This is a genomic window from Caulobacter sp. GW822-FHT01G02 (assembly GCF_058802865.1).
On sequence record NZ_JBXAON010000002.1, the window covers coordinates 1 to 110,778 of the forward strand.

The following is a 110,778-nucleotide window of genomic DNA, read 5'->3' on the forward strand; positions in this document are numbered from 1 at the left end:
AAGTCGGCGCTGCGGTGCTCGACGAACATGTCGAACTCCTCGAACGAGCCCTCGTCCAGCAGCAGGTCGATCCGCTCGCGCGCCGTCAGCTTGCCCTTGGCGTGCTGGGCGGCGACCCGCGCCTCACCGCCGCCGGCCCTGGCCTGCGCGCGACGGCGGTCGAGTTCCTCGAGAATTTGCTGCAACGCGCACGCCCCGGAAAAGAAGATGGTCGCCCCTGGAGGAGAGGCGAATCCAGACATGGAAGATGGAGTGGCAACGCCATTCACACATCGCAATTTGGCGAAGTTGAGAAAATCGTCCAGACTAACCCTCATAGTTTCGGGCATTGTCGGATCGGCTGCGATGGCGATTTCTGCAAAATTGCAAAGTTGCGAAGATGCGTGAAAAGCTTTTCATTGGTCCGCGGCTGAGGCTGCTGCGCCAGGCGCGGGCCTGGACGCTGGAGGCTTGCGCCATCCGGCTGGGCCTGTCGCCAAGCTATCTTTCTCAGATAGAAGCCAATCAGCGGCCGGTCACCGCGCGGGTGCTGATCGACGCCATGCGCGTGTTCGAGGTTGACGCCACGGCCCTGGACGCCGCCGATGATCAGCGTCTGATCGCCGACCTGCGCGAAGCGGTCGCCGATCCCGTCAGCGGCGGCGACACGCCAGGCTTGGGCGAGATCAAGCAGGTCGTGACCAACGCCCCGCAATTCGCGCGGACCTATCTGGCGCTGCATCGCGCCTACAGACAGCTGGACGAGCGCCTGAAGCAGACCGAGGAAGCCGTGTCGCTGGATGAGCGTGTCGCCGCCAGCGCCCAGCTTCCTTATGAGGAGGTGCGCGACTTCTTCCACTACAAGGACAACTACGTCCACGCCCTGGATGTCGCCGCGGAAGTCCTGGCCGGTGAGCTGGGCCTGGAGGAAGGCGACGGCGAGCGAGCGTTGGAGCGTCACCTGGCCCAGCGCCTGGGCGTGACGGTGGAGCGTTCGCGCGAGTTCGACCTCCTGCGCCGGTTCGAGCCGGAGACGGGGCGGCTGCTCCTGGGCGCGGCGCAGCCGGCCGCGACGCGCAGCTTCCAGATGGCCTATCAGATCGCGGCCATGACCCTGGCGGATGTCGTCGAAGCCGAGCTGAAGGCCGCGTCGTTCCGCAGCGAGAGCGCCGCCCAGGTCTGCCGCACCGGGCTGCTGAACTATGCCGCGGGCGCCCTGCTATTGCCCTATGGCCGCTTCCGCGAGGCCGCGCGGCGCGAGCGCCACGACATCGAACAACTGAGCCTGATCTTCCAGACGAGCCTGGAGCAGGTGTTCCATCGGCTCAGCACCCTGCAGCGGCCGGGCGCTCGGGGCGTGCCGTTCTACTTCGTGCGGCTGGACCGGGCGGGCAACATCACCAAGCGCCACAGCGCCACCCGTTTCCAGTTCGCCCGCTTTGGCGGGACCTGTCCGATGTGGAACGTCCACGACGCCTTCAGCCGGCCCGACGCCTGGATGGTGCAACTGGCCGAGATGCCAGACGGGCTGCGCTATGTCTGCGTCGCCAAGGGCGTGGTGAAGTCGTCCGGCGCCTATCTGCAGGCCGATCGCCGCTACGCCCTGGGTCTGGGGTGCGAGGCGCAATACGCCGATCAGCTGGTCTATGCCGACGGCCTGGACCTGACGGGCCCCTCGGCGCCCATCGGCGTCAGTTGCCGGATCTGCGAGCGGACCGACTGCCCACAGCGGGCGTTTCCGCCCGTCGATCGGGCTTTCGAGGTTCTTGAGAACGACCGCCGCTGGGTGCCATTTTCGCTGAAGTGAGCGGATGAGGCCGGCCGCCGCAACGGATCGTCGCGGGGCCGGTCGCCGAGCAATGGGCCTACATCGGGCCGACGCCGCCGGGGTTGGTCTGGAAGTCGAAGGCCGGCTCGCGGCGTCGGCGCGGGTCAGGGGCGCCGGTTCCGCCGAAGTTGTAGGTGACGCCGACGAAGACGGCCCGCAGGTCCAGGTCGAGGGCGCGGCGGCCCTTGAGGGCCGGCGTGTCGATGACCAGCTTGTCGCCGAAGGTCTTCAGCGCGTCCTGCACCGTCACGACGCCCGAGACACGGTCGTTGAACTTGTGGCGATAGCCCAGCAGCAGCATGCCGGTCGGCTCCTTGTAACCCTGTGGAGTCAGGCGCTTGCCCGTGGCGAAGCCGCTGATCTGCAGGAAGTCCTTGGGCGTGGCCTGCACGTTCAGGGCCGCGTAGCCGGAGACGGTCCAGGCCGAGCGCTTGTCAGGGAAGCCGAGGTCGGTGGCGCCGATCTCGTTCCAGAACGCGTTGCCGCTGATCGTGTACGAGATCTTGGGCGTCAGGCGGGCGTTGGCGACCAGTTCCAGGCCGCCGCTGCGGCTCTTGGCGAGGTTGGCCTTGGTGGTCAGCAGGACGCCGTCGCCGATGTCGCGGATCACGTCGGTGACGCCGTCGCGAGCCTCGCGGTAGTAGAGCGTGCCCTGGTAGTAATTGTAGCCCTTGCGCAGCTGATAGCCGACCTCGAACGAGTCCGTGGTCTGCGGTTTCAGGCGCGGGTCGCCCTGCCGGTAGCTATAGGGGTCCTGGTAGATCCGGTACGGGTTCAGGTCCTGGGCGGTCGGGCGCTGGATGCGGCGGCTGTAGCTGGCGTTGATCTGGCGCGTGTCGTCGAGCTTGTACTGCACGTGTAGCGAGGGATAGGCGCGCAGGTAGTCGTAGCTGTCCTTCAGCTTCGAGGTGACCTGGTTGGTGTCGATCGTGACCTCCTCGATCCGCAGGCCCGGCATGATGGTCAGGTCGCCGATCGGGCGGCTGACCGTGGCGTAGACCGCGTGGACGGCCTGATCGTACTTGAACTGGTTGGTTAGGGCCGGATCGACCGCCAGGGCGCCGCCCGTCGGGCCGCGAGCGCCGTAGTTGTCGTAGTCGTTGTTGTCGACCTGCAGTTCGTATCCCGCCACGAGCTTGGCGCCGCCGGGCAGGGGACGCTTGTACTCGGCCTTCAGGCGCCTCTGGACCAGTTCGTCGCCGATGCTGACATGCTCGACATAGTTCGAGACCGTCGGCAGCTGGTTGAAGCCGTTGGCGTCGGTGAGCTGGCGGTCACGGGTGCGCTCGACGCTGGTGTGCAGGGTGAACTCATGCTCGTCGCCGGAGAGCTTGCGGCGCAGGTCGCCCGACAGGCCGGCCACCGACTTCTTCATCTTGCCGTCGCTGAGGCGCTGGTAACGGACGACCGGCGCGCCATTGACGTCCTTGCCCTCGTAGGACGAGCCGGCCCTGGAGCTGTAGGAGGTGTCGTTGTAGCGCGCCTCGGCGCTGAGGCGGGTCTGCCTGTCGAGGTCGTAGTCTACGCCGGCGCGGGCGTTATGCGACTGGCCGTGGCTGTTGAAGCCGACCTTCTGGCGGCTGTCGGCGTAGCGGCCGGTGACGGGATCCAGGCGCGAGCGATCGTCCTGGATGCCGCCCTTGGCCTTGTCGCGACGCCAGCCGGCGTCGGCCGACAGGGTCAGCTTCTTGGTGTTGCGGGCCAGGCTGATGCTGGCGTTCTTGCGACCTTGTGTGCCCATGTTGGCGCGGACCGAACCGGTCGTGCCGACGCCGCGCTGCTGCTTAGTGATCAGGTTGATGATCCCGGCCGAGCCCTCGGGACTGAAGGCGGCCGAGGGATTGGTCATCACCTCCACGCGCTCGAACGGGCTGGCGGGGATCTGCTGCAGCACCTGGCCGCGATTGTCGCCCCGGAACATGCCGGAAGGCTTGCCGTCGATCATGATCGTGACGTTGGGATCGCCGCGCAGGCTGACATTGCCTTGCACGTCGACCTGCACCGAGGGGACGTTGCGCAGCATGTCGGCGACCGAGCCGGTGGTCGCCTGCAGGTCCTTGCCCAGGCTGTAGCTGCGACGGTCGATCGCGGTCTTGATGTCCTGGGCCGAGGGAGCGGTGATGGTCACGCCCTGAACCTGGGTCGACTGCTCCTTCTTGGCCGGCGCGGGCGTCGTCGGGGCAGGGGTCGTGGTCTGGGCGACGGCGGCCGTGCTGAGGGCGGCCAGGCCCGTGGCGGCCAGAAGGGCGGCGCGGCGGGTCGTGAAGGTCATGGAAGGTCTCCTCTGTCGCGAGGACCCTGCCGGAACGACTCAAAGCGTTGCAGTGCCGGGCGTCAGGCGCGCGAGGTGACGTTTGTCATGTCGGGCCTCAGTTGGCCGCGTCGACCGCGTCCAGCGTCTGGGGGAGGGCGGCTTCGGCGCCGTTGAACACCAGGGTGCGGGTCACGCCGAGGCGGCGGATGTTCACTTGGTTGGCTTCATCGCCATAGACGTCGGCGAACATCGCGGCCCGGACCTCGACAGCGGCGCCGGCGTCCGCGGGGGCGATCTTGCCGGCATATTCGAAACGCACCTCGTCCGCCCCCAGGGTCATGTCCTTTAGGACGAGGTCGACCGGAGCGTCGTTCACCGCCACCGCGAAGGTGCGCAGCATGTAGGTCTTGAGGGCCTCGATAGCCTCGGGATCGTCGAGGCTGGCTTGGGCGTCCGGGGCGATCAGGGCCAGGGCTGGTTCGGCGTCGTGCACCGGGATCCGGTGGCTGACCCTGACCGCGCCGGTCTTGGCGTCGATCTCCACGACGCTCAGCGCGCCGTGGCCGCGATGCGCGGCCGCCGGGAGCGGGGCGAGCGCGAGGCCCGCCGCCGCGATAAGGGCGACCGCGCGCGCGATCACTTCGGACCTTCGTCCTTCTTGTCGCCGTCCTTCTTCGGATCGGGGGCCGGGAAGGTGGCGAGGCCACCGGGCTCGACCTTCAGATTGGCGTCCTTCATGCGGTTGCCCATCTCGGGGAACTTCATGATCTTCAGCGTCGTCGGCGTGATGGCGCCGTCATAGACGTTGTTGCCGCGATCGGCGTCGGCGGTTTCCCACAGCGGGTCGAGCTCGGCGCCCTTCAGCTCCTTGCCGGACACGTATTGCCACGTGACCTGCTTGGAGCTCTTGCGCCAGATCTCGGCCGGGATGCGGACCGTCTCCGTCGTGCCGTCGGTGAAGTCCATCTTCAGGATCACCGGCATCACCAGGCCGCCGATGTTACGGAAGGTGAAGCGGTAGAGGTTGTCCTTGAAGTCCTGGGCGGCCAGCTCTTCCGGGGTCATGTCCTCGCGGGCCGACTTGGCCTTCTTGCGGGCGCTGTCGAACACGGTGAACTCGTCGGTCTGATCGTAGAAGTCGCGAACCTTGGGGTCGCGATCAATGACCGTCGGCGCCTTGTTGTTGGCGGCCGTGCGCGATTCCGGCTCCGTGCCCTGGCGGGTCTTGCGGACGGCGGCCTCGGCGTCCGGATCGCCGCTGTCGAGGCGGGCCTTGACGATCTTGTCCAGCGAGATGTCGACGTGGTCGGTCGAATAGAACCAGCCGCGCCAGAACCAGTCGAGATCGATGCCCGACGACTCTTCCATCGTGCGGAAGAAGTCGTACGGCGTTGGGTGCTTGAAGCGCCAGCGGGTGGCGTACTCCTTGAACGCGCGGTCGAAGAGCTCGCGGCCCATGACCGTCTCGCGCAGGATGACCAGGGCGGTGGCGGGCTTGGAGTAGCCGTTCGGGCCGAACTGGATGACCGAGTCCGACTGGGTCATCAGCGGCACCTGGTCCTGACTGACCATGTACTCGACGATGTCCTTGGGCTCGCCGCGCCGCGACGGGAACTTCTTGTCCCACTGCACCTCGGCCTGGAACTCGAGGAAGCTGTTGAGGCCCTCGTCCATCCAGGTCCACTGACGCTCGTCCGAATTGACGATCATCGGGAAGTAGTTGTGGCCGACTTCGTGAATGACCACGCCGATCAGGCCGTACTTGGCGCGCTCGGTATAGGTCAGGGCGCCGGTCTTCTTGTCCTTCGTCGGCCGCGGGCCGTTGAAGGAGATCATCGGATACTCCATCCCGCCGACCGGGCCGTTGACCGACTGGGCCACCGGGTAGGGATAGGAGAAGGTGAAGTCCGAATAGACTTTCAGGGTGTGGGCGATCGACTTGGTCGAATAGGCGTCCCACAGCGGGCGGGCTTCCTTCGGGAAGAACGACATGGCCATGACCAGCGGATGGGCGGCGTCGCCTTCCTGCTTCACGCCCAGAGCGTCCCAGACGAACTTGCGCGAGCTGGCCCAGCCGAAGTCGCGAACGTTGCTGGCCGAGAACACCCAGGTCTTCTCGGTCGTGGCCTTGCCCTTCTCGGCGGCCAGGGCCTCCTCGGGGGTGACGACATAGACCGGCTCGGCGGCGGTGCGGGCCTTGGTCAGGCGGTCGCGCTGGGCGGGGCTGAGCACGGCGGCCGGGTTCTGCAGCACGCCCGTGGCCGAGACCACGTGGTCGGACGGCACGGTCAGGGCGACGCGATAGTCGCCGAACTCCAGCGTGAATTCGCCCGAGCCGAGGAAGGCCTTGTTGTGCCAGCCTTCATAGTCCGAATAGACGGCCAGACGCGGGAACCACTGGGCGCCCTCGTAGATGCAGTTGCCGTCCTCGCCCTTGCCGGTGAAGCACTCATAGCCGCTGCGGCCGCCGACGACCTTGTTCTCGACCATGGGCAGCGACCACTCGATGGTGATCTTGGTCTCGCCGCCATTGCCGCGCACGGCGGTGGGCAGGTCGACGCGCAGCAGCGTGTCGACGACGGTGAACTTCAGCGGACGGCCCGAGGCGTCCTTCACCGACTTGATAGTGAAGCCGCCTTCCCATTCCTTCATGCGCTGAATGCGGCGCACCTGGCCCAGGCTGATGGAGTCGCCCGAGACGGTCTCGGTGAGCTTGCTGATCGAGTCGCGCTTATAGTCCTGGTCCAGCAACAGCCACAGATAAGGCAGGTTGTCCGGCGAGTTGTTCTTGTAGTTGATCGTTTCCTTGCCGGTCAGCAGCTTGGTGTCTTCGTTCAGGTGAACGGCGACGTCGTAGTCGACCTTCTGCTGCCAGTAGCGATAGCCCGGCGCGCCCGCGGCGTTGCGGTAGTCGGTCGGCGTCGGCCAGTCCTCGCCTTCAAGCTGGCGGAACTTGTCGTCGAACGGCGCCTTTGTCTGCTTGATGGCGTCGGCGTGAGCGCCAGAAGCCAGAGACGTGACGGAGAGCGCGGCGGCGATGACGCCGGCCACAGCGTAGCGAATAGAATGTCTTGACAAATTCTGCCCCTCAGAACCCTGACTAAACCCCGCTGCGACCTTGGCAGGGCGCGGAAGAAAATCACCCCATTTTCGCCGTAGTGTGTCAGAAATTTATCTTCATGCCGAGGCGCGCGGCACGGGGCTCCACGGGGTGGAAATGCACGTCGTCCACGCCGTCCGCAGGTTCGCCGGGAAGGCGCGAGGCGTACGAATAGGCGATGTCGTCCTTCTTGCTGTTGGTCAGGTTCAGGACCTCGACCATCAGGCTGGCCTTGCCAAAATCCTGGACGAACAGCGCATTGACCAGGCCGGTAGGCCGCGAGCGTACGGAATTGTCCTCGATCAGCGGCGCGGCGCCGAGGCGGCGCCAGGTCAGAGAGACGGTCGAGGCCTGGCCCAGCTTCCAGCTGGCGCCGGCACTCAGCACCGAACTGACAGCGTTGGGGATGCGGTCGCCATTCGTGAAGCGGGCGTGGGTTCCGGCATAGGACGCCGTCAGGTTCAGGCGCGCGGTCGGCCGCCAATCTGCGAGAAGTTCGACGCCCTCGCGCCGGGTCGCGCCGGCGGCCTCGGTGAAGCCGCCGTCACCGACATAGACCAGCTCGGAATCGACGTGCAGCGCCCAGGCCGCCGCCGTCAGGGTCAGGCCGTCGTGCTTCCAGCGCAGGCCAAGCTCCGCGCCGTCCGACGGCGACAGCAGCGGCGCCCGCTCGGCCGGATCGCCGGTGACCGGATCGACCGTGATCACCGCCCCCCGTGCGTCGTTCGAGTGGAAGCCGCGTCCGGCGTCGGCGTAGAGCTCGAAGGTCTTCGAAAGGCGCCAGGCCAGGGCCAGCTTGGGGCTGACCAGCAGGTCGCTGACGTCGCCGGCGTTGCGTGGATCGCCGGCCTTGACGTCCGCGCCCATGGCGTCGGCGCGCAGGCCGAAGGTGGCGTCCAGCTTGCCGAAGGACTTGGAGGCCTCGCCCCACAGCGCCGTCGACCACTCAGTGAGGGCGTCCTGGCGCACGGTCTCGCGCCGCACGCGGGCGGTGGTGCGGTAGAGGCCGACCTTGCCGATGTCGTCGACGCGGGCCGAGACGCCGGCGCGGGCGCTCCAGCCGTCGCTCAGGCTCCAGCGCTTGGTCAGCGACCCGCCATAGATCCAGCGCTGGTCGACCTGCTCGAACTGGTCGCCATGGACCGGGTCGTCGAGGAAGTAGGTGAAGTTCGAATAGAGGTCGAGTTTGTAGCGTTGGACATAGACCACGGTGTCCAGGCCGCGCAGCAGGTCGCGGCGGCGGGCCGACAGGATGTAGCGCGAGGTGTTCCCGCCGTCGGTCTTGTCGACCGCGTCGAGATAGCCCAACCGCCCATCCTCGACCGCGCGGCGCGGGATCTGATCGGTGGCGTTCCAGTCGGCGTCGTAGGCCAGGGCGGTGATCGACCAGCCTCCGACCAGGGCGCGGCCCAGGAGGTTGATCTTCTTCAGGTCCTCCGGCGTCGACCAGGCGCCGCGCGCGGTCGAGACGTCTGCTGCGACCAGCAGGTTCTGGCTCAGGGCCTTGGAGCCGACGGCGCGGTAATAGTCGTTCTCGCCGACCCAGGCCTGCAGCCCGTCGCCGTGCAGGTGGTCGGCGGTCTCGAAGGCGACGGCGCCGGCGGTGGCGAAGTCGCCGTTCTCGGCCGAGTAGGGACCCTTCTTGAAGCCGATGTCGTGGACGAACTCCGGCGTCAGGACATTGAGGTCGAGATAGCCCTGGCCGTGCCCGTGGCTGGGCAGGTTCAGCGGCACGCCGTCCAGCGAGGCCGAGAGGTCCGTGCCGTGGTCAAGGTTGAAGCCGCGCAGGAAATACTGGTTGGCCTTGCCCGCGCCCGAGTGTTGGGTCGCGGCCAGGCCCGGCACGGCCTCGATCAACTCGCCCGGACGCAGCAGCGGGCGCACGGCGAAATCGGCGTAGGCGATGCGGCCCTCGCTGGCCGACGTCGCGCGGCCGAAGTCGTTGGCGCGGCGACCCCAGACCGAGATCGCCTCGACCTCCTGGGCCTGGGCGAGAACCGGCGTCGAGGCGGCGGAAAGCAGGGCGATCAGAAACGCGGAACGGATCATGCCCGGCTGTTAGGCGAGCAGGGCGCTTCGGACAAGTTCGGCGCCGTCCTCGATGTTGCTTTGAAAGTCTGCGGGAGCGGCGGCGAAGCGCTTAAGCCGTCTTCAGCAGCCCGTCGAAATACTCGATCGTTCGCATCAGGCCGACCTTCAGCGGGGCGGTCGGGGTCCAGTCCAGCACCTGCTTGGCCAGGGTGATGTCGGGCTGGCGCTGGCGCGGGTCGTCCGAGGGCAGGGGGCGGTGGACCAGGTCCGACTTGCTGCCGGTCAGTTCCAAGACCAGCTCGGCCAACTGCCTCATCGTGAACTCGACGGGATTGCCCAGATTGATCGGGCCGGTCACCTCGTCGCCGGTGTTCATGAGCCGGATCAGGCCGTCGACCAGGTCGTCGACATAGCAGAACGAGCGCGTCTGGGCGCCGTCGCCATAGAGGGTGATATCCTCGCCCTTCAGCGCCTGGACGATGAAGTTGGACACCACGCGCCCGTCGTTCGGATGCATGCGCGGGCCGTAGGTGTTGAAGATCCGCGCCACCTTGATGCGCAGCCTGTGCTGGCGCCAGTAGTCAAAGAACAGGGTCTCGGCGCAGCGCTTGCCCTCGTCATAGCAGGAGCGAATGCCGATCGGATTGACGTTGCCCCAGTAGCTCTCGACCTGGGGGTGGATGCTGGGGTCGCCGTACACTTCCGAGGTCGAGGCCTGCAGGATCTTGGCCTTCACCCGCTTGGCCAGGCCCAGCATGTTGATCGCCCCGTGGACGCTGGTCTTGGTCGTCTGGACGGGGTCGAACTGATAGTGCACGGGGCTGGCCGGGCAGGCCAGGTTGTAGATCTGGTCGACCTCGACATAGAGCGGCATGGTCACGTCGTGGCGCAGCAGCTCGAAGCGCGGGTTGGTCAGGTTCTGGGCCACGTTCTGGCGCGAGCCGGTGTAGTAGTTGTCCACGCAGAGCACTTCGGCCCCGGTCTCCAGCAGCCGGTCGCACAGATGCGAGCCGACGAAGCCGGCGCCGCCGGTCACCAGGATTCTCTGCGCATGCATGGACCGGCCGACCTTTCAGGGACTCACGGAGAGTCGTCCCTGACGTTGTACCGCTCGGTTTTCTAGGCCGTCGAGCCCTCGCCGAAGGAGCGGGGTTCGGTGACGACGGAGGGCTCGGCGATCGGCTTGGGTCGCTTGGCGGGCTGGGCCGTTTCCGCTGGACGGGGCGAGATCTGCTCGGGCGCGAAGTCGTCGACCGCGACCACGGCGGCTACCGCCTGATCGGCGGCGTCGAGCGCCGCGATCTCGTCGGGCGTCAGCAGGTTCTTGGCCAGGCCGTCCTTCCAGTGGCGCACGCCCTGGTCCTTCAGCCGGTCATGGATCGGCTGGGTGGCCACCACGCGCTCGAAGGCGTCGATCAGTTGGCCGATCGCCTCATCCTTGCCGCCGACATAGACGCCTTCGACCAGACGGTCGCGGGTGGCGGACGGATGCAGGATCAGGTCGGCGCAGGCGCGGGTGACATGGTCCGACGGACCGCGACGACGCGCGCCGAACGGCAGTACGGCCGCGCGCAGCAGCCAGCCGGCCAGGCGGTTGGGCAGGTTGGCGAACACCTCGTCCAGCCGCTGCTCGATCGTGGCGAAGGCCGTCTCGGCGCACCATTGCAGCAGCGGGAAATCCGCGTCCGGCCGGCCGTCGTCCTCCCAGCGCTTCAGGGCGCCGGACAGGAAGTACATCTCGGAGAGAATGTCGCCCAGACGCGCCGACAGCATCTCCTTGCGCTTCAGCTCGCCGCCCAGGGTCAGCAGGGCGATGTCAGAGGTGAGGGCGAAGGCGGCGCTGTAGCGGCCCAGCTTGCGATAGAAGCGGGCGGCGCGGCCGGCGTCGGGCGCGGGGGCCAGGGCGCCGTCGGTCCAGGCGCGGGCCGTGGCGCGCAGGCCGTTGCGCAAGGCGTGGACGACATGTTTCCAGAAGGTCTCGTCGAATTGCGCGAGGCCCCTGGCCTCGTCCTGATCGCCAAGGGCCAGGATCTCCTTCAGCATGTAGGGATGGGCCCGGATCGCGCCTTGGCCGAACACCATCAGGCTGCGGGTCAGGATATTGGCGCCCTCGACCGTGATGCCGACCGGCAGCGCACGATACTGGCTGCCCATGTAGTTGCGCGGGCCTTCCATGATCGCCTTGCCGCCATGGACGTCCATGGCGTCGTTGACCACGACGCGCATCCGCTCGGTCGCGCCCGACTTCATCATCGCCGAGATCACCGACGGATGCTTGCCGAGATCCAGGCCGGCGCAGGTCAGCCGCCGCGCGCCGTCGACCAGGTAGGCGTTGCCGGCGATGCGGGCCAGACGCTCCTGCACCCCTTCGAACTTGCCGATGGCGATGCCGAACTGGCTGCGCACGCGGGCATAGGCGCCGGTGGTGAGCGCGCTGTAGGCCGCCGCCGCGCCAGCCATGGCGGGCAGGGAAATGCCGCGCCCGGCCGCCAGGGCGGTCATCAGCATCTTCCAGCCCTGGCCGGCGCGCTCGGCCCCGCCGATGATCAGATCGAGCGGGATGAAGACGTCCTGGCCCCAGTTCGGACCGTTCTGGAAGGTCTGGAAAGCCGGCAGGTGGCGACGGCCGATGCGGACCCCAGGCGTGTCCGTGGGCACAAGGGCGCAGGTGATGCCGATGTCCTCTTCCCCACCCAGCAGGCGGTCGGGGTCACGCAGCTTGAAGGCCAGGCCCAGAACCGTGCAGACGGGGCCGAGGGTGATGTAGCGCTTGTGCCAGTTCAGACGGACGCCCAGGACGTTCTCGCCCTTCCACGTCCCGCGAACGACCACGCCCTCGTCGACCATGGCGCCGGCGTCGGAGCCGGCCTCGGGGCTGGTCAGGCCGAAGGCCGGAACCTCGCGGCCGTCGGCGAGGCGCGGCAGCCAGTAGTCCTGTTGTTCCTTCGTCCCGAACTTCACGAGAAGTTCGCCCGGGCCCAGGGAGTTGGGCACCATCGCCGTCACCGCCGCCGAGGTGGAGCGGGTGGCGATCTTGCGGACGATCTCGGCATGGCCGAAGGCCGAGAAACCCAGGCCTCCGAACTCTTTCGGGATGATCATGCCGAAGAACTTCTCGCGCTTCAGGAAGTCCCAGACCTCGGGCGGCAGGTCGCGCGTCTCCCAGGTCATGCGCCAGTCGTCGAGCATGGCGCACAGGGCGTTGACCGGCCCGTCGAAGAACGCCTGCTCCTCGGGGCTCAGCGTCGGCTTCGGGTACGAGAGGAGTTCGTTCCAGTCCGGATCGCCGGTGAACAGGTTCGCGTCCCACCAGGTGTCGCCGGCCTCGATCGCGTCGCGCTCGGTTTCCGACAGGGCGGGCAGCACGCCCTTGGCCCACTGGTAGATCGGCCGGGTGATGGTGTCCCGACGGAAGGAAGAGGTGGTCATGACGCTGCCTCACGGATACTCGCGCTGTGAAAACGCGAGCGCGGCGAGGGGGCTCCGCGAAAACCTGGCCTTGGATGACTTAAGGGTGACGTTTGTCATGTGGCGCCCGTGACGCGCGGCACTGATGGACCGCGTCGGACGGCGGCATGGTGGCTTCACAACGAGGGAGCCACCCATGTCATCCAGACCTTCCGAACCGATCGCGATGCTGCGCCAGGCAGTCAAGCGACGCGGCGCGACCCTGGCCCTGAACGGCCTGGATCTCGACATCCATCCTGGCCAGTGCGTCGCCCTGCTTGGGCCCAACGGGGCCGGCAAGAGCACCAGCGTCGCCCTGCTGACCGGCCGCCTGCGCCCCGACGCCGGGACCGCCAGCCTGTTCGGCGGCGATCCGCGCGACGTCGCCGCCCGGGGCCGCATGGGGGTCATGCTGCAGGAGGCCGGCCTGCCGCGCACCCTGACCGTCCGCGAGCAGGTCGACCTGTTCCGGGGCTACTATCGCAAGCCTCGTTCGCTGGACGAGACCCTCCGTCTGGCCGGTCTCAAAGGGTTGGAGCGTCGCCGCTGCGGCGCGCTGTCCGGCGGCCAGCAGCGCCGCGTGCAGTTCGCCCTGGCCATCGCCGGCCGCCCGGACTTCCTGGTGCTGGATGAGCCGACCACCGGCATGGACATCGACGCCCGTCGCGGCCTGTGGACCGCGGTCCGGGCCGAGATCGCCCGGGGCGCGGCCGTGCTGCTGACCACCCACCACCTGGACGAGGCCGAGGCCCTGGCCGACCGCATCGTGGTCATCGACCACGGCCGGGTCATCGCCGACGGCTCGCCCGAAGCCATCAAGAGCCGGGTGTCGGGCGTCGCCATTCGCTGTCGCACGCGCCTGTCGGACGCCGAACTCTCGAACCTGGCCCGGGTCACCGGCGTCAGCCGCGATGGCGGCCGGGTCACGCTGCTGACCACCTCGGCCCCCGCCACCCTGCGCGAGCTCCTGGTCCGCGACGAAACCGTCGACGATCTGACCGTCGCCGGCGCCTCGCTGGAGGACGCCGTCACCCGTCTCGTGCAGGCCGGCGCGCCTGCCTCAAACAAGTCCCCCATTGGGCAAGCCGAGGTCGCCTGAGATGCACACCCTGTTCGTCTACGTCCGTGAAGCCCGGGCCCAGGTCGTCTCCACCTGGCGCACCCCGCAGTTCATCATCCCCAGCGTGGCCCTGCCGCTGCTGTTCTATGGGGTGATGGGCCTTGGTCTCAGCAAGGGGCGCGAGGAGATCGCCCATATGATGCTGGCCAACTACGTGATCTTCGCCGCCATCGCCCCGGCCATGTTCGGCTTCGGCGCCGCTGTCGCCGCCGAGCGCGAAGCCAAGCTGATCGAGCTGAAGCAGATCGCGCCGCTGCCCGCCGGCGGCTACCTGGCCGGCCGCCTGGTCGCCGCGCTCGTTCTGGTCGGTGTCGCGATCGGCCTGCTCGGCGTGCTGGCCTGGTTCGGCGGGGTTAGAATGGTCCCCTGGCGCTGGGCCGCGACCCTGGGTCTGGGCCTGGTCTCGGCCGTCCCGTTCGCCCTGATCGGCCTGAACGTCGGCCTGCGGTTCGGTTCGCAAGGGGCCACCGCCGTCGCCAACCTGCTGTTCCTGAGCCTCTGCCTGTTCGGCGGCCTGTGGGTTCCGCTTAGCATCATGCCGAAGTGGGCCGGTGACATCGCCGAGGTCACGCCGTCCTATCACCTGGGACAGCTGTCGCAGATGTTGTCGGGCATGCGGCCGATGGCGGACGTCCCGCATCACCTCTCGATCCTGGCCGCGATCAGCATCGCCGCCATGATCGGGGCCTGGTCGGCCTGGCGGCGGCAATCGGCTTGACCGTGACGAGCCCGCCGCGCGACATCGCCGCCATGGATCAGGCGACACCCAACAAGAACAAGGCCTCGGCGACCCTCGCCGAGGCCGGCCACCGGCGACGCTGGAGCCTCGTGTTCCTCTCCTACCTGCCGTTCTACTTCGTCTCGTGGTTCAACCACCGACCCAGCTCGCTGGAAGTCGTCGCCTCAATCGCGGGCCTTCTCGTCTTCCTCGCCCTCTTCTGGACGATCTGGAACCAGCGGGGCCGACCGGCGCCATGGCAGGTGCTGGCGATCTACGGCATCGGCCTGGCGCTTTCGCCCTTCAACGCCGGCTGGAGCGTCTACACGATCTACGCCATGTCGTTCGCCTCGCGCCTGCCGTCGCGGCGGATGTCGATCCGGGTGATGATCGTCCTGGAGATCGTGCTGCTGGCGGTGGGGCTGGTCTTCTATCGCCACGTCTGGCCGATCTGGGCCTCGGGCGTGTTGTTCGGTGGCATCACCGGCTTCGCCACCCTCATGCAGATGGATGTCGAGCGGAAGAACCAGGAACTGGCCGTCGCCCACGAGGAGGTTCGGGCCCTGGCCACGACGGCCGAGCGGGAGCGGATCTCCCGCGACCTGCACGACCTTCTGGGGCACACCCTGACCCTGGTGGCCGTGAAGGCCGAGTTGGCCGCCCGCCTGGTCAGCCGCGACTCCGAGGCCGCCGAGCGCGAGATGCAGGCCGTCGCCGCCGCCGCCCGCGAGGCCCTCTCCGAGGTGCGCACGGCGGTGGTCGGCATGAAAGGCGCCTCCCTGGCGTTCGAGATCGACAAGGCCCGCCAGGCCTTGGCCGCCGCGGATATCGAGGCCGAGATCTCGGCTCTCACCGCCGACGGCTACCCGGCTCAGGAAGCCGTGCTGGCCATGGCCCTGCGCGAGGGGGTGACCAACGTCATCCGCCACGCCGGCGCCAAGCGGTGTGACATCACGCTGGAGCCCAGCGCCAAGGCGCTCACGCTCACTATCGCCGACAATGGTCCGGGGGGCAGCGGCCGGCTGGTCGAGGGCTCGGGTCTGAAAGGCATGCGCGCGCGTCTTGCCGCCATCGGCGGGGCCCTGGACATCAAGTCCGGCAAGACGGGGACCCGCCTCGTCGCCACCGCGCCCCTGAGCAACGCGAATGGGGAGACCGTTTCGTGATCCGCGTCGTCATCGCCGAAGACCAGAAGATGGTGCTGGGGGCGCTCAGCGCGCTGCTCGAGATGGAAGGCGACATCCAGGTCGTTGGCCGCGCGCCCGACGGCGCCGTCGCCCTGGAGCTGGTCAAGGCCGAGAAGCCGGACGTGCTGATCTCCGACATCGAGATGCCCAGCCTGACCGGCATCGACGTCGCCGCCCGACTGAAGGCCGGGGGCTCGACGACGCGGGTGCTGATCGTCACCACCTTCGGCCGGCCAGGCTATCTGCGCCGGGCCATGGAGGCGGGGGTGAAGGGCTACCTCCTCAAGGACGGTCCCAGCAGCGTGCTGGCCGCCGCCGTCCGCACCGTCGCCGCCGGCGGGCGGGCCATCGCGCCGGAGCTGTCCGAGGCGGTGTGGGACGCCCAGCCCGATCCGCTGACCGACCGCGAGCGCGAGATCCTGCGCCTGGCGGAGGAGGGGCGTTCGAACAAGGATATCGCCGACGTGCTGGACCTCTCGCCCGGCACGGTGCGCAATTACCTGTCGGAAGCGGCCCAGAAGCTGGGCGCGGCCAACCGGGTCGAGGCCGGCCGGATCGCCCGCTCCAACGGCTGGCTTTAAGCCGTCACGGGCTCGGGGTCGGCCGCCGGCGCTCGCGTCGTTCGCCACAGCACCAGGCCGATCACGCCGAGCGTCAGCTCGCGCAGGCGACGCAGCAGCGACAGGGCCAGGGCCTGGTCGGGCGTAAGACCCAGAGCGCCGCCCAGCAGCAGATAGCCGCCTTCCTGCACGCCGAGGGCGCCGGGTATGGCGAAGCCGACGACCTTGGCCGTCTGGGCGAGGCCCTCGACGATGAGGGCCTGAAGCAGGGTGGGATTGAGACCCAGGGCCCACATCGAGACATAGGTCTCGAACGCGCCCGCGATCCAGGCGGCCATGTGCCAGGCCCAGGAGGCGAACAGGTTTCCGCGCTGGCGGCCGATGAGGCGGAAGGCCTCGCCCAGCTCACCGGCCCGGCCGGCTATGGCGGTCCAGCGTTGCGAGAATTGACTCAGACGTCGGTGCAGGCCGGCCTTGTGGGCCAGATAGGCGGTCAGCACGACGCCGACGACGATGGCGACCAGGGTCAGGCCGGCTTGCGCCAGGCGTGGGTCGTGCAGCGTGGCGATGGCCACGAGCAGGCTGGCCAGGACGAACAGCACCAGGCCCACCGTGCCGGCCAGCACGTCGACGACGCAGCTCGCGGTGGCCTCGGCCAGGGTCAGGCCGTTGCGGGCCGACAGCTTGGCCCGCACGACATCGCCGCCGACCTGGGCGACCGGGAGAAGGGCGTTGACCGCCTCCTTGATCAGGCGGACGCGAAACAGAAAGGTCAGGGGCGGGCGGCGATCGGGCGGCAGCAGGACCTGCCAACTGACTGTGGCCAGGAAGGTCACGGGCAGGTGGGCGGCGATGACGATCAACGCCTGCCAGCCAACCTGGCCCAGGATCTCGCGGACCGCGCCGACGCCGTGCGTGGCCAGCAGGATCGCCAACAGGGCGACGCCGATCGTCAGCAACCAGCCCCGCCAGAGCGAAGGTCTGCGTTTCGCTGGCCCCTCCGGATCCATCGTCATGCGGCCGAGCGCGCCCGTCGGTCGGCGGTCACGCCCAGTTCTCGATAAACGTCCAGCACCTCGCCACAGATGGTGTTCCAGTCGTAGCGAGCGCTGGACCGGCGGGCGGCGCGGCCCAGGCGCACGCGGCGCAGGGGTTCGGAGATCAGGCTCTCGATCGCCGCGGCATAGGCCTGCGCTTCGGCGCCGGCGGCCAGTACGCCGTCCTGGCCGTCGGCGATCAGGGCGCTGGTGCTGGGCGCGCGCGGGCAGACCACGGCCAGGCCCGCGGCCATGCCCTCCAGGCTGGCGTTGCCGAAGGCTTCGGTCAGGCTGGGGTTGAACAGGATATCGGCGCTGGACACCGCGCGGCCCAGGTCGGCGCCGTCCAGGTGACCGGTCAGGATGGCCTCGGGCAGGCGCTCCTCGACGAAAGCGCGGGCGGGACCCTCGCCGATGATCAGGGCGCGGATCGGCTGGCCGCGCAGGCGGACGAACGTCTCGCAGAGGACGTCCAGGCCCTTCTCCATGACCAGACGGCCCAGGAACGCCACGACGATCTCGTTGTCATCGATACCCATCGACCGGCGCCAGTTCAGGTCGCGCTTGACCGGCGAGAAGCGTTCGCGGTCGACGCCCCGCCCCCAGACGCGCACGCGCTCGCCCAGGCCTTGTTCGCGCAGCAGCTCGGCGATCGGGGCGTTGGGAGCCAGCACGCGGTCGCAGCCGCGATAGAACCTGTCCAGATAGCGCTCGACGCTAGGGCGCAGCCAGTCGAGGCCGTAGTACGACAGGTAGGTCTCGAACCGGGTGTGCAGGCTGGCCACCACGGGCAGACCCATCTTGCGGCCCCATTTCCCGGCCTGGGCGCCCAGCAGGTCGGGCGCGGACAGGTGGACGGCGGTCGGGCGGAAGTCGGCCAGGTCGGCGCGCAGCGCGCGGTTCAGGCCCAGCGCCAGACGATACTCGCCGCGCCCCGGAATCGCGATCGATGGCGCGGACACCAGTTCACCGGCCGGTTCGAACGCCGGCGTGTCGGTGGTGGGCGAATAGACGCGAACCTCGGCGCCGTGGCGTATCAGGTAGGCGGACAGGCGATTGAGCGCCTGGTTCGAGCCGTCGCGCGTATAATTGTAGTTCCCGGAAAATAGCGCCAGACGCAGGCCTTCGGCGGAATTTTCCTCTGCGGGCTGATGAAAAGGTCTTTCCGCGAGCAGCACGACGCCTCCGTTGGTTACATCCCCCGAGGCCCCCGCCCGTCTCCGAGTATGACAATGGCCATATGGTGGAATGGTTCAGTTTCCGGAAGGGGGGAAGGACGTCCTTTTCCGTGCACGGTCGGTTCACTGTAGCGTCTGGGTTACACCCCCTAAGGCGTGTCCTTGGGGGCGCGGTCATGGAAAAACGCGCGCGGGGGCTTGCGCCGCGACGCCATGACCCGCTTTTGGCGGTCCGCTCGGACTTGCCGTGAGGCCGGTTCGTGCTCAGTTATGCGCCCGTGACCGCGAGGTGGGCGGTCCAGCGATTCCTAGAGGGGCCAAGCCGCCCCGATTTCCAGCGAGATCCCGAAACGTCATGCAGCCGGTCAAGACCCTCATTCTCAGCGCCGGTCAGGGCAAGCGCCTGTCGCCCCTGACCGACGACCGGCCCAAGTGCCTGGTCGAGCTGGCCGGCCGTACGGTGCTGGAATGGCAGCTGCGCCACCTGCATCAGGCGGGCGTGACCGAGGCGGTGGTCGTCACCGGCTTCCGCGCCGATCTGGTCGAGGCCGAGGTCGCGCGCCTGCGGTTTCCGGGGATGAGCGTTCGCACGCTCTACAACCCCTTCTACAGCGTCACCGACAACCTCGCGACCTGCTGGCTGGCGCGCGAGGAGATGCGCGGCGGGCCGTTCATGATCCTCAATGGCGACACCCTGTTCGAGCCGGCCATCGCCGAGCGTCTGATCAGCGCGCCGGCCGCCCCGATCACCGTGACGGTCGATCGCAAGGCCGACGGCGTCTACGACAGCGACGACATGAAGGTCCTGACCGAGGGCGACGCCCTGCGCGCCATCGGCAAGACGATCACCGCGTACGACGCGGAATCAATCGGCTTCCTGCGCTTCGACGCAGAGGGCTCGGCCCTGTTCATCGAGACGCTGGAAAAGATCATGCGCAAGCCGGAAGGCCTGAAGCGCTGGTACCTCAGCGTAATCAACGAGATCGCCCAGGCCCACGATGTGGTCCGCGTGCGCTCGATCCAGGGCCTGGAGTGGGCCGAGATGGACTTCCCCGAAGACCTCGTGCGCAATCGCGCCCTGACCGCCGAGTGGGCGGCGAAGGAAGCCGAAGTGGTCTGAGGGCGCCGTCCTCGTCCTTCGACAAGCTCAGGATGAGGACTACTTTTTGCGGCGGTTCATCAGAAACCTCACCCTGAGCTTGTCGAAGGGCGAGGTTTCGCTGTTCAGGTTTCGCCCACCAGTTCGCGCACGAGATCCAGATCCGATGGCTTGTCGACATCGACCGCCGCCAGGCCGTCGTGGGCGCGCACGGCGGCGGCCTTGACCTTGGCCAGCTTGCCTAGCTTCAGCACGGCCTCGTCCAGGGTCAGCCAGTTCAGCAGGTAACGGATCAGGAAGCTGGGCCCCAGCATGGCGGCGATCTTCCAGGGCTGCTTGCGCAGCGCCTCGACCTTGCGCCAGACATGGACGACGTTAAGGGCGTTCTCGTTACGCAGCAGGAAGAGGTTGCAGCCCGAATAGCGGCCGTCCTGGAAGCGCAGATAGGTCCGCTTGGTCCGCGGCGCGGCGGCCCGCACGCGGTCTTCGGGGGCCAGCAGCACGGCGACGTCGGCCCAGTCGGGCGTGTCGGCCAGGAACTGGGTGATCCACTCGGGCTTGAGCAGGGCGTGGTCGACCGTGGTCACCACCAGCGGAAAGCCCAGTTCTTTCGCGGCGTTCTCGACGCTCTGGCTGGGACCCGAGGCGGTGGGAAGCACCACGACCCTGGCGCCCTCCAGGGCCGTCTTGATCGCCTCGTCATTGGCCGCGACGCCGACGCGCTCGGGACCGGCGGCCTCGATCGCGCCCAGCACGCGGCTGAGCAGGGTCTTGCCCTCCAGCGTGATCAGGGCCTTGTGGCGGACGCCGGCGTAGGCGGCGACGGGATCGACCTCGCCGCCGCGCGAACCGGCCAGGATGAGGACTTTAAAGGAGCTCAAAGGGCTTTCTCGTAGACGCGATAGGTCTTGTAGTGCGTGCCGCCCACGTTCTCGGCGATGTGGGTCATGGCCTTGTTGGCCTCCAGCACCCACGAGATCTCGTAGCGATTGTAGCCCAGGCTCATCGCGGTATCGCGGCTGGCCTTCATCATCCAGAACGGCAGCATGCGGCCGCGCTGGGTGCTGGAGAACTTCTTCTTCACGCCCATCAGCGGGATGCGCGCCGACTTTACGCCCTTGACCTTCAGTCGCCACAAGAGCTTGGCCCAGCCGAACGGCAGCAGCTTGCCGCCAAGATCGGCGATGGCTTCGTTGACGTTGGGCAGGAAGACCACGACGCCGGCGGCCTCGCCGTCGATTTCGGCGAACCAGATCAGGCGCTTGTCGATAACCTGCTTGAGCGCCTTGCCCAACTGGGCGGTTTCGGCCTCGGTGGTGGGAGTGAAGCCCCAGTTGTCCGACCAGGCGTCGTTGAGGATGTCCGTCAGCGTCTGGACCTCCGCGTCATAGCGCTTCATGTCCAGCTGGCGCAGCGCGACGCCGGCGGGCAGACCGCGCTTGAGCCGGCGCTGGGCGATCTCGGGGATGTCGCCGTTCTCATCGGCCTTGTAGGCGAACAGGTCCTGGGCCTTGGCGTAGCCCTGTTCCTCGACCCGCTTGCCGGCATAGACCGGGTCGTGGCCCATCAGGATCATTGGCGGGGTGTCGAAGCCCTCGACCAGCAGGCCGACCTCTTCGTTGATCGACAGGTTGAACGGGCCGACCACATGAGTGCGGCCGCGCGCGCGCAGCCAGTCCTCGGCGGCGCGGAACAGCACCTGGAACACCGCCCCGTCGTCCTCGGCGGCGATCATGCCGAAATGGCCGTCCAGGCGGCCCGGCGTCGGCTGCGGCGTCAGATGGTCGATCTGGGCGCTGATCCGGCCCACGTCGCGGCCGCCGCGCGTCGCCAGGAACAGCTGGACCTCGGCGTGCGCGAAGAAGGGGTTGGTCTTCGGCGTCAGGGCCTCGGTGCGCTCCATGAACAGCGGGGTGATCCAGTTGGGATCCTTGGCGTTCAGGCGGGCGGGCAGGGCGATGAAGCGCTTAAGCTCCTGCGGCGTCTTGACCGGGATGACCGTGAGGTCGGCGTTCGCGGAGTCGAAAGGCATCACCCCTCCAGGGCCAGGAATGTGCGGATGGCGAGGGCGCCGAAGATCGCGGGAGCGGCCCAGACGGCCAGGAACGGGTCCAGCGCGCCGGACTCGCCCAGGGCGGTCAGCATGCCGTTGGCCACCAGGAAGAAGAGGCCGGCGCCCAGGCCGGTGGTCAGCAGCACCGCCCCCTGGCCGCTGCGGAAGTTGGCCAGCGCCACGGGCGCGCTGAGCAGCAGCATGACCAGGGCCACGAACGGGCCGGCGAAGGCCGCGTGGAAGTGGGTGCGGTAGAAGCTCTCGGGCCGGTCCGAGCCGCCGTTTTGCAAGGCGCGCTGGGCGGAGGCGGCGGTGGGCACGGCGTCGTCGCCGAACAGGCTCTGGACGTCGCGCGGCTTCAGCGCGGCGGGCCAGGTGGTCGAGGCGGCGGTCGAAGCCTGGGCCAGGTCACCGGAGAAACGGGTGGTCTTCGGCTGTTCCAGCGTCCAGCGCTCATTGGCGTAGAGGGCTTTCTGGGCCTCGACCTTCTCGATCAGGATACCTTTGGGATCGCGGCGGAAGATGGTGACATTGTCGATCTCGCGGCCGTCGGCGGTGGCCGTGGCCCCGATGACCAGGTCGGACCCCGCGCGGAAGGTGCGCGGGGCGGGGACCTTGCGTTCCGCCACGGGGGTCGTGTTCTTCCACCAGTCGGCCAGGGCGGGATCGGCGCGGGGCGCCAGGTATTGGCCGCAGAGAGCGTCCAGCAGCATCACGAACACCGCCGCAGGCATGGCCATGCCGATGATGCGGTAGCCCGAGACGCCGGTGGCGCGCATGGCGACGACCGCGCTTTCGCGGGCCAGCTGCGAGAAGGCGAACAGGCCGCCGGCCAGCACGGCGATCGGAGCGATCTGCTCGAACAGGCGCGGCAGGCGCATGAAGGCGTAGTAGGCCACGCCCGCCATGCCCAGGCCCCGGTCGAGGATGTCGTTGGTCACGTCCAGCAGGTCCAGGATCTGCAGGATGGACATCAGGATAAGGGCCGCGCCGAGGATCCGGGTGGCGACCGTCTTCAGGACGTAGAGCTGAAGTCTCATGCGGCTTGTCGTTTCTTCGGCAGGGGCAAGAGGCGGACGAAACGCGTGACCAGCTTGTTGATGCGGCGCACGGTGCGCGAGACCGGCGTGTCGCCCGGACGGGTGCGGCTGCCCATGAACAGCCAGACGCCCAGTCCGGCGAAGATCGCGAACGGAACCCAGATGGCCGGGATGGACGGTAGCCTACCGGACGAGGCCATGCTCTGGCCCAGCAGCAGCGAGTGCTGGAAGGCCAGCAGCAGGACGCCCGCCATGATGAGGCCCGGGGCGCGATTGCCGCGCTTGGAGGCCAGGCCAAGTGGGAAGGCCAGCATCGGCAGGAACGGCAGGAAGGCCGCGCGGGCCAGGCGGCCGTAGAGTTCGCTCAGCAGCGTGGCCTTGGGAACGATCGGATTGGGCAGTTTGGACTGTCGGTAGAGCTCGCCCAGCGTCAGTTCGCGCTCGTCGCCGCCGCGCGCCCGCAGCAGCACCGCCGCGGCGCTCAAGGGGGTCTGGGTGGTCAGGCTGCTGAAAGCCAGGTTGCGGTAGTCGCCAGCGGAGTCACGCGCGATACGGCGGCCGTCCTTCAGGTCCATGGTGATGGTCTTGCCGCCCGGATCCATCTTCAGGTCGGCCTGGGCGGCGGTGATGATTTCCTCCTGGCCGCGCGCGTCCAGGCGGCGGATGAAGACCCGCGTCAGGCGCTGGCCGGCGACGTCGGCGCTGTCGGCGGTCATCAGCGAGCCCTTGTCGTCGATGAAGGCCCCGCCCGCCAGGCGTCCGTTCCAGCCGGCGTTGATCGCCGCGTGCATCACAGCGCGGTAGGCGTAGCGGCTGTAGGGCTGCATATAGCCGAACACGATCAGGCTGAAGACGCTGAGGAACAGGCCTACGGCCAGGAACGGCGCGGCGATGCGCTCCAGCGACTGGCCGCTGGCCAGCAGGGCGTCGATCTCCGAGCCGTCCGACAGCTTGGTGATGACGATGAACAGGGCCACGAAGAACGCGACCGGCAAGGCCAGGCCGAGATAGTGCGGCACCAAGTTGGCGGCCAGCTGGGCGACATAGCCGAAGCGAGCGCTGCTCTGGGACAGCGCGTCCAGCAGGCGCAGGACACGCTCCAGCAGCAGGGCCACGACCGTGACGCCCAGGCAGCCGACCAGCGGCCAGAACAGCAGACGCAGCAGGTAACGGTCGATCAGCCTCAAGGGGCCGATGCTCAATGCCTTGGCGCTCACGCTTGGACCCAAGCCTCGGCGAAGCGTTGCGCCAGGCGCTCGACACCCTCGCTCGAAAGCGCCACGGCGGTTCCAAGATCCGGGGCGGCGGGCCAGCCGGCGTCGGGGAAGCTCTGTCCCTCATACGCGCGCGCGCCCTCGTAGCGGGGCAGCACGTGGAAGTGGACGTCCTTGTCGACCATCATCAGCATCAGGTAGTTGATCTTCTCGTAGTCGACTTGCGCCTTCAGAAGGCGCTCAATGCCGGCCACGGCGACTTGCAGGTCGGCGAAGGCGGCGGGACTCACCTCGGAGAACGCCCGGACCGTTTCCTTGCACACCAGGACCAAAGACCCAAATGTCGGTTGCTTCGGACGGACCAGAATCAGCCAGTAATCGGTCTCCGCGATCTTGGAGCCGGGATAGCCGAACGCCAGAGCTGTGGGATTGGTCATGAGAAAGCCGGAACTTCAGGCTGATGTCGCCCGTGAATAACAATAGGGATGCGGCGTTTTAGATGAAAGCATGTTCCGTTCTCGTCGGCGCGATGTTGTTGACGTCCGCGACGGTCGGGATCGCCTGGGCCGAAGGCGTGGCCCGGCCCCTGACGGACAAGGAGTGCGTCGGCCGCAAGAGCGCCACGCGCCTGAATGTCCAGGTCGGGGCGCTGCGCTCGAACGCCGGCGAGGTGGTGATCACGGTTTATCCGGGCGATCCGAGCCGCTTCCTGACCCCGCGCGGCAAGGTGGAGCGGGCGCGGGTCAGGACCTCGGCCCCGATGAGCCAGGCCTGCTTCTGGCTGCCGTCGCCCAGCGACGCCTATGCGGTGGAGGTCTATCACGACGCCAACGCCAACAAGGAGCTGGACCGCAGCCCGCAGGGCATGCCGCTGGAAGGCTACGGCTACTCGAACGATGCGCCGACCAGGTTCGCGTTCCCATCGTTCGACTCGGTGCGGTTCGGCGTGAAACCGGGCGAGACCACCATCCGGGTCAAGGTGCGCTACCCGCGCTAGCCTATGTCGGCCAGATTGTAGCGGCCGAGTTCCGACAGACCTTCACGAGCGGCCTCGACGCCCCGCACGACGACACGAGCGCTGTGGCCGCCGTCCGGCTTGGGCTCGACCTCGATTACATGCCAGCGGGCGGGCGAATGGCCGCCCGGTCCCGATGAGGCCGAGGGCACGCCCAGAACCGGGATCGCCGAGCCTTTGGGGCCTGGCACCGATCCGATGATCGTCTCGTGGGCATGGCCGTGCAGGACGAGGTCGGCGCCATGCTTGGCCAGCAGCGCGCGCAGGGCCTCCTGATCATCCAGCGATTTGCGCTTCGACACCGCGCCCTTGTGCGGCGGGTGGTGCAGGACGACGAGGCGGAAGAGATCCTTGTAGGCTGGATCGGCCAGGGCCAGGTCCAGCCGCTGAAGCTGATCCTCGCCCAGGCGGCCGGTGGCCAGATGCGGCGGGGTCGGCACGGCCGAGCACAGGTTGAAGATCGCGACGGGTCCGCGCACGCGGACCTGCGGGAATTGAACCTCGCCCGCGTCGCCCAGCCACGGCGTCCAGGGCGCGAAGCGTTCGCCGCCGCCCGCGCCGGCCCTGCCTTTGTCGGAGAGGGCGTCGTGATTGCCGGGGCTGACGGTGCAGTCGCTGGCCGGTCCCAGGGATTCCAACCACTTCGTCGCCGCCGCGATCTCCGTATGCGAAGCAAAGTTGGTGAGATCGCCGCTGATCACCACATGATCGGGGCCGGCGGCCTTCACGTCGGCGACGAGGGCCGCCAGCACTTCGGGCCGGTGGACCTTGCGCTTCTTTCGCCAGGCGATGCGGCTCAGCAGCCGCTTGGTGAAGACGTCCTTCCACCCGAACGCGCCTCGCGGCGGCGGCAGGTGGGGGTCGGAGAGGTGAGCGATGCGATATATGGGCAAGACGGTTCGGGTCGTTCTGGTCGAAGCAGCCGAAGCTGCTTATCAATCGGCGCGAGTTTCAAGGGGTATATCTGTCTTTGAGTGGTGAAATCCAAAACCTCGCGCCTGCGGGACCTCGGGCTCTGAGCGTTGGCGAGAGCGGCGCGCGCATCTGGGGCATGACCTCGCGCGAGCGTCTGTCGCGCATCTATCGTCGCCTGGGTCTGGTCGAGACCCCGGCCGTCGACCTGTCGAACGCCGTGGTGGCGGTCGACGCCGGCTGGGTGTTCGACGAGTCGCTGATCAAGGCGCTGGCGGGCCGCGAGGGCGCGGTGCTGGTCGACGACTCCGGTCGCGCCGTCGCCGTCCACGCCCCGGTCGAGCTGGGCTATGCCGCCACCGAGGCGTTGGCGGCCGGGCAGGACCCCACCGGCCTGGATCCGCGCCTGACGCGCTTGACCGCCCTGGAACTGGGTTCGGCCTACAACAGCGCCCTGCGCAAGCGCGAGCCGCCGGTGCTGGAACGCCTGACGCCGCAAACCGTGCGCGCTGTCGAAAAACGCCTGTTCCAAGGCTCGTACAAGGGCGTCACCGACCTCGTCACCAAGTACGTCTGGCCCGCGCCGGCCCGGGTCGTCACCCGCTGGGCCGCCATCGCCAAGATGACCCCCAACCAGGTGACCGGCATCGGCTTCCTGCTGGTGCTGGCGGCCATGTACCTGTTCTGGACCGGCCACTTCGGCTGGGGCCTGGTCTGCGCTTGGATCATGACCTTCCTCGATACCGTCGACGGCAAGCTGGCCCGCGTGACCCTGACCTCGTCCAAGTGGGGCAACGTCTTCGATCACGGCATCGACCTGCTGCACCCGCCGTTCTGGTGGTGGGCCTGGTTCGTCGGCGTCTACGCGATCGGCCAGGAGATCCCGTATGCGGGCCTGAGCCTGGCCATTGTCATCGCCGGCTATGTGCTGCAGCGCGTGGAGGAGGGGATCTTCCTGGCCCTCTTCAAGCTGGAGGTGCACGCTTGGCGGCCGTTCGACAGCTTCTTCCGCCTGATCACCGCGCGCCGGAACCCCAACCTGATCCTGTTGACGGCCAGCGCCCTCGTGGGCCGGCCGGACATCGGCTTCACCCTTGTGGCTATCTGGACCGCGGTGTGCTTGATCGTGCACGCCGTCCAGATTCTACAGGGTCTGGCCGCGCCGAAGGGCTCAATCCAGTCTTGGCTGTCGAAATGACGCGCATCGGGGTTGTTCGCAATCCAAAGAGCCACGGCAACCGGGCGCACCCGCCCGGTCCGCCGCCCGAGGGCGTGCGGCTGGTCGAGCCCCTTGGCCGTGACGCCCTGAGAGCGGAACTCGAGAACTTCGCCCGCGAGGGCCTCGACCTGCTGATCATCGACGGCGGCGACGGCACGGTGCGCGACGTCATCAGCCTGCTGCCGCACACCTTCGGCGAGGATTTGCCGCTGCTGGCGGTGTTGCCGTCGGGCAAGACCAACGTCCTGGCCATCGACCTGGGCGCTCCCAACGACTGGCGGTTGGAGGAAGTCCTGATCGCCGCCCGCCAGGCCGATCCGCGCATCAAGGAGCGGCCGCCGCTGCGGGTCAGCTGGGCCGATGGCCGGCCGTGCCTGCAGGGCTTCTTCTTCGGCGTCGGGGCCATGGTCAAGGCCACCAACCTGGCCCAGAAGGCTCACAAGGTCGGCTTTTTCCATAACCTCGCCGTGGCCGTGACCATCCTGTCCGCCACCATGGGCGCGCTGTTCGGCGGGGCCAAGGACGAGTGGCGCGAGGGCGTGCCGGCCAGGCTGGCGATCGACGGCCAGGATCAGCCCGGCGAAGAGCGCTTCGCCATCGTGGCCACCGCCCTCAAGCGCCTGCCGTTCGGCCTCAAGCCCTTCGGCGCGCCGCGCGAGGGGTTGAAGCTGCTGGACGTCGACGCCCCGCCGCGACGGCTCATGAAGGCCCTGCCGATGGTGCTGAGCGGCAAGGCCGAACCGGCCCTGGAAGGCCTGGGCTATCGCCGGCGCGACCCGCGCCTGATCAGCCTGGCCGGCGGCGCGCCCTTCGTGCTGGACGGCGAGGTCTATGAAGGCGGCGACTTGACCATCGGTCTAGGGCCGTCCTTGCGGTTCCTCGTCGGATGAGCAGCCTTCGCGACCTCGTCGCGGCCGAGCTTTCCACGCCGACCCCCGCGCCGATCACCGCCTTCGCCGAGCGCCTGACGACGATCTTTCCGGGCGCCCAGGCGGTGCTGTTCTACGGCTCGATCCTGCGGACGGGCGACCTGTCGGGCGTGCTCGACTACTACGTCCTAACAGAGCGGCCGCCGGCCGGCTGGCGCGGCTTCTTCACCCGCATCCTGTGGCCGGACGTCAGCTATCACGAGTTTGAGCACGAGGGGCGGATGCTGCGGGCCAAGGTCGCCTCGATGACCCTGGGCCAATTCCGCAAGGCCGCCAGCGGCGCGGACCATGACACCACCATCTGGGCCCGCTTCGTGCAGCCCTGCGCTCTGATCTGGGCGGCCGAAGGCGCGCGCGAGACGGTGATCGACGCGGTGACCGACGCCTGCCGTACGGCCGCGCGCTACGCCCGCGCTCTGGGGCCGGTCGACGGGACGCCGCGCGACCTGTGGACCGCCCTGTTCCGAGAGACCTACAAGGCCGAACTGCGGGTCGAGAAGGCCGGCCGCGAGGTCTCGATCCTGAGCTTCGACCCCCAGCGCTACGACCACGTCATGGAAGCCGTCTGGCGCGACGAGGGCCGGGCGATGGAAGAGGCCGAGCGCGCCCGCGTGCGCCGTGAGTGGCGGCCGCGCAAGCTGTTGGGCAAGCCGCTGAACGCCGCGCGGCTGATGAAAGCATCCTTCACCTTCCAGGGCGCGGCGCGCTACGCCGCCTGGAAGATCGAGCGTCACACCGGCGTGCCCATCGAGGTCACGCCCTGGCGCGAGCGCCATCCCATCCTGGCCGCGCCTGGCGTGCTGCTGAAGGTCTGGAAGAGCCGTCGCAGGGCAAGCTAGGCCCTCATCTGAGCCAACCTATCTCCGATCTCCCCGGCATTCGCCGGGGAGATCGGATTTTTGGGAGACCGCGTTGACGACCAAACGAAAACGCCCGGACCGTCAGGTCCGGGCGTTTGCATTTCCAGAGAGGCAAAACCCCTAGGCGCGGGCGCGCTTCAGAGGCTCAATGACGCCCAGGGCCGCGCCGATTTCGGCGAAGGCGCCCAGGACGGCGTCGATCTGCTCGTCGGTGTGGGCGGCGCTGACGCTGGCGCGCAGCAGCGGACGGCTGTCCGGCGTGGCGGGCGGCAAGGCCAGGTTCAGGTAGACGCCGGCCTGCAGCAGGCCGTTCCACATGGCGATGGCGCGTTCCTGGTCCGGGATGGTCGTGGCGACCACCGGGCTGGCCGTCGGGCCGGTGTGGAAGCCCATGGCGGTCAGGCCGTCGTAGAGACGCTTGGCGTTGCGGTTCAGGCGGTCGCGCAGCTCGGGCTGCTCGATCATGCGGCGCAGGGCGGTGATGGTCGAGGCGACCACGGCCGGCGGCAGCGAGGCGGTGAACATGTACGGACGGCAGACGACGCGCATGACGTCGAAGTCGTCCATGTCCGAGACGCAGAAGCCGCCGATGGCGCCCAGGCTCTTGGAGAAGGTGCCGACGATGAAGTCGACATCGTCTTCCACGCCGGCCGCCTCGGCCAGGCCGCGGCCCGTGGCGCCCAGCACGCCCATCGAGTGGGCTTCGTCGACCAGCAGGTAGCCGCCCAGCTCGCGCTTCACGGCGGCGATTTCCTTCAGCGGCGCGACGTCGCCGATCATCGAATAGACGCCTTCGACCACGATCAGGCGCTCGCCCGGCGCATCGCCCAGGCGGCGCAGGCGCTTGGCCAGGTCCTCGGGATCGTTGTGGCGGAAGCGGATGACCTCGGCGTGGCCCAGACGCGAGCCGTCGTAGATCGAGGCGTGGCTGTCGGCGTCGAGGATCAGGTGGTCGCCGCGGCCGACCAGGGTCGACAGCACGCCCAGATTGGCCTGGTAGCCGGTCGTGAAGACCATGGCGTGCTTGCGGCCGTAGAACTTGGCCAGTTCCTGCTCGAGTTCGACGTGCGCCTCGAACGAACCGTTGGCGATGCGCGAGCCGGTGGTGCCGGTGCCGCGCTCCTGGACGGCCTTGACCGAGGCGGCGATGGCCTCTTCGTCGAAGGTCAGGCCCAGATAGTTGTTGGTGCCCAGCAGGATGGTCGGACGCCCCTCGACGACGCCTTCGGTCGGCGAGGTCACGGCGTCGAAGCGAACCTTGAACGGGTCGGCGCCGGCGCTCTGGATGGCCTTGTACGCATCGCGATAGGCCAGGTGCTTATCGAATAGCCCCATTAGTTAAGCCCTAGTCCGGAGATCATTGATCAGTTTGGAAAGGTCGCCGGCGGTCTCGACAGAGGCCAGGCGATCGAGAGGAATGGAGATGTCGAAGGTGTCTTCGAGCTCCATGATGATGTTCATCAGGGCCAGGGAGTCCACGGCGAGATCGCGACCGATATGCGACTCTGCACGAACCTCTACGGGTCGTCCCAGAACCTTGCTCGCCGCCACCCCGATCTCGCGCAAGCTGAGATCCGTAACCGTTTCCATTCTAAACTAAACCTCCGGGAGCCCCACCCGTGACACTACTGTAACGGCGAGTCTGTCAGATTTCCGCCATATTTGAACTAGGCAGCGACGTTTTTGGGTAACCACCCCTGTTCTCGATACCAATCGACGGTGTGCAAGAAGCCGTCGGTCAGACCGAATACGCTGGGTACTCCCTCCGCCATCGGAGCGCTAGATAGGGACCAATCGTTGTGAAGCAACTCCCTGGCTTTGCCTAAACCGAACACCGAGGGGTTGTTTGAGGCGAAAGACCAAGCATCCGCTAGGATTCCAGCCAGCAGTAGCGCGTTATCGGGCAACCGGACCAGCCGGGGGGCGCGGTTCATCACTTGGCCGGCGGCGGTCATGATTTCCGACCAAGTGTAACCATCGCGCCGCACATCGGAGAGCTCCACGAGGCCCGAAACCGGCCTGCGGCAGAAGGCGACGAGCTTGGCGGCGGCGTCCTGGACGTGGATCATGGCGATCCGCGAGCCCGGCGACAGCACCGGCAGGACCGGGCTCTTGGCCGCCAGTTCGAACAGAGCCAGGGTCTCCGTGTCGCCCGGACCATAGATGGCCGGCGGGCGCACGATGAGGGCGCTGGGGCTGGTCTCGCGCACCGCGTCCTCGCCCGCGCGCTTGCTGGCGCCGTAGCTCGAGAGCCGCGGTTCGCGCGCGGCGAGGCTGGACACCAGGATGAACCGCGCGCCGGCTGTCCGCGCGGCCTGGGCGGCGGCGCGGGCTCCGTCACGATTGACGACGTTGAAGCCGTCCAGCGAGGCGGCCTTGATCAGGCCGGCCACGTGGATCACCACCTCGGCGCCCCGGCACAGGCGGTCCAGCGCCCCGGGGGTCTTCAGATCGCCGACGACGATCTCGACCTCGAGATCGCGCCACAGCGGGTGGATCGGGTCGCGGCGGACGAGGACGCGCGGCGTCCAGCCGTCCTGGGCCAGGGCGCGGACCAGATGACGGCCCAGGAAGCCCGTGGCGCCGGTGACCGCGACGACGGATCTAGTCACCGTAAGCGCCGGCCAGGTACGCGGTCTTGGCCTTCGAGCGGCTCAGCTTGCCCGAAGAGGTCTGGGGCAGGGCGTGGGCGCCGACCAGCTTGACCTTGGCCTCGACGCCGTGACGGGTGCGCAGCAGGGTGGACACCTGCTCGACCAGGGCGGCGCGGGTGTCGGCGTCGCCGCCGCGCGCCTGGACCAGCACCACGATCTGGTCTTCCGGCTCGGCGGGGATCGAGAAGGCGCAGACGTCGCCGCTGCGCAGGCCGTCGATCTCGTGATCCGCCGTCCATTCAAGGTCTTGCGGCCAGATGTTGCGACCGTTGAGGATGATCAGGTCCTTGGCGCGGCCGGTGATGACGATCTCGCCCTCGATCTTGAAGCCGATGTCGCCGGTGTCCAGCCAGCCGTCGGCCGACAGCACGCGGGCGGTCTCTTCCGGATTGGCGAAGTAGCCGCTCATCACCGAGGGGCCCTTGGCGAAGATGCGGCCGACGCCACGCTCGGGCAGGATGTCGCCGGTCTCGTCGCGGACCTCCAGGAAGTGATCGGGCAGGGCGGGGCCGCAGCGGGCGAAGTCGCGGGCGCGGTCCGAGCCTTCCGGGGCGTCCACGGCCAGGTTGTCACGTTCCAGGCGTTCGACATCCAAGGTCTCGGCGCGCAGGCCCTTGCCCAGCGGGGCCATCGACAGGGCCAGGGTCGCCTCGGCCATGCCATAGCTGGCCACGAAAGCCTTGGGCGAGAAGCCGGCCAGGCCGAACGCCTCGACGAAGGCCTTCAGCGGCGGCATGCGGATCATGTCGCCGCCCAGGCCGGCGCTGCGCCAGTGGCTGAGGTCGTAGGCGTCCAGCGGCTGGCCCTGCACGCGGCGGGCGCACAGCTCGTAGCCGAAGGTCGGGCTGTAGGCGATGGTGGCCTTGTTGCGGCCGATCAGGTCGATCCACAGCAGCGGACGGCGCACGAACGCGCCGGTCGGCAGTAGGTCGACCGACATCTGGCAGCTGAGCGGGCTGAGCAGGAAGCCGATCAGGCCCATGTCGTGATAGAGCGGCAGCCACGAGATCGCGCGGTCGGACGCCGTCACCTGCAGGCCGTCGCGGGTGATGGCCACGCAGTTGGCCATCAGGGCCTTGTGGCGGACCAGAACGCCGGTCGGGGTGCGGGTGCTGCCCGATGAGAACTGCAGGTAGCAGGGATCTTCCGGGGTGATGGTCGGCAGCGCCGCGCCGCCGTCTTCCGGCAGGTCGGCCAGGACGCCGGCGAACTCCAGGCCCGCGCGTTCTCCGATCTCGGCCACCCAGTCCTTCAGGCCGTTCGGGCCGATCAGGATCTTGGCCTTGGCCGACTGGGCCAGGTTCTTGATCTGCTCGATATAGGCCTCGCGACCGCCCAGCGGGGTCGGCAGGGCCATGGGCGCGGGCAGCAGGCCCGCGTACTGGCAGGCGAAGAAGGCGCGTACGAAGTCGGCGTCGGTCTCGGCCAGAAGGGCCACGCTGTCGCCGACCTTGGCGCCGGTGGCCAGCAGGCGACGGGCCAGGACGAGCGCGTCCTCGCGCAGCTTGGCGTAGGGGATCGCCTCGACCAGTTCGCCGCGCAGCGAATACAGGTTGACCCCGGTCTCGCCGGTCGCGGCGAAATCGAGGGCCTGGGTCAGGGTCGGGAAGTCGGCGAACCGGACGGTACGCTCAGACGCCGTGGGGGTGATCATAAGATAGTCTTTCATCGTCTTTGTCGGTGCGCGCGGAGCCTTCCTCCGCGGCGAGTCGGGCGAGCCTGTGACGCGCCATGAAATACATGCCCACGGCCATCGCCAAAGCGGACGCAACCAGAGCGGCTCCCGCGCCGGTCAGGCCGAAGGTTTTGATCAGCGGTCCGAGGGCCGCCAGATAGGCGATAACGACCACGAGGCGTACGGCCAAGGCCGCGCCGGCGGCGCGCATGGACACCAGCATCGGCTCCAGCGGCAGGGACAGGATGGCGATGGCCGCCGCGGCCACCTGCCAGTTCATGACCCCCGCGGCCGCGCCGAACGCCTTGCCCATCACGATCTCCAGGATCCAGCGGCCGGCCAGCAGGCTGACCAGCAGCAGCGCGGCGGCCGCGCCGCCGCCGATCAGGCCGATTTGCAGGGCCAGCTTGGTCATGGCCTGCCGCCCGCCGGTGGCGCGCATCTTGGCCAGTTCTGGATAGAGGGCCGGCACCATCAGGCGGGCCGGCTTGGCCATGCCGTCGGCCACCTGCTTGCCGATCCGCCAGTAGGCCGCCTGGACCGGGCCCAGCATGGCGCCGACCACCAGGGTCAGCACGTGGGTGAAGCCCACATCGATCGTGCTGGAGAAGTTGGTGGCCATGGCGAAGCGCCAGACGCCCGGCAGGCCGCGGCTGGTCGGGCCCCTCAGCGTGAAGCCCTTCAGCAGGCCGCGCTTGTTCAGATCCCAGGCCGCGATGGCGGCGATATAGAAGAACGAGACGAAGGTGCCGGCCGCCCAGGCCGCCAGGAACCACTGGATCTCCGCGCCGGCCAGGGCGCAGATCCCGCAGCCGATCATCCGCACGAACGAACTCACCGCCTGTTGGCCCGCCAGGTAGCGGAAGCGATCGAACAGGCGCAGCAGCCCGACGCCCGTGGCCGAGGTCATCACCCCGATCGACAGGGCGTACAGCGCGCCATAGCCGCTCATGCCCGCTGGCCAGTTCAGTTCGCGCCAGAACAACCACGAGCCCAGCACGCCCAGGGCGACGCCCAGCACGCCGCTCACCAGGTCCAGCAGCAGCGACAGGCGCAGCACCTGGTGGAACTTGGGCCGATCGTTCTCCAAGGCGGGTGTCGTGCCGTAGGTGATCAGGGTCTGCCAGGACTGGAAGTGCGCCACCTCGCCCAGGAACTGCGCGAAGGCGTTGATCAGCACGACCACGCCCATCGCCTCCTTGCCCAGACTCCGGGCGGTGAGGGCGATATAGGCCAGGCCGACGACGGCGTTGACGATCCGACCGCTCAGCAGTTGGCCGGCGTTGCGCAGGACATGCTTCAGCGGGTTTGGAGCGGCGGGAGGCGCGTCGGTCATGCCTCGCGCTCCAGCTTGTCGACGATGGCGCGCGCCGCCCGGACCGAGGCCGGGACGTCGCTGATGTCGAACGTCTCCTCAATGCCCCATACCTGGGTTTCGCGATAGTTGTCGTGAGTGGCGAAGGCCTCGTCGAGCGCCTCGCCCAGCCGTTCGATGTTCTCCAGCACCGGCCCGTAAAGCCAGTGATGGAAGCTGGGATCGCCGCACCAGGTTGCTTGGCTGGAATTGAGGAACAGGCACGGCTTGGGCGTGCGCAGGAACTCGTAGACCTGACTGGAGACGTCGCCCAGATAGAGGTCGGCCGCCTTGGTGTAGGTCATGTCCGCCGCCGCCGGGCCGCCCAGGTCGACATGGATGCGCGGATGCTCGGCGAAGGTCTTGAACGCGGCGCGCTCCTCGGTCGAGGCGGTCTCGAACAGGCGGATGTGCGGGGCGAAGATCAGGTTGTAGCGGTCATTGGCCGCGAAGAATTCCATCACCTGCCGGCCCCACTTGGGCCAGGAGCCCAGCGTGGCGTGGAAGTGCGGATTGTACAGCACCACCGGACCCGGATGGTCGAACCGCGGGGCCGCGCGCTGGGGCAGATCATCGACCAGGTCGAACTTGGGGTAGCCGACCATGACGCAGGTGTCTTCGGTGACCCAGCCCTCTTGCAGCATGCGGTCGCGCTGCTTGCGGCCGGCCGCCATGACCAGGTCGAACAGTTTCAGGCGCGGCTCGAACGGGCCTTCCCGGTCGCCGGCGCCGTGCTGGGTGTAGACCAGCAGCGGGTGGCGCACGCCCAACTGACGAAGCAGGGCGGTGGTCCGTTCGGGAGTGATCACCGCGTCGTAGCGCGCCAGCCGTCGGGCGTTGGCGATCAGCATCGGCGCCTTGGGCGGGGCGCCGCCGCCGCCGAAGCGGCGCAACCAGGCCGGCGGCAGCAGGACGAGCTCGATCGCGGCGCCGCCCAGCTCGGCGAGCAGGCCAGAGACGTAGTCCAGCAGTTCGGGCGTGGTCGTGGCGATCTCGACCTTGATGGCCGGCCAGCGTCTGGCCATGGCGACGGCCACCGACAGGCTGTGCCAGACCTGATGGTGTTGCGCGATATAGAGAAAGCAGACGCGTTTGGCGGCGGCCACGTCAGCGCTGACGCTCCAGCCGGGTATGGACGCGGCCCTTCAGCACCACGCGGTCGCCCTTGTCGGTGACGTTGTAGGCGTTGGCCTGCGTGCTGCCCTTGGGTCCGCTGCCGGCGATGCCGGCGTCGCCGCTGACCTCGCCCGTCTTCATGTTGATCAGGGCGCGCGGGGCGTCGAAGTCATAGCCCTCGGCGCTGGTGATCTTGACCTCGTCGGTCAACAGCAGGGTGTTCTCGGCCTCGCGATAGAGGCCGGTCTTGGCCGTCGCCTGGCTGGGATTGGGCTGGCCGTAGCCACGCACCAGGACGGGCGAGACCAGATGGACCAGGTTCTCGTCCTTGGGGTCGCGCTCGGCGCTTTCCGCGGTGATCAGGAACGGACGGCCGTCCTTGAGCACGCCGGTAAAGCGCGGCTTGTCCAGCACCAGGGGCGAGGCGGCGGTCTGGGTCTGCAGCTTGCTGGAGACGAAGCTGTTCCACGACGCCTGGGCGATCACGGCGACGGCGACGCCGATGGCGAACACGGCCAAGGCGAAGCGCAGCCGCCGGACCGGCTTGCGGCGGCGGTTGCGGGCGCGTTCAGCCGCGCTTTCGGTGGGAGGGACGGCGGAAACGCCATCGGTCTGGGTGAGCATTTGGGGGAATGGATAGTCCCACGTGGTCATTCGCCCAAGACCTTTGTTTTCCGGTGCGCGGTCCTGGCGCGGGTAAGTGGGGTGCAGATGGCGTCGGCGGACGCAGCGTCAAGTGCGGTTGTTCGGGGCGGCGAAGCGCGTGAAGATCGGCCGCATGTTCCAGCGCCCCTCGCAGCACAAGGATTTTGGCGTCTTCCTGCCGGTGGCCAATGGCGGCTGGATCGTCTCCGGCGCCACGCCCGTCCTGGACGGACTCTATGCCCAGAACCGCGCCGCCGCCGTGGCCGCCGACCAGACGGGACTGGATTTCGTGATGTCGATGGGCAAGTTCCGCGGCTTCGGCGGCGAGACCGACCATTGGGGGACCTCGCTGGAGTCGGTGACTCTGATGGCCGCCATCGCCGAGGCGACGACGAACGTGCGCATCTGGGCCACGGTGCACCCGCTGCTGCAAAACCCGGCGGTGGCCGCCAAGATGATCGCCACCCTGGATCACATCAGCGGCGGCCGGGCGGGCTTGAACATCGTCGCTGGGGCCTACAAGGCCGAGTTCGACCAGATGAGCGCCTGGGACGATTCGCTGTCCCACGACGACCGCTACGCCCTGGCCGAGGAATGGACGACCATCGTCAAGCGCCTGTGGGCCGAGGACAGCGTCGACTTCGCCGGCAAGTACTTCACGATGCGGGACTGTCAGTCCAGGCCCAAACCCCTGTCGAAACCGCGTCCGCAGTTGATCTGCGCGGGCATGTCCGATCGCGGTTTCCAGTTTTCCGTGCGCCACGCCGACGCCTGTTTCATCGGCGGCCGCTCGCGCCCCGAGCACCGCGACGCCTCGCGCCGGGCCAAGGCGCTGGCCGCCGAGTTGGGCAAGACGGTACGCACCTACGCCATGTGCACGATCATCCACGCCGAGAGCGATGCGGGCGCGCAGGCTCTGGCCCGGCGCTACGCCGAGGGCGCGGACATGGGCGCGATCCTCTCCATGCTGGCCAGTTGGGGCGTGCCGGCCGACAAGCTGCAGGCGGCGGCCCACAAGCAGGGCGCGTTCATGACCGAGACCATGATCGGCTCGCCCGCCACCTGCCGCGAGCAGGTCGAAGGCTTCATGACCGAGTGCGAACTGGACGGGCTTATGCTGATTTTCCCCGACTATGGGGAAGGGCTGGCCATGTTCGGCTCCGAAATCCTGCCACGACTGCGGACGGCGTTCTCATGAACCTCGAGCATTGGATAGCGCCCGGACGCACGGCGCTGCTGATCGTCGACATGCAGGCCGACTTCGCCTCGCCCGACGGACTGAGCGGTCAGTGGGGGTTGGATCTCTCGACCGTGCCAGCGGCCTTGGCGGCGGCCGAGCGCTTGGCCGATGCGGCGCGGGCGGCGGACGTCCCGGTGGTGTTCGCCGGCCTGTTCACGACGCCGGAAACCGACTCCGACGTTTGGGACGAGCGGATGCGTCGGCGCGGCAATGATCCCGAGGCCAGCCCGGCGCTCTGCCGCGCCGGCGCGCCGGGCAGCGCCTTCGTCGGACCTCTGCCCCGGCCCGGCGAACTTGTCCTTCGCAAGACTCGGTACAGCCCGTTCTGGGACACCGACATCGACGCGCGGCTGAAGGCGCAGGAGGTCGACACCCTGGTGATCGCCGGCCTGACCACCGAGTGCTGTGTCGCCGACACGGCCAAGGACGCCTTCAACCATGACTACCACGTGTTCATCGCCGCCGACGCCTGCGCGGCCTACGAGCCCGACCTGCACGCGGGGGCGCTGAAGATGCTGGACCTGAACACCGCGATCCTGACCGACTCGGCCAGCGTCGCCGCCGCCTGGAGCGCCTGAGATCCGCGGCCGCGCCGAACTGGACGAGGCCGCGAAGAGCTCGTCGGTCTATCCGGACACTCCATTCGGCGCATAAGCCTTCGTCGGCGCCGTCGCCGCGCGGAGGTCGTCTTCCAGCATCCACAGCCGGTCCTGACCCCAGTGCGCCTCGTGGTCACTGACCCGGAAGGTCGGCGCGCCCCACAGGCCGGCCTCCAGCAGGGCGGCGCGGTTGGTCTCGACCCGGTCGCGCCAGCTGTCGTCGGCCAGGGCGGTCGCGATCTGGGCGTCGTTGAGGCCGGCGCGGCGGGCGGCGGCGTAGAGGCCGCCATCCTCGGCCAGGGCCAAACCGTCGGCGAAGGCGGCCTTCAGGCCCGACTCGGCGAATTCCTCGCCCAGGCCGAGATCGATCGCGTGGTGCAGCACCGCCAGGGCCCGCTCGGCCCCGGCCCCGACCGGGTCGACGATCTTGCCGAACGGCAGCCCCAGGCGCTCGGCCTCGCGCTTACAGTCCAGGGTGATGTAGATCGTCTTGATGCGCGGCACGGCCAGGCCGCGCATGACCATCGGCAGGATGGGCCGCAGTTGCAGCTTCGCGCCATGGGCTTGGGCCAGTTGGCGGATGCGCGGCAGGACCAGCCAGGAATAGGGGCTGCGGAATGAGAACCAGGCCTCGATCGTCGCCGTGGACGCGCCGGGCGCCGCCAGCAGGGTCGGCTCCAGGGCCGGGGCCAATCGCGGGGCTCCGGGCTCGCGGTCCAGGCCGCGCGCCGCGAGGCGGGCCTCCAGGTGGCCCAGGCGATCGACGCCCCAGAACCATTCGCCCTCGAAATGGAACATGCCGCCCAGATAGTGGCCCAACTGCGCGCGGCGCCGCTGGCTGAAGGCCAGGAGGTCGTCGCAGAGGTCCGTGTCCTGGCCGCTGGCCCAGGCGGCCATGCCGGCCAGAGTCTTGGTGTCACCCGACCACAGGGCCGCGCCGGCCGCCGGGGCCGTATCCTCGAACCGCTCGCGCTCGATCGCGTCGGCCAGCACCACCTGCAGCCGGCGCACATCCTCGGCCGAGGGCAGTTGGGCGTCGGCGGGGAAGCCGATGCCCCTGGCCCGCGCCAGGCGGGCGGCGTCGCGCAGGCCGTAGGCGCGCAGGCGCTCGCGGTCTGGCGCGGCCGAGTCCTCGGGCGGCGGGACCAGATAGGGATCGATCTCCACGCCATAGCGGGCGCGCAGGCGCGGCAGCATCTGCACGGCCAGGTGCGAATAGGGATCGTCGGCCTGGTGGAAATAGCGGACGGTCGGGCGCTCGCCGCGCAGGCGGGCGGAAACGGCGGCCAGATCGTGGGCCATCCGGCGGCGGGCCGGGCTGGTCAGGACGGTGGTCACGCTTCGCATGATGTGGGTGCGCAGAGACATGGCGACAGCCTCCCAACTGTCGGATGCATGACATCTAGCGGCACGATGAATGTCAATATATGCTCCAGCGAACGATAAGAGGGAGGCGCGCATGAAGGCCTGGAAGCTGTTCACGGGGATCGTCGTTGTGCTGGTCGCGGCCGGCGTGGCGGCCTGGCATTTCCGCTTCGACCTGATCATCATGATCGCGCGCGCCAAGCAGCCGAAGATCGAGGCCAATCACGCGGTGACCTGGGCGCAAGGCCCGGCCGCGACGCCGGCTGGGCAGCGGCCGCCGAACGTGGTGTTCATCCTGGCCGACGACCTTGGCTACAACGACGTCACCCTGAACGGCGGCGGTGTCGCGAAGGGGGCCGTGCCGACCCCGGCCATCGACTCGATCGCCCACCAGGGGGTCACCTTCGCCAACGGCTACAGCGGCAACGCCACCTGCGCCCCGTCGCGCGCGGCGATCATGACCGGCCGCTACGCCACCCGCTTCGGCTTTGAGTTCACGCCTACGCCCGTGGCCTTCTCGCGCGTCGTCGGCGGTCACGCGGGCGACCCGTTGCACCCCTCGCACTTCAACAAGGACGAGGTGAAGAACACGCCGAAGGACGACAACACCGAGGCCGTGCCCTCCACCGAGATCACCATCGCCGAGGCCCTGAAGACCCGCGGCTATCACACCGTTCACCTGGGCAAGTGGCACCTGGGCGGGGTCAAGGGCTCGCGGCCCGAGGACCAGGGCTTCGACGAGAGCCTGGGCTTCATGGCCGGCGCCTCGCTGTTCGCGCCGGTCGGCGACCCGTCGGTCGAGGAATCGCGGCAGGATTGGGATCCGATCGACAAGTTCCTGTGGGGCGCTCTGCCGTTCGCCGTGCAGTACAACGGTTCGAAGATGTTCCACCCGTCGACCTACATGACCGACTACCTGACGGACGAAGCGATCAAGTCGATCGACGCCAACAGGAATCGGCCGTTCTTCATGTACCTGGCCTACAACGCCGTCCACACGCCGCTGCAGGCGCCCAAGGCCGACTACGACGCCCTGCCGCAGATCAAGGATCATCGCCTGCGCGTCTACGGCGCCATGGTCCGCAACCTGGACCGCAACATCGGCCGGGTGCTGCAGGCGCTGAAGGACAAGGGCCTGGACGACAACACCCTGGTGATCTTCACCTCCGACAACGGCGGCGCCAACTATATCGGCCTTCCCGACATCAACCGGCCGTATCGCGGCTGGAAAGCGACCTTCTTCGAGGGGGGCATCCACGTGCCGTTCCTGCTGCGCTGGCCGGGGCAGCTGCCGGCGGGCGCGGTCTATCGCAGCCCCGTGGGTCACGTGGACATCTTCGCCACCGCCGCCGGCGCGGCTGGCGCGACCCCGCCCAAGGACCGGACGATCGACGGCGTTGACCTTGTCCCCTTCGTGCAGGGCAAGGCCGCGGGCGACCCGCACAAGGCAATGTACTGGCGCTCGGGTCGCTACAAGACGGTGATGGCGGGCGGCTGGAAACTGCAGGTCGCCCAGGAGCCGAACAAGGTCTGGCTGTTCGACCTGAACACCGACCCGACCGAGCGCCACGACCTGTCCAGGACCCGGCCGGACAAGCTCAAGGAGATGCAGGCGACGCTGGCGCAACTGGATAGCCAGATGGTCAAGCCCGCCTGGCCCTCGCTAATCTCCGGCGCCTTCTATATCGACCATCCGGGCGGCCAGAAGGCCAAGGCGAGCGACGAGTACGTCTATTGGGACAATTGAGGGCGGTTCCTTTCCTCCTGCTCTTGGCGCTGGCGGGCTGCGGCAAGCCGGCGCCGAAGGCGTGCCTGACGGGCCTGCCCATCGCCGATCCCGCGCACCGGACGGCCGGCATGGTCCGGATCGCGGGCGGCGACTTCGCCATGGGCGCAGCGCCGATGCGGCCGGAAGAGGGGCCTCCACAGACAGTGAAGGTCGCGCCGTTCTGGATCGACCGCACGGAAGTAACCAACGCCGCCTTCGCGCGGTTCGTGGACGCCACGGGCTACCGCACCCTGGCCGAACGACCGCTCGATCCCGCGCGCTACGCCCAGCTGTCGGCGGCGCAGCGGCGTCCGGCCTCGCTCGTCTTCGTGGGGGCGAAGGGGGCGAGGTCGGACGATCCCGCGCAATGGTGGCGGGTGATCCCCGGCGCGGACTGGCGGCATCCGGAGGGACCGCGCTCGACGATCAGGGGCCGCGAAGCCTGGCCGGTGGTCCACATCGCCTGGGAGGACGCCATGGCCTACGCCCGATGGCTGGGCCGCGACCTGCCAACCGAGGCTGAATGGGAATACGCCGCGCGGGGCGGCCTGGTGGGCAAGCGCTACGTCTGGGGCGACCAGCCGCAGGATGCTCGACGCCCCCGCGCCAACACCTGGCAAGGCGTGTTCCCGGCCCTGGACCTGGGGACCGACGGCTACAAGGCCCAGGCCGCGTCCGTCGGCTGTTTCCCGCCCAACGGCTATGGCCTGGTCGATATGGCCGGCAATGTCTGGGAGTGGACCACGGACTGGTTCAGGCCGGGCCTGGAGGTCGCCAGCGTCATCGAGGCCGGGGGCCCGCCCGAGATCCGCGCCCTCGACCCCAACGAGCCGAACACGCCCAAGCACGTGGTCAAGGGCGGTTCGTTCCTCTGCGCCGACGATTACTGCTTCCGATATCGCCCGGCGGCCCGCACGCCCGGACCGCCCGACGGCGGAGCCTCCCACGTCGGCTTTAGGACGGTGTACCGGGAGCCGTAGAGTTTTGAAGTAGAACCTAATTCCTTGTCATCCCGGAAAGCGCGTAGCGCTTGTCCGGGACCCAGGGGTAACCGCACTGCCATTGGCCCCTGGGTCCCGGACAGCCTCTGCGAGGCTTCCGGGATGACAAGTTAGCTGTTCTAGACGCCGGGGGCCGGCTTGGTGCGGATGTTCAGCTGTCCGGCCAGACCGGCCTTGCGGTGGTGCTCGATGGCGTGCATTTCCGGAGACAGAGCCATCTTCTGGAAGGCGGCCAGGGATGGGTATTCGGCCAGAGCGACCGCATCCCATATCTCCTCGACCTCGCCGATCATCAGACCGGTGACCGGACCGCTGTAGCGGATCTGGCCGCCCAGCGCCTTGACCAGCTTGGCCACCTCGACGCCGTAGCGGTTATAGGCTTCGCGGCCAGACAGTTCGGGCTCGGCGCCGTCCTCGTACTCGGCCTTGTCGCGGAACTTCAGCAGGTTGACCATTACGAACGGCCCGTCCTCGGGGCCGCCGAAGAACTCCTGGAACTGTTCGGGCGAGGGAAAGACCTGATTGACGACGTTCATTCGGCGATCTCCTTTTTCGCCAGGCTGGCGACGAGGCCATCGAGCAGGGCCGCGATTTCGCCGGGGCTGTCTTCCTGCACGAAGTGGCCGCCCTTCAGCGTCGTGTGAGCAACGGCCTTGGCGCCCGGCACGCGGGACTGGAACACCGCCTCGCCGCCGCGGGTGATCGGGTCGGCGTCGCTGAAGGCGGTGATGAACGGCTTGTCGAACGTCTCCAGCACCGCCCAGGCGGCCTTGTTCTCGGCCACCGAGGCGTGCTCGGGCGTGATCGGCACCAGGGCCGGGAAGATCCGCGCGCCTTCCTTGTAGGTCTCGTCGGGGAAGGGGGCGTCATAGGCCGCCCGCTCGGCGTCGGAGAGATCGCGCGCCGTGCCGCCGTTGAGGATGAAGCCGATCGGCAGTTCCGGAACGTTCTGGCTGAAATTCAGCCAGGCTTCGAAGCCCTCGCTCTTGCCCGAGCCGACGGGCAGGCCGGTGTTGGAGACGACCACGGCGGCGAACCGTTCGGGGAAGGCCGCCACCAGGCGCAGGCCGATCAGCCCGCCCCAGTCCTGGCAGAACAGAACGATGTTCGTCAGGTCGTTGCGGACCAGCCACTCGCTCATCCAGGCCACGTGCCGCTCGTAGGTGTAGTCGGCGCGAGCGGCCGGCTTGTCCGAGCGGCCGAAGCCGACGAGGTCCGGCGCGATCGCCCGGCGGCCGCGCGCCGACAGGTCGGCGATCACCTTGCGGTACAGATAGGCCCAAGACGGCTCGCCGTGCATCAGCAGGATCGGCTGCTGGTCGCTGGGACCTTCGTCGACATGATGGATGCGCAGCGGCGTGCCGTCGGCGTCGACCACCGACGTGTAGCGCGGCGCGTAGGGCCAGTCGACCAAGCCCTCGAACCGTTCGTCCGGCGTGCGCAACACGTCCATTCCGTTCTCCCTCGACACCGCTCGGCGGATTTCTATTGACACTATGAGTGCCATTATGGCGCTACTAGGTCAAGTTCTGGGAGGAACATATGCGCAAGGTTTGGATCGGGCTGGGCGCCGTGGCGGGTGTGGTCGCCATCGCCTTGGGTCTGACGTGGCTGTTCCGAGAACGCCTGGCCGAGGCGGGCATGCGCAGGCTTTATGAAACGGCCCTGGCGACCGACCCGCTTGCCGAGCTGCCGGACGGCCTGCATGTCGGCCTCTGCGGCTCGGGCGCGCCGATGCCCGACCCGACGCGGGCGGGACCTTGCGTGGCGGTGGTGGCGGGCAGGGACCTGTTCGTCGTCGACTCCGGCTCGGGCTCGACCCGCAACCTGCTGCTGATGAACCTGCCGCCGCCCCGGCTGAGCGCCGCCTTCGTCACTCACTATCATTCCGACCACATCGCCGACCTGGGCGAGCTGATGCTGCAGCGCTGGGGAGGCGGAGCCGCGCACGCGCCGCTGCCGATCTATGGCCCGCCGGGCCTGGATCAGGTGGTGAAGGGCTTCCAGGACGCCTACACCCTGGATCGCGGCTATCGGACCGCCCACCACGGTGAAGCCGTCATGCCGCCCTCGGGCTTCGGCGCGGTCACACACGTCTTCACCGCCGATCCGGGCGGACCCGACGTGCTGGTGCTGGAAAAGCCGGGCCTGAAGGTGTGGGCCTTCCCGGTCAAGCACGACCCGGTCCATCCGGCCGTCGCCTATCGCTTCGAATACAAGGGCCGCACCGCCGTGATCAGCGGCGACACCGGGCCGTCGGAGCGGCTGGTCAAGGCGGCCAAGGGCGTCGACCTGCTGGTCCACGAAGGCCTGTCGCCTAACCTCGTGGCGATCCAGGCGGACGTGGCGAAGAAGGCCGGGCGGGACAACTACGCCCACATCTTCCACGACATCCTGGACTATCACACCGCGCCGGAGACGGTGGCCAGCGAGGCCAAGACGGCCGGGGTGAGGGAAGTACTGTTCTACCACATTATTCCGCCGCTGCCGGTCCGGGCGCTGGAAGGGCCATTCCTGGGCCGCTCGCGCGCGATCTTCGGCGGGCCGATGAAGGTGGGCCGCGACGGTGACTTCGCCAGCTTGCCGGCTGGCTCCACCGAGATCAAATGGTCCAACCGGCTCGACCTTCTGAAGCTTTAGGTGGTCGTCGGCGTTCCGCGGGTTTAAGCAAGGGCCACGAATGGGAGAGCCCAGGGCCTTGAGTTCCGCCGCGCGTAATCTTCGTCCGGGAATCGACGCCGCGCCTGAAGTCGCGATCGATGGTCGCCGCAGGCGCTCGCAGGACAGCCGCGCCCGCATCGTCCAGGCCATGCTGGAGCTGGTGCGCGAAGGCAGCGTCTCGCCCTCAGCCGAACTGGTCGCCGCCCGCGCCGACGTCGGCCTTCGCACGGTCTTCCGCCACTTCAACGATCTGGACAGCCTCTATAGCGAGATGTCGGCGGTGATCACGACCGAGCTGATGGCCCTGGTCCACACGCCGTTCAAGGGCGAGAGCTGGCGCGAGCGGGTGCTGGAGCTGGTCGAGCGCCGCGGCTGGGCCTACGAGAAAATCGCCCCGTTCAAGCGCGCCTCCGAGGTTCACCGCCACCAGTCGCCGGCCCTGGCCGTCGACAACGCCAAGATGGTGCAGATCTCACGCGAGATCCTGCGCGCCCAGTTGCCGCCTGAACTCGCCAAGGACCGCGTGCGGTTCGAGGCCATGGACCTGCTGCTCAGCTTCGACGCCTGGCATCGGCTGCGCCGCGACCAGGACCTGTCGCCCAAGCGCGCCACCGAGGTGCTGCAGGGCGTTCTGGCCGGGCTGCTGGATGCGCCGATCGGGGAATGAAATGTCGGGTACGGAGGTAAAGCCGGTCGAGGCTGCTCAATTCCCCGACCGGCAGGTACGCCAGCCGTAAGGGGCGTGCTGGCGTCCTCCGTCTGCTAGACGTTCCCGCGGTGGCTCACCCTCAAGCCTGTCGTCGAAAAAATCGTTTCGTTGGAGCCGTCGCGTTCAAGCTTGTGGACGACCTGCTGCCATAGAGTGGCAGCAGCGCGAGGCTTGCGCGGTTGCCACGGCGAGGGGGAACACCGAAGTTCTCGGAACGTTGTCGTCGACTGGGGCCTTGGCCCAGCGCCGCTTTAGCTCGCAGGAGACACCATGATCCCGGACGAAATGCCCGCCATGGATCTCGCCGAGGCCTCGGCGGACGTCCTTATCGACCTCTATCGCCGCGTTCGCCGTCGCACCGAGGTTCTGGCCGCGCCGCTGTCGCCCGAGGACCAGTCGGCCCAGTCCATGCCCGACGCCAGCCCGACCAAGTGGCACCGGGGGCATACGACCTGGTTCTTCGAGACCTTCCTTCTGACGCCGTTCCTGCCGGGCTACGCTGTCCACGACCCGCGCTTCAACTACATCTTCAACTCGTATTACGAGGCCGCCGGTCCCAGGCAGCCAAGACCGCAACGCGGTCTGCTGACCCGGCCGTCGGCGCAGGAGATCGGCGCTTATCGCGCCCATGTCGACGCGGCCATGGTCCGCCTGTTGGCCGGTCCTCTGACGCCCGAGATCCGCGAGCGGCTGGAGCTGGGCTTGAATCATGAGGAGCAGCATCAGGAGCTGATCCTGATGGACATCCTGCATCTGTTCGCCCAGTCGCCCCTCGACCCGGCCTATCAGCCCGGCGCCGCGACCCCGCGTCCGGATCCGGGCCCGCAGCGTTTTCACCGCTTCGCCGGCGGTCTCGTCGAGATCGGGGCGCCTGAAAACGAAAAGGGCGCGGCGGGCTTCGCCTTCGACAACGAGCGGCCGCGCCACAAGACCTACGTCGCGCCGTTCCGTCTGTCCGACCGCCTGGTGACCAATGGCGAGTGGCTGGCCTTCATCGAGGCCGGCGGCTACGGCCGCGCCGAGCTGTGGCTGTCGGAGGGCTGGGCCAAGGTCAAAGAGGAAGGCTGGGAAGCCCCCGGCTACTGGCGGCGTGACCTGAGCGGCGGCTGGACCACCATGACCCTGCGCGGCCGTCATCCGGTCGACCCTAACGCGCCCGTCGTCCATGTCAGCTATTACGAGGCTGCCGCCTACGCCGCCTGGGCCGGCCGCCGCCTGCCGACCGAGGCCGAATGGGAAGCCGCCGCCACGGCCACCGGCGCCCCGTCGGCGCTCCGTCAGCTGTGCGGCGCGGCCTGGCAGTGGACCGCCAGCGCCTACAGCGCCTATCCGGGCTTCAAGCCAGGACCGGGCGCGCTGGGCGAGTACAACGGCAAGTTCATGGTCAGCCAGATGGTGCTGCGCGGGGGCTGCGAGGCCACGCCGCCCGGCCACTCGCGCTCGACCTATCGCAACTTCTTCCACCCTGGCAGCCGCTGGATGTTCGGCGGCGTGCGCCTGGCCGACGACGATCGTCTGGTCGAGGTGAAGCCGAGCGACAGGTTCCTGGAGGAGGTGGTCGGCGGCCTGTCGGCCGCGCCCAAGACCTTGTCGGCCAAGTACTTCTACGACGCCGAGGGCTCGCGCCTGTTCGAGGCGATCTGCGAACTGCCGGAATACTACCTGACCCGCACCGAGACGGCGCTGCTGCGCGAGATCGCGCCGGAGATCGCCGCCCGCATTCCCGATAACGCGGCGCTGGTCGAGTTCGGCAGCGGGGCCAGCACCAAGACCCGTATCGTTCTGGACGCCGCGCCGCAGATTGCCGTCTACGCGCCGATCGACATCAGCCCGTCCGCCCTCGACGCTGCCGCCGCCAGCTTGCGCCAGGACTATCCGAACCTGGCCGTCGCTCCCTTGGTCGAAGACTTCACCAAGGCCATCCAGCTGCCGGACGGCGCCAAGGGCCATACGCCCGTCGGCTTCTTTCCCGGATCGACGATCGGCAACTTCGCGCCCGATGAAGCCGAGGCCCTGCTGCGCCAGGCTCGCGTCCTGCTGGGCGAGGGCTCGTTGTTCATCGTCGGGGCCGATGTGGCCAAGGATCCGGCCGTGCTGATCCCGGCCTATGATGACGCCCAGGGCGTGACGGCGGCGTTCAACCGCAACGTTCTGGTCCACATCAACCGGGAGCTGGGCGGCGACTTCGACCCCGCCGCCTTCGCCCACAAGGCCGTGTGGAACGCTCGGGAAAGCCGTATCGAGATGCATCTGGAAAGCGTGCGCGACCAGATCGTCATGGTCGGCGACTACGGCTTCCGGTTCGCCGCCGGCGAGACCATCCACACCGAGAATTCGTACAAATACCCGTCCGAGGTCTTCGAGGGCATCGCCCGCCGCGCCGGCTGGACCGTGGCCCAGCGCTGGATCAGCAAGGACCCGACCTTCGCGGTCTATGCGCTGACCGCCTGACGGTAGATAGCGGCGCGCTGGTCCACACGCACGAAGACGCACCGGCTCCGAGAGATCGGGACCGGCGCGCCAAGGTTGTTTGTTGGTTAGCTTCTAAAGCGCGCGCTCGCCGGGGCGACCGCCGCGTGAAGAAGAACCGCCTTTTCGGCCGGCGTTGGCCGCCAGATCACGGTCCTTGGCGAAGCTGCGTTTTTCACTGGGCACGCTAGCTCCGCCCTTCCTGGCGATCTCACGGCGGCGTTCCGGGTCCATGGCGGCGAAACCGCGACGACCGCGGGGACGTTCGCTATCGGTGTCCATGTGGGGCTCCTAGTCTGGTCACAGGCGGCACGAGCAAGGATCAGGCGTCATAGGGACGGTCGTCCCCTGGATCGACCGGCGGCGAGGTTGGGGGGTCCTCGACGGGGACGACACCCGGCTCATACTCGGGCGGTTTGGGCTCGGGCGGGGGCGGGGCGTCTGGGTCGGTCACTGGCGTCGTCTCCTGCGCGTTCCGGTGAAGTAACCAGCGAAGACGCTTTCGGTTCACCGTGAGTTCGCACTAATTACGCCGCATAGGGACAAGCGCCCGTTCGAGGAGACGCCGGAGAATGGCCCGTAAGACCAAACACATGGTCGGCCGCGTCGCGTCGCACTGGCGTCTAGCCGCCGCGCAGGGCGTCGGCGTCGCTGTGTGGCTGACGGCGAAATATTTGGGCGCGCCCCAGGCCGCGCACCTTCTTCTGGGCTGGGACGCCGCGGCGCTGGTCTATCTGCTGACCACGTGGACGCTGTTTCTGAAGGCCGATGAGGCCGAGGTGCGCTCGCGCGCCGCCCAGGAGGACGAGGGGGTTCCTGTTCTCCTGCTGATCGTCCTGGCCGCCATCGCCGCCAGCCTGTGGGCGGTGGTCGACGCCATGATCGCGGCCAAGCATGCAGGCAGCCATGCGCAGGCCTTCGTGACGGCCTGCGCGGGCGTGACCCTGGTGCTGTCGTGGCTGGTGCTGCAGTCGGCCTTCGTCCTGCACTACGCCCACCGCAATTTCGGCGACGGATCCGGCAAGCCGGGCATCGAGTTCCCCGGCGAACAGCCCACCGGCTATATGGACTTCGCCTATCTGGCCTTCAGCGTCGGAGCGACGTTCCAGGTGTCGGACAACAGCATCCTGACCTCGAAGCTGCGCAAGCTGGTGACCGCCCACGCGGCCGCCGCCTATTTCTACAACACCGCCATCCTGGCGCTGGGGATCAACATCATCGCCAGCCTGGTCGGTAGCTAGCCGCGCCGGCCGCCGCCCGGACCGCCTCGGCCGCCGCCGCGTCCGCCCATCGGGCCGCCCATCTTGCCCTTGCCGCCGCCCGGGCCCACGCCGGGGCGCAGGCCGCCCTGGACCGGCGTCTTGGGCAGCTCGGCCAGCTTCAGCAGGCCATCCTTGTCGGTGTCGAGCAGGGCGAAGCGGGTCCTGGCCGCCTTGGTCGCCTCGTCCTTGGTGATGCGGCGGTCGAAATTGCCATCGGCGGCCATTACCGGCTCGGGTTCGGCGATCAGGCCGAACAGCGAGGCCCCTTGCAGGACGTTCGTCCTCTGCGGACGGCGGCGGCTTGGCGACATGTCGTCGTCGCTCGGCGCTTCCTGGCCCTCGGCCACGCCCAGGCCGCGCGGGCCGCGCCGCATCCCGCCGGGGGCCGCGCCGCCAATGATCTCGGGCGCGATAGTCTGCTCGTAGGCCGCCACCTCGAAGCCGTCGATGACGCCGTTGTGGTCGGCGTCGACCACCCCGAAGAAGCGCACCGCGTCGGCCACGAACTCGTCGCGGGTCAGGGCGCCATCATGGTTGGCGTCGGCGCCGGCGAACCAGTCGGCGATCGGGTAGGGCGCGCCGGGCGGGGCGCGGAAGGGCTCGCCGGCCGGGCTGATGAACAGCTGCGGACCGGCCATCGGCGCGCCGCCGCCTTCGGCGGGCGGGCCGCGACGACCTTCGGAATGTTCCGGCGGCGCGCTGGCGCAGGCGGCCAGGGTGGCGGCGAGGACGGCCGTCAGGCCAAGCGAGCGAAGCATCATCCGGCAAATCTCCATCCAGCCAAGCTTTGAAGCCCAGCCGGGTTGCCCGGTGATGTCAGACGCGGGCGCGGCCTTGCGGCGCCGCAACAAAGCCGCCCGTTTCCGCCGTATTTGCTACGCTGGAAGCCGCACGCTCGCCCGCAGACCACCGCCGGGGCGGTTGGCCAGGATGACGTCGCCGCCGTGAGCGCGGGCCAGGGAGCGCACGACCGCCAGGCCCAGGCCGTTGCCGCCCGTCTCGCGATTGCGCGAGGGTTCGCCGCGATAGAAGGGCTCGAACACCCGCTCCAGCTCGCTCGAGGGAATGCCGGGACCGTCGTCGTCGACCTCGATGATCGCCATGTGGTCCTCGGCATAGACCCGACCGCGGGCCCGTACGCCGTATTTCAGGGCGTTCTCGACCAGATTGGCGACCAGGCGCTTGAGGGCCACCGGATCGCCCTCGATCACGGTCTTCTCGGTTCGCTCGACGATGGCGTCGCCGCCGGTCTCGGCGGCCTCGTCGATGACGCTCTCGACCAGGGAGGACAGCTCCAGCCGCGTGCGCTCGGCCGGGCGCTGGGTGTCGCGCACGAAGCCCAGGGTGGCGGCGATCATCGCCTCCATCTGGTCGATGTCGGCGGCCAGCTTGGGCCGGATGTCGTCGGGAACGGCCTCGATGCGGAACTTCAGGCGCGTCAGGGGCGTGCGCAGGTCGTGGGCGATGGCTCCGACCATGGCGGTGCGGTCCTCGACATAGCGACGCAGGCGCTCCTGCATCATGTTGAAGGCCGTGGCGGCGGCGACCACCTCGCCAGAGCCGGAAATGCTCAGCGGCGGGGTGCGCGGATCCTTGCCCAGGCGCTCGGCGGCGTCGGCGAAGGCGGTGATCGGCTGGGCCAGGCGGCGGGCGAACAGCCAGGCCAGCGGCGTTACGGCGATCACCGACAGCAACAGGATCAGCAGCACCCGCTGCTGCCAGTTGTCGAAGCGAAAGGTCGGCTTGGGTTCGACCACCAGCCAGCGACCATCGCTCTGGCGCACGCCCAGCTTGAAGTCGCCGAAGATCAGCGGCTCGTCGACGCCCTTGCCGCGCGCGCCGGGCGGACCACCGGCGCCTCCGGGACCGCCGCCCTCGCGGGCGAAGGGTTCGCGGGCGCCGGGACCACGGGGCGGCGCATCGGGTTTGGGCGGCGTCACCGGCGTGCGGCGCACGAAGAAACGCGGACCATTGTCGATCTGCAGTTCGATGCGGTTCACCGGCACGTCGACGGCGCGGCTGATGTCGGTCTTGAAGTCGACGCGGCGCGGGGTGTCCTGGCCCATTGGGTGCAGGGTGACGCGCTGCTTGACCACCAGCAGGCGGCCGTCGCGGGGCTGCACCGGCTGGCCGGTCTTCAGGGCGCGTGCGATCTCGCTGGACCGATAGAACTCCGGCGGCGGCGGCGGCAGGGTGAAGATGACCGCGATCGCGATCAACTGGGCCGCCACCAGGGTGACGATCACCAGCCCCAGGGCCTGGACGAACAGCGGCGCGCCGCGCCGGAAGAGGGTCATGGGGTGCGGACGACCTTGGCGGTGAACATGTAGCCTTCGCTGCGGATCGTGCGGATCAGCTCGCTGCCGCCGCCGTCGTCCAGCTTGCGGCGCAGGCGGCTGATCTGGACGTCTATGGCGCGGTCATAGGCGTCGCTGTCGCGGCCGCGCGCCAGGTCCAGCAACTGGTCGCGGGTCAAGACGCGCTGCGGCCGCTCGACGAAGGCGCGCAGCAGCGAGAACTCACCGCTGGACAGATTGACCACCACCGACTGCGGCGAGCGCAGCTCGCGGCGGACGAGGTCCAGGCGCCAGCCGGCGAACTCGCAGGCCGCGCCCATGGCGTCGTCGACGGCGCGCGGCTCCTGGCGGCGGCGCAGCACGGCGCGGACGCGGGCCAGCAGCTCGCGCGGATTGCACGGCTTGGGCAGGTAGTCGTCGGCGCCGAGTTCCAGGCCGACGATGCGGTCGGTGTCCTCGCCCATGGCCGACAGCATGATGATCGCCGGTCCGTCGCTGGCCGACGACAGGCGGCGGCAGATGGCCAGGCCGTCCTCGCCAGGCAGCATGATATCCAGCACGATCAGGTCGATCGGACCGCGCGCCAGGACCTGCTCCATGGTGCGCGCGTCCTGGGCCGTCTCGACGGCGTAGCCATGGCGGCTGAGGAAATCGGAGACGACGTCGCGGATGCCGGGATCGTCGTCGACGATGAGGATGCGTGGCGCCGCCCCACGCTGGGCGTCGGCGTCGCTCTGGGCGGTGCTTTGGACGTTTTCCATGCGATTTCCTGTCACGCCCCCGTCACGCTCAGATTTCACGGCTGAAACAGCGACGCAACCCGGTCATGCGATCCAACGTCGCACCGGCGGCGCGTCATCCCCCACCCGACGCGTCGGCGGCCAGAGATCCGGCCCGTCCTCCCCCTTTTGAACGGGTCGGATCTCCTCAGCCCGGAGAGTGGTTCTCAGGAGCCTGGTAGGCCCCGCCTTGGGCCTCCATGGCCGCCACCACCCGATCACCCACGAACGGATTGTTGCGCCGCTCGGCCCCGAAGGTCGACATCGGCCCATGGCCGGGCACGAACCGCACGTCCTCGCCCAGCGGCCAGAGCTTCTGGGTGATCGAATCGATCAGATCCTGGTGATTGCCCAGGGGGAAGTCGGTGCGGCCGATCGAGCCCTGGAACAGCACGTCGCCGACCTGGGCGAACTTGGTCTCGCGGTGGAAGAACACCACGTGGCCGGGGGTGTGACCGGGGCAGTGGAAGACCTCGAACGCGGTCTCGCCCAGGGTGACGGTGTCGCCGTCGTTCAGCCAGCGGTCGGTGACGAAGATCCGCGCCTCGGGCATGCCGTACTGCTCGCCGGACTGCTGGATGCGGTCGATCCAGAACTGGTCGTCCTTGTGCGGGCCCTCGATCGGGACGCCGGTGCGGGCCTTCAGCTCGGCCGCGCCGCCGGCGTGGTCCATGTGGCCGTGGGTGATCCAGATCTTCTCCAGGGTCAGGCCCTTGTCGGCGATGACCTTGAGCAGGCGGTCGACCTCGCCGCCCGGATCGATGACGGCGGCCTTCATCGTCTTCGTGCACCAGACGATCGTGCAGTTCTGCTGCAGCGGCGTGACCGGGGCGATCACGGCGGCGATGGGCGTTTGGGGCTGGCTCACGAAAACTCCTTCTGAATCCAGCATAGGCGTTAGCGAGCGTGCAAGAAAGAAGGCCCGGGATCTCTCCCGGGCCTTCGATCGATCGCCGAAGCAGTCTGGTTACTTCACGTCGTCCACGCCGCGCCCCATGGCCTCGGCGGGAGAGTTCATGTCGGTGTCTTCAGTGATGTCGATGCCCTTGGCGAGCTTCGAGTTCCAGTACCCGTAGGCGATGTAGATCACCGCCCCGACCGCCGAGTAGACGGCGAGGATCATCAACGGCAACGGGTTGTTGTTCATCGCGTGAACAATCATCGGCTGGAAGTTCTGCCAAGCCAGGAACAGGCAGGCCAGGATGCCCAGAACCGCGGTGACGATGCCGCCCGGAACCTTGAAGGGGCGCGGCATGTCGGGGTGTTTGATCCGCAGATAGATCACCGAAAGGCAGACGATCGAGAACGCCACGGCCGTGCCCAGCGACACCAGGTCTCCCAGCAGGCTGATCGGCAGGAACGAGGCGGCGATGGCGATCACCGCGCCCAGCAGGATCGTGCCGAGCCAGGGGGTGCGGAACTTCGGATGGATCGCGGCGAAGACCTTCGGCAGCAGGCCGTCGCGGGCCATGGTGTAGAAGATCCGGGTCTGGCCGTAGCACAGCACCAGCATGACCGAGGACAGGCCGGTGATCGCGCCGATCTTGATGGCGATGCTGATCAGATTCAGCTTGCCGCCCTCGGCCGCCGCATAGGGGATGTCGGCCCATTCCAGGGCCATGCGGTCGATGGCGACGGCGATGGGCGCGGGGCTGGCCAGTTGTTTGTAGGGGACGACGCCAGTCATGACGGCGGCGACGGCCATGTAGATCAAGGTGCAGACGACCAGGGCGCCCAGGATGCCGATCGGCACGTCCTTGGAGGGGTTCTTGGCCTCGGCGGCGGCGGTCGAGACCGCTTCGAAACCGACATAGGCGAAGAAGATGATCGCCGCGCCGCGGAAGATGCCGCCCGCGCCGAACTCGCCCGGCTGACCGGTCGGGGCGGGGATGAAGGGGTGCCAGTTGGCGGGGTTGATGTACTGGACGCCCACGGCGATGAACACCAGCAGCACGATCACCTTGATCACGACGATGGCGTTGTTGACGTTGGCCGACTCGCTGACGCCCAGCACCAGCAGGGCCGAGACCAGCGCGATGCCTATGGCGGCGACGACGTTGAGGGTGCCGGTGAGAGCAAAAACGGTGCCGCCTTCAGGGGTGGCGACGGCCTGGATGAGCGGTGTTGCCCACACCGGCGCATCGGCGCCAGCGACCATGATCTGTGGGAAATTCACCCCGAAGGCGTGGAGGGTGCTGACCACGTAGCCCGACCAGCCGACCGCGACGGTCGAGGCGGCGACGCCGTACTCGAGAACCAGCAGCCAGCCCATGATCCAGGCGGCGACTTCGCCGAGGGTGCCATAGGCGTAGGTATAGGCCGAGCCGGATACCGGCATGGTCGAGGCCAGTTCGGCGTAGCAGAGGCCGGCCAGGCCACAGGCGATGCCGGCGACGATGAACGACAGCATGATCGCCGGGCCGGCATTGGCCGAAGCGACCTGACCGGTGAGCACGAAAATGCCGGCGCCGATGATGGCGCCGATGCCCAGGCTCATCAGGTTGATGGGACCCAGCGTTCGTTTCAGCTGGCTGTGTGCGGCTTCCTTCTGGATGCTCGCGATCGATTTCTTCAAAAACAGCCTGTTTCCGGCCATGTGTTCCGTTTCCCCAACGACCAGCGAACCCCCGCTAGTCAGGCACTGGGCGGCGACGTTAGTCAGAGTACAGCCCTCACGCAACGGCTTGCGGTGACGGAAGCGTTTTGAGGGTCTATGCCTCCCCATGATGCTGCCGATCGAGAATGTCCTGCCCGCGCTCAAGGCGGCTCTGCTCGCTTCCGATGCGACCGTTCTCGTCGCGCCGCCGGGCGCGGGCAAGACCACGGCCGTGCCCCTGGCGCTGCTGGACGAGCCGTGGGTCCTGGGCCGCAAGATCATCGTCCTGGAGCCCCGCCGCCTGGCCGCCCGCGCCGCCGCCTCGCGCATGGCCGCGAACTTGAGCGAATCCGTCGGCGAGACGGTCGGTTTCCGGGTGCGTCTGCAGTCCAAGGTCTCGGGCCGGACGCGCATCGAGGTGGTCACCGAAGGCGTCTTTACCCGGATGATTCTCGACGACCCGGGCCTGGAGGGCGTCGCGGCCGTGCTGTTCGACGAGTTCCACGAACGCAGCCTCGACGCCGACCTTGGCCTGGCCTTCGCGCGCGACGTCCAGAGCGTGCTGCGCGACGACCTGCGCCTGCTGGTCATGTCGGCGACCCTCGATGGGGCGCGAATCTCGGCTCTGCTGGGCGACGCGCCGGTGATCGAGAGCCAGGGACGGATGTTCCCGGTCGACACCCGGTATCTCGGCCGCGACGATCGTCTGCGCCTGGAAGAGCGGGTGGGCCGCGCCGTCGAACGGGCGCTGGCGGAAGAGACCGGCAGCGTCCTGGTTTTCCTGCCCGGACAGGGCGAGATCCGCCGCGCCGAGAGCTGGCTGAACGAGCGCCTGCGCCGGCCGGATGTCGATGTCGCGCCGCTTTACGGCGCGCTGGAGCCGGCCGTGCAGGACCGCGCTATCGCCGCCGCGCCGGCCGGCCGCCGCAAGGTGGTGCTGGCGACCTCGATCGCCGAGACCAGCCTGACCATCGAGGGCGTCCGGGTCGTCATCGACGCCGGCCTGGCCCGCGTGCCGCGCTACGATCCGGCCTCGGGCATCACCCGCCTGGACACTGTTCGCGTCAGCCGCGCCGCCGCCGACCAGCGCCGGGGCCGCGCCGGGCGGACCGAGCCGGGCGTCTGCTACCGCCTTTGGGACGAGCCGGAGACCCGCGCCCTGCCGGCCTTCGCCCGGCCGGAGATTCTGGAGGCCGACCTCTCGCGCCTGGCCTTGGACCTGGCCCGCTGGGGCGCGCGCGATCCTTCGGGGCTCACCTTCCTGGACCCGCCGCCGCCCGCCGCCTTCGCCGATGCGCGGACCCTGCTGACCCGGATCCAGGCGCTGGACGGGCAGGGGGACCTGACCGCTCACGGCAAGGCCTTGGCCGAGATGCCGCTGCCGCCGCGCCTGGCGCACATGGTGGTCCGCGCGGCCGCGTCGGGCCAGGCCCGAGAGGCCGCCGAGATCGCCGCCGTGCTGACCGAACAGGGCCTGGGCGGCAAGGACGTCGACCTGCGCCGTCGGCTGGAAAACCTGCATCGCGATCGCTCGCCGCGAGCCCGCGACGCCATGGCCCTGGTCGAGCGCTGGAGTCGCGCGGCCGGCCGGCCGTCAAAGGCGCCCGAACTGGAGATCGGCCTGATGCTGGCCGAGGCCTATCCCGAGCGGGTGGCCAAGGCGCGCGGCAAGCCGGGCGAGTTTCAGTTGGCCGGCGGGCGCGGCGTCTATCTGGAGCCGACCGACCCGCTGGCGCGCGAGCCCTGGCTGGCCGTGGGCGAGCTGGGTGGCGGCGACAGCCGCGACCGAATCCTGCTGGCCGCCGCCGTCGACGAGGCCGACCTGCGCGAGACCTTCGCCGATCGTCTGGTCGCGGAAGACCGCCTGGAGACCGCCGGCGGCAAGGTGCGCGCCAAGCGTCTGCTGCGCCTGGGCCGGCTGGTGCTGGAAGAGCGGCTGATCGAGAATCCCGACCCGGCCCTGATCGCCGGCGCCCTGATGGATCAGGTCCGGGCCGACGGACTATCGGGCCTGCGGTTGGGGCAGGGCGTCGAGAGCTTCCGCAGTCGCGTGGCCTTCCTGCGCGCCCTGGACAGCGAGGCCTGGCCCGACCTGTCGGACGCCGCCCTGGTCGCCCGCCTCGACGAATGGCTGGAGCCGCTGCTGCACGGCCGCTCGTCCCTGGCCAGCGTTGATGAGAGCAGCCTGGACGGCGCGATCCGGTCGCTGGTCCCCTGGGACCTGCAACAGAAGGTCGACCAGATGCTGCCGGCCCGCTTCAAGGCCCCGACCGGCACCACCGTGGCCATCGACTACGCCGCCGAGGCCGGCCCGCGCATCGACATCCGCGTGCAGGAGCTGTTCGGCCTGACCGAGCACCCCAGCATCGCCGGCGGCAAGGTCCCGCTGGTGCTGTCGCTGCTGTCGCCCGGCCACAAGCCGATCCAGATCACCCGCGACCTGCCCGGCTTCTGGAAGGGCTCGTGGCGCGAGGTGAAGGTCGAGATGAAGGGCCGCTACCCCCGGCACGTCTGGCCGGATGATCCGGCCAATACCGCCCCGACGACGCGAGCCAAGCCGCGCGGGACGTGAGGGGCGGCTTCGAACGACCTTGGCTTGAAAGTCCCCTTATTTGTCTTTCAGGATCTCATAAGCGTCGCGCTCGCTCAAACGAGCTTTTTGTGCCTCAGCCTCGCTGACCTCCACACGTCGTGTTTGACTGGCGGATCGGCCATCATCGAACTCGACGAAGAAGCGACCGCCCTCAACAAAGATGGAAATTCCAAAACCGGAGAATATCTGCACCACCCGAGCCATACCTTACGCAAAGGCTTCAACCTTTAGTGACGATAATAGGCTTGGTTTTGTTCAGTCGCTAAACAAACCCCTCTACCCGCCGCAGGTGCGGGAGGGGCGGACTGCTTAGCAGTCCGCTGGCGTCTCACGTGTCAGCTGAACCATGGGTTCCCGCCACAAGGGCGGGAATGACGGGGGGGGGAGGTGGCGGTTGATCGCCCACGCATCGCGGACGTTTGGCCCGTGAGACCTAACCCGTGACCGTGTAGATCATGATCCCCGTGGCCACCGACAGGTTCAGGCTGTCGGCGCGGCCGCGCATGGGGATCTTGACGTTGACGTCGCAGGCGGCGGCCAGCTCGGGCGGCAGGCCCTGCTGTTCGTTGCCCATCAGGATCAGCGACGGCTTCACGTAGTCGGCTGACTTGTGGTCGACGGTGGCGGTCAGCAGGGTGCCGACCACGCTGCCGGGCCAGGTTTCGCGCCAGGCCAGGAACTCGGGGATGGTGGCCTTGGCGATCTTCACGGCGAAGATCGAACCCATGGTCGCCCGCACGCCCTCGACCGAATAGGGATCGACGCAGTCGCCGACCAGGATCACCCCGCCGCAGCCGGCCGCGTCGGCGGTGCGGATCACGGTACCCAGGTTGCCCGGATCGCGGACGGCCTGCATGGCCACCCAGCACGGCGCGCTCTCGGGCACGATGGCCGACAACGGCGTGAAGACCTGTTTGAACACCGCCACCACGGCCTGGGGGTTGTCGCGGCGCGAGACCTTCTCGAGGATTTCCCGATTGACCTCAATGACTTCGCCGCCGGCCTTCAGGCAGGCCTGGGCGGCCTTCTTCAGCATGGGATGGTCGGCGGCGTCCGGGCCGTACATGACGATCTTGGGCGCGTGGCCGCAGTCGATCGCCTCGATGACGATCTTCAGGCCCTCGGCCAGGAACAGGCCGCTCTCCTCGCGCTCCTTGCGCATGTGCAGGGCGCGAACGGCTTTGACGGTGGCGTTGGTCAGGGAGGTGACGGTCTTGACGCTCATGATCAACCTTCCGACGACCAGCGGGCGAAGAACGACAGGCCGATCTGGCGGTCGCCCTTCTCCTCGACCAGAGACAGCTCGCCCCAGTCGATGACGCCGCCGCGGCCTTGCAGCTCCTGGGCCAGCAGACCCGACATCGCCGCGCCCGAGACGCGAGCGGCATAGGCGTTCATCAACAGGAACGAGGCGTCCTCGCTGAGCAGGGCGGCGCAGTCCTTGGTCAGGGCGGCAAGGTCCTCGAACAGGCGCCAGACTTCGCCATCGGCGCCGCGCCCGAACTTGGGCGGGTCCAGGATGATGCCGTCATATTTGTTGCCGCGCCGAACCTCGCGCGCCACGAACTTGCGAGCGTCCTCGACGATCCAGCGGATCGGCTTGTCGGCGAGGCCGGCGAAGGCGGCGTTCTCGCGCGCGAAGCCGACCGACTTCTTGGAGGCGTCCACATGGGTGACGGCCGCGCCGGCGGCGGCGCAGACCAGCGAGGCCACGCCGGTATAGCCGAACAGGTTCAGCACCTTGGGCTGAGGTCCCGAGCCCTTCGAGAGCGCGCGAACACGCTCGTCCTGCCAGGCCCAGTTTGCGGCCTGTTCGGGAAAGAAAGCCAGGTGCCGGAAGGGCGTGAACTGGCCATGGAACTTCGCCTCGCCCCAGGCCAGGTCGAACTTCTCGATCGGCTTGCCCTTGAAGCGCCAGCGGCCGGCTTCGTCCTCGTCGGTGGGGTCGAAGACGGCGTCGGCGTTCTCCCAGACCTTGGCCGGCAGGCGCGGCTCCCAGAAACACTGCGGTTCGGGACGCACGACCGTGTAGCGGCCATAGCGCTCCAGCTTCTTGCCGTGACCGCTGTCCAGCAGGGCGTAGTCGGCCCAGCCGGTGGTGCGCATGACGATGGGGGCGGGAGCGATCTTCGGAGCCATCGCCCGCCCATACCGCCTTACGGCCCCAAAGGTCCAGTGTGGTGGGGGCCAGAATGGCCGCCGGAACGCGGGGCGTGCAGGGTCTTGTCCCAGCGGTGCGGCGCGGTGACGAACTGGTAGAGCGCCTTCATTCCCGCCAGGCTCTGCAATGGCCAGTAGAGCACCATGCCGAACAGATGCAGCGACTTGGGCCGCGCCCGCGTCCGCATGACCCCGCGCGCGCCGGCGATGGCGGATGCGCCCCAACCCAGGGCGTAGAGCGTCAGGTCCGCCGATGCGATCGTGCAGCGCGCGTCCGGCCAGAAGTCGATCGCGGCCAGCACGAGCATCGCGGCCATGATCGGTCCGTGCAGATGCGAGGACGCCACCGACTGGGCCAGGGTCAGCGCCAAGGCGATGGCGTTGCGCGGCTGGCCGGGGACGGAACCGCGCAGGCAGACGGCGATGGTCTGCATGTGTCCCTTGATCCACCGCGCGCGTTGCGGGAGCCATTGTCCCCAGGTGGTCGGCGCCGTCTCCCAGGTCGGCCGGTCGATCACGCCGAGCTGGTAACCGGCGGCGGCCAGGTGAAAGCCGATGTCCGCATCCTCGGTTACATTGTACGGGTCCCATCCGCCCTGTTCGCGCAGGATGGCGGTCCTGAAGTGATTGCTGGTGCCGCCCAGCGGAAAGGGCAGGCCCCATCGGGCCAGGGCCGGCAACAGCACCTCGAAGTGGGCGGCGTATTCCAGCCGGAACTGCGAGGGCAGGAACAGCGAAAAGCCCGGGTCCTCGATCCGCAGCGGGGCCTGCAGGCAGGCCAGATCCGGATCCGAGGCGGCGAAGCGGGCGGCGGCTTCCCGAAGTTGGCCGGCGTCGGGCATGTCCTCGGCGTCATAGATCACCACCAGTTCGCCCCGCGCTCGGTCCAGCGCGTGGTTGCAGGCGCGCGGCTTGGTCTGGGGCGTTCCGCGTGGGACGACCAGCACCTGGATGAACGCGGGGAGCGGCAGGGCCCGGACCGCCGCCAGGGTCAGGTCGTCGTCGGCTTCCAGCACGATCAGGGCCTGCAGGCGCTCGCGCGGATAGTCCAGCGCCTGAAGACTCTGGACCAGTTCGACGACCACCTCGGCCTCGCGATAAAGCGGGCAGATGATCGTGTAGGTCGGCAGGTCCGCGTCGGCCAGCGGCGGCGCGAGCGTCGGCGGCAACGGCGTGCAGGCCGCCGCCAGACGGGTCAGGGCGCCCAGCAGGAAGACCGCGAAGAACAGGTGGTGCGCGATCGTCATCGCGCCGGTGGGGTTCAGCGCCACGCCGGTCGCCGCCAGTAACCCGGCCAGGCCGACGCAGGCCGCCTGGCCCCGGGAAAGCGTCTGGTGCGCGCCATCGCGCCCGATCGGCGCGGTGTTCGCCGGTTCGATCCATTCGACGGACACAGGTCCGCACGCCGGCGCGAGCGCCGGTTCAAGCCGTCTGTCTTCGCGCGCCATGGATGCCCCTGGATACGCCGGTCGCCCCAACGGCGCAGATAAACGAATCTCAACCTTAAAGTGTCAAATGCTAAAAATGCTCGTTTTGAGATATTGTCTCGCGCGCGCGAGGCCGGTTTCTCCTTCCACGCACGTTCTTGCGACGACTGGGTGATTCCCGTTTAGTGTCGGTCGGAGGAAACGCAGGGAAAGCCAAGTCCGTGACGGTCGTTCTGAAGAAGCCTCACAAGTCCGCCCGAAAGCCCAAGGGCGACGGGCACTTGCGTCGGGGCGAGATCCTGGCGGCGGCCGAGACGATCTTCATCGCCGAAGGGTATTCGGGCGCGACGATCCGTAAGATCGCCGACGCCGTGGGGGTGTCGTCCACCGCGCTCTATATGCACTTCCGCGACAAGGACCAGATTCTGTTGGAGATCAGCAATGACGCCATCGAGCGTCTGCTGGAACTCAACACGGAAATCGCGGCCCAACCGATCGACCCGGTCTCGCGTGTGCGGGTGATGATGGAGGCGTACATGAAGTTCGCCCTCGACAATCCCAACACCTATCAGCTGGTGTTCTGCAGCGCCGGCGAGCACGTCTCGCCGGACAAGACCGCCGACGTCCTGGCGCTGGGCGACCGCTGCTTCGAGAAGTTCAGCGAGCCGGTGCACCAGATCGCCGCCCAGGGCCGCCTGCGCGCGGGCTCGGCGGTGCAGGCCGCCGAAGTGCTGTGGAGCGGCTGCCATGGCCTGGTGTCGCTGCTGATCACCAAGCCTTCGCGTAACTGGTCGGATGCTGATCAGCTGATGAAGATCATGCTGGACGGTCTGCTGTACGGCCTGGTCACGGACTGAGTTCATGAACGCCGCCAAGGCCCTGTGCGCGCTTCTGGCGGCGATGGCGCTTGTCCCAGAGGCGGCGAGCGCGGGTCCGCGCGTGATGTCGCTGGACTCCTGCGCCGACCAGTATGTGCTGGCCCTGGCGCCGCGCGAGACCATCGTCGGCCTGTCGCATCGCGCCGTCTCGCCCGACAGCTACATGCGCGCTTCAGCCAAGGGCCATCCGCTGAGGCGGGCGACGTTCGAGAGCCTGGTGGCCGCCAAGCCCGATGTGGTGGTGCGCCTGTGGGGCGGCGACGCTCGGCTCTCCAAGGCTTTGCAGGGCAAGGGCGTTACGACCGTGACGCTGGACGACGCGGCGGACTTCGCCGGCGTGCGGGCCAATATCCGCAAGGTCGCGACCGCCTTGGACCGCCGACCGCAGGGCGAGGCGCTGGTCGCGACGATGGACGCCAAGCTGGCCCGCGCGGCCGGGGCGGGGAAGGGGCGCTCGGCGCTCTACCTGACTCCCGGCGGCTATACGGCGGGGTCCAACACCCTGGTCGACGCCATGCTGAAGGCCGCCGGCTATTCGAACGCCACGACCTCTCCCTACTTCGCGCCGGTGTCGCTGGAGGGGATCGTCATGACCCCGCCGGCCGCCGTGGTGTTGGGCCTGTTCGACATGGCCCGCGCTGGCTCCGATCGCTGGGGACCGGGACGCCATGCGGCGCTGCAGGGCGCGATCAGGACCCGGACGGTGGCGTCACTGCCGGCGGCGGTGGTCGGCTGCGGCGCCTGGTTCGCGGCCGACGGATCGCTTGCCCTGGCCGAGGCGGCGCGATGAACTTGGTGCGCCTCTGTCTCCTGATGCTGCTGGTCCTGGCGCTCGCGGCGGTCCTGGCCGTGTCGCTGGGCGAGACACCGTTCTCTCTGGCGCAATACGCCCAGGCGCTGAGCCATCCGGCCTCGCCGCCGGGCGAGGTGCTGTGGACCATCCGCGCGCCGCGCGTGGCCGTCGCCGCCCTGATCGGTGCGGCTCTGGGTCTGTCGGGCGCGACCATGCAAGGACTGCTGCGCAATCCGCTGGCCGATCCGGGCGTGCTGGGCGTCTCGGCCGTGTCGGGCCTGGGCGCGGCCGTCGCCATCTCGGCGGGCCTGGCCGTGCTGCCGGGCGCGATCGAGCTCTCGGCCCTGGTCGGAGCGCTGGTGGCCGGCGCCATGGTCGTGGTGCTGGCCGCGCGGTTCCGCGAGCCCGAGGCGCTGATCCTGTTCGGCGTGGCCCTGTCGGCGTTCGGCGGCGCGCTGACGGCCTTGGTGTTCAACCTCTCGCCCTCGCCGGTGGCGACGGCCGAGATCCTGGCCTGGCTGATGGGCTCGGTCGAGAACCGGGACTGGCATGACGCGCTAAGGGCTCTGGTCCCGATGGCGATCGGCGCGGCGCTGTGCGTCCGGGCCGGGCGGGGGCTGCGGATGCTGACCCTGGGCGAGGAGGCCGCGCGGATGTCGGGCCTGCCGATGGCGCGCCTGCGGGTCTATGCCGTGGCCGGCTCGGCCCTGCTGACCGGCGCGGGCGTGGCGGCGGCGGGGGTGATCGGCTTCGTCGGCCTGGCCGCGCCGCATCTGGTGCGGGCCCTGGTCAGGGACGACCCCAAGCGCATCCTGTGGCCCTCGGCCCTGGCCGGAGCGCTGCTGCTGGTCCTCGCCGATCTCGCCGCCCGCCTGATCCCGACCGAGCAGGAACTGAAGCTTGGCGTCGTCACCGCCCTGTTCGGCGCGCCGGCTTTCGCCTTGCTGGCCTGGCGGGCCTCGCGGAGCTGGCGGTCGTGAGCGCGCTCTGGACCCTGACCGACGTCACCGCCCGGCAAGGCCGCAAGACCGTGCTGGAGGCCGCGTCCCTGAGCGTGACGGCGGGCGAGGTGGTCGGCGTGGTCGGCCCCAACGGCGCGGGCAAGACCAGCCTGCTGCGCGCGGGCCTGGGGCTGCTGCCGCTGAGCGCCGGCGAGGCGCGGCTTTCGGGGCGGACGCTGGCCGAGCTGAAGCCGGACGCGCGCGCCAAGCTGGTCGGCTACTTGCCGCAGGACCGCCGCGTGGCCTGGAACCTGCCGGCCCGCATGGTCGCGGCCCTCGGCGCGACCGATCTCGTCGACGAGGCGGCCGATGCTCTGGCGCTCGATTGCCTGGCCCGTGTCGACGCGGCCAACCTGGCCGATCGCGGCGTGCTGGACATGTCCGGCGGTGAACGGGCGAGGGTGCTGCTGGCGCGGCTTTTGGCGACCCGAGCGCCGCTGCTCATCGCCGACGAACCGGTGGCGGGCCTGGATCCGGACGCCCAATTGCTGACCCTGGACCTGCTGCGCGCCGAGGCCGCCAAGGGCGCGGGCGTGGTGGTGACCCTGCACGACCTCGGCTTGGCCGCCCGGTCCTGCGACCGCGTCGTCGTGGTCGACCACGGCCGGATCGTCGCCGAGGGGCCGCCGCGCCAGGCCTTGGCGCGCGACATTCTCGGCCGGGTCTTCCGGCTCGACGGCGAACTGGTCGAGACCGACGCCGGACCAGTGTTGGCGGCCCGCCGCGCTTAGGGCTGCGTGACCGCCGTATCCGCCGAAGCCACCGACGGCGAGTAGACATAGCCGCCGCGCTTCAGGTCCGACGACAGGGTCAGCGGGCTGACGCCCCCATTCAGCCGGGCGCGGTAGACCATGGTCGTCTCCAGGGTCCGCATCACATAGTTGCGGGTCTCGGAGAAGGGGATGCACTCGATGAAGTCGAGCGGATCGGTGGTCGCGCCGCGCGGATCGCCGCACAGGCTAGCCCACTGGGCCGGACGGCCTGGACCGGCGTTGTAGGCGGCGGCGGCCATGATGTACGAGCCGCTGAAGCTGCGGACCATGTCGCCCAGATAGACCGAGCCCAGGCGCATATTGTAGGGCGCATCGCCCAGTCGCTCGATCGAATGAGTCTCGCCCAGCTTGCGCGCGACGATCGATGCGGTGGCCGGCATCAGCTGCATCATGCCGCGCGCGCCGACGCCGGAGCGGGCCGACGGGTCGAAATTGCTTTCCTGGCGCGAGATCGAATAGACGAACGCCGTCTCGGCCGCGCCCGGACCTGGCGTGAAATGGTGGTCCAGCAGCGGATAGCCGCGCTCGGGCAGGATGAAGCCGCGCTGGGCGGCCGTGCGCACGGCGCGCATGGCCAGGTCCTGATCGCCATAGCCGCGGGCGAAGTCGACCAGCAGGGCGCTTTCCTCGGCATTGGGCAGGGTGTCGTCGATGTAGAGCACCAGGCTGCGGAACTGATCGCGCGCGCCGATGTCGGCCAGGATCCGGGCGGCGCGGATCTGCTCGCGGCCGTAGAAGCGGGCGCGGTCGGCCTGGGTGATGACCGGGTCGCGCTCCAGGCGCAGTTCCTTCAGCCCCGCCTTCTCGGCGGCCAGTTGGCCGTAGAAGGTGGTGATGTGGCGCGCGCCCTCGGCGTAGAAGGCCTGGGCGGCGATCGGGTCGCCCTGCGCCTCGGCCGCGCGGCCCTGCCAGTAGAGGGCCCGCCCGCGCGTGATCGGCGAGGCGCCGACGGCCGCGATCTGGGCGAAGTGGGCGGCGGCGGCGTCCGGATTCTTCAGGCGGGTCAGGGCGATCCAGCCGGCGTAGAACTCGCTCTCGGCGATGTCGGCCGGGGCCAGGGCCCGGGTGTTGTCGGCGGCGGCATAGGCGCCGGCGCTGTTGCCGGCCTTCAGGGCCGCGACAATCAACTGCTTGCGCTCCTTCCAGATCGCGGTCGAGGCTTCCTCGGTTGGCGGGGCCGGGAAGTTGACCACCATCGGCAGGGCCAGGGTGTCCATGCCGTTGCGGCGCAGATAGGCGGCGCGTTCGAACACCACGCCGGGCGAGCTCTGCAGGTCGGGCGTCAGGCCGTTATAGAGCGTGTTGGCGTTGGACGAATTGGAGCGATAGGCCATGCGCACGCGGGCGGTGGACTGGCCGGTGTCCGACAGCATGGCGACCAGGTCGCGGGCGGCCGGACCCTGCTGGCCGTACAGCAGGATGTCGGCGCGGCGATTGTAGTCGTCGGGCGTCAACATGGCGCCGAAGCGGGCGATCATGCTGCGCTGGGCGTCGGCCTCGAACACCTTGTCGCGGAAGGTGCGGCGGATCAGGTTGGCGGCGTCCTGGTTCTTGCCGGTCGCCTGATAGGCCGAGGCCAGCGCCATGGCGCCCTCGGCCGTCGCCGGCTGGGCGCCGCCGAACCAGGCGATGATGCGGGTCGGATCCAGGCCGGAGGTCGACAAGGCCTTCTCGGCGGCGGCGTCGCGCCGCGCGCCGCGCGGCCAGCCGGCCAGGTCGCGGCGGGCGGCGTCCAGCTCGAAGAAGCTCATCGCCTCGGCGTTGCTGTCGACCAACTGCCACTGGGCGATCTTCTTGGCGATCGGGTCCTGCAGGCTGTCCATGGCCATGCGCGCGCCCGAGACGTCGCCGCGCTTGGCGGCGGCCAGGGCGCTTTGCAGGTTGGCGCTGTCGGTGTCGGACAGCGCGCCGGGGACGGCGGTCGGCGGGGTGGTGATCAGGCCGGGCTGGCTGGAGTACGAGGTCGCATAGCCCGACGTCGTCTGGGCGTCCGCCGCCCCGACCACGGCCACGATGCAAGCTCCTCCGAGCAGAATCCGACGCACCACTGAAGCCAAGACGCTCTCCATCAACCGGCCCCAAAGAGCCTTGTACTCGAATACTCCGCCTGCCCCTATGCGACGATTCAGGCCTCAATAGGGTTTAAAGTCCGGTTCCAAGGGCTTGACCGCGCAGGCTTCGCCCCTCAAATCCGCACCTGCCCCCACGAACCTCATGGCGCGCCATTGCGGGACGACGGGGCACGGACATATTGTCCGCCCCCATCGTCCTGCCGCAACACACGCGGCGCCATCCTCACGGCAATTTGCAAGTCATGGTCCAGTCTCACTTCAAGGGCGTCATTCCGGCCCTCGTCACGCCGTTCCGCGACGGTGAGGTGGACGAAAAAGCGTTCGTATCGCTGGTCGAGCGCCAGATCGCTGGCGGCGTGCACGGCCTGGTGCCGGTCGGCACCACGGGCGAGACCTCGACCCTGTCGCATGACGAGCACAAGCGCGTCGTCGAGCTGTGCGTGAAGACCGCCGCCGGCCGCGTGCCGGTGATCGCCGGCGCGGGCAGCAACTCGACCGACGAGGCCATCGAGCTGGCCGCTCACGCCAAGACCGTCGGCGCCGACGCGGCCCTGGTGGTGACGCCGTACTACAATCGCCCCAGCCAGGAGGGCATGTATCAGCACTACAAGGCGATCAACGACGCCGTCGAGCTGCCGGTGTTCGTCTACAACGTGCCCGGCCGCACCGGCGTCGACATCTCCAACGAGACCCTGGCGCGCCTGGCCAAGCTGCCCAACATCATCGGCGTCAAGGACGCCACCGGCGACCTGAGCCGCATCAGCATGCAGCGCCTGTTGTGCGGTCCCGACTGGGTGCTGCTGACCGGCGACGACCCCTCGGCCCTGGGCTACATGGCCCATGGCGGCCACGGCGTGATCTCGGTCACCGCCAACGTCGCGCCGGAAGCCTGCGCCGCCTTCATGAACGCCTGCATGCAGGGCGAGTGGGGGACCGGCCTCTACTGGCAGGACCGTCTGGTGCGGCTGCACAAGGCCCTGTTCCTGGATTCCTCGCCGGCCCCGACCAAGTTCGCCCTGGCCCAGCTGGGCCTCTGCGCCGAGGACGTTCGCCTGCCGATCGTCGCCTGCGCCGAGGCCGTGCGTCCGACGATCCTGGAGGCCATGCGCGAGGCCGGTCTGCGGTAATGACCAAGCCGATCGCGGAGAACCGGCGCGCCCGGTACGACTACTTCATCGAAGAGACCTTCGAGGCCGGCATCATGCTGACCGGCACCGAGGTCAAGTCGCTGCGCGTCGGCCGGGCCAACATCGCCGAGTCCTACGCCTCGGTCGAAGGGCGCGAGATCAAGCTGATCAACGCCGACATCCCGCCCTACGGCCACGCCAACCGCTTCAACCATGAGCCGCGCCGGCACCGGAAGCTGCTGCTGCACCGCAAGCAGATCGACAAGCTGATCGGCGCCGTGCAGCGCGACGGCCGGACGTTGATCCCGCTGAAGCTCTATTGGAACGACAAGGGCCTGGCCAAGCTCGAGATCGGCCTGGCGAAGGGCAAGAAGAATCACGACAAGCGCGAGACCGAGGCGGCGCGCGACTGGGCGCGCGACAAGGCCCGCCTGATGAAGGGCGACCGGGGCGACTGATCGCGTCTAGACCGCGCCAGGGCTAAGTGTGTGCGGTAACCCGCCCGGGTGCGCTCCAAGTATATGATTTAGAGCCATTTAGGGCAGGCCCATCACGGCGAAGCCGATGGCGAGGCCCACGGCGAAGGCTCCCACGCTGATGATCAGGAAGGTCCGGACCTCTGTCCGCAGCTGGTTGCGTGTCGTCTGGACCATTGGTGGCTCCGCAGGCAGCGCCTCCTAAGGCGCGATAAATCAGTCCCCGGTAAAAGGGGGTAGCCCTTAACCGGGGGGGAACATTGTCCAAGATCATAAAGCTCGCTGGCCTGAGTATCCGCGCGATTTGACCGAACCGCCTACGGGCTATCCCGAGCCGTTCGACCACCGGCCGATCGTTCAGGCCATCGCCGATGGGCAGTGTACCTGACCCGAGATCGACAGCCAGCGCTCCGCCCGGACTCGATCCGGCAAGTCGCGTAGCGCGCTCAGGCCGCCGCCGGTAGTTGGTAGACCCGTGATCGCACGCCGCGTTCGAACAGGGCCCCGCATATGGCGAGGGCCTGTTTGTAGGCGGTTTCGACGTTGTCGAAGTGGCCGGCTAGGCGGCCGTCTTCGGTAACGACCCAACCTTCCGAGACATGGGCGATTTCTATACGCGGGCACTGCGCGACGTCGGGCATGACGACGAGCTCCTCGGACTAGAATCGCGCCCCCTGAACAGGGTGCGCGAACATCCTTACCGCGAACCCAGTTCCTTGCATTGTCAAGGATTGTAAACCGTATGCGGATATTCGTGCAAGTGAGATAATCGCCTCGGTTGTGTGGTCGCGGTCGCCGGCGCTAGCCGTTCTCCAGCGCCAGCAGGGCGAAGGTCGCCAGCCAGTGCTCGCCCATATAGTCGCCGGCGATGTGCGGGATGGCCGCCGCCAGGTGACTGAGGGCGGCGTTGATGGCCAGGGGCTTGGCGGGATCCTCTTCGGGCATGGCCGCGGCGAGCAGACGCCAGCACCAGGCGCGCGACAGGTTCAGGCCGTCCAGGTGGGCGATCTTGCCGTCGCTGCGGTCACTGACCCGGGCCGGCGAGAACAGGGTGGCGGGTTGCTTGTCGGCTAAGTTGGGCAGGAAGCGCGGGAACCAGGTGTCGAAGCTCTCGCGCGGCAGCAGGCGGCGCATGGCCTCGGCCTCGATCAGGGCGGGCGAGAGGAAGTCGTCGCCGGACGGCTCCCAGCCCTGGCAGGCGGCGTCCTGGCCGTACCAGAGCAGCGCGCGGTTCTGCAGCAGGTCGAAGAAGCCCTGGTCATCGGTCATCACCGCGTATTCGGTCGCCAGAACGAGCGCGAAGGCGGTGTTGAAGTGCGTGCCGGTGCGCACCGGATAGTCGGCGATCGGCAGGAAGCTCTCGAACCGCTGGCGGAAGGCGGCGGCCAATGGCGCGTGCGTGGCGGCCCAGGGGCGATCCTTGTGACGCAGCAGTTCGGCCTGCAGCATCAGGCTCCAGGCCCAGCCATAGGGGCGCTCGAAGCCGCGACTTTCGGGGCGGGCCAGATAGGCGGTCTCGACGCCGACCTTCTCGGGCGTGAAGGCGTCGTCGAACAGGGCGACGATCGTCTCGGCCTCGGGCGCCTCCGGGCGCAGGCGCAGCAACGTCGCCAGCAGCCAGTAACCGTGCACGCACGAATGCCAGTCGAAGCTGCCGTAGAAGATCGGGTGCAGGTCGCGCGGCGAGCGGACGTCGCCCGCGTCCGCCATCACGTGGTCAAGCTTGTTCGGGTACTCGCGGGTCAGGTGGCCCAGGGCGATCTTGGCGAAGCGCGAGGCGGTGGAGCGGGCGAGGCTCATTTGTGCCAATTCTTAAGCATGGAAGGCCAGGGCGTTCATCAGGACCACATTGACGACCAGCATCAGGACCGCGGTCGGCGCCTGGGCGCGGATCACGGCATAGCGGTCCTTCAACTGCAGCAGCGCGGCCGGCACAAGGTTGAAATTGGCGGCCAGCGGGGTGAGCAGCGTGCCGCAAAAGCCCGACAGCATACCGATGGCGCAGACCACGGCCGGATCGCCGCCGAAACGGCCGATGACCAGGGGCAGGGCGATGCCGCCGGTCATCACGGGGAAGGCGGCGAAGGCGTTGCCCATCATCACCGTGAACACGGCCATGCCCAGGCAGTAGGCGGCGACGGCGGCGAAGCGACTGTCGACCGGGGTGATCATCACCGCAAGTTCGCCGATGGTCTTGCCGACGCCGGCGAGCGCGAAGACCGCGCCCAGGGCGGCCAGCATCTGCGGCAGCAGGGCGGCCCAGCCGACCAGGTCCATCAGCCGCCGTCCCTCCTGCAGGGGCGCGGAAGCGGGCTGGCGGAACATCACCTGGGCCAGGATCGCCGCGACCAGGGCGGCCAGGGCCAGCGAGACCAGCGTGGCCTGCTTAGGATCGACCAACGGCGCGCCGTGCAGCGTCAGGCGCTTGAACGCCAGGGTCCCGACCAGCACCAGCACGGGGATGACCAGGGCGGGAATGAACAGGCGCGCGCCATAGGTCGCCGCCAGGGTCTCGCGCTCGGCGGGCGAGGTGGTCTTCGGCGCGCCGACGCCCAGTTGGCCGGTCCCGGCGATCAGGGCCAGGGCCAGCGCCAGGAAGCCGTTGCCCAGGTCGCCAAAGTGGTCGCCGAACAGGAAGCTCAGCGCGAACAGGCCCCAGAAGGCGGCGTTGCCGAAGCGCTTGCGGTTCTCGCGGTCGAGGGCGCTGAACACGGCGAAGGCCCCGAACATCAGGCCGGCCAGCAGATAGACGAGCGGCAAGCCGATCATTGCCCGGCCTCCGGCCCAGAACGTTCTTTGGACAGGGCGCGGTCGAACAGCAGAAGCCGCGCGCCGTGGACGAAGAAGGCGGCGATGGCCGACGGGATGGCCCACATCGACAGGTGCAGCGGCTCGACCGTGATGCCGCTCTGATCCAGGAAGCCGACGATCAGCAGGATCGAGCCGATGGCCAGGAAGATGTCCTCGCCGAAGAACAGGCCGACATTGTCGGTGGCCGCGCTCATGGCTTTCACGTCCTCGCGCCGCCGGTCGGAAAGCGGCTCGGACGCGGCCTCCGCCATCGGGGCGACCAGGGGACGGACGGTCTGGGCCTGGCCGGCGATCGACACCAGGCCAAGGGCCGCGCTCAGCTGGCGCAGGATCAGGTAGACCAGCAGGATCCGCCCGGCGCTGGCGGCGCGGATCGAACGGATGGTGGCGCGGGCCTTTTCCTGCAGGCCGGCCCGCTCCAGCAGGCCGATGGCCGGCAGCACCAGCCAGGCGACCGTGACATAGCGGTTGGTGTTGAAGGCCTTGCCGAAGGCGGCCAGCACCTCCAGCGGCGGCAGACCAGCCGCCAGTCCCGAGGTCAGGGCGGCGGCGACGACGACCATCAGCGGATTGAAGCGCAGGGCGAAGCCCAGCACGATCACCGCCACGCCCAGCAGCGTCAGCATCCGTCTCGATTCCCCCGTGTTCGCGCGGACGGTCCGACGCCGGAGCGCGGTTGGCAAGCGCAGAGGGCTTGAATCGCGGCTCTTGACGGCCATGCGTCCCGGCGCGACGCTCTAACTCAACAATGATAACCTATATGGGAGGCCCATCATGGCCGACGGTGCTCTGCCGATTTCATCTCTGAAGGGCAAGGTCAGCGAAGCCGAATGGCAGGCGCGCGTTGATCTGGCGGCCCTCTACCGTCTCGTGGCCCTGCACGGCTGGGACGACATGATCTTCACCCACATCTCGGCGCGCGTACCGGGTCCCGAGCACCACTTCCTGATCAATCCGTATGGCATGTTCTTCGGCGAGATGACCGCCTCGTGCCTGGTGAAGGTGGATTTGGACGGCAACGTCGTCGACAAGACGCCGTACTTCATCAATCCGGCGGGCTTCACGATCCACTCGGCCATCCACGCCGCGCGCGAGGACGCCCAGTTCGTCATGCACCTGCACAGCGACCAGGGCGTGGCGGTGTCGGCGCACGCCGAAGGCCTGCTGCCGCTGAGCCAGCACGCGCTAATCGTCTTGCCTCAACTCGCCTATCACGACTATGAAGGCATTGCTCTCAACTTGGACGAGCGGGGGCGGCTGGTGGCCGACCTGGGCGAGACCAAGAGGCTGATGATGCTGCGCAACCACGGCACGCTGTCGGTGGGGAGCTCGGCGGCCGAGTGCTGGTTGGGGATGTTCTTCCTGGAGCGGGCGTGCGCGCAGCAGGTAATGGCTCTGTCGATTGGTCGCGACAACGTCCTCTTGGCGCCCGACGCGGCCCAGGCGGAGGTCCGCAAGCAGACCGGCATGGGCATGGGCATGATCGGCGGCCTAGCCTGGCCGGGTTGTCTGCGAAAACTGGACCGCGAGCTGCCCGGCTACGCGGACTAGGCGCCTATTCCGTATTGATGAGAGCCGCCGCGGTCCTGGCCATCGCGGCGGCTTTTTCGTGCCTGACGACCGGCGCCGCGCAAGCGGGGGCGTGGCCGATGGCGCCCGGCCGCACCCAGGTGATCGCCAAGTACGAGAAGTCCGACGCCAAGCAAGGCTACGGTCCGGACGCCGTTCTCGTCGACATCGACCCACGCCGCGACGAGAGCCTGTCGGTGTTCGTTGAGCACGGCCTGACGCCACGGCTGACCCTGCAGGCCAAGGCCGGCGTCACGCGCGGCCATGACCGGTGGGTGGACTACTCCGGACGCGGACCGATCGAGCTGGGCCTGCGCTGGGCGGCCCATCGCGACGACCGTTCGTCCCTGGCCGTCTATCTGGGCGCGGGCGAGGCGGGGGCGGGACGCAACGCCGGCTACGCCGCGCCGGGGCAGGGGAGTCTGGATCTGGAAGCGCGGCTGCTGTACGGCCGCTCGGCCTTGTGGAAGGGCAGGGAAGTGTTCGTCGACCTGGAGGCCGCGCGGCTGCGGCGCCAGGGCCTTGCCGACGAAACGCGCATCGACGCCACGCTAGGCGTCAGGCCCGCGAAAAACTGGCTGATCCTGGCCCAGACCTATGCCGGTCAGGCCGATCGCAATCCGGTCCGCTCACGTTGGGTAAAGAGCGAGCTGTCCGTCGTCCGCGCGTTCGGGGACTGGAGCGTGCAGGCCGGTTGGCGCGATACGCCCCTGGGACGAGAGACCACCCGGGATCGCGGCTTCGCGCTTGCCGTGTGGCGGAAGCTTTAGCTTGTTTCAGGATTGCAACAGTCGGTCATCCGGCTGTCACTGGACGTCGCTTTAGGCTGCGGTCATATCTTCGCCGAATTCCCGCCGACTCCTCCCGGCGTGCTGGAGCCGTTTCTTGATCCGTAGGCACTTCTTCCTCGTGGTGGCTCTGGCCGCCGTTGTCCTGATGCTTGTGGTCGGGGGGCTGAAGCTGGCCTTTGGCGCCAAGGACGCGGGCGGCGCCGGCGGCGCCGGCGGTCGGGCGACCAGCGTCTCGCAGATGGTTGTCGGCGAGCGTCCGTTCACCGATCGTATCGAGGTGCTGGGCGTGGCCAAGGGCCGGCAGTCGGTGACGATCACCTCGAACACGCCTGAGTTGATCACCGCCGTGCATTTCTCGGACGGCGAGACGGTGCGCAAGGGCCAGGTGCTGGTCGAGCTGAAGGCCGACCAGGAAGACGCTGGCATCTCGGAAGCCAGGGCGCGTCTGGCCCAGGCCGAGCGTGACTATACCCGCTGGAAGACCCTGGCCGACAAGGGCATCGCCCCCCGCGCCACGGCCGAGCAGTACCTGTCGGCGCTCGACGTCGCCAGGGCTTCGGTCGGCACGGCCCAGGCCCAGAAGCTGGACCGCGTGCTGCGCGCGCCGTTCTCGGGTCGCGTCGGCATCTCGGACGTCGCCCCTGGCATGCTGATCGCCGCCGGAACGCCGATCGTCAGCCTGGACGACGCCTCGGTCATCCGCGTCGATTTCTCGGTGCCGGACCGCTATCTGCAGACCATCCGCATCGGCCTGCCGATCGCCGCGCGTCCCGACGCCCTGCCGGGCGAGACCTTCCAGGGCAAGATCGCCCAGATCGACACCCGCATCGATCCCGCCACCCGCGCCATCAAGGCCCGCGCCGAGTTTCCGAACGCCGGCGGCCGCCTGAAGCCGGGCATGTTGGTCAAGGTGTCCATCGACCAGGGCGTGCGCGACGGCGTCGCCGTGCCGGAAGCGGCCGTGCAGTTCGAAGGGACCCAGGCCTCGGTCTACCGCATCGCCACGGGACCGAAGGGTCTGATCGCCCGCCGCACCGACGTCGACACCGGCATCAGCGAGGGCGGCTTCGTCGAGATCCGCGCCGGCCTGAAGACCGGCGACAAGATTGTCGCCGACGGCCTCAACCGCATCCAGGACGGCGCCCCGATCGGCGGCGGCAAGGGCGGACAGGGCGATAAGGCCGGCGGCAAGGGCGGCGCCGACCGCAAGGCCGGCTGATGCTGTCCGACCTTTCCGTCCGCCGTCCCGTCTTCGCCGCCGTCGCGGCCATCATCCTCTGCGTTATCGGCCTGGCGGCCTATACCTCGCTGCCGATCCGTGAACTGCCCAGCGTCGATCCGCCCGTGGTGTCGGTCTCGACCACCTATCGCGGCGCCTCGGCCGAGGTCATCGAGGAGCGCATCACCCAGGTGATCGAGCGCCAGGTGGCTGGCATCCAGGGCATCGACCGCGTGAACTCGAGCAGCCGCGACGGTCGCTCGCAGATCACCATCACGTTCAACCTCGACCGCGACCTCGACGCGGCCGCCAACGACGTGCGCGACGCCGTCAGCCGGGTGACGGCCAACCTGCCCGACCAGGCCGACCCGCCGCAGATCGCCAAGGCCAACGCCGACGCCTCGCCAATCATCATCCTCAACCTGACCTCGACCACGCTGGATCCGCTGCAGCTGGCCGACTACGCCGACCGCTATCTGGTCGAACGGATGTCGACCATCGACGGCGTGGCCCAGGCGAACCTGTTCGGGGCCAAGATCTACGCCATGCGGATCTGGCTGGACGCCAACCAGATGGCCGCTCGCGGCGTGTCGGTCGACGACGTCGAGAACGCCCTGAACAGCCAGAACCTGGAGCTGCCCGCCGGCTCGCTGGAAAGCGCGTCCAAGGACTTCACGATCCGCGTGGCCCGCAGCTACGCCAAGCCCGAGGACTTCGCCCGCCTGCCCCTGCGCCCGGCCGACGCCTCCGGCTTCGTGCTGCGCCTGGGCGACGTGGCCCGCATCGAGGAAGGCGCGAACGAGCGCCGACGCCTCTTCCGGGGCAACGGCGTTGACCAGGTCGGCATCGGCCTGACCCGCCAGTCGCAAGCCAACGACGTCGCCATCTCCCAGGCCGTCCGCAAGGAAGTGGCCACCATCAACGAGAGCCTGCCGCCCGGCACCAAGATGGTCGTGGCCGTGGACAACTCGGTGTTCACCGCCGAGGCCATCCACGAGGTGTGGATCACCATGGGCCTGTCGATCAGCCTGGTCGTGCTGGTCAACCTGATCTTCCTGGGCAGCTGGCGGTCGGCGATGATTCCCTCGATCGTCGCGCCGATCTGCATCCTGTCCACCTTCATCGTCCTGGCCCCGCTGGGCTTCTCGCTGAACCTGCTGACCCTGCTGGCCCTGGTGCTGGCCGTCGGTCTGGTCGTCGATGACGCCATCGTCGTGGTCGAGAACATCCAGCGCCGCGTGGACGAGGGCGAACCCGCGCTGGTCGCGGCCGAGCGCGGCACCCGCCAGGTGTTCTTCGCCGTCGTGGCCACGACCATCGTGCTGATCTCGGTGTTCGCGCCGCTGATGTTCCTGCCCGGCTATATCGGCCGCCTGTTCGTCGAGCTGGCCGTGACCATCGCCGCCGCCGTCGCCTTCTCGGCCCTGCTGGCCCTGACGCTCTCGCCGATGATGGCGTCCAAGCTGCTGCGTCCCGCGCATGGCGAAGGCTGGCTGGCCAAGCGCGTCGACCGGGCCATGGACGCCTTGAAGAACTCGTACCGCGCCTCGTTGGAAAGCATCCTCGGCGGCTGGTCGGCGGCGATCGCCGGCGTGATGGTCGTCGTCCTGGCGGCCTTCGCGGCGCTGCTGTTCGTCAGCCTGCCCAAGGAACTGGTGCCGCCCGAGGACCGCGGCCGGGTCGACGTGGCCGTCAGCGGGCCGGAAGGCGCCGGCTACGACTACACCTTGGGCATCGCCTTGCAGGTCGAGAAGATCGTCGATCGCTACCGCCAGGAAGGCGTCGCCGAGCGCATCCTGCTGACCATCCCGCGTTTCGGCGGCACCTCGTTCAACAGCGGCAACAGCGTCGTCGTGATGAAGCCGTGGGGCGAGCGCAAGAAGACCGCCGACCAGGTGGCGGCCGAGCTGAACAAGGACCTCTCCAAGATCACCAGCGTGCGGGCCATCGCCAGCGTGCGGGGGCCGTTCCAGCGTGGCGGCGGTGGCGGCGGAGGCGGCGGCACCAATGTCGACCTGATCGCCGTGGGCAACGACTACGTCCAGCTGGCCGAGTGGCTGAAGCCGATCCTGGCCGACGCTCAGGGCAATCCGGGCTTCGCGCGTCCGCGCCTCGACTACGAGCCGACTTCGCCGCGTCTGTCGGTGCAGATCGACCAGGACAAGGCCGCCACCCTCGGCGTCTCGGCCCAGTCGATCGGCCGGGCGCTGGAGACCATGTTCGGCTCGCGCAAGGCCACGACCTACATCAAGAACGGCCAGGAATACGACGTCATCCTGCAGACCAACCTGGACCAGCGCCGCAGCGTCGCGGACCTGAACCAGCTGCAGGTGCGCACCAGTTCCGGCGCCCTGGTGCCGCTGTCGACCGTGGTGACCACGCAGCTGCGCGGCGACACCCCGGACCGTCCGCGCGTCGACCGCCTGCGCTCCGTCACCCTGACCACCCAGCTGAACCCCGGCTACACCGTCGAGGACGCGGTGCGCTTCCTGCGGGAAGAGGCCGACCAACGCCCGACGCCCGGGATCAGCATCAAGTGGGGCGGCCAGGCCAAGGACTATCTGGAAGGCTCGGGCGGCATCGCCGTCGCCTTCGGCCTGGCCCTGCTGCTGGTGTTCCTGGTGCTGGCGGCGCAGTTCGAAAGCTGGATCCACCCGGCGGTGATCATGCTGACCGTGCCGCTGGCGGCGCTGGGCGGCCTGTTCGGCCTGCTGGTCATGGGCTCGACCATCAACACCTACAGCCAGATCGGCCTGATCATCCTGATCGGCATCGCCACCAAGAACGGCATCCTGATCGTCGAGTTCGCCAACCAGCTGCGCGACGAGGGCCTGACCGTGCGCGAGGCGGTGATCGAGGCGGCGGCCCTGCGTCTGCGTCCGATCATCATGACCTCGATCTCGGCGGCCATGGGCGCGCTGCCGCTGATGCTGTGGGCCGGCGCCGGCGCGGGAAGCCGCAAGACCATCGGTTCGGTGATCTTCACCGGCTCGATCTTCGCGACCCTGCTGACGCTGTTCATCGTTCCGGTGTTCTACGACCTCCTGGCGCGCTTCACGAAGTCGCCGGAGTGGACGGCCCGGCAGATCGAAGAGTATGAAGCTCGGGAAAAGAGCGGCGAGGGGCAAACCTCACCGGCATAGACGGGTGAGGAAGCATGGCTGACGGTTCTCTGACGGCGAAGCGGCAGGAAATCGCTCTGCTGCGCCGCCTTGAGGAACGCATTCTCTGGTTGGCGGCGTGGACCATCCACAACGCCAACCACATCCGCGAAAGCCGCGACGGCCTGAAGGTCGGCGGCCACCAGGCGTCCAGCGCCTCGTGCGCCACGATCATGACCGCCCTCTACATGAAGGCGCTGCGGCCGCAGGATCGCGTGGCGGTCAAGCCGCACGCCAGCCCGATCTTCCACGCCATCCAGCACCTGTTCGGCCGCCAGAGCCTTGAGAACCTGCAGCGCTTTCGGGCGCTGGGCGGGGCCCAGTCGTATCCCTCGCGCACCAAGGACGTGGACGACGTCGACTTCTCGACCGGCTCGGTGGGCCTGGGCGTGGCCATGACCGCCTTCGCCTCGCTGGCCCAGGACTATCTGGCCGCGCGCGGTTCGGTGAAGCCGGAGAAGATGGGCCGGATGATCTCGCTGCTGGGCGACGCCGAGCTGGACGAGGGCAACATCTACGAGGCCCTGATCGAGGCCTGCAAGCACGACATCCGCAACACCTGGTGGATCGTCGACTACAACCGCCAGAGCCTGGACGCGACCACCCAGGACCGGATGTTCACGCGCTACGGCGAGATCTTCGAGGCCGCGGGCTGGACGGTCGAGACGCTGAAGTGGTCCAGGCGCCAGCGCGAGGCCTTCGCCAAGCCGGGCGGCGACAAGCTGCATGACTGGATCGAGACCGCGCCCAACGACCTGTTCGCGGCCCTGAGCTACCAGGGCGGGGCGGCCTGGCGCGAACGCCTGAACGCGGATCTCGCCGGCAGCCCCGAGGCCCTGGCCCTGATCGCCGGTTACAAGGACGTCGATCTCGCCGAGTTGATGACCGAGCTGGGCGGGCACTGCCTGGAAACGCTGCTGGAGGCCTTCGAGAAGGCGGGGCAGGACGATCGCCCTCGCTTCTTCATCGCCTACACCGTCAAGGGCCTGCGGCTGCCGTTCCAGGGCCACAAGGACAACCACGCCGGCCTGATGACCCCGGCCCAGATCGCCGAGCTGCGCGCGCGCCTGGGCGTCGTGGAGGGCGAGGAGTGGGACGCGCTGTCGGGCCTGTCGGCCGCCGAGCGCACGGCGCTGAAGGGCCTGGTGGCCCGCGCGCCCTTCGCCGCCGACGTCGAGCGCAACCACGTCGCCCCGACCATCCCGACCCCGACCGCCGACGAACTGCTGTCGGCCGTGACCGGTGGCAAGAACGATGGCGAGCAGTCGACCCAGGCCGCCTTCGGCAAGGTGATGTTCGAGATCGCCGCCGGCAAGGACGAGTTCGCCGGCCACGTCGTCACCACCTCGCCGGACGTCACGGTCTCGACCAACCTTGGCGGCTTCGTGAACCGACGCGGGGTGTTCCAGCGCCGGGCCCACGAGGACGTCTTCAAGCGTCGCCGCATTCCTTCGGCGCAGGTCTGGTCCAAGGCCGAGACCGGCCAGCACGTCGAGCTGGGCATCGCCGAGAACAACCTGTTCATCGCCCTGGCGGCGCTGGGCCTGACCGGCCCGCTGTTCGGCGAGCGCCTGTTCCCCGTCGGGACGCTCTACGACCCGTTCATCGCCCGCGGCCTCGATGCCCTGAATTACGCCTGCTACCAGGACGCCCGGTTCCTGCTGGTCGCCACGCCGTCGGGCCTGACGCTGGCGCCGGAGGGCGGCGCGCACCAGTCGATCAACGCCCCGGTCATCGGCATGGCCCAGCCGGGTCTCGACACCTACGAGCCGGCCTTCGCCGACGAGACGGCGGTGCTGATGGCCCACGCCTTCGAGCGCATCCAGGCCAAGGACGGCGCGTCGACCTATCTGCGTCTGTCGACCCGCGCCATCGCCCAGCCCGAGCGGACGGACGACGCCTGGCGCCAGGGCGTGGTCGACGGAGCCTACTGGCTGAAGCCTCCCGCGCCCGGAGCGCGGCTGGCCTTGGTCTACAGCGGCGCCCTGGCCCCCGAGGCCCTGGCGGCGTTCGAGGCGCTGGCCGAGGACATGCCCGAGGCCGGCCTGCTGGCCGTCACCTCGGCCGACGTGCTGCATCGCGACTGGATCGCCTCGGGCCGGGCCCGCTGGACGGGGGAGGGGCGTCGGACCTCGACCATCGAGACCCTGCTGAGCCCGCTGGATCGCGAGGCCGGCCTCGTCACCCTGACCGACGGCGCGCCGCTGGCCTTGTCCTGGCTGGGCTCGGTGCGCGGGCAGCGCGTGCGGGCCCTGGGCCTGGAAACCTTCGGCCAGTCGGGCGACCTGCCGGATCTCTACGGCAAGTACCGCCTGGACGCCGAGGCCATCCTCGACGCCTGCGCCGACCTGCTGACCTAGAACCCGCCCACGATTGTCATGCCGCTCAGCAGCCCGTCCTTGAAGTGATAGGTCAGGGCCGCGCGGGTGTCGGTCCAGATGCGCCCATCGGGGCTTTCCACCGAGTACTGGGCCTCGACCGCCAGGCTGTCCGGGGTTTCGTCGAGGATCCGGATCAGCTGGACGTTCGCCAGGATGGTCGCGAACATGCGGGCGAAGTGGCCGATGACGGCTTCCTTGCCGATGAGCGGCTTCTCATTGTTGTCCAGGGTGTCGGGCCAGACGATCTCGTCGTGGAACAACGGACGCAGGCGCGACAGGTCGCGTGCGTTGAAGGCCTCGAAGGCCTCGTGCAGCACCGCTTCAAGCGCGTGCGGCTTGGCGATGCGATTTTCGTCCGGCGTCATGGGCCTGGATCCGTGTCCCCCCTGGGAACGATATCCATGCGCCGGATCAGGCCGTCGCGAAGCGTGTAACAATGCCGCACGCAGAGGTCCGACCACAGCTGGCCGGTGCGATTCCAGATCACCTGGTTGGCGTCGACCATGATGCGGCCGTCGTCGGTGACTTGGACCTCGACCGGGGTGATCTCCACCCGGAGCGCGGCGTCGTTATAGGCCCAGTAGTCGCGCACCTGCTCAGGGCTGGTCAGCCAGCCGCCGCGCGTTACGTCCGGCCACTCCAGCTGGGGCGAGACCAGGGCGCGGAACGCCTCGAAGTCGCGCTTTCCGTTGGCGTCGTAGAGACGCTGGATCAACGCCTCTAACTCTGGAGGGGCCGGGCGCATCGCTACGGCGCGGGCTTGTAGCCCGTCTCGACCTTCAGATAGGCGATCAGGTCGATGCGATCCTTGGGATCGTGCAGGCCCGCGAAGGTCATCTTGGTGCCCGGCATGAAGCCACGCGGGTCGGTCAGCCACTTGTCCAGGTGCTCGGCGTCCCAGACGAAGCCGGCGTTCTTGACCGCGTCCGAATAGGTGTAGCCGGGCTTGGAGCCGGCCTTGCGGCCGAACACGCCGTAGAGGTTGGGGCCGGTCAGGTCCGGGCCGCCCTCGGTGGCGGTGTGGCACGAGCGGCAGAAGGCGAACTTGCTCTGGCCGTTGGACAGGTCGCCGGTGTTGTAGGGCGCGGGAAGGGCGGCCAGGGCCGCGGCCTTGGCTGCGTCGGTCGGCGGGGCGGCGGCGGTCGGCGCGGCGACCGGAGCATCCGCCGGCGCCGACGCCGGCGCCTCGGCGGAACTGCCGCCGTCCTTCGAACAGGCCGAAGCGGCGATGCAGAGCGCCGCGATGGCGGCAAGTTTCACGGTACGCATGATGATCCCCGACTGACGTTTCGCCGCAGGTTCTGCGACGGTGCGACGCATTCCAAACCCTTATAAATTCAGGGCCGTCGCTCTGTCACGGAACAATGTTCCTTAAGACCAGCTTGAGCGGGCCCCTGCGACAATTGCCGGTATCTACGTGATTCTTTTCGAAAAAAGTGAAATCGCAAACCGTGGGTCTGCACATAAACGTTTGACGTGCGTTAACCATAAAATCTACCAATTTCCTCACGGAGCGGGCTGGCTCCGGGCTGGGCTGGGAACAAGATCATGGACTGGAGCGAAGAACGCACCGCGACGCTGAAGAAGCTCTGGCTCGAGGGGCTCAGCGCGAGCCAGGTGGCCCGCCAATTGGGTGGCGTCAGCCGCAGCGCGGTGATCGGCAAGGTGCATCGTCTGGGCATCACCGTCCGTGAAACCCCCGTCCGTCAGCGGACGACCGTCCGGTCGCCGTCGCGGATCGTGGTCCGCCGCCCGACCCGCGAGACCATGGCCGCGCCCCACGTCGCTCCGCGCTTCGAGCGCACCGAGGAAGACCTGCTGCCGACCTCGGGAATCCTGGAGCTTGGGACCCACTCGTGCCGCTGGCCGATCGGCAATCCGGAAGGCGACGACTTCGGCTTCTGCGGCCGTCCGAAGCAGACCGCCCGCGGCTCATACTGCGAACAGCACGCCGCCGGCGCCTTCCGCCGCCTGGGCAGTAGCCGGGCCGTCGAGGCCTGGGCCCTGAAGGGCCTCAAGGAACGCGTGCGACCAAGCCAGATCTAAGGCCGGCCACGTCCTTCCTTTCCGCCGACTTTCCTTTCTCCCTCGAGCTCACCGAGCAGAACCCCCATGAACATGGTCCTCATCGAGAACGCCGCCGGCAGCAGCCAAGTGATCACCATCATCGAGGAGTTCGCCGGCCACTCGGTGTCGCGCGATCTCAACCCCGGCGACCACGCCAGCATCCCAGTCACCCAGTTCAAGTCGATCACCGTGCGCGAGACCTATCCCGACGATTGGTTGACGCGCGGGCTGAACCGGAATCGTGCCACTGCGGCGTGAAATTCCCGTCTAAATTGAAAGAGATGACCCCGCGAAGCCATTCGCGGGGTTTTTCGTTTGCCCCATGGGCCCGCGGATTGCGTGGCCGTTAACCTTGTGAGACACAGAGCGCCGTTTTGGGGGGGCGGAAAACGACAATGTACGAGGGGGATGAGCGCGCCGATGTGGTCCAGGACCATGCGCTGCCGCTGCCGAGCTATCTGAGCTATCTTCTCTATCAGACCGAACAGCATCGCCGGGCGGTGGCGGCAGATCTCCTGGCCCGGCACGGCCTGACCTTCGCCAAGTGGGTGGCGATGATCTCGCTGCGGCGGTTCGGCGACCTGTCGATGACCCGCCTGGCCAAGCTGGCGGCCACCGACCGCACGACCCTGACGCGCTCGATCGACAACCTGATCACCGACGGCCTGGTGGAGCGCAAGGCTTCGTCCGCCGACCGCCGAGTGGTGGTCATCTGCCTGACGGAAACCGGTCGCGGCCTGCTGGAGACGATCCGCGCCGAGATCCGTCCGCTCAACCGCGACATCTGCGCCAACCTGACCACGGAAGAGCAGGCGGCCATGACCCGCTACCTGCAGAAGATGCTGTCCGGCCTGATCGTCGAGCCGGACTGGAAGCAGGACGTGATCGCGTTCAGCACCCCGGCCCCGCCGGAGACGGCTTAGTCGTCGAATTTCACCCGCCCGCGCCCGGACTTCACCGTCCCGCGCTTGGTCTTGCCTTCCAGCCGCTTGAGCTTGCTGGAATAGGTCGGCTTGGTCGCCTTGCGGGGCTTGGGCTTCTCGGTCGCTCGGCGGATCAGGTCGACGAGGCGCTCCTGGGCGTCCTGGCGATTCATTTCCTGCGAGCGCGAGCCCTGCGAGAACAGGATCAGCACCCCATCCTGGGTCAGGCGGCTGCCGGCCAGGGTCTCCAGCCGCGCCTTGACGTCCTCGGGCAGGGCCGGGGAGTTCCTGACGTCGAACCGCAGCTCGATCGCGGTGCTGGTCTTGTTGACGTGCTGGCCGCCGGGGCCGGAGGCGCGGGCAGCCTTCCAGACCAGCTCGTCCTCGTCGATCCGCAGCCAGGGCGTGATCTCGATCATCGGGGCGGGCCATTTTTCGGTAAAGGGGCGCGCTTGGCCTTGACCACCAGCTGGTCCAGCGCCTGCAGGAAGCGCGAGCGGTCGGCGTTGGCGAAGGCGGCGGGACCCTTGGTGACCTCGCCCATCGAGCGCAGGTGTTCGCCGATCGAGCGCGAGGCCAGGGCCGAGCCGATCATGTCGGGACTGAACACCCGGCCGTTCGGGGCCAGCGCCGCGCCGCCGGCCTTCAGCACGCGATCCGCCAGGGGGATATCGTTGGTCACCACCACGTCGCCCGGACCGCAGCGCTCGGCGATCCAGTCGTCGGCGACGTCGGGACCGGCGTCGACCACGATCTGCTCGATCACCGGCGTCATCGGCACGCGGATCCAGCTGTTGGACACCACGAAGGTCTTGAAGCCATGGCGGGCGGCGACCTTGTAGGCCTCGTCCTTCACGGGGCAGGCGTCGGCGTCGATGAAGAGGATGGCGGTCATCGCGCTGGGCCTGAAGAGAAGGAGGACCTGAGGAAACTGGTGCCGGCGGAGAGGATCGAACTCCCGACCTTCGGTTTACAAAACCGCTGCACTACCGCTGTGCTACGCCGGCATGGGCCCGGGGCCCGAGGTCAGGGCTTATGCCGTTTGCGAGGGCGGACGGCAAGGTGGTCAATGCGCTGGAGAATTCCTCGCTCCGGGGCGCGACTGACGAGCGTTGCGCGTCCTTGCTCCAGCCGCTAGGGACGGGCCAAAGCGGGAGATGCACATGGCGCAGGGCAAACTCATCGACGGCAAGGCCTTCGCGGCCGATCTGCGGGCGAAGATCGCCGTGGAGGTCGCCGAGCTGAAGGCCCGGCACGGGATCACCCCGGGCCTGGCCGTGGTGCTGGTCGGCGAGGACCCGGCCAGCCAAGTCTATGTCCGCAACAAGGGCGAGCAGACCCTGGCGGCGGGCATGCATTCCGAAACCGTGCGCCTGCCCGCCGAGGTCAGCCAGGATGATCTGCTGGCCGTGGTGGCCAAGCTGAACGCCGACCCGAAGATCCACGGCGTGCTGGTCCAGTTCCCGGTGCCGCCGCACATCAGCCAGATGGACGTCGTGGCGGCCCTGTCGCCGGACAAGGACGTCGACGGCCTGACCGTGACCAACGCCGGCCGCCTGGCCAGCGGCCTGCCGGCCCTGGCGCCCTGCACGCCGACCGGCTGCATGATGCTGCTGAAGGACGTGGTTGGTGATCTGACCGGCAAGAACGCCGTGGTCATCGGCCGCTCGAACCTGATGGGCAAGCCGATGGCCCAACTGCTGCTGGCCGCCGACTGCACGGTGACCATCGCTCACTCGCGGTCGAAGGACCTGCCGGGCATCGTCCGCCAGGCCGATATCGTGGTCGCCGCCGTCGGCCGGGCCGAGATGGTCAAGGCCGACTGGATCAAGCCGGGCGCGGTGGTCATCGACGTCGGCATCACCCGCTATCCGGCCCGCGATCCGGAAGCCGCCGCGGCGGGCAAGACCCGGCTTGTCGGCGATGTCGCCTTCGACGAAGTCCGCGAGGTCGCCGGGGCGATCACGCCGGTTCCCGGGGGCGTGGGACCCATGACCATCGCCTGCCTGCTGGCCAACACCGTGACGGCGGCCAAGCGCCTGTCGGGGATCGCCTGATGCGCCGCCTGGCGCTGCTGGCCGCGCTGGGCCTGACCTTGGCGGCCTGCGGGGCCAAGACCCCGCCGCCGCCTACGCCGGAGCAGGCCCTGGCCCTGCGCCCGGCCGACACGCGCCTGTCGGGCCTGTACGAGACCTCCTGCCACGCCTGCCACGCCATCCCCGGTACGGGCGCGCCGCTGGTCCACGACCGCGCCGCCTGGGACGTCCGCTGGAAGCAGGGCGAAGCGACGCTGCTGGACCACGCCGTCCAGGGCTACAACGCCATGCCGGCGACCGGTCAGTGCGCGACTTGCACACCGGCCGATTTCCAGGCCCTCATACGGTTCATGGCGGGGCGCGAAGACTCGGCCAGATAACAAGACGGGGGGAAAAATGATCTCCAGGCGCGGAGCCCTGATCGCGGGCGGGACGGGTGCGGCGGTGGTCGCCGGCGGCGGTGTCGCCGCCTACAAGGTCGCCACGGGGGACAAGCCCGAACCGCCGTCGCCGCCCTCGGTCGACGCCCGGGGCAAGCTGCTGTGGCGCAACTGGTCGGGCGTGCAGCACGCCTATCCCGCCGCCCGCCTGGCGCCCAAGGACGAGGGCGAGCTGGCCACCGCGCTGAAGGTCGCCCAGGCTCCGATCCGGCCCGTCGGCGCGGGTCACTCGTTCACCGCCCTGGCCCCGACCAACGGCACGCTGATCTCGCTGGATTCGCTGTCGGGCGTGATCGGCTGGGAAGGCGACGAAGCCATCGTCCGCACCGGCACGCGGCTGGGCGCCTTGGGGCCCATGCTGGCCGAGAAGGGCCGGGCGCTGCCCAACCTGCCCGACATCAACAAGCAGTCGCTGGGCGGGGCGCTGGGCACCGCCACCCATGGCACGGGCGGCAGGATCCAGGCCATGCACGGCAGCGTCACGGGCCTGCGGCTGGTCACGCCCTCGGGCAAGGTCATCGACGCCGACGCAAGCAAGAACCCCGAGGTGTTCCAGGCCGCTCGCGTCTCGCTGGGCGCGCTGGGCGTCATCACCCAGGTGCGGATCCAGACCAGCGCCAACCGGCGCCTGCGTCGCCGCGTCTGGCTGGAGCCGTTCGAGGAGGCGCTCGCCAAGGCCGAGGAACGCTGGGCCCAGCACCGCAACTTCGAGTTTTTCGCCGTGCCGTTCACGGGGCTGGCGGCCAATATCAGTCACGACGAGACCGACGATCCGGCCCTGCCGCGCGGCCCGGACCAGGACACCGAGTTCCTGCAGGCGCTGCGGGGGCTGCGCAACCTGCTGGGCTTCGCCACGCCGCTGCGCAAGGCGGCCGCCCACGCGCTGCTGTCGACCGCCAAGCCCGAGACCGCCGTCGACGAGGGCTGGAAGCTGCTGTCGACCGAACGGCCGGTGCGCTTCAACGAGATGGAGTTCCATCTTCCCGTGGAGCACCAGCTGAAGGCGCTGGCCGAGGTCGTGCGGACCATCGAGAAGGAGCGCCCGGACGTCTTCTTCCCGATCGAGGCGCGCCGCATCGCGCCGGATGACGCCTGGCTGTCGCCGTTCCAGGGCGGTCCGCGCGGCTCGGTGGCGGTGCACGCCTACTACCGCGACGACTTCACGTTCCTGTACGAATTGATCGAGCCCATCTTCCGCCGCTACGACGGCCGGCCGCACTGGGGCAAGCTGCATACGCTGAACGGCGGCCAGCTGGAGGCGATCTATCCACGTTGGAAGGACTTCCTGGCGGTCAGGCGGGAGCTGGATCCGGACGGCCGGATGCTCAATCCGTATCTGAAGGGCCTGTTCGGCCTCGGCTATTAGGCCGCGGCGGTCCCGAGATATTCGGCGACGCGGGCTTCCAGCTCGGTCACCAGGGCCTTGCCGACCGGGTGGGTGTCGACCTTGATGTCGTCGCGCACGCAGGCCTTGATCGCGTCGATATGGGCGTCGACCAGGAACATCGGCGCCGACAGGCGGGTGTCCGGATCGTCGATCAGCTTGCAGAGCGACGCGGCCAGGCGGGTGATCAGCGGGAATTCGTAGGTGGCGCCCAGGCCCTTCAGGTCGTGAGCGCGGAGATAGAGGGTTTCGACCGTCTGGGCGTTGAGGCCCTCGGCGCGGACGCCCTGGCGGGCGGCCTCCAGCTTGACGATTTCGTCGTTCAGCCATTGGGCGAAATTGCCGGACAGGCTCTTTAGAGCCGCCTCGGCCTTGGCGATGGCGGCCATGTCGATGCCGCCCCGACCGCCCACCTTGAGCTTGAGCATGTTCGGCACCTGGATCACTTCAGCGGTCTTATTCGTCACGGGCGCCTCCCCCAGCGGCGGATAGTTGGCTATCCAGTAACATAGCAGGCGTTAATATTAGATGAGACACCACTTTCTGCGACCCAACGTCTCAGGTCCCAGACTTAAGCAGAGAACTGCTCGGCCAGAACTCTTTCCTCGAGGCTGCGACCGGCGTCGAAAAGCATCGACAGCGAGGTGCCGCGGTCTTCGGAGATGTGCACCTCCAGGACGTCGCGGACCTCGAAGTTGTCGGCCACGGCGCTGACCGGCCGCTTGTCGGCTTCCAGGATCTCGAACGTCACCCGCGCTGACTGCGGCAGCAGGGCGCCGCGCCAGCGGCGGGGACGGAAGGCGGAAATGGGCGTCAGGGCCAGGATCTGGCCGTCGATCGGGATGATCGGGCCGTGGGCCGAGAGATTGTAGGCCGTCGAGCCGGCCGGGGTGGCCAGCAGGGCCCCGTCGCAGACCAGCTCGCCCATCCGCACCTTGCCGTCGATCGAGATGCGCAGCTTGGCGGTCTGGCGGGTCTGGCGCAGCAGCGAGACCTCGTTGATCGCCAGGGCCCGGTGCTGGGTCCGGCGCGAATCGATGGCGACCATGGCCAGCGGATGGATGACGGCGCGCTCGGCGGCGTTGATCCGCTCCAGCAGGTCGTCCTCGCTGTACTCGTTCATCAGGAAGCCGACAGAGCCGCGGTTCATGCCGTAGATCGGCGTCTGGCTGGCGATCGCCTCGTGCAGGGTTTCCAGCATGAAGCCGTCGCCGCCCAGCGCCACGATGACCTGGGCGTTCTGGTCGCCGACATCGCCATAGCGGGCCATCAGCCGTTCCCGCGCTTCCTGAGCTTCGGGCCGGTCGCTGGCCTTGAAGGACAGGCGAGTCACGAAGGGTTGCGCTTGGTACATGCGGCCAAGTGGCGGGAAGCCCGCGAGCTTGTCAAACGACCGATGGGGCCGCCAGGATCAGACCTGACCGACGGCCTGGCGGAAGGCCATGCCGGCGATGTCGGGCGTGAAAGGGCCAAAGGCGCTGGCGGCGCGGCGCACGCCCTCGTCACCGCCACCCGGACGGCCGCCGTTCAGCTGGCGGACGTGCTCCAGTATGGTCGGGAAGACGCTGCGGTCGATGCCCACGGCCGAGCAGGCCAGGGCCAGAAGTTCGGGGCGGCCGCTGTCGATGGCGCGGCGGATCTGGGCGGACTCGAACTTGCCCAGGCGGGCCAGGGCCATGACGAACAGCTGCAGCCGCCCCTCGCGCAGCACGCGCAGCAGGTAGCCGGGGCGTAGCTGGCCGGCGGAATCGAGCTTCTCGATCAGCGAGCGCTCCATCTCCTCGCGATCCTCGTCGACCTCGACGAGGCCGACCTCCTCGCTGGTGGAATCACCGCGATGGGCCGCGTGCAGGGCCTCGTCGACGGCGGCCTGCATCTTGGTCGGATCCAGATGGAACCGCGTCATCAGGGCTTCACGCAAGGCCCGGCCGACCAGCAGATAGAGTTGCTCGGCCAGATCGGCGGAAAGCTTCGGGTGCCGGGCCAGGGGCGAGCGCAGGGCGACGACCTCGCGCGAGCGGTTCACCAGCCGGCTCATGGCGTCGGGTGAGATCTGGGCGGTGTCGTTCGCGGCCAGGGCGGTCAGCACGGCCGGCTCGTCGCGGCTGATGATCGCTTCGACCACCTGCGCCTGCAGGTTCGGACGGCGGGCGATCTCGATCTGGTGTTCCAGCGTCGCCTGGACCAGCAGGCGGATCAGGTCGTGATCCTGCAGCACCGGACTGCGGGCGATGATCGGGCGGGCGATGTCGATCTCGTCCAGCGCCATGATGTTGATCAGGGCCGACGGGGCCCAGTCGGCGTCGGCTAGGCGTTCGGACAGCCGGTGGCGGATGTCGCGCTCGGCCTCGACCACCAGGGTCATGAAGATGGAATTGAGCAGGGCCTGGATGTCGGGGTCGGTCGGCTCGCCGCTGGCCTGACCGGCCTCGCAGAGATCGATGATCCCGGTGAGCAAACGTTCACGATCGCCAGGCTCGCGACTGCGAGCCAGCTTCATGAGCGATGCGATCTCGACGGCTTGGATGGCCCGCCTCCTTCGAATCCGGAAGACCCGATCAGGATGACCTTGCGGCCCCCAAATGAAAACATGCTTAAACAGGGCAAGAACACCGACGCGCCAATATCGTGTCGAGATGTCGCAAGCGTGAGCGGAGGACATGTGACTCAAGACCTGATCCTGGCCTTGGACCAGGGCACGACCAGCACCCGGGCCATCCTGTTCGACCGGGCGGGCCAGTCCCTGGGCGAGGCCTCGCGTCCGCTGCGCCAGAGCTATCCGCGCGACGGCTGGGTCGAGCACGACGCCGAGGAGATCTACGCCGCCTGCGTGGCGGTGCTGCGCGAGGTGGCCGAAAACTCGGGCAGGGCGGACGCCATCGCCGCCATCGGCATCACCAACCAGCGCGAGACGGTGGTGGTCTGGGACCGCGCCACCGGCCGTCCGATCCATCCGGCCGTCGTCTGGCAGGACCGCCGCACGGCCGAGGTCTGCGCCGCGCTGAAGACGGCGGGCCACGAGCCGCGCGTCACCGAGGTCACGGGGCTGCTGCTGGATCCCTATTTCTCGGCCACCAAGATCGCCTGGATTCTCGACAGGGTTCCGGGCGCGCGAGCTCGCGCCGAGGCCGGCGGCTTGCTGTGCGGCACCATGGATTGCTGGGTGATCTGGCGGCTGACGGGCGGGGCGACGCACGCCACCGACGCCACCAACGCCTCGCGCACCCTGCTGTTCGACATCGGCGCCCAGGACTGGTCGGCCGAGATGCTGGACCTGTTCAAGGTCCCCGCGCCGCTGCTGCCCAGGGTGCTGGACTGTGTGGACGACTATGGCGAGACGAGCGCCGAGCTGCTGGGTCGCCCCGTTCCGATCCGCGGCGTGGCGGGCGACCAGCAGGCGGCGCTGATGGGGCAGGGCTGCGTCGCGCTGGGCCAGATGAAGGCCACCTACGGCACCGGCTGCTTCATGCTGATCAACACCGGCGAGGACCGCCCGATCTCGCGCTCGCGCCTGCTGACCACCGTGGCGGCGCGGGTCGGAGGCAGGACCACCTACGCCCTGGAAGGTTCGATCTTCGTGGCCGGGGCGGCGATCCAGTGGCTGGGCGAGGGGCTGGGCGTCACCGGCGGGCCGCGCGCGGCCGAGGCCCTGGCCCGGGCGGCCAAGGCCGATCACGGCGTCGTGGTGGTGCCGGCCTTCACCGGCCTGGGCGCGCCCTGGTGGGACGCCAAGGCGCGGGGCGGCATCTTCGGCCTGACCCGCGACGCCGGCCTGCCGGAGATCGCCGCGGCGACCTTCGACGCCTGCGCCTTGCAGAGCCGTGACCTGATCGAGGCCATGCGCGCCGACGCGCCCTCGGCTTTCGGAGACGCGGCGCAGCTGCGCATCGACGGCGGCATGTCCAAGAGCGCCTGGTTCTCGCAGCGGCTTGCCGACCTGACCGGAATGTCGGTACGCCGCGCCAGCTACCAGGAGACCACGGCCTTGGGCGCGGCCCTGTTCGCCGGGGTGGGGGCGGGGCTCTACGCCTCGGTCGAGGAAGCCGCCGAGGCCAGCCCGGCCGCCGAGACCCTGTCGCCCTCGATCAACGAGCACGCGCGTGAGGCCGCCTACGCCCGCTGGCTGGACGCGGTGCCCAGGGTGAGGCTTTAGGGTGATGCGACTTTAGTCGAACGTTGGTTGCGGTAACATCGGCGTCGCCTCATAACCGTCTGACAAAGAAGAAGCGGAGATCGCCATGACCACCCGTCGCGCCGTACTAGGCGCCGGAGCCGCCCTGATCGCTGGCGGACAGGCCCTGGCCGCTTCGCCCGCCTATCCGAAGATCGGCAAGATCCGCCGCCTGTCGCCGGCGCTGGACGCGATCCTCGACGCCCATGCGCCGATCGAGCAACTGGTCGACGGGATCACCTGGGCCGAGGGGCCGGCCTGGCACTGGGAAAGCAAGTCGCTGCTGTTCTCGGACGTGCCCGGCAACGTCATGTACCGCTGGACGCCCAAGACCGGGAAGACGGTGTTTCTGCAGCCGTCCGGCTATGACGGCCCGCCGACCAAGATCTTCCGCGAGGCCGGCTCGAACGGCGCGATCGTCACCCTGGCCGGCGACCTGGTGATCGCCGACTGCGGCAATCGCGGCCTGGCCAAGGTCGACCTGGCGACCAAGAAGAAGACGGTCCTGGCCGGCGCCTACAAGGGCAAGAAATTCAACAGCCCCAACGACCTGGTCGAGGTCCGCGACGGGCCGCTGAAGGGCTCGCTCTACTTCACCGATCCGCCCTACGGCCTGGAGGGGCTGGACGCCTCGCCGGCCAAGGAACTGGCGTTCAACGGCGTCTACCTGCTGCGTCCCAATGGCGATGTGGCGCTGGTCGACGACACCCTGTCGTTCCCCAACGGCGTGGGCCTGTCGCCGGACGGTAGGCGGCTCTATGTCTCGATCTCGGACCCCAAGCGGCCGGTGATCATGGCCTATGAGCTTGGCGTGGACGGTCTGCCCAAGTCGTCAAAGGTGTTCTTCGACGCTTCCGAGTTGCTGAAGGCCGGTGGGCCGGGCCTGCCGGACGGCATGAAGGTCGACGCCAAGGGCAACCTGTTCGCCAGCGGGCCGGGCGGGATCATGATCCTGACGCCGGAAGCCAAGCTGCTGGGCGTCATCGAGACCGGCGGGCCGGCCGCCAACTGCGCGTTCGGCGAGGACGGCAAGACGCTGTTCCTGACCTCCAATCACATCGTGGCGCGCGTGCGCACCAAGACTTCCGGCCTGGCCTGGTAGGAGAGAGCGACATGGACGAGATCAGCAAGCGGACATTCCTGGCGGCTGGTCTCGCCGCTACTCTGCCCCTAACCGCTCGAGCGGCGGAGCCCGGCCGCAAGCTGGGCTACGCGATCCTGGGCCTGGGCTACTACGCCACCAAGATCATCATGCCCCGCTTCGCCGAGTGCGAGCACTCCAAGCTGGTGGCCCTGGTCAGCGGCACGCCCGAGAAGCTGAAGACGTTCGGCGAGCAGTACGGCATCCCCGAAAGCCATCGCTACAGCTACGAGACCTTCGACAGGATCGCCGACAATCCCGACGTCGACATCGTCTACGTCATCACGCCCAACAGCCTGCACCGGGTCTTCACCGAGCGCGCGGCCAAGGCCGGCAAGCACGTCATGTGCGAGAAGCCGATGGCCACCACCTCGGCCGACGCCGAGGCGATGATCGCCGCCTGCAAGAAGGCCGGCCGCAAGCTGATGATCGGCTATCGCAGTCGCTTCCAGGCCCACAATATCGAGGCCATCAAGCTTTCGCGGGACGGGGCCTTCGGGCCGGTGCGGACCATCGTCGCCGACCACGGCTTCACGATCGGCGATCCGACCCAGTGGCGGTTGAAGCGGGCCCTGTCCGGCGGCGGCAGCCTGATGGACATCGGCATTTACAGCCTCAACGCCGCCCGCTACCTGGCCGGCGAGGAGCCCGTGGCCGTCAACGCGATGGAGTCCACCGACCACTCCAACATCCGCTTCAAGGAGGTGGAGGACATCATCAGCTTCCAGCTGCTGTTCCCGTCGGGCGCGGTGGCCAACTGCAATTCGACCTACACGACCAATGTCAATCGCTACCGCGTCTCGGGGCCGAAGGGCTGGGTCGAGATCGAGCCGGCCACCAGCTACCAGGGCCAGGCGATGCGCGCCCAGCTGAACGGCCAGACCGGCCCGCGCGAGCCGGCCCCGCAAGCGACGAACCAGTTCTCGGCCCAACTGGACCATCTGTCGGAGTGCATCCTCACCGGCCGCGAGCCGATCGTGCCGGGCGAGGAAGGCCTCAAGGACATGCGCCTGATCGAGGCCATCTACCGCGCGGCGCGGGAGGGGCGGACGGTGAAGGTTTAGGCCGTCTCGTCCAGATACGCCTTCACCCGCGCGAACAGGTCCTCGAACATCGGCGTCGTCAGGCGGCCGGTGTTCGTGTTGAGCCGCGAGCAGTGATAGCTGTTGAAGATCCGGTAGGGGCCGGCCTGGAACTCCGAGCCATGGCCAGGAACGCCCGCCGAGGCCTTGAGGCCCAGGGCCTTCAGCACGTTGCGCCGCGAGACGTCGCCCAGGGTGATGATGGCCTTCAGCTTGGGGAACATCTCCAGCCGCGCGGTGAGGAACGGGCGACAGTTGTTCTCTTCCGAGGTCTCGGGCTTGTTGCCGGGCGGGGCGCAGCGGACGGCGTTGGTCACGGCCGCGCCGACCAGCTGGAGCGAGTCATCGGGCCGCGCCTCGAACTTGCCGGTGGCGAAGCCGAATTTGATCATCGTGTCGTAGAGCAGGGTCCCGGCATAGTCGCCGGTGAACGGCCGGCCGGTGCGGTTGGCGCCCTTGCGACCGGGGGCCAGGCCCGCGACCAGCAGGCGCGCGTCCTTGTCGCCGAACGAGGGGGCGGGGCCGTTGAACCAGTCGGGATAGAGATCTTGGTTCTCGCGGCGATAGGCCACCAGGCGCGGACACAGCGGGCAGTCGCGCGGCGGCTCGGCGGGGTTGGGAACCGCCTCGCCGACGATGTTGGAACGCTGGCTCATCTCAATACTCGTCGTCGGCTTCGCGTTCGGCCGGCGTGCGGCTGTCCGAGACCGGGCGCGGCTGGACCCGTTGCGGGCGGCCGATGATGTTCCCCAGGTCGGCGAGGTCGACGAAGTTGTCGGCCTGACGGCGCAGGTCGTCGCTGGTCATCGGCGGCTGGCTCTTCATGGTCGAGACCACGGTGACCCGGCGGCCCTTGCGCTGAACAGCCTCGACCACGGCGCGGAAATCACCGTCGCCGGAGAACAGCACCAGGTGGTCGGCCGTTTCGGCGATCTGCAGCATGTCGACCGCGATCTCGATGTCCATGTCGCCGCGCCAGCGCTTGCGGCCCTGGCTGTCGGTGAACTCGCGGGCGGGCTTGGTCACCAGGGTGAAGCCGTTGTAGTCCAGCCAGTCCACGAGCGGCCGGATCGGCGAATAATCGTCGTTCTCGGCGATCGCGGTATAGTAGTAGGCTCGGATCAGGACGCCGCGCTTTTTGAACTCGTCGAGCAGCTTGCGGTAGTCGATGTCGAAGCCCAGGGCCCTGGCGGCGGAATAGAGATTGGCTCCGTCGATGAACAGCGCCAGGCGGTCGGTCGGATAGAAGGTCACGGTAATCCCTTGAAAAATCAGGTCGCTCGAAATGACTTGGACGAGGCCGTGATCGTGGCGCTCGGCAGCAATCTGCCCGGACCCTATACGAGTCGCGAGGCGCTGTTGGAAGCCGCGCTGGCCGCCTTGCCGGACGTCGGGCTGACGGTGGTGGCGCGCTCGACCTGGTGGACCTCGGCGGCCTGGCCCGATCCGGCGGGGCCCGAGTACCTGAACGGCGTGGCCATCGTCACCACCGACCTCTCGCCCACCGACACCCTGGCGGCGCTTCACGGGGTCGAGGAACGATTCGGAAGGGCGAGGGGAGCCGCCAACGCCCCGCGCACCCTGGACCTCGATCTCATCGCTCACGGCCGGACGGTGTTGGACGGCGATCTCGTTGTGCCGCATCCGCGCGCCCACGATCGGCTGTTCGTGATGGGGCCGCTGGCCGAGCTGGCCTCGGCCTGGGTCCACCCCGTCAGCGGCGAGCCGGCCTTCCGGCTGGCGGCCAACGCCAGCATCGGTCGCGACGCGCGCTCCATTGCCAAAGTTTAATTCCCGATCGGATGAAGCGGCGCCCATAGTCCGGTCAAATTTCCGCGCCCCATTCCCTGCAAAGCGTCCCGCACGCTCATCTGGACCCCGCACATGACCCTGACTCGTTCGCTGCTCGCCTGCGCCGCCGCGTGCGCGCTGCTGACCGCCGCTCCGGCCGCCTTTGCTCAGGCCCAAATGGCGGCCAAAAGCGGCGTCGACCTGACCTCGATCGAAAAGTCCATCAAGCCGGGCGACGACTTCTGGACCTACGCCAACGACAAGTGGGTCAAGGCCCACCCGATCCCCGCCGACCGCAGCAGCTACGGCATCACCGCGGTGATGGTCGAGGAGGCCAACAAGCGCACGGTCGACCTGATCCAGGACGCCGCCAAGGGCGGGGCCGGCGACGGCAAGAAGGTCGGCGACTACTACGCCAGCTACATGGACGAGGCCGGAATCGAGGCCAAGGGCCTGACGCCGCTGAAGGCCGACCTGGCCCGCATCGCCGCGATCAAGGACAAGACGCAGCTGGCCCAAGTGCTGGGCGGCAACATCCGCGCCGACGTCGACGCTCTGAACGCCACCGACTTCTACACCGACAACGTGCTGGGCCTGTGGGTCTCGCCGTCGTTCGACGACACCAGCAAGTACGCGCCGTTCCTGCTGCAGGGCGGCCTCGGCATGCCCGACCGCGAATACTACGTCTCCGACAAGGCCTCGATGGTCGAGGCGCGGACCAAGTACTTGGCCCACGTCGAGAAGATCCTGACCCTGGGCGGCGTCGCCAACCCGGCCGCCAAGGCCAAGGCGATCGTGGCGCTGGAAACTGAGCTGGCCCAGGCGTCGGGCACGCGCGCCGACAGCGCCGACGTCCAGAAGGCCAACAACAGCTGGACCACGGCCGACTTCGCGGCCAAGGCCCCGGGCCTGGACTGGACGGCTTTCTTCGCCGCCGCCAAGCTGTCGAACCAGCCGCGCTTCATCGTCTGGCATCCGACCATGGTCACGGGCCTGGGCAAGGCGGTCGCCGGCGTCTCGCTGGAGACCTGGAAGGATTACCTGACCTTCCACCTGATGGACCACTACAGCAACGTCCTGCCCAAGGCCTTCGTCGACGAGCGCTTCGCCTTCTACGGCCAGGGCCTGCAGGGCACGCCGCAGCTGTCGCCGCGCTGGAAGCGGGCGGTCGGCTCGACCAACGCCGTGCTCGGCGAGGCGGTCGGCAAGCTCTATGCCGATAAGTACTTCTCGGCCCAGGCGAAAGCCGAAGTGACGGCCATGGTCGACAATATGAAGGTCGCCTTCGAGAAGCGCATTGACGGCCTGGACTGGATGGACCCGGCGACCAAGGCCGAGGCCCGCAGGAAGGTGGCCGTGCTGAAGGTCGGCGTCGGCTATCCGGATGCCTGGCGCGACTATTCGGCCTATGCGGTGGTGCGCGGCGACGCCTATGGCAACCTGCAGCGGGCGGAAGCCTTCGACTACGCCACCGACCTCGCCAAGCTGGGCCAGCCGGTCGATCGCGGCGAGTGGGTGATGACGCCGCAGACGGTCAACGCCGTGAACCTGCCGATGCTGAACGCCCTGAACTTCCCGGCCGCCATCCTGGCCCCGCCGAACTTCGACCTGGCCAATGACGCCGCCGCCAACTACGGCGCGACCGGGGCCACGATCGGCCACGAGATCAGCCACAGCTTCGACGACCAGGGCGCGCAGTTCGACAGTCAGGGGCGCCTGCGCAACTGGTGGACGCCGGCCGACTTCGACCACTTCCAGAAGGCCGGCGCGGCGCTCGCGGACCAGTTCGATGCCTACAAGCCGTTCCCGGACCTGGCGGTGAACGGCAAGCAGACGCTCAGCGAGAACATCGCCGACGTCGCCGGCCTGGGCGCGGCGCTGGACGCCTATCACGCCTCGCTGGGCGGCAAGCCCGCGCCGATGATCGACGGTATGACCGGCGATCAGCGCTTCTTCCTGGCCTTTGCCCAGAGCTGGCTCGGCTACACCCGTCCGGCGGCCCTGCGCCAGCAGCTGATCACCGACGGCCACGCGCCGGACCAGTACCGCGCCTCGACGGTGCGCAACATCGACGACTGGTACGCGGCGTTCGGCGTGAAGCCGGGCGACGCCCTCTACCTGCCGCCCGAAAAGCGCGTGAAGGTCTGGTAGATCTGATAGGGTAGACATTGACTCGCGAAGGGGGCATAAGCGCCCCCTCGCGAAAGCAGGATAATCGTGCGCGGCGTTGCGTGTCGCCGCACACAAGCCTATTTTGCGATTGCTAATCGGCAGCCCGAGGAACTCATGGCCCGCGTCACCGTCGAAGATTGCGTCGAGAAGGTTCCGAACCGCTTCTCGCTGGTTCTGCTCTCCGCGCACCGCGCCCGCGCCATCTCGGCCGGCGCCGCCCTGATGGTCGACCGTGACAACGACAAGAACCCGGTCGTCGCCCTGCGCGAGATCGCGGACGATGTCATCGACCACGAAGGCCTGAAGGAACACCTCATCAGCACGCTGCAACGCGTCGATGAGCACACCGAGGCCGAGGAAGAGGCCGAGACCCTGGCCCTGCTGGCCGATCCGAGCCACATGCAGATGAGCGAACTGGAACTGGTTCGCGCCCTGCAGAGCGACCGCGACGGCGGTCAGGAGGAGCGGTACTGAGCCCCGAAGGCGCAGACCCTCTAACCCTGCGAGCGGCCACTTCGACCGCTCTTTCCGAACGCGCGCCCGACGCCCCATCTTCTGGAGGGGAATCGGGCGCGTCTTCGTCTGTGGCTCCCCCCGCGGCGACGACGGCCGAGGCTACGAAGCCTCGCCCAAAATTCCTCCGCCAATATGAGCTGATCGAGCGGGTCCACGCCTACGACCCGACGGCCGACGAGGCCCTGCTCAATCGCGCCTATGTCTACGCCATGCGGATGCACGGCTCGCAGACCCGGGCCAGCGGCGACCCCTACTACGCCCACCCGATCGAGGTGGCGGGCATCCTGACCGAATACCGGCTGGACACCGCGACCATCGTCACGGCCCTGCTGCACGACGTGATCGAGGACACCCCGGTCACCAAGGAAGAGATCGCCAAGCTGTTCGGCGACGAGATCGCCGAGCTGGTCGAGGGCGTCACCAAGCTCAGCAAGCTCGAGCTGCAGGCCGAGCACATGCGCCAGGCCGAGAACCTGCGCAAATTCATCCTGGCCATTTCCAAGGACGTCCGCGTCCTGCTGGTCAAGCTGGCCGACCGTCTGCACAACATGCGGACGCTGCACTTCATCAAGAACCAGGCGAAGCGCGAGCGGATCGCCCGCGAGACGCGCGACATCTACGCGCCCCTGGCCCGCAACATCGGCTGTCACAGGATCTGCGTGGAACTGGAGGAACTGTCCTTCCAGCACACCAATCCGGTCGCCCGCGACGCCATCATCCGCCGCCTGGACGCCTTGCGCGAAGAGCAGGGCGGGGCGGTGGCCCTGGTCAGCCAGGAGATCGCCGCGCGCCTGGAATCGTCGAACATGCCGGCCCGCGTCTTCGGGCGCGAGAAGTCGCCCTATTCGATCTGGCGCAAGCTGCAGCGCAAGTCGATCGGCTTCTCGCAGATGTCGGACATCTACGCCTTCCGCGTGATCGTCGACAGCGAGGAAGACTGCTACCGCGCTCTCGGCGTCGTGCACCGGGCCTGGTCCAGCGTGCCCGACCGCTTCAAGGACTACATCTCGACGCCGAAGCGGAACAACTACCGCTCGCTGCACACCACGGTCGTGGGCCCGCGCGGGATGCGCATCGAGATGCAGATCCGCACCGAGGCCATGGACCGCGTCAACGAAGAGGGCGTCGCCGCCCACTTCCGCTACAAGGACGCCTCGTACGGCCTCGACCTGGAAGGCATGGAGGCCGCCGGCGGGCGCGATCCGCTGGCCAACCTGCGCCAGCTGGTCCAGGTGCTGGAGCACGGCGGGGACAGCGAAGAACTGGTCGAGCACGCCAAGCTCGAGATGTTCCTCGACCAGGTGTTCGTCTTCACGCCGAAGGGCAAGCTGGTCAGCCTGCCGCGGGGCGCGATGCCGCTGGACTTCGCCTATGCCGTCCACACCAGCGTCGGCGACACCTGCATCGGCGTGAAGATCAACGGCGAGCTGAAGCCGCTGCGCACGCCGCTGGTCAATGGCGACGTGGTCGAGGTGGTGCGGGGCTCCAAGCCCGTGGTGCCGCCGGACTGGCGCTCGCTGACGGTCACGGGCCGGGCGAGATCCGCCATCCGCCGTCATATCCGCCAGACCGAGAAGGAAGAGTTTCTGCGCCTGGGCAAGGCGTCGCTGGAGCAGGTCTTCGAGCGCGCTGGCAAGAAGCTGAAGGACGTGTCGCTGCGGCCGATCCTGGAGCGCTTCGCCCTGGAGAGCGACGAGGCGCTGTTCGACGCCGTCGGGCGGGGCCGTGTCTCGCCCAGCCAGGTGCTGGAGACGGCCTATCCGGGCATGAAGGATTCCGAACGCGAGGCCGCCACGGCTCGCCGCAAGATCGAAGGCGGCCAGGGCGCGACGCTCTATGTGCGCGGCGGCGGCCTGACCCCGGGCGTCTCGCTGCACTTCGCCCACTGCTGCAGCCCGGTGCCGGGCGACCGCATCGTCGGCATCCTGCGCGAGGACGGCGCCAACAACGAAGATGGGGGCCTGGACGTCCACACCATCGACTGCCCGCGCCTGGCCGAATACGAGGACCGCGAGGAGCTGTGGCGCGACCTGAACTGGACGCCCGAGGCCGAGCGCTCGACCATTTCGCTGACCCGCTTGCACGCCACCATCCAGAACGCGCCTGGCGTGCTGGGTGTGGTCTGCACGACTATCGGCGAGGCCGGCGGCAACATCGTCAATCTGCGGATGCACCACCGGCAGAGCGACTTCTTCGACACCGACATCGATGTCGAGGTCCGTGACGCCAAGCACCTGACCAACATCCAGGCCGCGCTACGGGCGTGTCCTTCGGTCGAGACCGTGGACCGGACGCGTGGCTAAGCTCCAAGCTGAACGGTTGCTGAGTTCCCGTTAAAGGCGCATCGTCCTGGTCAAGACCGGGGAGGCGACCATGGGTGCTGTGCGCGTCTATTTCGCGACCAATCGCAACGAGCAGCCCGAAAACAAGAAGCTGGTCTTCGGACCGCGCTTCAATCCCGACGGGGTGGCGGCGCTGCGGTTCGGCTATGTCGACTTCCCAGAGGGCGTCGAAACGCTGCAGGGCGGGTCGGTGTTCGTCTATCCGGATGTGAAAGGCGAGACCGACGTGACCAAGACCGGCGGCGGCCGGTTCCTGGACGACATCCGCAAGGCGATGTTGGACGGCCAGGACACGCTCGTTTTCATCCACGGCTTCAACGTAACGTTCAACGACGCGATCGAGGCCGGCGCGCGACTGGCGCGCGATGTGCGGATCCGGGCCGGGGCGACCGACGACGGTCGGCCGGTGAACGTGGTGGTGTTCAGCTGGCCCTCGGACGGCGAAGCGGTGCCGTTCATGTCCTACTACAGCGATCGGGAGGACGCGCGGGCGTCCGGACCGGCCCTGGCGCGGACCTATCTGAAGCTGAAGGACTTTCTGGAGCAGCTCCGTAACCAGGATCGTTGCGATCGCAGCATCCACCTGATGGCCCACAGCATGGGCGCCTATGTCCTGCGCCAGGGCCTGCAGGCGGTGCTCGCCAAGAACGCCGATGGGCTGGTGCGGATCTTCGACCAGATCCTGCTGGCCGCGCCCGACGAGGACGACGACACCTTCGAGCAGGACAGCAAGCTGAAGCCGCTGCCGAAGATCGGCCGGCAGGTGACCGTCTATTTCAATCCGTCCGATCGGGCGCTGGTGATCTCGGACAAGACCAAGGGCAATCCGGATCGGTTGGGCTCGGACGGCCCGCGGCTGATCGACATGCTGCCCAAGAAGGTGGTGCTGGTCGACTGCCGCAACGTGGCCGGCGACGCCGACGCCCTGATCCAGCACAGCTACTATGCGCGCAGCCGCGCCATGACCTTCGATATCGGCGCGGTGCTGGCGGGCATGGACGCCGAGGCGATCGGCAACCGGGACTATGTGCTGCCGCTGCGGGCGTGGCGGATCGTCAAGGAGCTGGCTTAGCGGGCCTTCAGCGCCGCCACCGCGTCGCGCGTGCCCGCCGTCATCGGCGAGGGCAGGGCGTCCAGCGGGAACCAGCCCCACTCGTGGAGGGCGTGGGTTTCCTGGATCGCAGGTTCGCCTTTGAAGCTTTCGACCGCGTAGGTGATGGCCACCCAGTGATAGTCGGGAGCGACCATGTCGGTGACGGCCAGGACGCGACCGGCCTTGATGGTGATCCCCAGTTCCTCGTTGATCTCGCGTTCGGCGCAGGTCTTGGCGGCCTCGCCCCAGTCCAGCTTGCCGCCGGGCACGCCCCAGTGATCGGCCTCGGGGTTCTTCACGCGCTTGACCAGCAGCAGCCGGCCCAGGTTGTCGAGGATGGCGGCGCCACAGCCGACGCGAGGACGTTGGGGTTCGGTCATAACGGGCGGTAAAGCCCGAAACGCCGCCGCGAGGCAAGCCGGCGCTTGAAGACTCGGCGGGCTGGGCTATACGCAGCGCTCATGACCAACGATGACGTCCTCGACGAATTCCGCGCCGCAGGGGCCCTGCGCGAAGGCCACTTCGTGCTGTCCAGCGGCCTGCACAGCCCGGTCTTCCTGCAGAAGAACCTGGTGTTCATGCGCCCCGAGCGTTGCGAGCGGCTCTGCAAGGCCCTGGCGGAGAAGATCCTCGCCACGGTCGGCGCGGTCGACGTCGCCGTCTCGCCGGCCGTCGGCGGCATCATCCCCGGCTACGAGACAGCCCGTCACCTGAACGTGCCGTCGATCTATGTCGAGCGCGAGGGCGGGGCCTTCAAGTTCCGTCGCGGCTTCCACCTCGAGCCCGGCCAGAAGGTCGTGATGGTCGAGGACATCGTCACCACCGGCCTGTCGTCGCGCGAGTGCATCCAGGCCATCCAGGACGCCGGCGGCGACGTCGTGGCCGCCGCCTGCATCGTCGACCGCTCGGGCGGCAAGGTCGATGTCGGCGTGCCGCTCATTTCGCTGTGCAGCCTGGAAGTCCCGGCCTATCCGGCCGACGCCCTGCCGCCGGAGCTGGCCGCGATCCCCATCGAGGATCCGGGCAGCCGCCGGCTGCGCTGAGGCGCGGAAACCTCGCCCTTCGACAAGCTCAGGGTGAGGTTTCTACTCAGGCCTCGGCATCCGTCCTCACCCTGAGCCTGTCGAAAGGCGAGGACGCGCCTCTGCGGATCAGTTCGCGGTCGGCGGCGTCAGCTGCTTGACCGGCCAGGCGATGCCCAGCTGTTCCAGATAGGTCCCGTACTTGTCGGGGTCATAGTAGTACTTCTTCATCTCGGGCCGGAAGGTCGCCATGATGTTGGCGTTGATCTGGGTCTGCGGCTTGTCCGTCGCCGACAGCATCGGCACGTACTTCTGCGTCTTGGTCTGGACGTCGGTGAAGTAGGTCTTGGCTTCGGCCAGCAGCTTGGGCTGGGTCAAGAGATCCAGCGCCGTCATCGCCACCACCTTCGAGCCGGCCACCACGCCCTTGTGGGCGATCGGCGTGGCCATCGAGATGGCGTTGGCCCAGTGGTGGCCCGGCAGGTCCGGGATGTTCGACGGATAGTTGATGGTGATCGTGGGCATGATCCACGAGATGTCGCCGATGTCGTCCGAGCCGCCGCTTTCCGGCTTCTCCTCCGGCGGTTTCAAGCCCTTCAGCTTGACGTCGAGGCCGTCCTGCTTGGTCGAGCCGACGTTCTTCTGCACGGCCTTGGCGAAGGCCTGCTCGTCGTCGGTCCATTTGGGCAGGCCGACCAGTTCGATATTCTTCTGGGCGGCCTCGGCGATCGGCTTGTTGAAGTGGCGCGGGGCGGCCGTGCCGACGATGGCGTAGTCCATCTTCGTGTCGGTCATGTCGGCCGCCGCCTTGGCGATCCTGTTGCCGATATCCCAGTTCTTCTTGATCGCGTCGAAGGTCTGTTCGCGGAAATAGTACCAGACGGTGGCCTCGGACGGCACGACGTTGGGCTGGTCGCCGCCGTCGGTGATCACATAGTGCGAACGCTGCTCGGGCTTGAGATGCTCGCGGCGCATGTTCCAGCCCATGTCCATCAGCTCGACGGCGTCGAGAGCACTGCGGCCACGCCACGGCGCGCCGGCCGAGTGGGCGGACTCGCCATGGAAATTGTACTTGATCGAGACCAGGCCCGTGCCCGAGGGCTGACCCCAGGCGGTCTGCAGGTTCGAGCCGACATGGGTGAAGATGGTGGCGTCGACGCCGTTGAACACGCCGTCGCGGACCATATAGGCCTTGCCGGCCACCAGTTCCTCGGCCACCCCGGGCCACAGAACCAGGGTCCCGGCGATGTTCTGCTTGGTCATCACGTCCTTGACCGCCAGGGCGGCGACGACGTTCAGGGCCTGGCCGGAATTGTGGCCTTCGCCATGGCCCGGCGCGCCCGGAACGATCGGATCGTGCCAGGGCACGCCCGGCTTCTGCGAGGCCTTGGGGATGCAGTCGATGTCGCTGCCGAAGGCGATGACCGGGCCGCCGGTCCCATGGGTCCAGGTCGCCGTCCAGGCCGTCGGGATGCCCGAGACGCCGCGCTTGATGGTGAAGCCGTTCTGCTCCAGCACCTTGGTGATGTAGGCCGAGGTCTCGACCTCCTGGAAACCCAGCTCGCCGAACGAGAAGATCTCATCGTTCATCACCTGGGCCAGCTTGGCGCGGCTCTCGACGCCGGCCACGGCCTCCGCCTTCAAGCTCTTGAGCTTGCCGGCCGAGACGTCGGCGGCGCCGGCGCCGCTGGCCATGGCGATAGCCAGAACGCCCGCCGTCGCGGCGAGCCAGGTCTTGTTCGAAATCATCACGCCCCTCCCAAAGGTAGAGCGTATACGATTAGGCGCCGGCGCGGCTTTGTCCATGCGTGAGCCCTGGCGCCGGCCCGCGAAATTCCCACCTGCACAAGCGGGCGGCTGGGCTTATAGCTTTCGCTTAGAGTCCTTGAGTCCTTGGTTTCAGCAGGAAGAGCGGATGAGCTTGCGACTGGGCGTCAATATCGACCACGTGGCCACGATCCGGAACGCGCGCGGTTCGTCCTATCCCGAGCCCGTGCGCGCGGCGGAGCTGGCCCTGGCCGCCGGCGCCGACGGCATCACCGCCCACCTGCGCGAGGATCGCCGCCACATCAGTGACGCCGACATCGCCGTGCTGACCGACCTCTGCCACAAGCGCGGCAAGCCGCTGAACTTCGAGATGGCCGTGACCGACGAGATGGTCGGCATCGCCATCGGGGCGCGCCCGCACGCCGCCTGCCTGGTGCCCGAGCGCCGCGAGGAGGTCACTACCGAGGGCGGCTTGGACGTGATCAAGGGCCAGAACCGCATTACCGACGCCACCGCCCGCCTGCGCACGGTCGGGGCGCGTGTGTCGCTGTTCATCGAAGCCGACCCCGAGCAGATCCGCGCCTCGGCCGCCGCCGGCGCCCAGGTCATCGAGCTGCACACCGGCGCCTATTGCGACGCCTATCGCGAGGGCCACCTTGAACGCGCCGAAGCCATTCTCGAGCGGCTGAAGGCCGGCGCGGCCCTGGCCGCGAGCCTTGGCCTCGAAGTCCACGCCGGCCATGGCATCGACTACGCCACCGTCAAGCCGATCGCCGCGATCCCGGAGATCGCCGAGCTGAACATCGGCCACTTCCTGATCGGCGAGGCGATCTTCGTCGGCCTGCCGCAGGCGATCCAGCGGATGCGCCTGCTGATGGACGCCGCCCGGGTCGAGCATCCCGTGAAAGTGGAGGCCGGTTTTGCGTAAGGATGCTCGACAACTAGAAGATGCCGAGCGCGAAACCCGCTCGGTGGAAGCGGAGCAGGCCGCGTGATCATCGGCATCGGCTCGGACCTCTGCGACATCCGCCGCATCGAAAAGTCGCTGGAGCGCTTCGGCGAGCGCTTCACCAACAAGGTCTTCACCGAGATCGAGCGCAAGCGGTCCGAGCGCAAGCCTGACCGCGCCTCCAGCTACGCCAAGCGTTTCGCGGCCAAGGAAGCCTGCGCCAAGGCCCTGGGCACGGGCCTGAAGCGTGGCGTGCACCTCGCGGGCATGGGCGTGGTCAACCTGCCGTCGGGCAAGCCGACCATGGCCCTGACCGGCGGCGCGCTGGAAAGGCTGAAGGAACTGACTCCAGAGGGCATGGAGGCGGTGATCCACCTCTCCCTGACCGACGATCATCCCTACGCCCAGGCCTTCGTGATCATCGAGGCCCTCCCCAAGGCCTGACGCACTCGCCTCCTGCCCGAGAGCGTTTGACGAGACGGCCCAACCGTCGCCATGAAGTGCGACTAACGGCCCCGCCACTTGCCCCTCCAACTCTTGCTCATGGGGGCAAGCCCGTCTAGCAAAGCCGAACCGGTTCGCCGGCCAATCATCTTCGAAGAGCTCCGCGCCCGCATGACCGACGCCGCCGACGACCTCACGCCGCCCGAAGAGAAGGGCGTCGTCGCCGAGTTCATCGAAATCATCAAGACCGTCGCCTACGCCCTGGGCATCGCCCTGGTGCTGCGGGTCCTGCTGTTCCAGCCGTTCACCATTCCGTCGGCCTCGATGGAGCCCAACCTCTATCAGGGCGACTACATCATCGTGTCGAAGTTCAGCTACGGCTGGAGCAAGCACTCGATCCCGTTCAGCCCGCCGATCATCAAGGGCCGCATCCTGGGGCGCGCGCCGACGCGCGGCGACATCATCGTCTTCAAGCTGCCGCGCGACAATCGCACCGACTACATCAAGCGCCTGATCGGCCTGCCGGGCGACAAGGTTCAGATCCGCGGCGGCCAGGTGTTCATCAACGGCAAGGCCCTGCCGCGCAAGGAGCAGGCCCCGGCCCTGGTCGACACCGGCTATGGCTTCACCCAGCAGGTCCAGCGCTTCCAGGAGACCAACCCGGAAGGCCGCCAGTACAACACCCAGGACTTCGGTCCCGACAGCCGCGGCGACAACACCGGCGTCTATACCGTGCCGGCCGGCTGCTACTTCTTCATGGGCGACAACCGCGACAACTCGGCCGACAGCCGGTTCGACCCGGGCGTCTCGCCGTATGCCGAGAGCGCCTGCAAGTGGGACTACGAGCTGGACCAGTATATCGGTGACGAGATCGGCGTCGGCTTCGTGCCCGCCGAGAACCTGGTCGGCCGCGCCCAGATCATCCTGCTGTCGTGGAACGCCGAGGCCAGCCTGTTCAAGCCGTGGACGTGGTTCCTGAACGCGCGTCCCAGCCGCTTCTTCCACGTGCTGAAGTGATGCAGAACCATGGATAGACGGGTCGCCGCCGTCGGCGACCTCGAGCGCCGGATCGGCCATCGGTTCAACGACCGCGAACTGCTCGAACGCGCCCTGACGCACGCCAGCGTCGGGGATGGGGCCAAGAAGGTCCGCGACAACGAGGTGCTGGAGTTCATCGGCGACCGCGTGCTGGGCCTGCTGGCCGCCGAGGCCTTGGCCGATCGTTATCCGAGGGCCAAGGAAGGCGAGCTCGCGCCGCGCCTGAACGCCATTGTCAGCCGCGAGACCTGCGCCCGCGTCGCCCGCAAGGCCGAACTGGGGCCGGCCCTGCGCTTGTCGGCCTCGTCCAGCAAGATCGGCGGCCGCGAGACCGACTCGATCCTGGCCGGCGGCGCCGAAGCCCTGATGGCCGCCCTCTACCAGGACGGCGGCCTGGACGCGGCCCGCAAGGTGTTCCTTGACCTGTGGGCTGACGAGTTCGACAGGGCCGGCGAGGGGCGTCCGCGCGATCCCAAGACCGCGCTGCAGGAATGGGCCCAGGGCAAGGGCCGTCCGCTGCCGACCTACCGCGTGCTGGACCGTACGGGTCCGGACCACGCGCCGGTGTTCACGGTCGAGGTGACGGTCAAGGGCGTCGACCCCGCCATCGCCAAGGGCAAGTCGCGCCAGGAAGCCGAGAAGGCCGCGGCCAAGGCCCTGTTGGAGCGCGAAGGGGCGGAGTAGGGGTTAGGCGGAGCGTCCACCAAAACCCCTCTCTCACCGAGAGAGGGGATTGAGCGCGCTCTATCCCCGGCGTTCGCGATTTAAAATCCCAAGAAATCAAGAGCTTGTCGATTTTACGGGCCCCTGCGTCATCGGCGTTGAATCCGCCGCGATACTCAATGCGTCCCCGTCGCGGGGGAGGGCGTTTGGATCCGGCCCAAGACGGCGGCGGGGGTAGGTTGAGCGGGGCCGCTGGCGGTTCCCGGCGGAGCCTTCACGCCGCGTCGCTTACTCTTTAGGAGCGCACGTGGGTGGTGGAGCCGTCCGGGGTTCAAGCCATCAGCGGAGCGACAGGGCGGTGATCGTATAAGCCGCCTATCGTGGATCGTCGGGGTCGAGACGGATGTAGCCGATCGACTTGGTCCGCGCCCGTCCGGGGGCTAGTGGGGTCCCGAGCTGAAAGACGCTCACGCCCCCCATCCTCACGGGCAAGAACAGCCTGGCGGAGCGGTCAGCGAGCCGAAACACAAACAAACCCTACGGTCCCCGGGTTCGCCCGGCCGCTCCGTCGCCTCCCCACACACCTTCAGCGGCCGCGCCGCGTGAAGTCGAGGCGCTGTGCGTCCTTACAGGCCCGCACCTTGACCGCCGTCACGCCGAACCCCTTTCATGCTGTCTCGCGTCCGCGATTCCCGGAGAACTTCCCATGCGCCGTCTCGTCGTCGCCCTGCTGATGACCCTAGGTCTGGCCGCCTGCGGCAAGGGCCAGTCCTTCCAGGCGTTGCCCGACGACATGAGCCTGGGCAACAAGGACGCCAAGATCACGGTCGTCGAATATGCCTCGGTCGGCTGCCCGGTCTGCGCGAAGTGGCAGGCGGAGGTCTATCCGGCCTTCAAGGCCAAGTACGTTGATAGCGGCAAGGTCCACTACGTGTTCCGCGAGATGCTGGTGGGCGGCGACGCGGAGGTCACGGTGGCATCGGCCGGCTTCCTGCTGGCCCGCTGCGCGGGCAAGGACAAGTACTTCCAGATCAACGACGCCGTCTTCGCCGCCCAGCCGGGCGTGTTCTATTCGCCCCGCGATACCTTGCTGGACATCGCCAAGTCGGCGGGCATGAACGAAGAGCAGTTCGACAAGTGCGTTCGCGACGAGGCGCAGGTCAAGGCGCTGAACGACCGCGTGACGCGGAACGCCAAGGAACACGATGTCGGCTCGACGCCGACCTTCGAGATCAATGGCCGCAAGATGGAGCCGGGCTACCACGCCCTGGCCGAGATCGACGCGGCGATTGAAAACGCGGGCAAGTGAGCGCGAGCGCGGTCATGACCTTGGAGCTCGTGACCGCCCGCCTGAAGATGCGTCCGCCGGTTCAGGCCGATCTGGACGGCTGGGCGGCCTTCGACGGTGATCCCTTGGCGATGCGGTTCTTCGGCGGCCCGAAGTCGCGCGAGACGGCCTGGGACGGCTTGGCGCTGGCGGCGGGGATGTGGGCGTTGCGCGGTTGCGGCCTTTTCTCGGTCTTCGAGATGGAGACCGGGCGCTGGATCGGTCGCGTCGGGCCATGGGTTCCTGAAGCCCCCGGCCGCGCCGAAGTCGGCTGGGCGATCCTGCCGGCTTTCTGGGGAAGGGGCTATGCGAGCGAAGCGGCGGCCGCCGCCGTTAATTGGACCTTCACGCACTTGGGCTGGGAAGAGGCGCGGCACCGGATCGATCCGGGCAACACCGCCTCGATCGCCGTCGCCGAGCGCATCGGCTCGGGATGGATGTGGACCGAAACCAACGACGAGGGCCAGCCGGTCGAAATCTATGGACAGGCGCGGAAGGCCTCTTGATCCCTAGGGGGAGGAATTCCGGCCTTGCTGTGCTACACGCACGCGCAATGACTGACACCACCTCCCAAACACCCGCCCAAGCACCCGCTCAGACTCGCGCCGGTTTCGCGGCGATCATCGGCGCGCCGAACGCCGGCAAGTCCACCCTGGTCAACCGCATGGTCGGGGCCAAGGTCTCGATCGTGACCCAGAAGGTCCAGACCACGCGCTTCCCCGTGCGCGGCGTCGCCATCGCGGGCGACACCCAGATCGTGCTCGTCGACACCCCCGGGATCTTCAGCCCGCGCCGTCGCCTGGACCGCGCCATGGTCCGCTCGGCCTGGGCCGGCTCGGAAGACGCCGAGGCCACCGTCCACCTGGTCGACGTTCAGGCCGAACTGGCCAGCCGCGAAGACAAGGCCACGCCCGGCGAATACCGCTCGGTTCAGGACGTCCAGACCATCATCGAGGGCCTGAAGGCCGCGAACCGCAAGGTCATCCTGGCCCTGAACAAGATCGACGGCGTCAAGCGCGACACCCTGCTGCAGGTGGCCAAGGAATTCTTCGACACCGGCGTCTACACCGACGTCTTCATGATCAGCGCCGCGACCGGCGCCGGCGTCGAGGACCTGACCGCCAAGCTGGTCTCGATGATGCCGGAAGGGCCGTGGCTCTATCCGGCAGACCAGACCGCCGATCTGCCGGCGCGCCTGCTGGCGTCGGAGATCACCCGCGAGAAGGTCTACCTCCGCGTCCACGATGAACTGCCCTACGCGGCCATGGTCGAAACCACGGCGTTCGAAGAGCGCAAGGACGGCTCGGTGCGCATCGAGCAGACCATCCTGGTCGAGCGCGAAGGCCAGAGGATCATCGTGATCGGCAAGGGCGGACAGACCCTGAAGTGGATCGGCCAGGCCTCGCGCGAGGAACTGTGCGACATCCTCGACCGCAAGGTTCACCTGTTCCTGCACGTGAAGGTCAAGGAGAACTGGGCCGAGGAGCGCGGCCTGTTCAGCGATATCGGACTGGATTTCGATGTTTGATGCGCCCGCGGCGGCCGTCGATCTGGACGCCTACTTCCGGCGCATCGGCTACGACGGTCCGCGCGAGCCGACCCTGGCGACCCTGCGCGCCCTCACGCTGAAGCACCCGGACGCCATCCCGTTCGAGAATCTCGACGTCCTCTTGGGGCGCGGGATCAGCATCGTTCCGGCCGACATCGACGCCAAGCTGATCGGCGCCGGACGGGGCGGCTACTGCTACGAGCAGAATGGTCTCTTGAAGCGCGTGCTGGAGGCGTTGGGCTTCGAAGTTCAAGGCTTGATGGCTCGCGTCTGGTGGATGAAACCGGCTGACGCTCCGATGCGGGCCCGCTCGCACATGGTGCTGAAGGTCATGGTCGACGGCGTCGCCTGGCTCGCCGACAGCGGTTTCGGCGGCTGCGTGCTAACGGCGCCGCTGGATCTGTTCTCGAACGCCGTGCAACAGACCCCCAACGGTCCGTTCCGCATCGAGACCGCCGCGCCGGAGACGGGCGGCGAGCGGCTGGTGTTAGCCAATCTGTCGGGGACTTGGGCGCCGCTTTATCAGGTGGCGCTGGGTCCCTGGGAAGACGTCGACTACGAGCCAGGAAACTACTTCACCTATACGCACCCCAGCTCGCACTTCACTTGGAGCATGACGGTGGGCCGCACGACGCCGACCGCCCGCTACGCCCTGAAGA

General features: G+C 68.4%; 107 protein-coding genes, 1 tRNA gene and 1 pseudogene (1 of these 109 only partly in view). 54 read left to right on the forward strand and 55 right to left on the reverse strand.

Features of this window, described 5'->3' with window-relative positions; all coding sequences use genetic code 11:
• The coding region (locus AC1RNC_RS05540) for a carboxyl transferase domain-containing protein (protein WP_492884422.1) at positions 1-185 on the reverse strand (185 nt) is incomplete at its 3' end.
• Positions 186-379: 194 nt separating this feature from the next.
• Between AC1RNC_RS05540 and AC1RNC_RS05545 the strand changes: the two genes are divergently transcribed.
• Positions 380-1,786: a helix-turn-helix domain-containing protein gene (locus tag AC1RNC_RS05545; protein ID WP_492884423.1), complete on the forward strand. Its 1,407-nt coding sequence runs from the start codon at positions 380-382 to the stop codon at positions 1,784-1,786.
• A gap of 58 nt (positions 1,787-1,844) precedes the next feature.
• Here AC1RNC_RS05545 and AC1RNC_RS05550 read toward each other — a convergent pair whose 3' ends face one another.
• The 6 genes from AC1RNC_RS05550 to AC1RNC_RS05575 all read right to left on the reverse strand — a co-directional run bounded on the left by AC1RNC_RS05550 (position 1,845) and on the right by AC1RNC_RS05575 (position 12,621).
• The gene (locus AC1RNC_RS05550) at positions 1,845-4,079 is read right to left on the reverse strand and encodes a TonB-dependent receptor domain-containing protein (RefSeq protein WP_492884425.1); all 2,235 of its coding nucleotides are present in this window, start codon (positions 4,077-4,079) and stop codon (positions 1,845-1,847) included.
• Between the two features lie 97 nt (positions 4,080-4,176).
• Positions 4,177-4,701, reverse strand: a complete 525-nt coding sequence (locus AC1RNC_RS05555) for a DUF6702 family protein (protein WP_492884427.1) — start codon at positions 4,699-4,701, stop codon at positions 4,177-4,179.
• Complete coding sequence (locus AC1RNC_RS05560; RefSeq protein ID WP_492884429.1) at positions 4,698-7,139, reverse strand: M1 family metallopeptidase; 2,442 nt, start codon at positions 7,137-7,139, stop codon at positions 4,698-4,700. The genes AC1RNC_RS05555 and AC1RNC_RS05560 overlap by 4 nt, the downstream gene beginning before the upstream one ends.
• A gap of 85 nt (positions 7,140-7,224) precedes the next feature.
• Positions 7,225-9,210: a TonB-dependent receptor gene (locus AC1RNC_RS05565; protein WP_492884431.1), complete on the reverse strand. Its 1,986-nt coding sequence runs from the start codon at positions 9,208-9,210 to the stop codon at positions 7,225-7,227.
• 91 nt (positions 9,211-9,301) lie between these two features.
• Positions 9,302-10,249: a UDP-glucuronic acid decarboxylase family protein gene (locus AC1RNC_RS05570; RefSeq protein WP_492884433.1), complete on the reverse strand. Its 948-nt coding sequence runs from the start codon at positions 10,247-10,249 to the stop codon at positions 9,302-9,304.
• A 62-nt stretch (positions 10,250-10,311) separates the two neighbouring features.
• The gene (locus AC1RNC_RS05575; protein ID WP_492884435.1) at positions 10,312-12,621 is read right to left on the reverse strand and encodes an acyl-CoA dehydrogenase; all 2,310 of its coding nucleotides are present in this window, start codon (positions 12,619-12,621) and stop codon (positions 10,312-10,314) included.
• Between the two features lie 124 nt (positions 12,622-12,745).
• Here AC1RNC_RS05575 and AC1RNC_RS05580 point away from each other — a divergent pair, with 124 nt between their 5' ends.
• From AC1RNC_RS05580 to AC1RNC_RS05595, 4 genes are read left to right on the forward strand one after another with little or no spacing between them, the layout of a single operon-like run.
• On the forward strand, positions 12,746-13,738 hold the full coding sequence (locus AC1RNC_RS05580) for an ABC transporter ATP-binding protein (RefSeq protein WP_492884437.1): 993 nt from the start codon (positions 12,746-12,748) through the stop codon (positions 13,736-13,738).
• A 1-nt stretch (position 13,739) separates the two neighbouring features.
• A complete protein-coding gene (locus AC1RNC_RS05585; RefSeq protein ID WP_492884438.1) occupies positions 13,740-14,477 on the forward strand; it encodes an ABC transporter permease in 738 nt (245 codons plus the stop codon).
• 2 nt (positions 14,478-14,479) lie between these two features.
• Positions 14,480-15,643 (forward strand): sensor histidine kinase, encoded by a 1,164-nt coding sequence (locus AC1RNC_RS05590; RefSeq protein ID WP_492885482.1) that lies wholly within the window; start codon positions 14,480-14,482, stop codon positions 15,641-15,643.
• A complete protein-coding gene (locus AC1RNC_RS05595; RefSeq protein ID WP_492884439.1) occupies positions 15,640-16,245 on the forward strand; it encodes a response regulator transcription factor in 606 nt (201 codons plus the stop codon). The genes AC1RNC_RS05590 and AC1RNC_RS05595 overlap by 4 nt, the downstream gene beginning before the upstream one ends.
• On the opposite strand, the gene AC1RNC_RS05600 is transcribed toward AC1RNC_RS05595, so the two are convergent.
• Both AC1RNC_RS05600 and AC1RNC_RS05605 read right to left on the reverse strand, forming a co-directional pair.
• On the reverse strand, positions 16,242-17,183 hold the full coding sequence (locus tag AC1RNC_RS05600; RefSeq protein ID WP_492884440.1) for a flippase-like domain-containing protein: 942 nt from the start codon (positions 17,181-17,183) through the stop codon (positions 16,242-16,244). The genes AC1RNC_RS05595 and AC1RNC_RS05600 overlap by 4 nt on opposite strands.
• 53 nt (positions 17,184-17,236) lie before the next feature.
• Positions 17,237-18,439, reverse strand: a complete 1,203-nt coding sequence (locus tag AC1RNC_RS05605) for a glycosyltransferase family 4 protein (RefSeq protein ID WP_492884441.1) — start codon at positions 18,437-18,439, stop codon at positions 17,237-17,239.
• Positions 18,440-18,794: 355 nt separating this feature from the next.
• Here AC1RNC_RS05605 and AC1RNC_RS05610 point away from each other — a divergent pair, with 355 nt between their 5' ends.
• Entirely contained in the window at positions 18,795-19,559 is a 765-nt protein-coding gene (locus tag AC1RNC_RS05610; protein WP_492839580.1) for a phosphocholine cytidylyltransferase family protein, read from the forward strand.
• A gap of 104 nt (positions 19,560-19,663) precedes the next feature.
• Here the strand turns inward: AC1RNC_RS05610 and AC1RNC_RS05615 are convergent, their stop codons facing one another.
• From AC1RNC_RS05615 to AC1RNC_RS05635, 5 genes are read right to left on the reverse strand one after another with little or no spacing between them, the layout of a single operon-like run.
• Positions 19,664-20,512: a nucleotidyltransferase family protein gene (locus AC1RNC_RS05615; protein WP_492884443.1), complete on the reverse strand. Its 849-nt coding sequence runs from the start codon at positions 20,510-20,512 to the stop codon at positions 19,664-19,666.
• Complete coding sequence (bcerS, locus tag AC1RNC_RS05620; RefSeq protein ID WP_492884444.1) at positions 20,416-21,570, reverse strand: ceramide synthase; 1,155 nt, start codon at positions 21,568-21,570, stop codon at positions 20,416-20,418. The genes AC1RNC_RS05615 and bcerS overlap by 97 nt, the downstream gene beginning before the upstream one ends.
• On the reverse strand, positions 21,570-22,631 hold the full coding sequence (locus AC1RNC_RS05625; protein WP_492884446.1) for an LptF/LptG family permease: 1,062 nt from the start codon (positions 22,629-22,631) through the stop codon (positions 21,570-21,572). The genes bcerS and AC1RNC_RS05625 overlap by 1 nt, the downstream gene beginning before the upstream one ends.
• Positions 22,628-23,848, reverse strand: coding sequence for an LptF/LptG family permease (locus tag AC1RNC_RS05630; RefSeq protein WP_492884448.1), 1,221 nt, complete (start codon positions 23,846-23,848; stop codon positions 22,628-22,630). Before AC1RNC_RS05630 ends, AC1RNC_RS05625 begins: the two co-directional genes overlap by 4 nt.
• The gene (locus tag AC1RNC_RS05635) at positions 23,845-24,282 is read right to left on the reverse strand and encodes an HIT family protein (RefSeq protein ID WP_492884450.1); all 438 of its coding nucleotides are present in this window, start codon (positions 24,280-24,282) and stop codon (positions 23,845-23,847) included. The genes AC1RNC_RS05630 and AC1RNC_RS05635 overlap by 4 nt, the downstream gene beginning before the upstream one ends.
• A 62-nt stretch (positions 24,283-24,344) precedes the next feature.
• On the opposite strand from AC1RNC_RS05635, the gene AC1RNC_RS05640 reads away from it, so the two are divergent.
• The gene (locus tag AC1RNC_RS05640; RefSeq protein WP_492884452.1) at positions 24,345-24,842 is read left to right on the forward strand and encodes a DUF2141 domain-containing protein; all 498 of its coding nucleotides are present in this window, start codon (positions 24,345-24,347) and stop codon (positions 24,840-24,842) included.
• Here the strand turns inward: AC1RNC_RS05640 and AC1RNC_RS05645 are convergent.
• The gene (locus AC1RNC_RS05645; RefSeq protein WP_492884453.1) at positions 24,839-25,753 is read right to left on the reverse strand and encodes a metallophosphoesterase family protein; all 915 of its coding nucleotides are present in this window, start codon (positions 25,751-25,753) and stop codon (positions 24,839-24,841) included. The two genes, AC1RNC_RS05640 and AC1RNC_RS05645, sit on opposite strands and share 4 nt — an antisense overlap.
• A gap of 158 nt (positions 25,754-25,911) precedes the next feature.
• Here AC1RNC_RS05645 and AC1RNC_RS05650 point away from each other — a divergent pair, with 158 nt between their 5' ends.
• The 3 genes from AC1RNC_RS05650 to AC1RNC_RS05660 are packed head-to-tail and all read left to right on the forward strand — an operon-like array spanning position 25,912 to position 28,759.
• A complete protein-coding gene (locus AC1RNC_RS05650) occupies positions 25,912-26,970 on the forward strand; it encodes a CDP-alcohol phosphatidyltransferase family protein (protein ID WP_492884455.1) in 1,059 nt (352 codons plus the stop codon).
• Positions 26,889-27,881 carry a diacylglycerol/lipid kinase family protein gene (locus AC1RNC_RS05655; RefSeq protein ID WP_492884457.1) on the forward strand — a complete coding sequence of 331 codons (993 nt, stop codon included), beginning with the start codon at positions 26,889-26,891 and terminating at the stop codon, positions 27,879-27,881. Before AC1RNC_RS05650 ends, AC1RNC_RS05655 begins: the two co-directional genes overlap by 82 nt.
• Positions 27,878-28,759 carry a hypothetical protein gene (locus AC1RNC_RS05660; protein ID WP_492884459.1) on the forward strand — a complete coding sequence of 294 codons (882 nt, stop codon included), beginning with the start codon at positions 27,878-27,880 and terminating at the stop codon, positions 28,757-28,759. Before AC1RNC_RS05655 ends, AC1RNC_RS05660 begins: the two co-directional genes overlap by 4 nt.
• 141 nt (positions 28,760-28,900) lie before the next feature.
• Here AC1RNC_RS05660 and spt read toward each other — a convergent pair whose 3' ends face one another.
• The 7 genes from spt to lptC form a co-directional block, all read right to left on the reverse strand.
• Positions 28,901-30,115, reverse strand: a complete 1,215-nt coding sequence (gene spt, locus AC1RNC_RS05665; RefSeq protein WP_492839594.1) for a serine palmitoyltransferase — start codon at positions 30,113-30,115, stop codon at positions 28,901-28,903.
• Between the two features lie 3 nt (positions 30,116-30,118).
• Complete coding sequence (locus tag AC1RNC_RS05670) at positions 30,119-30,370, reverse strand: acyl carrier protein (RefSeq protein ID WP_013079816.1); 252 nt, start codon at positions 30,368-30,370, stop codon at positions 30,119-30,121.
• 77 nt (positions 30,371-30,447) lie between these two features.
• Entirely contained in the window at positions 30,448-31,392 is a 945-nt protein-coding gene (gene cerR, locus AC1RNC_RS05675) for a ceramide reductase (RefSeq protein ID WP_492884462.1), read from the reverse strand.
• On the reverse strand, positions 31,385-33,103 hold the full coding sequence (locus AC1RNC_RS05680) for a fatty acyl-AMP ligase (protein WP_492884464.1): 1,719 nt from the start codon (positions 33,101-33,103) through the stop codon (positions 31,385-31,387). Before AC1RNC_RS05680 ends, cerR begins: the two co-directional genes overlap by 8 nt.
• Positions 33,066-34,445 carry a lipopolysaccharide biosynthesis protein gene (locus tag AC1RNC_RS05685; protein ID WP_492884465.1) on the reverse strand — a complete coding sequence of 460 codons (1,380 nt, stop codon included), beginning with the start codon at positions 34,443-34,445 and terminating at the stop codon, positions 33,066-33,068. Before AC1RNC_RS05685 ends, AC1RNC_RS05680 begins: the two co-directional genes overlap by 38 nt.
• Positions 34,442-35,569, reverse strand: a complete 1,128-nt coding sequence (locus tag AC1RNC_RS05690; protein ID WP_492884467.1) for a CDP-glycerol glycerophosphotransferase family protein — start codon at positions 35,567-35,569, stop codon at positions 34,442-34,444. Before AC1RNC_RS05690 ends, AC1RNC_RS05685 begins: the two co-directional genes overlap by 4 nt.
• 1 nt (position 35,570) lies before the next feature.
• Positions 35,571-36,203, reverse strand: a complete 633-nt coding sequence (gene lptC / locus AC1RNC_RS05695) for an LPS export ABC transporter periplasmic protein LptC (RefSeq protein WP_492884469.1) — start codon at positions 36,201-36,203, stop codon at positions 35,571-35,573.
• Between the two features lie 154 nt (positions 36,204-36,357).
• Between lptC and AC1RNC_RS05700 the strand changes: the two genes are divergently transcribed.
• Entirely contained in the window at positions 36,358-37,422 is a 1,065-nt protein-coding gene (locus AC1RNC_RS05700) for an LLM class flavin-dependent oxidoreductase (protein ID WP_492884471.1), read from the forward strand.
• Positions 37,419-38,042, forward strand: a complete 624-nt coding sequence (locus AC1RNC_RS05705) for a cysteine hydrolase family protein (protein ID WP_492884473.1) — start codon at positions 37,419-37,421, stop codon at positions 38,040-38,042. Before AC1RNC_RS05700 ends, AC1RNC_RS05705 begins: the two co-directional genes overlap by 4 nt.
• A 48-nt stretch (positions 38,043-38,090) precedes the next feature.
• Here the strand turns inward: AC1RNC_RS05705 and AC1RNC_RS05710 are convergent, their stop codons facing one another.
• Positions 38,091-39,431, reverse strand: coding sequence for a 2-hydroxychromene-2-carboxylate isomerase (locus AC1RNC_RS05710; RefSeq protein ID WP_492884475.1), 1,341 nt, complete (start codon positions 39,429-39,431; stop codon positions 38,091-38,093).
• Between the two features lie 91 nt (positions 39,432-39,522).
• Here AC1RNC_RS05710 and AC1RNC_RS05715 point away from each other — a divergent pair, with 91 nt between their 5' ends.
• Both AC1RNC_RS05715 and AC1RNC_RS05720 read left to right on the forward strand, forming a co-directional pair.
• The gene (locus tag AC1RNC_RS05715) at positions 39,523-41,175 is read left to right on the forward strand and encodes a sulfatase-like hydrolase/transferase (RefSeq protein ID WP_492884477.1); all 1,653 of its coding nucleotides are present in this window, start codon (positions 39,523-39,525) and stop codon (positions 41,173-41,175) included.
• The gene (locus AC1RNC_RS05720; RefSeq protein WP_492884479.1) at positions 41,163-42,176 is read left to right on the forward strand and encodes a formylglycine-generating enzyme family protein; all 1,014 of its coding nucleotides are present in this window, start codon (positions 41,163-41,165) and stop codon (positions 42,174-42,176) included. The genes AC1RNC_RS05715 and AC1RNC_RS05720 overlap by 13 nt, the downstream gene beginning before the upstream one ends.
• A gap of 140 nt (positions 42,177-42,316) precedes the next feature.
• Here the strand turns inward: AC1RNC_RS05720 and AC1RNC_RS05725 are convergent, their stop codons facing one another.
• On the reverse strand, positions 42,317-42,733 hold the full coding sequence (locus tag AC1RNC_RS05725) for a DUF1330 domain-containing protein (protein WP_492884481.1): 417 nt from the start codon (positions 42,731-42,733) through the stop codon (positions 42,317-42,319).
• Positions 42,730-43,650 (reverse strand): haloalkane dehalogenase, encoded by a 921-nt coding sequence (locus AC1RNC_RS05730; RefSeq protein WP_492884483.1) that lies wholly within the window; start codon positions 43,648-43,650, stop codon positions 42,730-42,732. Before AC1RNC_RS05730 ends, AC1RNC_RS05725 begins: the two co-directional genes overlap by 4 nt.
• Positions 43,651-43,739: 89 nt before the next feature.
• Between AC1RNC_RS05730 and AC1RNC_RS05735 the strand changes: the two genes are divergently transcribed.
• The 3 genes from AC1RNC_RS05735 (at position 43,740) to egtB (ending at position 48,018) form a co-directional block, all read left to right on the forward strand.
• Positions 43,740-44,837, forward strand: a complete 1,098-nt coding sequence (locus AC1RNC_RS05735; protein ID WP_492884485.1) for an MBL fold metallo-hydrolase — start codon at positions 43,740-43,742, stop codon at positions 44,835-44,837.
• A gap of 58 nt (positions 44,838-44,895) precedes the next feature.
• On the forward strand, positions 44,896-45,525 hold the full coding sequence (locus AC1RNC_RS05740; RefSeq protein ID WP_492884487.1) for a TetR/AcrR family transcriptional regulator: 630 nt from the start codon (positions 44,896-44,898) through the stop codon (positions 45,523-45,525).
• A gap of 312 nt (positions 45,526-45,837) precedes the next feature.
• Entirely contained in the window at positions 45,838-48,018 is a 2,181-nt protein-coding gene (gene egtB, locus AC1RNC_RS05745) for an ergothioneine biosynthesis protein EgtB (protein ID WP_492884489.1), read from the forward strand.
• Between the two features lie 93 nt (positions 48,019-48,111).
• Here the strand turns inward: egtB and AC1RNC_RS05750 are convergent, their stop codons facing one another.
• Positions 48,112-48,318: a con-10 family general stress protein gene (locus tag AC1RNC_RS05750; protein ID WP_047413350.1), complete on the reverse strand. Its 207-nt coding sequence runs from the start codon at positions 48,316-48,318 to the stop codon at positions 48,112-48,114.
• 40 nt (positions 48,319-48,358) lie between these two features.
• The gene (locus tag AC1RNC_RS05755; protein WP_492884491.1) at positions 48,359-48,490 is read right to left on the reverse strand and encodes a hypothetical protein; all 132 of its coding nucleotides are present in this window, start codon (positions 48,488-48,490) and stop codon (positions 48,359-48,361) included.
• A gap of 118 nt (positions 48,491-48,608) precedes the next feature.
• Here AC1RNC_RS05755 and AC1RNC_RS05760 point away from each other — a divergent pair, with 118 nt between their 5' ends.
• Positions 48,609-49,277, forward strand: coding sequence for a DUF1345 domain-containing protein (locus AC1RNC_RS05760; protein WP_492839612.1), 669 nt, complete (start codon positions 48,609-48,611; stop codon positions 49,275-49,277).
• On the opposite strand, the gene AC1RNC_RS05765 is transcribed toward AC1RNC_RS05760, so the two are convergent.
• The 5 genes from AC1RNC_RS05765 to AC1RNC_RS05785 form a co-directional block, all read right to left on the reverse strand.
• Positions 49,274-50,056, reverse strand: a complete 783-nt coding sequence (locus tag AC1RNC_RS05765; RefSeq protein WP_492884493.1) for an EF-hand domain-containing protein — start codon at positions 50,054-50,056, stop codon at positions 49,274-49,276. The two genes, AC1RNC_RS05760 and AC1RNC_RS05765, sit on opposite strands and share 4 nt — an antisense overlap.
• A gap of 117 nt (positions 50,057-50,173) precedes the next feature.
• Positions 50,174-51,595, reverse strand: a complete 1,422-nt coding sequence (locus tag AC1RNC_RS05770) for an ATP-binding protein (protein ID WP_492884495.1) — start codon at positions 51,593-51,595, stop codon at positions 50,174-50,176.
• Positions 51,592-52,356 carry a response regulator gene (locus AC1RNC_RS05775; RefSeq protein ID WP_492884496.1) on the reverse strand — a complete coding sequence of 255 codons (765 nt, stop codon included), beginning with the start codon at positions 52,354-52,356 and terminating at the stop codon, positions 51,592-51,594. Before AC1RNC_RS05775 ends, AC1RNC_RS05770 begins: the two co-directional genes overlap by 4 nt.
• A gap of 166 nt (positions 52,357-52,522) precedes the next feature.
• Positions 52,523-53,266 carry an MBL fold metallo-hydrolase gene (locus AC1RNC_RS05780; RefSeq protein WP_492884498.1) on the reverse strand — a complete coding sequence of 248 codons (744 nt, stop codon included), beginning with the start codon at positions 53,264-53,266 and terminating at the stop codon, positions 52,523-52,525.
• Between the two features lie 75 nt (positions 53,267-53,341).
• Positions 53,342-54,970, reverse strand: a complete 1,629-nt coding sequence (locus AC1RNC_RS05785; protein ID WP_492884499.1) for an amino acid permease — start codon at positions 54,968-54,970, stop codon at positions 53,342-53,344.
• A 130-nt stretch (positions 54,971-55,100) separates the two neighbouring features.
• On the opposite strand from AC1RNC_RS05785, the gene hrpB reads away from it, so the two are divergent.
• Entirely contained in the window at positions 55,101-57,542 is a 2,442-nt protein-coding gene (gene hrpB, locus AC1RNC_RS05790; protein WP_492885484.1) for an ATP-dependent helicase HrpB, read from the forward strand.
• Positions 57,543-57,578: 36 nt separating this feature from the next.
• On the opposite strand, the gene AC1RNC_RS05795 is transcribed toward hrpB, so the two are convergent.
• Positions 57,579-57,755 carry a hypothetical protein gene (locus tag AC1RNC_RS05795; RefSeq protein ID WP_492885529.1) on the reverse strand — a complete coding sequence of 59 codons (177 nt, stop codon included), beginning with the start codon at positions 57,753-57,755 and terminating at the stop codon, positions 57,579-57,581.
• A 97-nt stretch (positions 57,756-57,852) separates the two neighbouring features.
• Here AC1RNC_RS05795 and AC1RNC_RS05800 point away from each other — a divergent pair.
• Positions 57,853-57,955, forward strand: a pseudogene (locus tag AC1RNC_RS05800) (hypothetical protein); the annotation flags it as partial.
• 41 nt (positions 57,956-57,996) lie between these two features.
• Here AC1RNC_RS05800 and AC1RNC_RS05805 read toward each other — a convergent pair.
• Genes AC1RNC_RS05805 through AC1RNC_RS05815 form a run of 3 tightly spaced genes read right to left on the reverse strand, consistent with a single transcriptional unit; the run spans position 57,997 to position 61,171 of the window.
• Entirely contained in the window at positions 57,997-58,788 is a 792-nt protein-coding gene (locus AC1RNC_RS05805) for a TrmH family RNA methyltransferase (protein ID WP_492884501.1), read from the reverse strand.
• 2 nt (positions 58,789-58,790) lie between these two features.
• Complete coding sequence (locus AC1RNC_RS05810) at positions 58,791-59,702, reverse strand: RsmD family RNA methyltransferase (protein WP_492884503.1); 912 nt, start codon at positions 59,700-59,702, stop codon at positions 58,791-58,793.
• A 17-nt stretch (positions 59,703-59,719) separates the two neighbouring features.
• Complete coding sequence (locus tag AC1RNC_RS05815; protein ID WP_492884505.1) at positions 59,720-61,171, reverse strand: glycosyltransferase; 1,452 nt, start codon at positions 61,169-61,171, stop codon at positions 59,720-59,722.
• A gap of 200 nt (positions 61,172-61,371) precedes the next feature.
• Here AC1RNC_RS05815 and AC1RNC_RS05820 point away from each other — a divergent pair, with 200 nt between their 5' ends.
• From AC1RNC_RS05820 to AC1RNC_RS05835, 4 genes are read left to right on the forward strand one after another with little or no spacing between them, the layout of a single operon-like run.
• Entirely contained in the window at positions 61,372-62,007 is a 636-nt protein-coding gene (locus tag AC1RNC_RS05820) for a TetR/AcrR family transcriptional regulator (RefSeq protein ID WP_492884507.1), read from the forward strand.
• A 4-nt stretch (positions 62,008-62,011) separates the two neighbouring features.
• Positions 62,012-62,818, forward strand: a complete 807-nt coding sequence (locus AC1RNC_RS05825; protein ID WP_492884509.1) for an ABC transporter substrate-binding protein — start codon at positions 62,012-62,014, stop codon at positions 62,816-62,818.
• A complete protein-coding gene (locus AC1RNC_RS05830; RefSeq protein ID WP_492885486.1) occupies positions 62,761-63,801 on the forward strand; it encodes a FecCD family ABC transporter permease in 1,041 nt (346 codons plus the stop codon). Before AC1RNC_RS05825 ends, AC1RNC_RS05830 begins: the two co-directional genes overlap by 58 nt.
• Positions 63,798-64,553 carry an ABC transporter ATP-binding protein gene (locus AC1RNC_RS05835; protein WP_492884511.1) on the forward strand — a complete coding sequence of 252 codons (756 nt, stop codon included), beginning with the start codon at positions 63,798-63,800 and terminating at the stop codon, positions 64,551-64,553. The genes AC1RNC_RS05830 and AC1RNC_RS05835 overlap by 4 nt, the downstream gene beginning before the upstream one ends.
• Here AC1RNC_RS05835 and AC1RNC_RS05840 read toward each other — a convergent pair.
• Positions 64,550-66,652 (reverse strand): lytic transglycosylase domain-containing protein, encoded by a 2,103-nt coding sequence (locus AC1RNC_RS05840; protein ID WP_492884513.1) that lies wholly within the window; start codon positions 66,650-66,652, stop codon positions 64,550-64,552. The two genes, AC1RNC_RS05835 and AC1RNC_RS05840, sit on opposite strands and share 4 nt — an antisense overlap.
• 257 nt (positions 66,653-66,909) lie before the next feature.
• On the opposite strand from AC1RNC_RS05840, the gene dapA reads away from it, so the two are divergent.
• Together dapA and smpB are read left to right on the forward strand one after the other, a co-directional pair.
• Complete coding sequence (gene dapA, locus AC1RNC_RS05845) at positions 66,910-67,794, forward strand: 4-hydroxy-tetrahydrodipicolinate synthase (protein WP_492884515.1); 885 nt, start codon at positions 66,910-66,912, stop codon at positions 67,792-67,794.
• Positions 67,794-68,252 (forward strand): SsrA-binding protein SmpB, encoded by a 459-nt coding sequence (gene smpB / locus AC1RNC_RS05850; RefSeq protein ID WP_492839627.1) that lies wholly within the window; start codon positions 67,794-67,796, stop codon positions 68,250-68,252. The genes dapA and smpB overlap by 1 nt, the downstream gene beginning before the upstream one ends.
• Before the next feature lie 78 nt (positions 68,253-68,330).
• On the opposite strand, the gene AC1RNC_RS05855 is transcribed toward smpB, so the two are convergent.
• From AC1RNC_RS05855 to AC1RNC_RS05875, 5 genes are all read right to left on the reverse strand, one after another.
• The gene (locus tag AC1RNC_RS05855) at positions 68,331-68,447 is read right to left on the reverse strand and encodes a hypothetical protein (protein WP_492839628.1); all 117 of its coding nucleotides are present in this window, start codon (positions 68,445-68,447) and stop codon (positions 68,331-68,333) included.
• 269 nt (positions 68,448-68,716) lie between these two features.
• Positions 68,717-68,911, reverse strand: a complete 195-nt coding sequence (locus AC1RNC_RS05860; protein WP_492884518.1) for a hypothetical protein — start codon at positions 68,909-68,911, stop codon at positions 68,717-68,719.
• A gap of 160 nt (positions 68,912-69,071) precedes the next feature.
• Complete coding sequence (locus AC1RNC_RS05865; RefSeq protein ID WP_492884519.1) at positions 69,072-70,070, reverse strand: DUF2891 domain-containing protein; 999 nt, start codon at positions 70,068-70,070, stop codon at positions 69,072-69,074.
• Between the two features lie 12 nt (positions 70,071-70,082).
• Positions 70,083-71,039, reverse strand: coding sequence for a DUF979 domain-containing protein (locus tag AC1RNC_RS05870; RefSeq protein ID WP_492884521.1), 957 nt, complete (start codon positions 71,037-71,039; stop codon positions 70,083-70,085).
• Positions 71,036-71,707, reverse strand: a complete 672-nt coding sequence (locus tag AC1RNC_RS05875) for a DUF969 domain-containing protein (RefSeq protein ID WP_492884523.1) — start codon at positions 71,705-71,707, stop codon at positions 71,036-71,038. Before AC1RNC_RS05875 ends, AC1RNC_RS05870 begins: the two co-directional genes overlap by 4 nt.
• 148 nt (positions 71,708-71,855) lie before the next feature.
• On the opposite strand from AC1RNC_RS05875, the gene AC1RNC_RS05880 reads away from it, so the two are divergent.
• The 5 genes from AC1RNC_RS05880 to AC1RNC_RS05900 all read left to right on the forward strand — a co-directional run bounded on the left by AC1RNC_RS05880 (position 71,856) and on the right by AC1RNC_RS05900 (position 80,181).
• A complete protein-coding gene (locus AC1RNC_RS05880) occupies positions 71,856-72,632 on the forward strand; it encodes a class II aldolase/adducin family protein (RefSeq protein WP_492884525.1) in 777 nt (258 codons plus the stop codon).
• 98 nt (positions 72,633-72,730) lie between these two features.
• Positions 72,731-73,420, forward strand: coding sequence for a hypothetical protein (locus tag AC1RNC_RS05885; protein WP_492885488.1), 690 nt, complete (start codon positions 72,731-72,733; stop codon positions 73,418-73,420).
• A 115-nt stretch (positions 73,421-73,535) separates the two neighbouring features.
• Positions 73,536-74,660 carry an efflux RND transporter periplasmic adaptor subunit gene (locus tag AC1RNC_RS05890; protein WP_492884527.1) on the forward strand — a complete coding sequence of 375 codons (1,125 nt, stop codon included), beginning with the start codon at positions 73,536-73,538 and terminating at the stop codon, positions 74,658-74,660.
• Positions 74,660-77,803, forward strand: coding sequence for an efflux RND transporter permease subunit (locus AC1RNC_RS05895; RefSeq protein ID WP_492884529.1), 3,144 nt, complete (start codon positions 74,660-74,662; stop codon positions 77,801-77,803). Before AC1RNC_RS05890 ends, AC1RNC_RS05895 begins: the two co-directional genes overlap by 1 nt.
• Before the next feature lie 14 nt (positions 77,804-77,817).
• Positions 77,818-80,181, forward strand: coding sequence for a thiamine pyrophosphate-binding protein (locus tag AC1RNC_RS05900; protein ID WP_492884531.1), 2,364 nt, complete (start codon positions 77,818-77,820; stop codon positions 80,179-80,181).
• On the opposite strand, the gene AC1RNC_RS05905 is transcribed toward AC1RNC_RS05900, so the two are convergent.
• Genes AC1RNC_RS05905 through AC1RNC_RS05915 form a run of 3 tightly spaced genes read right to left on the reverse strand, consistent with a single transcriptional unit; the run spans position 80,178 to position 81,471 of the window.
• The gene (locus AC1RNC_RS05905; protein WP_492839637.1) at positions 80,178-80,567 is read right to left on the reverse strand and encodes a nuclear transport factor 2 family protein; all 390 of its coding nucleotides are present in this window, start codon (positions 80,565-80,567) and stop codon (positions 80,178-80,180) included. The two genes, AC1RNC_RS05900 and AC1RNC_RS05905, sit on opposite strands and share 4 nt — an antisense overlap.
• A complete protein-coding gene (locus AC1RNC_RS05910) occupies positions 80,564-80,917 on the reverse strand; it encodes a nuclear transport factor 2 family protein (RefSeq protein ID WP_492839638.1) in 354 nt (117 codons plus the stop codon). Before AC1RNC_RS05910 ends, AC1RNC_RS05905 begins: the two co-directional genes overlap by 4 nt.
• A gap of 32 nt (positions 80,918-80,949) precedes the next feature.
• Positions 80,950-81,471: a c-type cytochrome gene (locus AC1RNC_RS05915; protein ID WP_492884534.1), complete on the reverse strand. Its 522-nt coding sequence runs from the start codon at positions 81,469-81,471 to the stop codon at positions 80,950-80,952.
• 279 nt (positions 81,472-81,750) lie between these two features.
• Here AC1RNC_RS05915 and AC1RNC_RS05920 point away from each other — a divergent pair, with 279 nt between their 5' ends.
• From AC1RNC_RS05920 to AC1RNC_RS05930, 3 genes are all read left to right on the forward strand, one after another.
• Positions 81,751-82,248, forward strand: coding sequence for a GcrA family cell cycle regulator (locus AC1RNC_RS05920; protein ID WP_492884536.1), 498 nt, complete (start codon positions 81,751-81,753; stop codon positions 82,246-82,248).
• A gap of 66 nt (positions 82,249-82,314) precedes the next feature.
• Positions 82,315-82,527: a hypothetical protein gene (locus AC1RNC_RS05925; protein ID WP_492839641.1), complete on the forward strand. Its 213-nt coding sequence runs from the start codon at positions 82,315-82,317 to the stop codon at positions 82,525-82,527.
• Positions 82,528-82,664: 137 nt separating this feature from the next.
• On the forward strand, positions 82,665-83,192 hold the full coding sequence (locus AC1RNC_RS05930; protein ID WP_492839642.1) for a MarR family winged helix-turn-helix transcriptional regulator: 528 nt from the start codon (positions 82,665-82,667) through the stop codon (positions 83,190-83,192).
• Here the strand turns inward: AC1RNC_RS05930 and arfB are convergent.
• From arfB to AC1RNC_RS05945, 3 genes are all read right to left on the reverse strand, one after another.
• Positions 83,189-83,611: an alternative ribosome rescue aminoacyl-tRNA hydrolase ArfB gene (gene arfB / locus AC1RNC_RS05935; RefSeq protein WP_492884538.1), complete on the reverse strand. Its 423-nt coding sequence runs from the start codon at positions 83,609-83,611 to the stop codon at positions 83,189-83,191. The two genes, AC1RNC_RS05930 and arfB, sit on opposite strands and share 4 nt — an antisense overlap.
• A complete protein-coding gene (locus AC1RNC_RS05940) occupies positions 83,608-84,087 on the reverse strand; it encodes a YaiI/YqxD family protein (RefSeq protein WP_492839644.1) in 480 nt (159 codons plus the stop codon). Before AC1RNC_RS05940 ends, arfB begins: the two co-directional genes overlap by 4 nt.
• Positions 84,088-84,124: 37 nt before the next feature.
• Positions 84,125-84,199: transfer RNA gene (locus AC1RNC_RS05945), tRNA-Thr, on the reverse strand.
• A gap of 156 nt (positions 84,200-84,355) precedes the next feature.
• On the opposite strand from AC1RNC_RS05945, the gene AC1RNC_RS05950 reads away from it, so the two are divergent.
• From AC1RNC_RS05950 to AC1RNC_RS05960, 3 genes are read left to right on the forward strand one after another with little or no spacing between them, the layout of a single operon-like run.
• Positions 84,356-85,249, forward strand: coding sequence for a bifunctional methylenetetrahydrofolate dehydrogenase/methenyltetrahydrofolate cyclohydrolase (locus tag AC1RNC_RS05950; RefSeq protein ID WP_492884540.1), 894 nt, complete (start codon positions 84,356-84,358; stop codon positions 85,247-85,249).
• A complete protein-coding gene (locus tag AC1RNC_RS05955; protein WP_492884542.1) occupies positions 85,249-85,608 on the forward strand; it encodes a c-type cytochrome in 360 nt (119 codons plus the stop codon). The genes AC1RNC_RS05950 and AC1RNC_RS05955 overlap by 1 nt, the downstream gene beginning before the upstream one ends.
• Positions 85,609-85,624: 16 nt before the next feature.
• Positions 85,625-87,034, forward strand: coding sequence for a D-arabinono-1,4-lactone oxidase (locus tag AC1RNC_RS05960; protein ID WP_492884544.1), 1,410 nt, complete (start codon positions 85,625-85,627; stop codon positions 87,032-87,034).
• Here the strand turns inward: AC1RNC_RS05960 and AC1RNC_RS05965 are convergent.
• The 3 genes from AC1RNC_RS05965 to AC1RNC_RS05975 all read right to left on the reverse strand — a co-directional run bounded on the left by AC1RNC_RS05965 (position 87,031) and on the right by AC1RNC_RS05975 (position 89,552).
• A complete protein-coding gene (locus tag AC1RNC_RS05965; RefSeq protein ID WP_492839648.1) occupies positions 87,031-87,519 on the reverse strand; it encodes an Hpt domain-containing protein in 489 nt (162 codons plus the stop codon). The two genes, AC1RNC_RS05960 and AC1RNC_RS05965, sit on opposite strands and share 4 nt — an antisense overlap.
• A gap of 104 nt (positions 87,520-87,623) precedes the next feature.
• Positions 87,624-88,406, reverse strand: a complete 783-nt coding sequence (locus tag AC1RNC_RS05970; RefSeq protein WP_492884546.1) for an NAD kinase — start codon at positions 88,404-88,406, stop codon at positions 87,624-87,626.
• 57 nt (positions 88,407-88,463) lie between these two features.
• Positions 88,464-89,552, reverse strand: a complete 1,089-nt coding sequence (locus AC1RNC_RS05975) for a DUF2336 domain-containing protein (RefSeq protein WP_492884548.1) — start codon at positions 89,550-89,552, stop codon at positions 88,464-88,466.
• A 162-nt stretch (positions 89,553-89,714) separates the two neighbouring features.
• Here AC1RNC_RS05975 and glpK point away from each other — a divergent pair, with 162 nt between their 5' ends.
• The 3 genes from glpK (at position 89,715) to AC1RNC_RS05990 (ending at position 93,428) form a co-directional block, all read left to right on the forward strand.
• A complete protein-coding gene (gene glpK, locus AC1RNC_RS05980) occupies positions 89,715-91,205 on the forward strand; it encodes a glycerol kinase GlpK (RefSeq protein ID WP_492884550.1) in 1,491 nt (496 codons plus the stop codon).
• Positions 91,206-91,290: 85 nt separating this feature from the next.
• A complete protein-coding gene (locus tag AC1RNC_RS05985) occupies positions 91,291-92,325 on the forward strand; it encodes an SMP-30/gluconolactonase/LRE family protein (RefSeq protein WP_492884552.1) in 1,035 nt (344 codons plus the stop codon).
• The gene (locus AC1RNC_RS05990; protein ID WP_492885489.1) at positions 92,232-93,428 is read left to right on the forward strand and encodes a Gfo/Idh/MocA family protein; all 1,197 of its coding nucleotides are present in this window, start codon (positions 92,232-92,234) and stop codon (positions 93,426-93,428) included. The genes AC1RNC_RS05985 and AC1RNC_RS05990 overlap by 94 nt, the downstream gene beginning before the upstream one ends.
• On the opposite strand, the gene AC1RNC_RS05995 is transcribed toward AC1RNC_RS05990, so the two are convergent.
• Both AC1RNC_RS05995 and AC1RNC_RS06000 read right to left on the reverse strand, forming a co-directional pair.
• Complete coding sequence (locus AC1RNC_RS05995) at positions 93,425-94,102, reverse strand: uracil-DNA glycosylase (protein WP_492884554.1); 678 nt, start codon at positions 94,100-94,102, stop codon at positions 93,425-93,427. The two genes, AC1RNC_RS05990 and AC1RNC_RS05995, sit on opposite strands and share 4 nt — an antisense overlap.
• 1 nt (position 94,103) lies before the next feature.
• On the reverse strand, positions 94,104-94,700 hold the full coding sequence (locus AC1RNC_RS06000; protein ID WP_492839654.1) for a LabA-like NYN domain-containing protein: 597 nt from the start codon (positions 94,698-94,700) through the stop codon (positions 94,104-94,106).
• Between the two features lie 48 nt (positions 94,701-94,748).
• Between AC1RNC_RS06000 and folK the strand changes: the two genes are divergently transcribed.
• The 5 genes from folK to AC1RNC_RS06025 all read left to right on the forward strand — a co-directional run bounded on the left by folK (position 94,749) and on the right by AC1RNC_RS06025 (position 101,339).
• Complete coding sequence (gene folK / locus AC1RNC_RS06005) at positions 94,749-95,237, forward strand: 2-amino-4-hydroxy-6-hydroxymethyldihydropteridine diphosphokinase (RefSeq protein WP_492839696.1); 489 nt, start codon at positions 94,749-94,751, stop codon at positions 95,235-95,237.
• A gap of 93 nt (positions 95,238-95,330) precedes the next feature.
• Positions 95,331-97,388, forward strand: coding sequence for a M13 family metallopeptidase (locus tag AC1RNC_RS06010; protein WP_492884556.1), 2,058 nt, complete (start codon positions 95,331-95,333; stop codon positions 97,386-97,388).
• 135 nt (positions 97,389-97,523) lie between these two features.
• A complete protein-coding gene (gene rpoZ, locus AC1RNC_RS06015; RefSeq protein WP_099577049.1) occupies positions 97,524-97,883 on the forward strand; it encodes a DNA-directed RNA polymerase subunit omega in 360 nt (119 codons plus the stop codon).
• Positions 97,884-97,993: 110 nt separating this feature from the next.
• Positions 97,994-100,228, forward strand: coding sequence for a RelA/SpoT family protein (locus tag AC1RNC_RS06020; RefSeq protein WP_492884559.1), 2,235 nt, complete (start codon positions 97,994-97,996; stop codon positions 100,226-100,228).
• A 70-nt stretch (positions 100,229-100,298) separates the two neighbouring features.
• Positions 100,299-101,339: an alpha/beta hydrolase gene (locus AC1RNC_RS06025; protein WP_492884561.1), complete on the forward strand. Its 1,041-nt coding sequence runs from the start codon at positions 100,299-100,301 to the stop codon at positions 101,337-101,339.
• Here the strand turns inward: AC1RNC_RS06025 and AC1RNC_RS06030 are convergent.
• Positions 101,336-101,740: an NUDIX domain-containing protein gene (locus AC1RNC_RS06030; protein WP_492884563.1), complete on the reverse strand. Its 405-nt coding sequence runs from the start codon at positions 101,738-101,740 to the stop codon at positions 101,336-101,338. The two genes, AC1RNC_RS06025 and AC1RNC_RS06030, sit on opposite strands and share 4 nt — an antisense overlap.
• A gap of 81 nt (positions 101,741-101,821) precedes the next feature.
• Between AC1RNC_RS06030 and pyrE the strand changes: the two genes are divergently transcribed.
• Positions 101,822-102,403: an orotate phosphoribosyltransferase gene (gene pyrE, locus AC1RNC_RS06035; protein WP_492884565.1), complete on the forward strand. Its 582-nt coding sequence runs from the start codon at positions 101,822-101,824 to the stop codon at positions 102,401-102,403.
• 108 nt (positions 102,404-102,511) lie between these two features.
• Here pyrE and AC1RNC_RS06040 read toward each other — a convergent pair whose 3' ends face one another.
• Positions 102,512-104,128: a M20 family metallopeptidase gene (locus tag AC1RNC_RS06040; RefSeq protein WP_492885491.1), complete on the reverse strand. Its 1,617-nt coding sequence runs from the start codon at positions 104,126-104,128 to the stop codon at positions 102,512-102,514.
• A 169-nt stretch (positions 104,129-104,297) separates the two neighbouring features.
• On the opposite strand from AC1RNC_RS06040, the gene AC1RNC_RS06045 reads away from it, so the two are divergent.
• The 8 genes from AC1RNC_RS06045 to AC1RNC_RS06080 all read left to right on the forward strand — a co-directional run.
• Complete coding sequence (locus AC1RNC_RS06045; RefSeq protein ID WP_492884567.1) at positions 104,298-105,077, forward strand: pyridoxine 5'-phosphate synthase; 780 nt, start codon at positions 104,298-104,300, stop codon at positions 105,075-105,077.
• A 63-nt stretch (positions 105,078-105,140) separates the two neighbouring features.
• Positions 105,141-105,542 carry a holo-ACP synthase gene (gene acpS, locus AC1RNC_RS06050; RefSeq protein ID WP_492884568.1) on the forward strand — a complete coding sequence of 134 codons (402 nt, stop codon included), beginning with the start codon at positions 105,141-105,143 and terminating at the stop codon, positions 105,540-105,542.
• 171 nt (positions 105,543-105,713) lie between these two features.
• Entirely contained in the window at positions 105,714-106,559 is an 846-nt protein-coding gene (gene lepB, locus AC1RNC_RS06055; RefSeq protein ID WP_395444007.1) for a signal peptidase I, read from the forward strand.
• Between the two features lie 9 nt (positions 106,560-106,568).
• On the forward strand, positions 106,569-107,264 hold the full coding sequence (rnc, locus tag AC1RNC_RS06060; RefSeq protein ID WP_492839663.1) for a ribonuclease III: 696 nt from the start codon (positions 106,569-106,571) through the stop codon (positions 107,262-107,264).
• A gap of 685 nt (positions 107,265-107,949) precedes the next feature.
• Positions 107,950-108,552, forward strand: coding sequence for a thioredoxin domain-containing protein (locus tag AC1RNC_RS06065; RefSeq protein WP_492884571.1), 603 nt, complete (start codon positions 107,950-107,952; stop codon positions 108,550-108,552).
• Positions 108,553-108,566: 14 nt separating this feature from the next.
• Positions 108,567-109,076 (forward strand): GNAT family N-acetyltransferase, encoded by a 510-nt coding sequence (locus AC1RNC_RS06070; RefSeq protein WP_492884573.1) that lies wholly within the window; start codon positions 108,567-108,569, stop codon positions 109,074-109,076.
• 47 nt (positions 109,077-109,123) lie between these two features.
• A complete protein-coding gene (gene era, locus AC1RNC_RS06075) occupies positions 109,124-110,098 on the forward strand; it encodes a GTPase Era (protein WP_492884575.1) in 975 nt (324 codons plus the stop codon).
• Positions 110,091-110,778: the 5' portion of an arylamine N-acetyltransferase family protein gene (locus AC1RNC_RS06080; protein WP_492884577.1), read on the forward strand. The gene runs 164 nt beyond the window's last position; only the first 688 of its 852 coding nucleotides appear in the window; the start codon lies at positions 110,091-110,093; its stop codon lies off the right edge, out of view. Before era ends, AC1RNC_RS06080 begins: the two co-directional genes overlap by 8 nt.

Excerpts from the sequence above, each read along its gene's own strand:
- AC1RNC_RS05580 (WP_492884437.1), top strand. The coding sequence starts at position 12,746 with ATGGACCGCGTCGGACGGCGGCATGGTGGCTTCACAACGAGGGAGCCA.
- AC1RNC_RS06010 (WP_492884556.1), top strand. The coding sequence starts at position 95,331 with ATGACCCTGACTCGTTCGCTGCTCGCCTGCGCCGCCGCGTGCGCGCTG.
- AC1RNC_RS05705 (WP_492884473.1), top strand. The coding sequence starts at position 37,419 with ATGAACCTCGAGCATTGGATAGCGCCCGGACGCACGGCGCTGCTGATC.
- AC1RNC_RS05575 (WP_492884435.1), bottom strand. The coding sequence starts at position 12,621 with ATGACCACCTCTTCCTTCCGTCGGGACACCATCACCCGGCCGATCTAC.
- AC1RNC_RS05680 (WP_492884464.1), bottom strand. The coding sequence starts at position 33,103 with ATGAAAGACTATCTTATGATCACCCCCACGGCGTCTGAGCGTACCGTC.
- AC1RNC_RS05670 (WP_013079816.1), bottom strand. The coding sequence starts at position 30,370 with ATGGAAACGGTTACGGATCTCAGCTTGCGCGAGATCGGGGTGGCGGCG.
- AC1RNC_RS05855 (WP_492839628.1), bottom strand. The coding sequence starts at position 68,447 with ATGGTCCAGACGACACGCAACCAGCTGCGGACAGAGGTCCGGACCTTC.
- AC1RNC_RS05960 (WP_492884544.1), top strand. The coding sequence starts at position 85,625 with ATGATCTCCAGGCGCGGAGCCCTGATCGCGGGCGGGACGGGTGCGGCG.
- lepB (WP_395444007.1), top strand. The coding sequence starts at position 105,714 with ATGACCGACGCCGCCGACGACCTCACGCCGCCCGAAGAGAAGGGCGTC.
- rnc (WP_492839663.1), top strand. The coding sequence starts at position 106,569 with ATGGATAGACGGGTCGCCGCCGTCGGCGACCTCGAGCGCCGGATCGGC.
- AC1RNC_RS05875 (WP_492884523.1), bottom strand. The coding sequence starts at position 71,707 with ATGCTGACGCTGCTGGGCGTGGCGGTGATCGTGCTGGGCTTCGCCCTG.
- AC1RNC_RS05635 (WP_492884450.1), bottom strand. The coding sequence starts at position 24,282 with ATGACCAATCCCACAGCTCTGGCGTTCGGCTATCCCGGCTCCAAGATC.
- era (WP_492884575.1), top strand. The coding sequence starts at position 109,124 with ATGACTGACACCACCTCCCAAACACCCGCCCAAGCACCCGCTCAGACT.
- egtB (WP_492884489.1), top strand. The coding sequence starts at position 45,838 with ATGATCCCGGACGAAATGCCCGCCATGGATCTCGCCGAGGCCTCGGCG.
- AC1RNC_RS05765 (WP_492884493.1), bottom strand. The coding sequence starts at position 50,056 with ATGCTTCGCTCGCTTGGCCTGACGGCCGTCCTCGCCGCCACCCTGGCC.
- AC1RNC_RS05970 (WP_492884546.1), bottom strand. The coding sequence starts at position 88,406 with ATGTACCAAGCGCAACCCTTCGTGACTCGCCTGTCCTTCAAGGCCAGC.
- AC1RNC_RS05895 (WP_492884529.1), top strand. The coding sequence starts at position 74,660 with ATGCTGTCCGACCTTTCCGTCCGCCGTCCCGTCTTCGCCGCCGTCGCG.
- AC1RNC_RS05975 (WP_492884548.1), bottom strand. The coding sequence starts at position 89,552 with ATGAAGCTGGCTCGCAGTCGCGAGCCTGGCGATCGTGAACGTTTGCTC.
- AC1RNC_RS05700 (WP_492884471.1), top strand. The coding sequence starts at position 36,358 with ATGTTCCAGCGCCCCTCGCAGCACAAGGATTTTGGCGTCTTCCTGCCG.
- AC1RNC_RS05725 (WP_492884481.1), bottom strand. The coding sequence starts at position 42,733 with ATGAACGTCGTCAATCAGGTCTTTCCCTCGCCCGAACAGTTCCAGGAG.
- AC1RNC_RS06045 (WP_492884567.1), top strand. The coding sequence starts at position 104,298 with ATGAGCTTGCGACTGGGCGTCAATATCGACCACGTGGCCACGATCCGG.
- bcerS (WP_492884444.1), bottom strand. The coding sequence starts at position 21,570 with ATGCCTTTCGACTCCGCGAACGCCGACCTCACGGTCATCCCGGTCAAG.
- AC1RNC_RS05865 (WP_492884519.1), bottom strand. The coding sequence starts at position 70,070 with ATGAGCCTCGCCCGCTCCACCGCCTCGCGCTTCGCCAAGATCGCCCTG.
- AC1RNC_RS05940 (WP_492839644.1), bottom strand. The coding sequence starts at position 84,087 with ATGACCGCCATCCTCTTCATCGACGCCGACGCCTGCCCCGTGAAGGAC.
- AC1RNC_RS05565 (WP_492884431.1), bottom strand. The coding sequence starts at position 9,210 with ATGATCCGTTCCGCGTTTCTGATCGCCCTGCTTTCCGCCGCCTCGACG.
- AC1RNC_RS05750 (WP_047413350.1), bottom strand. The coding sequence starts at position 48,318 with ATGGACACCGATAGCGAACGTCCCCGCGGTCGTCGCGGTTTCGCCGCC.
- AC1RNC_RS05730 (WP_492884483.1), bottom strand. The coding sequence starts at position 43,650 with ATGGACGTGTTGCGCACGCCGGACGAACGGTTCGAGGGCTTGGTCGAC.
- lptC (WP_492884469.1), bottom strand. The coding sequence starts at position 36,203 with ATGCTCACCCAGACCGATGGCGTTTCCGCCGTCCCTCCCACCGAAAGC.
- AC1RNC_RS05650 (WP_492884455.1), top strand. The coding sequence starts at position 25,912 with ATGACCTCGCGCGAGCGTCTGTCGCGCATCTATCGTCGCCTGGGTCTG.
- AC1RNC_RS05735 (WP_492884485.1), top strand. The coding sequence starts at position 43,740 with ATGCGCAAGGTTTGGATCGGGCTGGGCGCCGTGGCGGGTGTGGTCGCC.
- AC1RNC_RS05770 (WP_492884495.1), bottom strand. The coding sequence starts at position 51,595 with ATGACCCTCTTCCGGCGCGGCGCGCCGCTGTTCGTCCAGGCCCTGGGG.
- AC1RNC_RS05780 (WP_492884498.1), bottom strand. The coding sequence starts at position 53,266 with ATGCTGGATTCAGAAGGAGTTTTCGTGAGCCAGCCCCAAACGCCCATC.
- AC1RNC_RS05885 (WP_492885488.1), top strand. The coding sequence starts at position 72,731 with ATGGCGCCCGGCCGCACCCAGGTGATCGCCAAGTACGAGAAGTCCGAC.
- AC1RNC_RS05955 (WP_492884542.1), top strand. The coding sequence starts at position 85,249 with ATGCGCCGCCTGGCGCTGCTGGCCGCGCTGGGCCTGACCTTGGCGGCC.
- AC1RNC_RS05660 (WP_492884459.1), top strand. The coding sequence starts at position 27,878 with ATGAGCAGCCTTCGCGACCTCGTCGCGGCCGAGCTTTCCACGCCGACC.
- AC1RNC_RS06030 (WP_492884563.1), bottom strand. The coding sequence starts at position 101,740 with ATGACCGAACCCCAACGTCCTCGCGTCGGCTGTGGCGCCGCCATCCTC.
- dapA (WP_492884515.1), top strand. The coding sequence starts at position 66,910 with ATGGTCCAGTCTCACTTCAAGGGCGTCATTCCGGCCCTCGTCACGCCG.
- AC1RNC_RS05900 (WP_492884531.1), top strand. The coding sequence starts at position 77,818 with ATGGCTGACGGTTCTCTGACGGCGAAGCGGCAGGAAATCGCTCTGCTG.
- AC1RNC_RS05640 (WP_492884452.1), top strand. The coding sequence starts at position 24,345 with ATGAAAGCATGTTCCGTTCTCGTCGGCGCGATGTTGTTGACGTCCGCG.
- rpoZ (WP_099577049.1), top strand. The coding sequence starts at position 97,524 with ATGGCCCGCGTCACCGTCGAAGATTGCGTCGAGAAGGTTCCGAACCGC.
- AC1RNC_RS05545 (WP_492884423.1), top strand. The coding sequence starts at position 380 with ATGCGTGAAAAGCTTTTCATTGGTCCGCGGCTGAGGCTGCTGCGCCAG.
- AC1RNC_RS05585 (WP_492884438.1), top strand. The coding sequence starts at position 13,740 with ATGCACACCCTGTTCGTCTACGTCCGTGAAGCCCGGGCCCAGGTCGTC.
- AC1RNC_RS05815 (WP_492884505.1), bottom strand. The coding sequence starts at position 61,171 with ATGGCGCGCGAAGACAGACGGCTTGAACCGGCGCTCGCGCCGGCGTGC.
- AC1RNC_RS05880 (WP_492884525.1), top strand. The coding sequence starts at position 71,856 with ATGGCCGACGGTGCTCTGCCGATTTCATCTCTGAAGGGCAAGGTCAGC.
- hrpB (WP_492885484.1), top strand. The coding sequence starts at position 55,101 with ATGCTGCCGATCGAGAATGTCCTGCCCGCGCTCAAGGCGGCTCTGCTC.
- AC1RNC_RS05995 (WP_492884554.1), bottom strand. The coding sequence starts at position 94,102 with ATGAGCCAGCGTTCCAACATCGTCGGCGAGGCGGTTCCCAACCCCGCC.
- AC1RNC_RS05775 (WP_492884496.1), bottom strand. The coding sequence starts at position 52,356 with ATGGAAAACGTCCAAAGCACCGCCCAGAGCGACGCCGACGCCCAGCGT.
- AC1RNC_RS06025 (WP_492884561.1), top strand. The coding sequence starts at position 100,299 with ATGGGTGCTGTGCGCGTCTATTTCGCGACCAATCGCAACGAGCAGCCC.
- spt (WP_492839594.1), bottom strand. The coding sequence starts at position 30,115 with ATGGGGCTATTCGATAAGCACCTGGCCTATCGCGATGCGTACAAGGCC.
- AC1RNC_RS05810 (WP_492884503.1), bottom strand. The coding sequence starts at position 59,702 with ATGGCTCCGAAGATCGCTCCCGCCCCCATCGTCATGCGCACCACCGGC.
- AC1RNC_RS05760 (WP_492839612.1), top strand. The coding sequence starts at position 48,609 with ATGGCCCGTAAGACCAAACACATGGTCGGCCGCGTCGCGTCGCACTGG.
- AC1RNC_RS05805 (WP_492884501.1), bottom strand. The coding sequence starts at position 58,788 with ATGAGCGTCAAGACCGTCACCTCCCTGACCAACGCCACCGTCAAAGCC.
- AC1RNC_RS05610 (WP_492839580.1), top strand. The coding sequence starts at position 18,795 with ATGCAGCCGGTCAAGACCCTCATTCTCAGCGCCGGTCAGGGCAAGCGC.
- AC1RNC_RS05550 (WP_492884425.1), bottom strand. The coding sequence starts at position 4,079 with ATGACCTTCACGACCCGCCGCGCCGCCCTTCTGGCCGCCACGGGCCTG.
- AC1RNC_RS05710 (WP_492884475.1), bottom strand. The coding sequence starts at position 39,431 with ATGTCTCTGCGCACCCACATCATGCGAAGCGTGACCACCGTCCTGACC.
- AC1RNC_RS05950 (WP_492884540.1), top strand. The coding sequence starts at position 84,356 with ATGGCGCAGGGCAAACTCATCGACGGCAAGGCCTTCGCGGCCGATCTG.
- AC1RNC_RS05870 (WP_492884521.1), bottom strand. The coding sequence starts at position 71,039 with ATGATCGGCTTGCCGCTCGTCTATCTGCTGGCCGGCCTGATGTTCGGG.
- AC1RNC_RS05930 (WP_492839642.1), top strand. The coding sequence starts at position 82,665 with ATGTACGAGGGGGATGAGCGCGCCGATGTGGTCCAGGACCATGCGCTG.
- smpB (WP_492839627.1), top strand. The coding sequence starts at position 67,794 with ATGACCAAGCCGATCGCGGAGAACCGGCGCGCCCGGTACGACTACTTC.
- pyrE (WP_492884565.1), top strand. The coding sequence starts at position 101,822 with ATGACCAACGATGACGTCCTCGACGAATTCCGCGCCGCAGGGGCCCTG.
- AC1RNC_RS05785 (WP_492884499.1), bottom strand. The coding sequence starts at position 54,970 with ATGGCCGGAAACAGGCTGTTTTTGAAGAAATCGATCGCGAGCATCCAG.
- AC1RNC_RS05715 (WP_492884477.1), top strand. The coding sequence starts at position 39,523 with ATGAAGGCCTGGAAGCTGTTCACGGGGATCGTCGTTGTGCTGGTCGCG.
- AC1RNC_RS05915 (WP_492884534.1), bottom strand. The coding sequence starts at position 81,471 with ATGCGTACCGTGAAACTTGCCGCCATCGCGGCGCTCTGCATCGCCGCT.
- AC1RNC_RS05905 (WP_492839637.1), bottom strand. The coding sequence starts at position 80,567 with ATGACGCCGGACGAAAATCGCATCGCCAAGCCGCACGCGCTTGAAGCG.
- AC1RNC_RS05985 (WP_492884552.1), top strand. The coding sequence starts at position 91,291 with ATGACCACCCGTCGCGCCGTACTAGGCGCCGGAGCCGCCCTGATCGCT.
- AC1RNC_RS05625 (WP_492884446.1), bottom strand. The coding sequence starts at position 22,631 with ATGAGACTTCAGCTCTACGTCCTGAAGACGGTCGCCACCCGGATCCTC.
- arfB (WP_492884538.1), bottom strand. The coding sequence starts at position 83,611 with ATGATCGAGATCACGCCCTGGCTGCGGATCGACGAGGACGAGCTGGTC.
- AC1RNC_RS05860 (WP_492884518.1), bottom strand. The coding sequence starts at position 68,911 with ATGCCCGACGTCGCGCAGTGCCCGCGTATAGAAATCGCCCATGTCTCG.
- AC1RNC_RS05920 (WP_492884536.1), top strand. The coding sequence starts at position 81,751 with ATGGACTGGAGCGAAGAACGCACCGCGACGCTGAAGAAGCTCTGGCTC.
- AC1RNC_RS05825 (WP_492884509.1), top strand. The coding sequence starts at position 62,012 with ATGAACGCCGCCAAGGCCCTGTGCGCGCTTCTGGCGGCGATGGCGCTT.
- AC1RNC_RS05570 (WP_492884433.1), bottom strand. The coding sequence starts at position 10,249 with ATGCATGCGCAGAGAATCCTGGTGACCGGCGGCGCCGGCTTCGTCGGC.
- AC1RNC_RS06070 (WP_492884573.1), top strand. The coding sequence starts at position 108,567 with ATGACCTTGGAGCTCGTGACCGCCCGCCTGAAGATGCGTCCGCCGGTT.
- AC1RNC_RS05925 (WP_492839641.1), top strand. The coding sequence starts at position 82,315 with ATGAACATGGTCCTCATCGAGAACGCCGCCGGCAGCAGCCAAGTGATC.
- AC1RNC_RS05685 (WP_492884465.1), bottom strand. The coding sequence starts at position 34,445 with ATGACCGACGCGCCTCCCGCCGCTCCAAACCCGCTGAAGCATGTCCTG.
- AC1RNC_RS06065 (WP_492884571.1), top strand. The coding sequence starts at position 107,950 with ATGCGCCGTCTCGTCGTCGCCCTGCTGATGACCCTAGGTCTGGCCGCC.